The organism is Brevundimonas sp. VNH65 (genome assembly GCF_049445955.1).
In the GTDB taxonomy this organism is placed as follows: domain Bacteria; phylum Pseudomonadota; class Alphaproteobacteria; order Caulobacterales; family Caulobacteraceae; genus Brevundimonas.
Window position 1 is genome coordinate 55,877 of record NZ_JBMSDX010000001.1, and the last position, 108,763, is coordinate 164,639.

Here is a 108,763-nt window from a genome sequence, read left to right on the forward strand (position 1 = left end):
GGATCGAGGCCGGGGGATATTCGCCATCCCCGGTGCCGAGCCGCGCCCCGATCGACTACGACGCGCTGGCGCGAGCGGACCTGCGCCGCGAACCCTTGTCGCCCCTGACGCCTCTGTCGCTGCGTCAGCCGTCTCCGATGGCGGCGGTAGAGGCTGCCCGACCGACATTCGCCCCGCGCTCCGTTCAGCCGCCGCAAGGGTTCGTCGGTGGGCCGGAGCGCATGAGCCTGCCGGAGATTGCCCCGCCTCGACTGAGGGGAGGGCCACGCTTTAGGGGCGTGCTGGTTGGGCGAGCGGAGGATGTCGGCGGCATTGGGCTTGCCGGACGCCCGCCGCTGCAATCCCTCTCGCAGCGCTATGGGCAGGCTGCCCCGGAGGTTCGCGTTCCCCGCATGGATCTTCCCGAGCGGATGGCCCCGGCGGACTTCACGACAAGCCCGGCGCGGGTGTCCCGGATCGCTCCCGAGGGCAACTATCTGTCGCCGGGGACCGAAGGCTTCCGGGTCGATCTGCCTCACACCCAAAGCCGTCTTGGTGGCGTGGTGTCGGGGGATGTGCGGCCGGACAATACCTGGCGCGTCCGCACCGCTGAACTGCCCCCCGCAGAGCGCGGCGCAGGCCTCGCCGTCCAAGCTTATGCCAAAGCCGCCAGAGAGGCCGCTACAGCCGGCGCACGTCTGACCAGCGACGCGGAGGTCACCCCGGCCGCCGCAAGGGTCTGGGAGGGGCTGCAACGGCGCGGCTTCGAGGTCGAGCGCAACCCGCTCGCCACGCTGGAGTCTCGCGCGGGTGCTCCCGACACGATGGGGATGGGCTCGGAAAGCTGGCGCACCCCGGACGGATCGCCTGTGTTCAGCGTCGCCAACGTGCCGCCCGCTCCGGCGGTCATGTCCCGGCCGCGTTTCTCCGGCGTTCCGGTCGAGCCCCAGTCGCTAGACGCCCCCGCGTCGGCCCGGATGCAGGTCCAAGACTCAGCGACCGTGCCTGAGGCCTCGGCTATCGCTCCGCGTTTTTCCGGTCGGCCAGTCGCCGCAGCTTTGGCTGAGATCGGAGATTTCGGCCCGCTCCAGACGCCGGGCCAGATGCCTCCCGCCATGCGGGGTATCGGCCCCGACGACTTCGGCCCGCTTGCCCGTCCGGCATCGGACATGGCCGCAACCGTCCATCCCGATCAGGGGTTTGGTCCCCTCTACGCCCAACCCGAGGCCCGGCCCCAGCCTCGGTTCAGCGGACGCCTCGCCATGGGCGACGGGACCGGCGGACCGCTGGCCATCGACATGTCAGCGTATGAAGGCCGCCTCGGAGAGGCTCTGCCGTCCGCCAATCAGGGTATCGACGGGATGAAGGACGCGCCCCGTCCCGGCGCCGTGCCACGCGGCGAAGGCGTCCAATATGCGGGCAACACGGTCTCCGGTCTGGCGACTGATCTGCGCAACGCTCTCGGCCTGACACAGCGTCAGGGCCGCCTGAGCATGAAGCGGGCGCTTGGGGAGTATGACACCGGCAGCGGGGTCATCCGCACCAAAGCGGTTCAGGAGCTTAATGTCCTGGCGCACGAGGCCACCCACGCGCTGGAGTATGAGCGCAGCGGCCCGTCGATGCAGGCGGCGCTGGCGACCCATGCCGATGAGCTTAAGGCGATGGCCTATGAGGGGGCGGCGCGGAATGTCCTGAGGCAGGAAGGGTTCGCCGAGTTCGGGCGCCTCTATCTGACCAACCCGGTCGAGGCCCAGCGCCGGGCGCCCAACTTCTATCAAGCCTTTGAGCAGGCCATGGCCAGCGACGCTCCGGAAATCGGCGCGCGGATGAAGGCCATTCAGGACGGCTATCAGAACCTGCTGCGGTCCGACTCGATCGAGGTCGCCAAGGCGTCCATTGCCTACACGGGGAGCAAGGGACCCGTCCGCGATCTGGTCGAGGAAGCCAAGGTCAAGGGCATTGGGTCCGTCGTGCGGCGTCTTGCGGATAACGTCTATACGGCCCTGCTGGACGACAAGAACCCTATCAAGATCGCTACCCGCAACCTTGAGCGCATCTATCTGGCGAACACCGGCGCCAAGCTGGAGCTTCGCCCCTCGAAAGACCCTTACGTCCTTTCACGCCTGACACCTGACGCCGGGGCCGCCGGGTTGAACGACATCCTGCACGGGGTCACCCCGTATCAGGGCCTCGACCCGGAAGGCGTCTCGCTGGCCGATGCTCTGGATACGGCCGGGCTCGGAACGACGCTGACGGGTCAATACCAACTCGACGCCCTGCGGGAGTTCGACGCCTATCTGATCGCGCGCCGGCTGATCCACGAATGGGACCGCTTCGCGCGCGGCGAGCTGGAGTTTCCGCCCGATCGCAACACCCGCCAGTTCCATGAACAGGTGATCGCGGATGCGGAGGCCAGCCACCCGGAATGGAGCCAGGCGGCGGGCCAGGTCTATGACTGGCTCAGCGCATTGTGGCGCAAAGAGTTTGAAGCAGGCCTGATCACCCGCGAGAGCTACGAGCACGGCCTGACCGCGCACCCGGACTATGTGCCCCTGATGCGGGATGTGTCGGACAAGGGCGCCGGTCGCGGCGGCAAGCCTCGCGGCGCGCTCCAGTTCGCGGGTGGGGTGCAGCAGTTCGAGGGATCGACCCGGGATATCCTGTCGCCGCTCTCGACCATGATGCAGCGGGCCTATGAGCTCAACGCCATCATCAAGCGCAACGACGTGATGAAGGCGCTGGACGATCTGGCGGACGCAGCCGGACCGGGCGGCGGCGCCATCGTTGAACGGCTCCCTGCGCAGCAGGTTGAAGCGTTCACCGTCAATGCGGCCGAGGCCCTGCGCAAAACCGCCGACGAGTTGGGCCTGTCAGGCCGCGACATCGCCACCATGCAGAAATGGGCGGAGGATGCCGAGGACACGAACGCCCTCGTGCAGATGTTCCGTCAGACAGAGTTCAGTCCGGCCAAGGGTGAAGCCGTGGTCTTCGTCTGGCGGGATGGCAAGAAGACCCCGCTGCTGCTGCCAGATGGCGAGTTCGGAAAGAGCATGTTCGACGCCCTCACGGGCATGAACAAAGAGCTGCGCAACGTCGTGGTGGACGCCATGGCGGCAGGAACGCAAACGCTCCGCTACGGGGTCACGCTCTCTCCTGAGTTCTGGGCCGCCAACCTGATCCGTGACGCTCTGGCGACGTGGATCAACAGCGGCACCGGCTTCGTTCCTGTGGTGGACACCCTGCGCGGCGGCGCTGAGGCGCTGAGAGGTGGCCAGGATGCCATCCGGTATGGGTCGGCCGGAGGGATGCGTGGCGGGGCCAATGTCGCGGCCCTGCGCAATCCCATTCCTCGAAACGATCTGGAGGCGCAGGCCCAACTGCAAGTCCTCCAGCGCAAGGGCTTCAAGCTGCGGCAGATGACCGGCAACCCATTGCGGGCGCTGGCTGAGGCCACGGACCTGTCAGAGACGGCGACCCGCCTCGGGGTCTTCAAGCGCGGGTTCGCAGAGGCCAAACGCGAAGGCCTGTCCGACTATGACGCCCTGATCCGTTCGACCTTCATCGGCCGCGACTACATGGATTTCGGGCGCCGGGGCTCGAAGATGGTCGCCGCCGCCCGGGTGGTCACATTCCTGAACGCCGCCCTGCAAGGTCTGGACAAGACGACCCGCGTCCTCTCGGCCAACGGATCGCTTCACCGGGCGCTCGCCCCCTTGATGGGGCAGCCGACCACGGTCGCCGAACGGCAGGCCTATGCTCACGCTGCGAAGGCGTGGGCTAAGGTTTCCGCGCTGGGCGCGCTCGGTCTGGGGTTGCGGATGCTCTACCAGGACGATCCCGAATATCAGGAGATCGGCGACCAACTGCGCGCGACCAACTGGATCTTCCGATCGCAGGGCCAATGGGTGTTCGTGCCCAAGCCGTTCGAGTTGGCGACCCTTTCGAATGTGCTGGAGCGGACCTTTGAAGGCGTCGTCATGCGCGACCCTACGGCGGGCGAGCGCCTGCTGTCCGACCTCGCCCATACGGTTCTGCCCCCGCACGAGATTCCGTCGCTCGCCGTGCCGGTTCAGATCGCCAGCAACCGCGATCACCTCGGGCGCCCGATCGTGCCGGACCATCTGCGCGGCTCGGTCGATCCCTCCTTGCAGTTCAACGGCTACACGTCCGACCTCGGAAAGCTGATCGGCCAGACCTTCAATGTGTCGCCTGCGGTCGTAGATCACGTCGTCACGGGCTTCGGCGGCTCGCTGGGACGCTATGTCTTGCAGGGCTCCAACATGGTCGGGGAGGCCGTGACGGGCCGTCCTCGCACCGTTGCCGGGCCAGAGGATATGTTCCTTGCACGCCGGTTCGTCCGCGAGATTTCGCGCGGCTCCAGCTCGCAGGCGGAGTTCTGGGATCAGGTCTCGCGCGACGGTGGCGACATGACCCAGGCCGAGGGCTCCTATCGCGCCCTGATCCGGGAAGGGAAGGACACCGAGGCCGCCGACTACTACAACCGCCTGCCGCCGCAGGAGCGGGCCTATATCGCCGCCAAAACCATGCTGGGTGACGGCTGGTCGATCGTGCATCCGCTGGTCCGGGTCCAGAAGTCTGTCTCGACCCTTTCGGACTTCCGCCGCGATCTGCGAGAGGGTCAGCTTCGCGATGAGACCGGCGCCGTCATTCCTCTGTCGCCCGAGGATCGCCGCGACATTGATGGGGCGGTGGCCGACCTCGCCATGGTCCAGATGCGCAACGCTCTGGGTGAGGCGGGGATCAAAGGCTGGGGCCAGCGAGCGCCTATGGACCCGTCACAGCCGATTTCGCGCATCGCTCGCACGAGCCCGGCCGCCCACATGGAGCTGGCCCGCCGCGCCTACCTTTCCCGTGTCCCGTCTCCGCTGATTCCGCAGAGCGAGGAGCAGGCGGCCTCTGCCTGGGCTCAGATGCGAGGGCAGTTGGAGGCGAAACGGGACGCGCGCTTCCTCATCCCGTTCATCCGGGCGCAGCGCTTCCAGAACGGCGACCGCAGTCAGCGCTATCAGGAAATGCAGCGGATGGCGGGCGGAGCGTACAGCCAATGACGGCCAATCCACGGAAATCAGCAAAGAACAGTACGATGACCAAGAAGGCTGGCCGAGAGCCTGTTGCCGCGCCTCTCCCGCCGCCTACCGATGCACAGGCCGCAGCAATCAAGCGCGCCACCGCCCGATGGAAGGCCGAGAGAGACAAGGACAGGACGCCACCGAAAATCGCGGTGACTGTGACCGGCCCTAAATCAGTGTCGCTTGGCGCATCGTTCGACGACGCGGCGGGGTGGAGTGCGCTGTGGGCGGAATCGTTCGGGACCACCTCTTTCGCCTTGGTCGATGCGTTCATGCGAAATGCAGGCGACTTGCGCGGCGTCGCCTTAGAGGATGAAAGCGGGGAGGCATATGCCAAAGCCGCTCGGGAGGTAGGGGCTTTCGTCGGCTCCATCAAACCACAGTCCGAGATCGAGACGGCTCTGGCCCTCCAAATGTGCGCGGCTCATGAGATGACGATGAAGCTGAGCGGCCATGCCTTCCGGACAACTGATCGCAACGCGCTGAACGACTACAACCGGATGATGAACCAGACCATGCGGACCTTCACGGCCCAGGTCGAAGCCCTTTCCAAACTCCGCACAGGCGGAAAGCAGCAAGTCGAGGTCCGCTATGTCTACGTCGATGCCCGAAACCAGACCGTCGTCCAGGGGGGAGGGCACGGGGGAGGCCAATCAAATTTCGCACAACCCCACACACCCGGAGCCGCTGGTCTACCGTTTGCGCCGGGCCTGCCGGTGTGGAGCCAGAACGAGGGCGGGGACGCCGTGCCAGTCCCCAGCGATCAAGGGGCGGAAGCGATGCCGGATGCACGGAGGGCGGAGCCCCGGCGCACCGAAGGGCGAGGCAAACGGAAACTACGTCTCAGGACGGTGGACGGAAGAGACCGTTCGGGCGCGGGCTCTGGTGAAGGCGATGGTGAAACTCTGTCGGACCACGCTGCATGAAATCGCTTGAGGAAATCGAGGCTGATCTGGAGTCGATGAGCACGGAGGAGGTTGCAGCTGCTGTCCGCCAGTTGTCACGCTGTGATCCGGTCAGTTACCTGCAAGCCATCGCGGCGTTGATCGGGGACGATGACGATTGATCGGAGGGCGTCAGTTGATCGCATCCGTACTGTCGGCGTTTGCGGAGATCGACATGGCGGCGAGGGCGAACATCGCATTGTTCGCGTTTGCCACGGTTTCGGCGTCGCTCTGAGGATAGGCCTTGGGCGCTGCTTCCAGAAACGCGGGATGGAGAAGATCCAGCATCTGGGTGTCGGTCAGGTCGGCCAAGGCTTGCCGACGTTCATCGAGCCGCCGGCCAACGATAGCGCCAACCTGAAGCAGAAGGCCGCCCGTGGGGCCTTGCAGCATGTCCCAGAAGTCTTCCAGGTCATCGACGGTCGGCGGCTTCGGCATGAGCGACACCTTGCGCAAAACGGGAGGCGGAGTGGAGCCAGAGCGCAGCGTGTCGCGGAACGAGCATTGCGTCCATAAGAAAGGGCCGCCCTGATCTGGAGCGGCCCTGGGTTTTCGGAGTCCCTAAAGACGTTGGATCATGGGCCGTAGATGGCCCTATCGTTCGCCTCCGCGACCACAGCGCCCCAGTCGATCAAAGCCGTTGGGATGATGTCAGTCTCCGCCGGATAGATGACGGCGAAGGACTGGCCGTTGGAAATCACCCGGCCGCCGATGGCTTCAAACTCGCGAAGGAAGCCTCGGGCGTCGAAGGCAACCGCGTCGGGCGGCTGGCTCATAGGCAAACCTCCCGCATATCGTTCCGCTGGCGAGCACGTGTGAGCGCCCACTCGATCTCGCAGGGGAGCGGTCGGCGACCTATCAGATCACAGTCGTGCTCAAGGTCATCGAGGGCCTTGGCCTCGGCGGGAGAGAGGACTGCGCCGATCATTGCGCGGCCTCTTCATCGTCGTGCATCGCCTTGGCGGCGGCGGCTAGCAGGCGGCAGTGTGCGACGTGGGCGGCCTTCGCCATTTCGGTGGCGCGAGTTTCCAGGTCGTGAAGACCGGTGAGTAGGGCACCGAAGGCGCTGTCGCCTGAAGGGCCCCAATCTCCGTCCAGCCCCAAGTCTCGCACCAACGCGAGAAGGCCGTCTTTGTCGCGCGCCAGCGTCCCCCCGGCGACGTGCAGATAGAAGCGGTGCTTGGCCCATTCTTCCGTGCTGAGCTCCAAGCTGGCTTTGTCCCAAGCGGGCATGGGGCCAGTCTCGAAGCGCGCGGCGAGCGCCGCCACTTCATCCTTTCCGTCATCGCTCGGTCGAGGGGAGTCGCCGGCCAACGCCTTGGCATCCAGGTAGCAGGCCAGAAGGGCTTGGTCGGCGTCTGATCCGTGAGTGATGATCTCCGCCGCCGTCTCGGTGCGCGGGTTATATTCCACGTCCTCCATGAGCCAGTAGAGGCTGGCGATCTTATCGGCCAAGTCGGCGGCCGTCGTCGCACGCACACCGAACAGCTCGTCCAGAGCGCTACGGTATGAAGCGGACAGGCGGTCGCGTTCGGCCTTCTGCTCCGGCGAGTAGTCGGAGGAGAGGAGGTTTTCATGCTTCCGGCACCACGCGTCGCTGGCGCGTTCGGCAGCGTCGAAGGACGCGAGGGCCTGCGAAAACGACGACACGGCAGGCGCGTTGACTTGAGGCGCGACGAACCCGCGCTTACCTTTGGATTTGCTCATCACGAGTGAGCCTTTCTTCGGAAAGGGGGCGGCGGGTTCTTTCCGGGATCGCCGCCCCGAGCCACTAGGCCGAAATGACCTAACGATAACAAGTGTAATCGCAAAAGTGTGGTTTGTAAATACACCTGTTATCGCTTATTCTGTCGGGATGAATCTCACACCCGAAGCGATGCGGGCCGGTCGCGCCCTCCTGAAGTGGACGATGCGTGATCTGGCCACGCACAGCGGCGTAAGCCTGCCGACGATCAACGCTGCCGAGAACGGACGTCCGCCGCGTGACGCGACCCGCGATGCTCTGATTGCCGCGTTCGCCGCCCACGGGGTCGAGATACTGAACGGGGATGCGCCCGGCGCTCGGATGAAACCCCCGGTCTAATAGTGGCCCTGGGGGTTACCTCATCCAGTCCCCGGAGAGCCGCTTAGCCTACCCGGCGCCGATGCCACCTCCCGGCCTCAAGCGCTGCAAACGCGTTAGGCCACGCATGGCGTTGGCGGATTCCTGTTCTGTGCTGGGCCGAACTCAGCGGCGCGACAGGCCCGGTCTGGGGCTATCCGGCGACGGCGGTCCCGGCCGATGGTGTGCCGCCCCAGATGCGCCGGTGGGTCTGTTGGGACGAACTGCGTAACGCAGACGGCGAGCCACACCCTGGAGCGCGCCTAGACTCGACAGGCGGCTGACGTCGTGATGGGGTCCAGCCATGGATGAGATCAAAGCCACTCCCGAAGATCGCGCCGCAGTGGGCATCATCGCGCGCTACTTTCTGGAGCTCGACAACTTCCAGGCCTCCAGCGCCGGCCTCGACCGGTTGAACGGCGCATGGAGCTATATGGCCACCAAGCTGGGCGCCGGGTCCGATCGCGACTTCGAAGGCGTCCTAAAGGGGGTGGAGGGCCAGAAGGCCAAGATGGTTGAGACGCAGCGGAAGGAGCACGAGCGGGGATTTCGCAGCGACTACAGCAGGGCGATCGCCGAGTTTGATCGCGCGCTGGAACTGCTGGAGCTTGTCGTAGAGTGGCGATGGATTGCAGCCGCCGCACGGGCCGAAGGCCGGGGTGAAGACCCTTACACTCCGCCGCCCGAACGCTTCTAAGCCATGTGCAACAACTACAAGATCACCAGCCACGAGCAGGCGATCCGCGAGCTGGCCCGCGCCTTCGCCGGCGACATCGGCAACGGCGGGCCAACTGACGTTTATCCTGACTATGCGGCGCCCATTGTCCGCGTGAACCCGGCGGGCGAGCGCGAACTGGCCTTGGCGCGCTGGGGGATGCCCATGTCCAAGCAGGTGCTGTTTCAGGCCGCGACCAAACGGGCTGACAAGCTGCGGGCCAAGGGCAAGGAGGTGGATTTCGCCGAGATGCTGAAGATGGAGCCCGACAGCGGTGTCACCAACATCCGCAACACCACCAACGCGACCGGCAAGCCCAACGCTCACTGGCGGCCCTGGCTAGAGCCACCCAACCGCTGCCTGGTCCCCTTCACGTCATTCAGCGAGCCGGATCAGGACCATACGGGCGACCGGTCCAAGGTCTGGTTCGCCATGGATCAGGACCAGCCCCTGACGTTCTTCGCCGGTCTCTGGACGCCACACGCCTCCGTCCGGAAGATCAAAACCGGCTGGGAAGAGTTCGAGTGCTTCGGCTTCCTGACCACAGAGTCGGCCGAGCCGGTGAAGACATATCACGCCAAGGCCATGCCGGTGATCCTGACGACCGAAGAAGAGCGCGACACCTGGCTGCGCGCGTCCTGGGATGAGGCCAAGGCGCTGCAACGGCCGTTGGCCGATGGGACGCTCGTGATCGTCAACGGCAAAGGCGCTGGGTCTTGACCGACGACCGACTGGCCGACGCCCTCGCAGACCTGGGCGAGCGAACGCGGCCGATCCTCGCGATGTTTGATGAGGCCCGGAATGAGGCCGGTCGCGATCGAGCGACAGCGGCGTTGATCGAGGCGGCTTCCGGACTGGCCGAAGCCGCCCGGCGCGTGGCGCGACACGCCGCAGACTATCGCGCCGTGCGGCTGGACGCCGAGGCGCTCGCCGACCACCTCGACGCCATGGCGCGCCCGGACTGGACCGATCGCGGCCGGATCGCCGCCGTCCTGTCCTATGCCCGGCTCATGCAGGCCGGGGCGGAGGACCTTCGAAAGCAGCTCGACAGCAGGTAGGGGCTGGTCAAGCGTTCAGATATCTGCATCTTGCGATTACACTGCAATGCACAAATCGCCGATGCCAGCCGCTCCGCCGCCCTTCAAGAGCCGACGCTCCAAGCAGCGCGAGGCGACGCGCGCCTTGATCGTGACGACGGCGGCCCGCCTGTTCCGTGAGCGCGGCTTCGAGGCCGTGAACTTCCGCGATCTCGCGTCGGAAATGGATCGCTCAACGGGATCGATCTTCGCGCACTTCAGCAGTAAGGACGAGGTCTGGACAGCGGCGATCGGCGGCCCGCCGCCAGACTTCCGCATGGCGGACCAGTTGGCCTTGCTACAGGGCGAACGCCCTAACGTGGGATGGATCCTGTGTGGACGGCCCGACGGGCAGTTCGAGGCACACGCCTTCGAGCGTAGCGGCCAGAAGGTCTCTGCGACGGGGCCGTCGGCCGAGAAGGCCGTCGCGGCTTTGCGAGCGATGCTGGCTGGTGACTGAGGGCTATCGCTGCCGGTTCATCTGACAACCTGGAGATCGCTACACGATCGAGTGGGAACTTAATCTCGATGGCTCGATCCGGCTGGGGGGGGGCGTCACTGGCTTCCAATTGGCCACCATGGGAGCGGGCGTCGCCATGCGAGTCCAGTTGGCGCGGACGTGCGGCCGCTACGGCTGCGGTCATGGTCTCTCTCCGACTATCAAAGGTGGATGCGAACGACGTCCGCGTGGTCTAGGCTCACCGGATGATCGTTCAGGTATTCAAAGGGCGAGGGCGGCACGCGAGGCTGATCAGGCGGCGACGCGGCCTTTTCGGGCTCTTCATGAGGTGGTTTCTGCGTTGAAATGCCGTGACCTGCTGGAGCCCTGGCTGATCGCCGGTCTGGTGCTATGCTTGGTCGGAACGGCGGTGTTCGTTGGCGTCCAGGTCGCCGACCGCTGGCCCTGGTTTTGACGCCCGGCCCTACGTCGAGGGTGCCGCCTGGGATTGTCGCCCGCGGGCTGATGGTCGGACAATCCGGCCCTCCTGTTACTGAGATCGGCCTAGCGGTGAATCCGCTAGATGAATGTTCCGCTATGGCCGGGGCCGCGAACCGGGTTCACCGTTCGGCCGTCCGGTGCGCTCCGGGCACGGCGGCTCGGGTCGGTCCCCAAATCCGGACCGGGCCGCCACCCTGATCAGCACCCGTCACTTCCGGTGCGGCGAAAATGTCGCTAACCACGTTCACATTTCGCCGCTATAGGGTCGCGGCTCTGTGCTTGTGGGGAAAAAGACGTGCAGATTGAGGGCGTAAAGGTGGAGGCGGCGGACGGCCTCCATGACGACGGATGGTGCTGGCCTGAGACCCGATTGACCTTGAGCGCGCTCGCCGACGCCAAGGAGTTCCGGGTCGGCCTCTGGTTTCAGTCCGAGCTCAACGCTGATCGGGTGCTTGTCAGCATCTCCACCGACAAGACGCCGCCGAGCGTGCAGATGATTGAACTTGGGGAGCCCAAGGACATCGTTCTTCCGCTGACCTGGCGGCGCGGCGAGATCATGTCCGTCCGCATCGCCACCCCGCACAAGATGACGCGTGCGGCAGGCGAGCAGCGCGACATCGCCTTTTCGCTCATGCACCTCAAAGCGACCTGAGCTTGTCAGCGGCGCTTTCAAGCGCCGCTGACGGGGAGGGTGGGTCCGTGAAGCCCGGACCTTGGCGGCTCGTCTCCACCCATCCCGGACGAGCCGCCATCCTTCATTCACGTCGCTAACGCCAGCCGACGCGGCCGGAAGTAATAGACGCGCACGAGCCTGAGGAAGTTTGGCGGTTCTCCCGCAGGCGCTGGCGGAGATGCGACCGCCGCCGGTCTGTGTCAGGATGGCAGGATGAAACCCCGCGACCCGCTTGAGCCGTGGCTGATCGCTGGCATCGCCGCGCTCTGGGTGCTGGCGGCCGTTGTAGCGGTCGTGGTCATCGTCGACCGGATCGAGGTGGGCTAGGGAGCACCCAAAGGTCAGGTCGCAAGGCCAGTTTGTGTCCCCTGTGTGTCCCCACGGAAGGGCCGGCCGGGCATCAATGCGCTAACATGCGGGAAACATTGGCGATCCCGGCAGGACTCGAACCTGCGACCTCTGCTTTAGGAAAGCCTTGCTCTATCCGGCTGAGCTACGGGACCGTGACGGCTTCCTAGCGGGTTCGGCGCGCGCGCGCAAAGCGATCGTCGATCAGACGAGATTCCTACGCCGCTGCACCGTCTCGCTACGCCGGAACAGGCTTTACAGTTGTGGTTAATCCTCATTAAGATACAATATCTTGTAGGGAACAAATGCCGAATTCGGTCGAGTCAGTGATTCGATCCCGATTCGTTTCGCGCCTGTTCCGGCCGATCCTCCGCCCGCATTAACGATGTCGCCTGCGGAACTTCCCCCGGCCCTTCGCGGTTGTCTTTCCGAACCGTGATCGTCGGAGAGGAGTGGGTGAAATGCGTATCGTCAGCCTGAGCGTCATGTCCGCGATGTTCTGGACCGGTGTCGCCGTGGCCCAGCCTGCCGTGCAATCCTCGCCTCTCGATCCGGGACCGGTCGTGCCGAAAGGGCCGGCGGTCGAGGCGCGCGAGCGCGCGATCACAGCCCGTCTCAATACAGAGGTCTATGTCGCCGATCGCGCCCTGGCGGCGTACAACGCTCGACTGGCCGCAGAGCACCGTACGGATGTGGAAGCGACCCTGGCGGCCAACGCCGCAGCCGAAGCCGGCCGTCACGCCCTGACGGCGGCCTATGTCGCCGATCGCGCAGCGGATGCGGCCCGGGCCGACAACCAGGCCCTGGCCTACGACCGGGCGATGAGCCGCTGGCGCGCCGACGTCGCGGCCTGCGAAGCCGGCGACAGAAGCCGTTGCGCCACTGTGCGACCCGACTGATCCGCGCCGCTGTCCACATTGAGCGCCGTCCGACTGTGCGGTGGCGCTTGATGCCGGTCGAATCCCGTCCCACCTTCCTCGCACCATGAGCGACCGCGCTACAGGACGGGCTCCCTCGCGCGTCGTCGCGGTTCTGGGCCCCACCAACACCGGCAAGACCCATCTGGCGGTCGAGCGGATGCTGGGTCATGCGTCCGGCATGATCGGCCTGCCGTTGCGGCTGCTGGCGCGGGAGGTCTATGAGCGGATCGTGCGCCAGAGGGGGCGGGCCGCTGTCGCCCTCGTCACCGGCGAAGAAAAGATCATTCCGGAGCGGCCGCATTACTGGGTCTCGACGGTCGAGGCCATGCCGCTGGAGCGCGAGGTCGACTTCCTGGCGGTGGATGAGATCCAGCTGGTCGCCGACCCCGAGCGCGGCCACGTCTTCACCTCCCGCCTCCTGCATGCGCGGGGCCGGTTCGAGACCATGTTCCTGGGCGCAGGAACGATGGCGCCGTTGATGCGTCGGCTGGTTCCCGACGTCGAGATCGTCGCGCGCGAGCGGCTGTCGCACCTGTCCTACGCCGGATCGAAGAAGCTGACCCGGCTGCCGCGCCGATCCGCCATCGTCGCCTTCTCGACCGATCAGGTCTACGCCATCGCCGAACTGATCCGCCGTCAGAGGGGCGGCGCGGCGGTGGTCATGGGCTCGCTCAGCCCCCGTACCAGAAACGCCCAGGTCGCCCTGTTCCAGTCGGGCGAGGTGGACTTTCTGGTCGCCACCGACGCCATCGGCATGGGGCTGAACATGGACGTCGACCATGTCGCCTTCGCCGGCCTCAGGAAGTTCGACGGCCGCCGCACCCGCTGGTTGCACGCCCAGGAGATCGGGCAGATCGCGGGGCGGGCCGGACGGCATGTGCGCGACGGCACCTTCGGCGTGACTGGCGAATGCGAAGACCTAGACGCCGATCTGGTCGAACAGGTGGTCGAGCACCGCTTCGATGCGGTGGAGGCGGCGGAGTGGCGCAATGTCCGTCTGGATTTCGACAGCCTTGACGGCCTACTGGCGTCCCTGACGCGCACGCCCGGCGTCGCCGGCCTGCGCCTCACGGCCCCGGCCCTCGACGAGACCTTGCTGCGCCGGGCCATGCAGGACGACGACATCCGTCGCATCGGCCGGTCGCGCGGCACGATCATGCGGCTGTGGGATTGCTGCCAGCTCCCGGACTTCCAGAAGACGACCCTGGAGGAGCACGTCCGTCTGTCCCGCGACGTCTTTCAGGCCCTGACCAGCCGGAAGGGCCGGCTGGCCGAGGACTGGATCGCCCCCCGTTTCGCCGATCTGGACCGCGACGACGGCCAGATCGATCAGTTGTCGGCGCGCCTGTCGGGCGTGCGCACCCTCAGCTACATCGCCCACCGCGCCGACTGGCTGGAGGGCGCCAGGGGATGGCGCGAGAAGACCCGGGCGCTGGAGGATCGGTTGTCGGACGTCCTGCACGAGCGGCTGACGGCGCGGTTCGTGGACCGCAAGACCACGGCCCTCATGCGGGCGCTGAACGACCACGCTGGACCTCCGGCGGCCGAGATCGCCGCCGACGGCCAGGTGATGCTCGAGGGCGAGACGGTGGGCCGGTTGGACGGCCTGCATTTCACGCCGTCGGACGGAGGCTCGGCCCTGGCTGACCGCACCCTGAAGGCGGCGGCGCTCAGGGCTGTGTCGCCGGAGGCGGCGCGGCGCCTGGGACGGTTGGCGGCTGAACCGGACGACGCCTTCGCTGTCCTGCCGAACGGCGAGGTCCTGTGGCGTGGAAGCCTGGCGGCCAGGATCATCGGCGGTGATCCGTTTGGCCCGCGCGTGCGATTGATCGGCGATCTGGGACCGCCGCCGGCGAGGGACCGCGCCCAGCGTCGCATCGAGGCCTGGCTGGCGGCCGAGGCCGGGCGCGCCCTGCGTGACCTGCGTCGGCTGAAACTGGCGATCGAGAGTGGCGCCCTGAAGGGCTTGCCCCGCGGTCTTGCGTTTCGGCTGGTCGAGGCCGGCGGGGTGATCGATCGGCGGGAGGTCGAGCGCGATCTGGCGGCTCTCAGCCAGGTCGAGCGGCGGACGCTGAAGAGCTTCGCCGTCAGAGTCGGCGCGCACTCGGTCTGGCTGCCGGGCGTGTTGAAGGCGCGCGCCCGCAATCTGGCCTTGGCCTTCACGGCCGATGAGGAATTCAGAGGGCGGATCGAGGGGCTGGGCGTCGCCCCCCTGCCGCCGCCGTCGGCGCGCGCCCTTTCGGCCCATGGCCTGCGGATCGCCGGTCGCTTCACCGTGCCTGTCGATGCGCTGGAACGAGCGGCGGACCTGCGAAAGGCCGGCGCAGGCAGCCTGTCCGACGCCGATCTGGCCGCCCTGGGTTGGACGGCGGCCGAGGCCAGGGCGATCCTGGCGGGCGTCAGGGCGACCCGCGCCCAGCAGCCCGATCCGGAGGGACGCAAGCCCGCCGCTCCGGCCCATTCCCCCTTCGCCGCGCTCGCGGTTCTGACGGCTCCAAAGGCGGAGGCGCCGCGACCTCGTCGTCGTCGCAGGACGCGGCCGAGGCCGGCCGGGTGAAGGGCGCGACCGACGTATGCCGGATCGACGTCTGGCTGTGGCGGGCGCGGTTCGTGAAGACGCGCGGTCTGGCGGCGCGATTGGTAGAGGCCGGCGCCGTGCGCCTGATCCGCCAGGGTCAGACGACCCGGCTGGACAAGCCCAGCCGCGAGGTCCGGCCGGGCGACGACCTGACCTTCATGGTCGCCGGTCGTCTGGTGTCGCTGCGTGTCCTGGCCTGCGGCGACAGGCGCGGACCGGCCGAAGAGGCCCGCGCCCTCTATGAGGTCGTCGAGCCTACTGTTTGACGAACTCGCCTTCGAGATGAAGCTTCACCTCGTCTCCGACGGCCGGCAGGGCGTAGTTGATGCCGAAGTCCGACCGTTTGATCGTCGCCTCGCCGTCAAACCCGGCCTTGTAGACCCCGCCCATCGACGGGCCGGCCTGATTGAACTCGACCTCGATCGTGACCGGCTTGGTGACGCCGCGCAGGGTCAGGTCGCCGACCACGGTGGCCTCATTGGCGTCGTCCGCGTCCACCGTCACTGATCGTGACACGAAGGTCGCCGTCGGATGATTGGCCGTGTCGAAGAAGTCAGCAGTCTGCAGGTGGCGCTTCAGGCCGTCATCGGCCGGGTTGACGTCGGTCAGGGGAATGGTGGCGGTCAGGCTGCTATTAGCCGGGTTGGCGGGGTCCAGCTTCAGCTCAGCCTTCACGTTCACGAACTGGCCGTAGTAGGTCGAGAAGCCGAGGTGATCGACCGACCAGGTGATCTTGCCGTGGCCGGAATCCAGGGCGTAGGTCCCGGCCTGGACCTCGGCAGGGACCTTGGTGAGAGCAGCCTGAGCGACGACGGCGCCGCCGGCGAGCGTCAGCAGGGCGGCGCCCGCGAGGGCGGAACGGAGGGCGAGGGCACGCATGGACATGTCAGGCTCCTGAATCTTGATCTGTAATCAATTCTGATACGAATGGGCGCGGCGACGGTCAAGCCGTGGCGCGCGTCCTGAACGCTGCAGAACGCTTTCCGTTGTCCCGCCGCCGCCTCCGGTTGACAGAACAGGGCAGGAGGGTCATCTGCCCGCTCCATTCCCTTGCCAAGCGCCGCGCCTTCCACCTCATGACCTACATCGTTACCGACGCCTGCGTGAAATGTAAGTTCATGGACTGCGTCGAGGTGTGCCCGGTGGACTGCTTCTACGAGGGCGAGAACTTCCTGGTCATCGCACCGGACGAATGCATCGACTGCGGCGTCTGCGAGCCGGAATGCCCCGTCGACGCCATCGTGCCGGACACCGAGGACGAACCGGACGGCAAGTGGCTGCAGGTCAACGCCGAATACGCCAAGGTCTGGCCGAACATCACCGTCAAGGGCACGCCGCCGGCGGATCGCGAGGACTTCGAGCGCGAGACCGGCAAGTTCGAGAAATATTTCAGTCCGGCGCCCGGCAAGGGGTCCTGAGGCGGCGTCTTCGGTCCGGCGCGATCCGGGTCGCCGCATTGCGAACACAATGTCGGGTTGCGGGGCGCAGGCGTCCCCTCTGTGGCGTCCGTTGCGCGTGACGTTTTGAAATACAGGGTTTTTGTGTTATCTCTGTCGCATTGGATCGGGCGGCCCGCATTTTTCGTGCGCCGCCCGTGTTTGCGACAGAATCCCGTCCATCGCAGGCGGGATCGGCCAGAGGTTGGGTGATCCGTATCCGCATTTGACGCCAAGATCTGCTCCCCGACGGCGCGCAAGGCGTTCCGGCGGAGAGGCTTCTGTTGTCGCCTGCGCCTGCGTTTTCGTCCTGATCCCTGTGTCGGGAAAGGAATGACATGACGAACAAGACCGGTCTGGAATTCAAGGTTGGCGACGCGGTCGTCTATCCGGCGCACGGCGTCGGCAAGGTGGCGGCGATCGAGACCCAAGAAGTCGCCGGCATGTCGCTGGAGGTCTATGTCGTGACCTTCGACCACGAGAAGATGACCCTGCGCGTGCCGACCAAGAAGGCCAAGACCGCCGGCCTGCGTCCGCTGGCCGCGAACGACGTCGTGACCAAGGCCCTGACGACCCTCAAGGGCCGCGCCCGCATCAAGCGCACCATGTGGTCGCGCCGCGCCCAGGAATACGAAGCCAAGATCAACTCCGGCGACCTGGTTTCGATCGCCGAGGTGGTTCGCGACCTTTATCGCGCCGACACCCAGCCGGAGCAGTCCTATTCCGAGCGCCAGCTGTATGAGTCGGCCCTGGATCGGATGGCGCGCGAAGTCGCCGCCGCCAACGGCGTGGACAAGGATACGGCCCTGGAGCTGGTCGCCAAGTCGCTGAGCGCCAAGAAGGCCGTGGCCAACGCCGCCGCTGACGAGGACGCCGAGGCCGAGGCCGCCTGATCCTTCCGGCTTTGTCCGGACATGAAGAAGGCCCGGGAGCGATCCCGGGCCTTTTCACTTTCTGCTGCGTATCCAGGGCCGACTGGCTCAGAAATACTCCGCCCCCGCCGGGCAGACGGCGTTCAGGCGTCGGGCCGTGATCGTGGCGGGGATATAGGGCGTGCCGCGCGCCAGTTGGGCGCCGCCGTTGAAGCGGAAGTTCTCCTGCTGATAGGTCCCGTTCAGCCGCACATTGACGCGGCGGCCCTTGCGATCCTGGCAGGTCCCTTCAAACCGGGCGTTGCCGCCCCCGACTTCGCGCGTCGGATAGGTGCAGGTCCAGCGGCGCGTCGACAGGCCGCCGAAGAAGCGGTTGATCTCGCTGGGCCGCACGCAGCGTTGTTCGGTGTCGCGATTGCCCAGGACGCTGGTGGTGTATTCCCAGTAGCCGGGCAGGACCGGCTGTGACGCCTGGGGCGGCCGCGCGCCGGCGGGCGCGGCCAGCAGGATAAGGCCGGCGACGGCGGGCAGGGCGGTCAGGGCGATCTTGGCGGTCGGTCTCATCGTTCGGTCTCTCTTCCGGTCTCGCCGGTATGCCTTCACTATATGGCGGGATTTGAACGTGGGCTGAACGCCGGGACGACATGGGCGGATCACGTCGTCCGCGCCGCCGCCGCAGCCTTGACGCCGACGGGGACTCTCCTCTATACGGCCCCCTCTCGCGCGGGATGCCTGTCCCGCGCGTCTCCATTTCATGCGCCGACTGAGCTTCCGGGCTCGAAGGCCGCCAGAGGATTTGTCTCATGTCGCGTCGTTGCGAACTGACCGGTATCGGCCCGATGGTCGGCCACAGCGTCAGCCACTCGAACATCAAGACCAAGCGCCGCTTCCTGCCGTCGCTGAAGAAGGTCAAGATCGCCTCGGAAGCCCTGGGCCAGAGCTTCAGCCTGCGGATTTCGAACGCCGCCCTGCGCACCCTGGACTACAAGGGCGGCCTGGACGCCTTCATCGTCAAGGCGAACGACGACCAACTGTCGCCGCTGGCCCAGAAGATCAAGCGTCAGGTTAAGGCCAAGCTGGCCGAAGCCGCCTGATCCGTCGGGTTCGATCGAATTGAAAAGGCCGGGGGTGACCCCGGCCTTTTTCGTTTGTCTTCCGCTTACCGCCAGGGCGATCCGTCGCCGTGCTTGCCCACGCTCTCCCATTCGGGCGGGGCGGCCTTGTGGACGAACTGTTCGGACACCATCCAACCCTTGAAGGGCCGCAGCACCCCCAAGCAGGCGATGACGATCAGGGGGAAGGTGAAGGCCAGGTGCACCCAGACCGGCGGGTGGACGGTGAACTCGAACGCCATGAAGCCGATCATGCCCAGCACCCCCATGCCCGACATGACGAAAAAGGCCGGGCCGTCCGCCGGCTCGGCGAAGCCGTAGTCCAGACCGCACGCCGGACAGCTGTCACGCAAGGTCAGATAGCCCTTCAGCAGCGGGCCTTCGCCGCAACGCGGGCAGCGGCAACGAATCCCGGTCGAGAGGGTGTTGAGCGGCGGATACACGGGTTCGGTCATGTGGGACTCCTTGAGAGCGGAGTCAGCCTATCCGAAGTCGATGGCAAGTGGACATGTGGTCCAAGGCGCCCGTCGCGACGGGCTCGGTCCTCAGTCCCGGCTTCGTGTCGCCGCCCACACGAAGACGAAGTCGCGATGCTCGGCCCAGGTCTGGCCTTCGACCCGGTCGCCCACAAGACAGCCCGCGCTGTGATACGGGCCCGCGCCGTCGGTGGTCCGAAACGACACGCACAACCGGCCGTTTTGCGCCTTCCATCGCCCGGCGAGAATCTCGCTCTCATAGAAGTCGCCCGTGACCGTCCCGTCGGGCGCCAGGCGCAGGCGCATCGGCTTTTCGTAGGGACTCGCGGGGTCGACGCTCAGGTCCACTGTCCAGGAGCCGGACAGGCGATCGGGCCCTGGCGCGGTTTGCAGAAGCAGGGCGAAGGGAAGGGCGAGCAGGGGCGACATGTCGGCTCCGTCCATTAACGCCGTTGAAACGGCGCAGAGGCCATTCTGGATGGATATGACGCGCGCATCCTCGAGGAAATCGATCGCGAGGACCACCGTGGCGCTGGGCGCCGTGGGGGCGGTCGTGCTCGCGCCCGTGCTGACGGCCGCCGCACCGGCAGTCGCCCAGGAGGCCGCGCGGGCGGCCCTGGACCCCATCACCCTGCGTGTCGGGGCCAATGACGGCTTCACCCGGGTGGAGTTCGCCGGCGTCATCGGCGCGCGGTCTCGGGTGCGGCGCGACGGCGACAAGGTCATCGTCCGCCTGGGCTCCACCGCCGCTCCGGACGTCAGCCGCCTGAAGAATGATCCGCCGCCCGGCGTGGACAAGGTGGAGACGCGCGCCGTGACCGGCGCGACCGAGCTGATCCTGACGCTGAAGTCCGGCGCCGACGCCCGGACCGGCTCGGCCGACGGCGCTGTGTGGCTGAATCTCTACGCCCCCGGCAAGACGCCGGTCGAAGATCCCGGCGCGCGCCCGGTCGTGCCCGCCAACGGCGTGGTGCCTGTCGCCGTCAAGTCCGAGGGCGGCGAGACCGCCCTGACCTTCCAGTGGGCGGCGCCGGTCGGGGCCGCCGTCTTTCACCGCAACGGCGCGGTCTGGATCGTGTTCGACGCCGCCGCCCGCATGTCCCTGCCGCGCACGGGCCGATCGCCGGGTCTGAGCGGAGAGACGCGCTGGGCCGTCGGCGCCGACTATACGGTGGTCAGGATCGCCGCTGCGGAAGGTCAATCCGTGTCCGCGCGGGGCCAGGGCGGAACCTGGACCGTTACCCTCGGGGGCGACGATCTGGCCGAAAGCCAGGTGGACGTGGCCCGCGACGACGCCGCGCAGTCCGGCCTGGTCGCCAATATGGCCGGCGCCCGGCGGGCCGTGTGGCTGACCGATCCGCTGTCCGGCGATCGCTTCGCCGCCGTCACCGCACTGGCGCCCGGCAAGGGCTACGGCGGCGAGCGGCGCACGATCGACGCCGCCCTGATCCCGACCGCCCAGGGTCTGGCGGTGGAGGCCGCCGCCGACGACCTGACGATCCGTGTCGAGGGCGATCGTGTCCTGGTCAGCCGCCCCAACGGCCTGACGCTGTCCGCGCCCTCCGAATCTCTCGAGGTCGCGACGCCCGAGCGCGGGGCGCCGGCCAAGGCGCCGTATCCGGCCCTGATCCTGGCTCAATGGGCCGATCTTCACGGCCAGACCTTCGTCCAGCGGCATTCTGAGCTGCAACAGGCCGCGGCTGCGGAAAGCGTCCGCGCCCTGTCCGACCCCCGCTCGCCGATCGAGGCCCGCATGGCCCTGGCGCGCTTCCTGGCCGGCTCGGGGCTGGAGTTCGAGGCCATCGGCGTCCTCAACGCCCTGGTGCGCGAAACGCCCAGCCTGCAAGGCGAACCGGAGCTGCGCGGCCTGCGCGGCGCCGTGCGCGCAGCTATCGGCCGGGACGAGGAGGCGGCGGCCGACCTGTCGGCGGGCGCCTTGGCCGGCGATCCGTCGATGAACGTGTGGCAGGGCTATCTGGCGGCCCGTCGCGGCGACTGGGAGGCCGCGCGCAAGGGTTTCGGGGCCGGCGCATCGGCCATCGACCAGTTTCCCGAGGTCTGGCGCGCGCGCTTCGGCGCCGCCCATGCCCAAGCCGCCCTGGAGACCGGCGACCTCAAGGCGGCCGAGACCCTGCTGGCCTATGTGTTCAGCCAGGGCGCGCCGGCCGAGGAGCAGTTGGCCGCGCGCCTCGTCCAGGCCGCCCTGTTCGAGAAGCAGGGAAACAGCGATCGGGCCCTGGCCGTCTATACCGCCGTGGGCCGCGCCCCTTTGGACGGCCTGGCGACGCCGGGCAAGCTGGGCGCTGTGCGGTTGAAGTTGTCCAAGGGACAGATCAAGCCCGAAGAGGCCGCAGCCGAACTGGAGGCCCTGAAATGGCGCTGGCGCGGCGACGCCACCGAACTGGCCGTCATCCGCACCCTCGGCGAGGTCTATCTGTCGCAAGGACGATATCGCGAGGCCCTCGACGCCCTGCGCCGCGCCGGCAAGCGGATGACCAACATCAAGGGCGCCGCCGAGCTTCAGGCCGATGCGGCCGAGGCCTTCCGCGCCCTGTTCCTGGACGGGGCGGCGGACGGCCTGCAGCCGGTTCAGGCCCTCGGGCTGTTCTTCGATTTCCGCGACATGACCCCGGTCGGCGCCGACGGCGACGAGATGGTCCGCCGCCTGTCACGGCGGCTGATCGACGTGGATCTGCTGGATCAGGCGGCCGAACTTTTGAAGCACCAGGTCGATACGCGCCTGGACGGCGTCGCCAAGGCCCAGGTCGCCACCGATCTGGCCACCGTCTATCTGATGGATCGTCAGGCCGAGAAGGCGTTGCAGGCGATCTGGAGCTCCCGGACGACCCTGTTGCCGACGGCCATGGCCAGCGAGCGCCGGGCTCTCGAGGCCCGCGCCCTGATGGAGCTGGGCCGTTACGATCACGCCCTGGAGACCCTGGACCGCGACGTCAGCCCCGCTGCGCAGGAGGTGCGCGCCGAGGTGCTGTGGAAGCAGCAGAAATGGGGCGAGGCGGCGAAGCTGTACGATCAGCGACTGGGCGCCCGGTTCCGCGACGTCGCCACGCCCCTCACCGTCGAGGAGGAGGCGCGGGTCATCCGGGCCGGAACCGGCTATTCCCTGGCCGGCGACGCTGCGGCTCTGGCGCGCCTGTCGGCCAACTATCGTCCGTTCATCGAAAAGGCGCGGGCGGCGGCCGCCCTGCGGGTGGCGCTGGATCCGCTCAACGGGGCGGGCGCGTCGGGCGGCGATCTGGCCGGGCTGACCGGCGGCGTGGACACCTTCGCCGGCTGGGTCCAGACCATGAAGGCGGACTTCCGCAAACAGACCGGCGCCAAATCCTGACCCCCGCCTGACCGGTCGCGAGCCGGAACGAAAACGGGCGGAAACGGCCTGACCGTTCCCGCCCGCTCATCCCTCGAAAGAGGGCGTGTCGCTTACTTGTTGACGGCGTCCTTCAGCGGCTTGGACACGCGGAAGCGCACGGCCTTGGAGGCGGCGATCTTGATCGTCGCGCCGGTGGCCGGGTTGCGGCCTTCGCGCTCGGCGCGGGCGGCGGTGTCGAACACGCCCAGGTTCGAGATGCGAACGTCGCCGCCGGCGGTCAGCGACGAGTGGATGTTCTTGACGATGGCTTCCAGCACGCGGCCGGCTTCGGCCTGCGACACGCCCGCGTCCTTGGCGACGGCGGCGATCAGTTCAGCTTGAGTGGTCATAGGGTCGTTTCCAAAAAATCGCCCGATTCCGAGCGAGGACCGGTGGATCAACCAGCTTTTGTGGGGCTTTGGCAAGCGCTGCCTGCCCGCAAACCCAGATGGGCTGGGGATTCAGCCGGTTCCGGACGCGTTCTGGAACCCCTGAACCAGGCTGCCGGCGACCAGTCTCCACCCGTCCACCAGCACGAAGAAGATGAGCTTGAAGGGCAGCGAAACCACCACCGGCGGCAGCATCATCATACCCATGGACATGAGTACGCTGGCCACCACCAGATCGATCACAAGGAACGGAACGAAAAGGAGAAATCCGATCTCGAACGCGGTCTTCAGTTCGCTGATCATGAAGGCCGGCGTGACCACCCGCAGGGGCAGGTCCTGGGCGTTGGCCGGGGGCTCGATTCGCGACAGTCGGGTGAACAGCGCCAGGTCTCCCTGGTCGGCCTGGGTCAGCATGAAGGTTTTCACCGGTTCGGACGCCAGATCGAAGGCCTGGGGCAGCTCCATCTGTTGATCCATCAGCGGACGGATGCCCGAATCATAGGCGTCCTGCCAGGTCGGGGCCATGACGATGGCCGACAGGAACAGGGCCAGGGCGATCAGGACGGCGTTCGGCGGCGACTGCTGCAGGCCGAGGGCGGTGCGCAGCAGGCTCAGCACCACCACGATCCGGACGAAGCTGGTGGTCATGATGACGATCGACGGCGCCAGGGACAGCACCGTCATCAGCCCGACCAGTTGGACCACCCGCTGGGTCAGGCCGGCGCCCGTGCCAAGGTCGACGTTGATGGCGGCGCCCGTCGCCGGCGCGTCCTGCGCCAGGGCGGCCAGCGGCCAGATCAGGCACAGGGCCGCGGTCACCAGGGTGGTCAGCAGCGACAGGATCAGCGCGCGCTTCATCTCGGCGCGCGTCGGCAGGCCGAAGATGGCGCCCTTGGGCAGGCGACGCTCGCGGGTCATTTCGGCGCCTGACGCGGTTCGATCAGCTCGCGTCCCTCGCCCAGCAGGATCAGCCGTTCCTCGTCGTCGACCCGCACCAGCACCAGTCGGCGAGCGGGATCCAGCACCAGGGTCTCGACGACCTGCAGCCGCCGCGCCCCGCGCTCGGCGCCGACGCGGGCCAGCAGCTGCGGCGCATAGCGGCGCGCCGCCCAGGCGATCAGGCCGATCAGCCCCAGCACGAAGGCCAGGCCGAACACGGCGCGGGCGAGATCGAGGAAGTTCATGGAATGGGCGGCCCCGTCAGACGGGCGCAGAGTTAACCGACGTGGTTAACGAGCCGTTGAGATAACCCGTCATTAACCATGAGGGCGGCATTTTTGACCCAGCGGCGTCGTTTTCGGGCGCCGGTGTCGCCGGAGGTGACCATGGGCGCCGCGGACCTGCCGCTTCTGAACCAGATCAAGGGCCGTCTGGCCTGGCTGGACGATCGCCAGCGGGTGATCGCCCAGAACGTCGCCAACGCCGACACTCCAGGCTATGGCGCCCGTGACCTGAAGACGCCGACCGACTTCGCCCAGGCCCTGCGCCAGGGCGGCGGCCTGTCGGTGACGCGCACCAACGCCATGCACATCGCCCCGGCGAACGCGAACGTCTCGCGTTTCCATGTCGGCAAGGCCCCGGACTCCGAGACCACCCTCGACGGCAATTCGGTGGTGGTCGAGGAGCAGATGCTCAAGATGGCCGAGAGCCGGATGGCCTATGACGCCGCCATCGGCTTTTACCAAAAGTCGATGTCGATGATCCGCCTGGCCGCCAAGAAGCCGACCAGCGCGTGAGGAAGGCCTGAGCCATGACCGATCCCGTCGCCCCCCGAAATCCCGCCATGGCCGTGGCCGCCGGCGCCCTGAAGGCGCAGCAGTCGCGCATGCGGGTCATCGCCGAGAACATCGCCAACGCCCAGTCGACCGCGACCGCGCCCGGCGGCGAGCCCTATCGTCGCCAGGTGCCGGTGTTTCAGGCTCGTGACCTGGACGGCGCGACCGGCGTGGTCCTGGCCGAGGTGAGGCCCGACCAGGGCGAGTTCAAGCGCGACTACGACCCCTCGCACCCGGCGGCGGACGCCGAGGGCTATGTCCTGCGGCCAAACGTCGACACCCTGGTCGAGGCGATGGACATGCGCGAGGCGCAACGCGCCTATGAGGCCAATCTGAACGTCATCGAGACGGCGCGCGCCATGGAGACGCGCCTGCTCGACATCCTGAAACGCTGAGGAGCCTTGCCATGAACCCGATGTTGGCGGCCAAGGCCTATGCGGCGGTTCAGGGCGGCGGCGTTCCGTCTGTGGGCGGCGCCTCGCCGATGGGCGCGCCCGGCTTCGGCGAACTGCTGCAGAACGTCATGAGCCAGACCACGGACGCCACAAAGGCGGCCGAAACCCAGATGGCCCAGAACGTGCGCGGCCAGGGCAGCCTGATCAACGTGGTCACCGCCGTCTCCAGCGCCGAGGCTCAGCTGGAAACGGTCATCGCTGTCCGCGACCAGGTGATCGCCGCCTATCAGGAAATCATGCGGATGCCGATCTGACCTGATCCGTCCTAGCCTTCCAGCGAAACCACCGCGCCGCGCTCGACCGGCGCCGAACGACGGCCGCGCGACTTGAGCCAGGCCTTGATGCGGTTCTGCAGCGGTTGGTCGATCAGGGCGTTGAAGGCGAAGGCGAAGACGAAGGCCGCCGTCACGCCCAGGGCCCACAAGCCCCACTGGACCCCGACCGGCAGGGCGAAGCGGGCGATCAGCACATTGACGAAGCCGAACCAGACGATGCGCACCGGCTCGTTGGTGATGAACATGGCGAAGGAGACGACGGCCGCCTTCTCGACCAGCTTGGACGGACGGATGACCGGCACGGCGCCCGCCGCCAGGATGATCAGGCTGATCAGGGTCAGCGACACCAGCGCATGCTTGTCGTGCAGCTGGATCAGGCCCAGCAGGACGGCGGAGGCGATGCCGATCCAGGCCGCCAGGCGCGGGTTGATCCACACCTTCTCGGTGAAGACGGCCAAGCCCATGCCCAGGATGAACAGGGGCAGGGCGCGCCACAGGCCGAACTTCATCGGCATCTGATAGACAGGCAGGTCCAGCAGGGCCCAGGTCAGGGCGTTGGCGAGCAGATACAGGCCGACCACGCCCAGCAGCACCGTCCAGGCGCCGAGGCGGCTCATGCCGCGCAGCAGCCAGGGGAAGGCCAGATAACAGCCGACCAGGGCCGAGATCGACCAGGAAGGAGCGTTCCAGCCGAGGCCGCCGTGCACGCCGAACGATTGCACCAGGGCCAGTTGGGCCGGCAGTTGATCCCAGGCGAACCATTCGGGATTGCGCGGGGCGAAGCCGAAAGCCCCGGCCGCCAGGACGAAAGCCACCAGGCTGAGCCCCATCATCAGATGGGCGGGCAGAACGCGCAGATAGCGTTTGGCGAAGAAGTCGCCGGCGCTCATCCGGCCGTCCCCGACCGAGCGGCCATAGACCCGCATCAGCACATAGCCGCTGTCGATCAGGAAGAAGTTGGTCAGCAGGAAGCCGCCGCGCTCGAACACCGGGTTCAGCAGTTCGGCCAGGGGCACGGGCCCCGCCGCCTGGAAGTGGTGCAGGATGATCAGCGAAGCCACGATGAAACGCAGGGCGTCCAGCCAGCCGCCGCGCGCGATCGGCGGCGTCTCATTTCGGGTCGAAATCGCGGTCCAGGCCATGGGAAAGGCTCCTTCTGCGCTCTGCGCCGCAAGGACCGGGCCGGTTTTCGCCTGTCAGGAGAGCGGACGCCCGCGCGGCGCGAACGGCCGCATCCATTGCGACAGCACCCATTTCTCGCCGGACGTGGGCGGCAGGCCGGCGTGGCGGCTGAGGCGGTCCGGGCGGCCGTCCGGGGTGACGTTGGCCCACAGCACGGCGTCGCCCTTGCGACCCTTCAGCCGCAGGTCCGAGGCGGAGAAGGCGGTTTCTCCGCCCTCGCAGTCATCGCCCAGCCAGACCAGGCAGGTGGCGATCCTCTGGCCCCGCCGGGCGAGGTCGTCCCGGTGTCCCGGCGTCGCCGGGTCGAGATAGTCGACGTGCCAGTCGAACTGCTGGCCGGGCGTGTAGCGCAGGGCCTGGGCCGGCTCGAAGCCCGCCACCGGCAGGCCGGCCAGGCGCGCCAGCCGCTCGCGCAACAGGACCAGCACCATGTCGGTGTCCGCCAGGCTGAAGGCATGGGCGGTGTTCGAGCGGATCGCCTCCAGCCGTCCCTCGCCCGTCTCCAGATCATAGACCTGCGCCGGGGTCAGATACGGCTGGGCGCGGGCGATCAGCCAGTCGCACACGCCGGGCGAGACGAAGCCGTCGCAGACAAGCACGTGGGGCCGCTCGCTGACGATGCGAGGCGCCGGCGGCGCCAGCCAGGCCCCGACGTCGCCGGGCAGGGCCTCGAGCAGCGCGAGGCTGTCGGTCGCCACCGGATGGCCGAGGGCGGCGGCCTGCGCCAGGAACTTCATCGCCGCCGCGAGGTCGTGCGGGCGGCCCAGGCCGATTCCGGCCAGAACGGCGCACCGATGCGCGGCCTCGGCGTCCCCGGCCGTCGCCCGGCGCTCCAGCCCGGTCGGCTCCCAGCCCGGATCCGGCGACAGGGTCACTTCCGCCGTGTCAGGCTGAGGAATTCCTCGCGAGTGCGCGGATCGTTCTTGAACAGACCCAGCAGGGTGGAGGTGGTCAGGGTCGCGCCCGGCGCATTGACCCCGCGCAGGGTCATGCAGGAATGCTCGGCCTCGATCACGACGCCGACGCCGTGGGGGCGCAGGACCTCATGAATGGCGCCGGCGATCTCGGCGGTCATCTTCTCCTGGATCTGCAGCCGCCGGGCGAAGCCGCGCACGACGCGGGCCAGTTTGGAGATGCCCACCACCCGATCGGTCGGCAGATAGGCGACATGGGCCACGCCCACGACCGGCAGCATGTGATGTTCGCAGAAGGAGACGAAGCGGATGTCCTTCAGCACCACCATCTGGTCATAGCCGCCGACCTCCTCGAAGGTCTTCTCCAGATAGGCGCGCGGGTCGGACTCATAGCCGGCGAACAGTTCGCGATAGCTGCGCGTCACGCGCGCCGGCGTCTCCAGCAGCCCCTCGCGATCCGGATCGTCCCCGGCCCACTGGATCAGGGTGCGAACGGCCGCCTCGGCCTCTTCGGGGCTGACCCCGTGGTGCGAATGATCGGTCATCCCCGGCATATAGACGTGCCGGACGACCAGCGGGAGGGGGCGCGTGGGGCCTGTCGCCGCAGGGTCGTCGGCGGTCCGGGCGACGTGCGGCTGCGGGCCATTGGTGCGGCGTCCGGGATGGGCCCTCGGGACAAGCCCGAGGGTGACGGGGTTTTTGGGATTGGGGGGGAATCTGCCCCCTCCACCGCTTCGCGGTCCCCCTCCCCCATGCGGGGGAGGAGAAGGCATGCGTCAGCGGCTTCACGGCGGCGGCCTGAAGGGTGCGGGAGGGGCGGAGCGCCGGGCCTCGCCCGGTCTGTGGATTTGGGTATTACCGCGTTCGACAAGGTCTGGTCGCTCCGCGCGAGGCCTGGACGGGAGGAGCGACGGGGGGCGCTGATTGGCGCCGGCGTCGAATAGCCCCCCGGCGGGCGGGTCGGCCGGCGTGGCCGATCCCCGGAACGGTCGGGATTTCAACCCCGACCCAGCCTCGGCTCCGAAAAGGTTCCCCTCCGCGGTCGAGGCGGCGAGGCCCGTGTGAACAGACCCCGCCCCCGCTGTCTCGCCTCCACCGCCCGCAGGTCGCCGGCCGACGGCCCTCCCGTGCGGCGGAGTGGGGGTATTATGGACGAGGTTCCACCTGCGCCCGGAAGCGGGGCGCATGTTTCGGGGAAAGGTGAGGGATTACAGCGGTCGGGGGTGTTGAAGTGTGACGGATGACCGCCCTCTGCCAGACCTCTCCCTCTCCCGGTTGGGAGAGGGATTGAGCGCACGGCGGCGGAGCCGTCGTCCTGGCGCTCAAGGGTGAGGGGACGGACGGTGGGGTCGGCGTGAGCCGTGTCACGGGCGGTGCGACGGCTGTCGCCGACGTCGGGACCGTCCCCTCATCCACCCCTGCGGGGCACCTTCTCCCAACCGGGAGAAGGAAAAAGAGGGGGCGAACCTCTCCCAACGGGGAAAAGGGCTTTTGCAGTTGCGTTGGGTCGGCCCAGCCTTGCGGCGCCGGCGTCAGGTCAGGAGGAGTTTGAGCACAGAGTCCAGCATGGGGCGGGCGGCTGGGGTGGCGGCGATCCGTCCTTGGGCTCGGTGCAGGAGGCCGTCGGTGATGAGGCTGTCGACGCGCGGCTCCAGGCCCAGGGTCTGGAGATCGGCCGTCGTGACGCCTTCGACGGTGCGCAGGCCCAGGAGGATGCGTTCTTCGGCGGCGGCCGGGGCGTCGAGAGGATCGATGTCGCTCCAGGGGGTTCGGGCCGCCACGCCCTCGACATAGGCGGCGATGGCCCGGTGGGCGACGGTCGCCGTGCGGCGCCCGTCCAGGGTCAGGCGGCCATGGGCGCCGGGGCCGACGCCGACATAGTCGCCGCCGCGCCAGACATGGAGGTTGTGCGCCGATCGGGCCGCCCCCTCCTTACCCGGCGTGGCCCGGGCGTGGTTGGACACCTCATAGGCCTTGAACCCTGCGTCGCCCAGCGTAGCCTGGGTGGCGTCATAGAGGTCGGCGGCAAGGTCCTCGTCGGGCGGGACAAGGGTTCCGCGGCGAAAGGCGCGGCCGAAGGCGGTGTCGGGTTCGATAGTCAGCTGATAGGGCGAGACGTGTTCGAAGCCGAGATCGACGGCGGTCGTCAACTCCGCCTCCCATTCCGCGACGGTCTGGTCCGGCCGAGCGTAGATCAGGTCGATCGACAGGCGAGGGAAGGCGGCGCGGGCCAGGTCGATGGCGCGCCGGGCCTCGGCGGCCGAATGGTCGCGGCCGAGGAACCGCAGGGCGGCGTCGTCCAGGGACTGGACGCCCAGAGAGAGGCGATTGATCCCGGCGGCGGCCAGATCCGCGAACCGGCCGGCCTCGGCGTCGGTGGGGTTGGCCTCCAGGGTGATCTCGATCGGGCCGGTCGCGGAGAACAGGTCGTGGATGCGGCCGAGGATCCGGGCGACGGCGGCGGGCGCCATCAGCGACGCGGTGCCGCCGCCGAAGAAGATCGAGGCGAGGGGACGCCGGCCGTCGGGGTTGAGCCGGTCGGCCTGGGCCTCCAGATCGGCCAGGATCGCCTCGACCAGCCGCGCCTGTTCCTCGGTACGACCGCGATCGCGCACGACGTTGAAGTCGCAGTAGGGGCAGATGCGCGAACAATAGGGCCAGTGGACGTAGACGCCGACCGAACGTCCCGGGTCGAGCGGATCAGTCAATCAGCGCCGCCTTCAGCCGGGCGAAGGCGCGGGTGCGGTGGCTGTCGGCCTCCTTGTCGGCGCGCTCCATCTCGCCATAGGTCAGGTCTCGGCCCCGGGGGATGAAGATCGGATCGTAGCCGAAGCCGCGATCGCCGCGCGGGGGGAAGACCAGATCGCCGTCCACGCGGCCCTCCACCACGACGCAGGGACCCGGCGCGCCGTCGTCGCCGGGCCAGGCCACGGCCAGGGCCGAGGTGAACCAGGCGGAACGGTCTTCGGACCGGCTGTCCTCGAGCCTTTGCTCCACCTTGGCGATGGCGGCCGCGAAATCCTTCTGGGGGCCGGCCCATCGGGCGGAGAATATGCCCGGCGCCCCGTCCAGGGCCGCGACCGACAGGCCCGAGTCGTCGGCCAGGGCGACGAGGCCTGACAGGGCGGCGGCATGGCGGGCCTTGAGCATGGCGTTGCCCGCGAAAGTGCTCTCGGTTTCGGCCGGCTCAGGCAGGTTCAGCTCACCGGCCGTGACGATCTCGTAATTTCCATCGAGCAGGGCGGCGATCTCGGGCGCCTTGCCGGCGTTGTGCGTGGCGAGGACAAGCCGCATCCCCTTGATCAGTTTCACTTTTCCGTCTCCTCACGCGCCGGTTACAATCCATTGCCGAATTTTAATATCGTTAAACGATAAGTAACGTGACGTTTGACCGCGCACGTCCTATCTATGATCTCAAGAACGGGGGGTCGCGCCGTTCCAAGGATGAAGGGAAGCCGGAAATCCTGATCCAGCGATCATCATAAAACGAGGCACAAAACGCCTCACTTCAGGAGAACTACGATGAACACGATGAAAGCCTCGCTCTTCATGGACAAGATCGGCGCCGTTCTGGTCAACGCCGCCCTGCTGGCCGCCCTGCCGACCGCCATGGTCGCCATCCTGGTCCAGGCCTTCTAAGACCTTCCCGAGCGTACGTCAGGCCGCTTCGGCGGTCATCCCCTCGGGAAGGAGCTTTGACGAGCGTCATGAAGACCGCGATTAAGGATGCCGCGGCAGGGTCGGCCGGACCCGCCGCGGCTTTCGCGTCTTTGAACCCGGCCGCTTCGACAGGGGCGTCATCCCGCATGGCCAACCGCCTTTCCAAGCTGATCCCCTCGCGGCTGCGTGCGCCGGCTGTCGGCCTGCCCTTCCGCGCCATGGGTCACGGCTCGGTCGCCAGCCTGCTGAAGATCGCGCTGGACGTCGCCTATGTGCTGCTGGCCCTGCTGACCCTGGTCACCCTAGTGGGCCTGGTCGCCTTTCTCTTCATTCCCGACGACAATCTGAACCTGACCGTGTCCAACACCGACGGCGGGGTGCAGCAGGCGCTGACGCGGCCGCTGATCGTGTTCGGGTTCGGCGTCTTCTCCGCCTGGTTCGGCGGCTTCCTGCTGATCCTGCGGCAGCTGCGCCAGATTTTCCGCACCCTGACCCAGGGCGACCCGTTCCAGCCCGAGAATGTCCGCCGCCTGCGCCTGATCGGCGTGACCCTGGCCGTGGTCACGGCCGGCGTCTGGATCGCCCAAGGCGTGGTCGCCGCCCGCCTGGCGCCCGGCGTGCTGGATCGTCAGGGCGTCGGCGCCCTTCTGACCCCCGTGTTTTCGGTGCTGGTCGTCTTCGTTCTGGCGGAGGTGTTTCGCGAAGGCGCCCGGCTGCGGCGCGAATCCGACCTGACCATCTGATGCCGGGCCCGTTTTCCTGTATTTACTGCGCAATCGCGCTCAAGCAGCGAGACGTAGCCCGTCCTCGGACCGATCGAAGATCGGGCCCGGGGGTGCGTCGAGCGACAGCGTCCTGAGAGACCCGCCATGGCCATCCGCATCCAGCTTGACCGCGTCCTCGTCGAACGCCGCATGTCCCTGACCGAACTGGCGGACCGCGTCGGCGTGACCCTGGCCAATCTGTCGATCCTGAAGACCGGCAAGGCGCGGGCCATCCGCTTCACCACCCTGGACGCCCTGTGCCGCGAGCTGGACTGCCAACCGGGCGACCTGCTGGTGCATGAGCCCGGCCCCCAGGGCGGGGCGGACGACGAGGCCGACGACTGATCGCGGTCGGCGACCGGAGCGCCGCATGAAGACACGCGGCAAGACCGCCGGGGACGGGGAGAATCGGATCCCGCCCGGAGAGATGACGCCCGAGGACCGGCGCATCTGGGGGCGCGTGTCCGGATCCGTGACCCCGCCGCGATCGCGCAAGGCCGAACGCGTCGTCGAGCCGGGCCCTTCGATCGCGGCGAATCTGGACGCCGCAAGCCGTTCGACGCCTCGCAAGGCGACGCCGAGGGCGCCGTCGGCGGGCGAGGGGCGGTCGGATCCGGTCGAGGCGCGTCCCCGCATCGTCGGGCGATCGGCGCCGGAAGAACTGGAGCCCCGACGCCAGCGTCGGCTGTCGCGGGAGCGTGATCCGATCGACGGCCGCATCGACCTGCACGGATTCAGCCGTTTCGAGGCGGAGGATCAGCTGCGCGCCTTCCTGACTGCCGGTCAGGCGCGGGGATGGACGGCGGTGCTGGTCATCACCGGCCAGGGGCGACGCGGCGGAACCGGGGTGATCCGGGGCTCGGTCCATGACTGGCTGGCCGCCCCGGCCCTGAGGTCGGTGGTGTCCGGCTTCGCCCCGGCCGCGCGTCGGCACGGGGGCGACGGCGCCCTGTATGTCACCCTGCGGCGGCGGCCCGGCTGAAGGTCAGACCGACAGGCCGTTCTGCGCCGCGAGGTCGGCCAGTTTGACCATGGGGCGAGGGCCCCAGTGGGCGATGACCTCGCTGGCGGCGAGGGAGCCGAGGCGGCCGGCGGCTTCCAGCGGCAGACCCCTGGCCACGCCCAGCAGGAAGCCGGCGGCGTACTGGTCGCCGGCGCCGGTGGTGTCGACGACCTTGTCCACCGGATAGGCGGGGACGGCGACGCGCTCGTCGCCATTGATGATGACCGAGCCGTGCTCGCCGCGCGTGACGGCGGCCAGTTCGACGACGGCGGCCAGCTGGGCGGCGGCGGCGTCGAAATCTTCGGTCTCGAACAGGGCGGCCAGTTCGCCCTCATTGGCCAGGACGATGTCGGCCGAGGCGGTGATGAAGTCCAGCAGCTCGGCGCGCCAGCGGGCGACGACGAAGGTGTCCGACAGGGTGATGGCGACCTTGCGTCCGGCGGCGTGGGCGGCGGCGGCGGCGGCCTCGAAGGCGGCGCGGGCCGGGGCCGGGTCGAACAGATAGCCCTCCAGATAGACGATCGCGCTGTCGCCGATCAGGGCCGTGTCGATGTCCTCAACCGACAGCTGGTTGGCGGCGCCCAGGAAGGTGCACATGGTGCGCTGACCGTCCGGGGTGACGTTGATCAGGCAGCGGCCCGTGCCGAAGCCGGTCGCGGCGCCGTCGGCCAGAACGGGGGTGTCGAAATGCACGCCCGAGGCGCGGATGTCATGGGTGAAGACCTGGCCCAGCACATCCTCGGCCACCTTGCCGATATAGGCCGCGCGGCCGCCGAAGGAGCCGACGCCGGCGACGGTGTTGCCCGCCGATCCGCCCGAGGCCTCGACCCCCGCCTCCATGGCGTCATAAAGGGCCGCGCTCTGGCCCGCATCGACCAGCTGCATCGAGCCGGGCGTCAGGGACTGGGCCTTCAGGAAGGCGTCGTCGCAGGGGCTGAGCACATCGACGATGGCGTTGCCGACGGCGCAGACGTCGTAACGGGCGGAGGCGGTGATCTGGGTCATGGCCGCCCCATAGCGGACCGGGCCCGGACTGTCGATGATCGCATAAGGATGTCCTTATGGGTTTGGCGTGGCGACAGGCGAACGGCGGCGCTATATCGCCCCCATGACCCAGATCGCCGTCCTGACGCCCGACCCCGCCGACAGTTCCTATCGCGGCCAGTGGCCGGGGGTGCTGGAGCGGTTGCAGGCGGCGCTGGACGGGGCGGGGGTGACGACGGAGCCGACGTCCTGGGTCGATCATATCGAGGACGCCTCGGGGCTTAAGGGGTATCCGCTGATCCTGCCGGTGCTGGTCTGGGGCTATCACCGGGATCATGAGCGGTTCCTGCGGGCGACGCGGACCTGGACCGAGGCGGGCCTGCCCCTGGCCAATCCGGCCTCGGTGCTGGGCTGGAATTCGGACAAGACCTATCTGGGGCGGCTGGCCGAACGCGGCGTGGCCATTCCGCCGACGATCTGGAGCGAGGGCGTGACGGCCGAACAGGTCGAGGCGGCCTTCGACGCTCTGGGCGCCGGGACGATCGTGGTCAAGCCGACGGTGTCGGGCGGGGCGTGGCGGACGTTGCGGCTGAACCGGGGCGAGGCCCTGACCGATCCGCCGGTCGGCCCGGCGATGATCCAGCCCTATCTGTCGTCGATGGAGACGCAAGGGGAGACCAGCCTCTTGTTCTTCGGCGGCCGGTTCAGCCATGCGGTCAACAAGCGGCCCGTGCCCGGCGACTTCCGCATCCAGGTGCAGTTCGGCGGGACCTATGCGACGGTCGCGCCGCCCGAGGACGCCCTGGCCTTCGCCGAGACCGTGCTGGCGGCGGTGGAGGAACCCCTGCTCTACGCCCGCATCGACCTGGCCCGGGACGCTGCCGGGAACTGGGTGCTGATGGAGGCCGAACTGATCGAGCCGGACTTCTATCTGAAGAACGACCCCCGCGCCGGGGCCGGGTTCGGCGAGGCGGTGCGGGAGAGGTTGGCGGCGGGCTGACGCGCACCGACTTTCCCTTTCAGCGCGCCGTGATACGCTCGCGGTAACCGGTGTCTATTCCGTTCGGCGGATCGTCCGCGCAGAAGACGGGAGGGCCGGGCGGAGGGGTTTTCGATGATGCGTCGCCACGTCCTGATGATGGCCGTCGCCCTGATGGCGGGAGCTCCGGCCCATGCCGCCGTCGAGGCCGCCGGTCCGGCCGCGCCGCCGGTGCAGGCGGCGGTTGTCGAATGGAACGCCGAGGTCCTGAAGCGTGATCCGGCCTGGTTCGCCTCGGCCGAGGCGCGGGCCGTGGCGGACACTGTGCTGAAATATCAGTCGGCCGAGGGCGGCTGGCCGAAGAACATGTCGCTGGCGGTTGCGCCCACCGGGCAGATCCCGGCGGCGGCGACCAATACGATCGACAATCAGGCGACCACCGTGCCCCTGGCCTATCTGGCCCGGGTGATTTCGGCCAACCCGGGGGCCGAGGGCGCGGCCTGGCGGGCGGCGTTCGACAAGGGCCTGGATTGGCTGCTGGCGGCGCAATATCCGAACGGGGGCTGGCCGCAGTTCTATCCGCTGCGGGGCGGCTACTATGACCGGATCACCTTCAACGACGACGCCATGGTGCGGGTGCTGAACCTGCTGCGCGAGGTCGAGAGCGGGCGGGCGCCGTACGCCTTCGTCGATGCGGGGCGGCGCGAGCGGGCGCGGGCGGCGACGGCCAGGGGGCTGGACGTCATCCTCAAGACCCAGATCCGCGAGGACGGGGTCCTGACCGTCTGGTGCGCCCAGCACGACGAGACGACCCTGACCCCGGCCTGGGCGCGGCGGTTCGAACCGCCGTCCTATTCGGGCGGGGAGAGCGTGGGGATCGTCCGCTATCTGATGAGCCTGCCCGACCCGTCGCCAGATGTGATCGCCGCCATCGAGGGGGCCGTGGCCTGGTTCCGCGCCAAGGCGATCACGGGAATCCGCGTCGAGAATTTCGTCGACGCCGAGGGCCAGCGCGACAGGCGGGTGGTCGCCGACGCCTCGGCCGGGCCGTTGTGGGCGCGCTTCTATGATCTGGAGACGGGACGCCCGGTGTTCATGGGCCGCGAGTCCGTGGCGCGCGACAGCCTGGCCGGGATCGAGCGCGAGCGGCGTGCGGGCTACAGCTACTATGTCGATGCGCCGGCGAAACTGCTGGAGACGGACTATCCGGCCTGGCGTCGGCGGATTGGGCGGCCGGTATAGGTCGAGCGTTTCGCCGGGCCGTCATCGTCTCCTTGCCATCGCTGCGCGACAGGGCGGACAGGGTCCGCTGACCACCCCTGGCCGACGTTCCCAGCTTCCCTCTCCCGGTTGGGAGAGGGATTGGGCGCACGGCGGCGGAGCCGTCGTTCTGGCGCTCAAGGGTGAGGGGACCGGCGGTGCAGTCGGCGTGAGCCGTGTCACGGTCGGTGGGACGGCTGTCGCCGACTTCCAGACCGTCCCCTCATCCGGCCCTGCGGGCCACCTTCTCCCAACCGGGAGAAGGGAGAACGAACGCGCGCGAACGTCTATCAGCCGGCGCTGACGTTCCCAGCTTCCCTCTCCCGGTTGGGAGAGGGATTGAGCGCACGGCGGCGGAGCCGTCGTTCTGGCGCTCAAGGGTGAGGGGACAATCGCTGCAGTCGGCGTGAGCCGTGTCACCGCCCGTGCGACGGCTGTCGCCGACTTCGAGACCGTCCCCTCATCCGGCCCTGCGGGCCACCTTCTCCCAACCGGGAGAAGGGAGAACGAACGCGCGCGAACGTCTATCAGCCGGCGCTGACGTTCCCAGCTCCCTCTCCCGGTTGGGAGAGGGATTGAGCGCACGGCGGCGGAGCCGTCGTTCTGGCGCTCAAGGGTGAGGGGACAATCGCTGCAGTCGGCGTGAACCGTGCAACTGACGGTGCGACGGCTTGCGCCGACTTCCAGACCGTCCCCTCATCCGGCCCTGCGGGCCACCCGTCAGCGGATCGCATGCGATCCGCTTCCACCCAACCGGGAGAAGGGAAGGCGCGGCGGGTTTCAGGTTTGGATATAGGGACAGGTTTCGACCGATAGCGGATGTTCCCAGCTCCCTCTCCCGGTTGGGAGAGGGATTGAGCGCACGGCGGCGGAGCCGTCGTCCTGGCGCGAAAGGGTGAGGGGACGATCGCTGCAGTCGGCGTGAGCCGTTTCTCCGGCCCGTGCGACGGCTTGCGCCGATATCCAGACAGTCCCCTCATCCGGCCCTGCGGGCCACCTTCTCCCAACCGGGAGAAGGGAGAACTCACACCCCCTTTCCCACCCCTGGCTGACCCGCTCAATGTCAGCTTTCGGTACCCACCATGTTCCGAATAGCGGGCTTTCCACTGGACCGGCGGCAGCTCCCGATCTGGACTCTGGCCGTCGCCGGGGCGCCCGCGGTTTCGGGACGCCGCGCCGAACGTCAGCCCAGGGCCGCCAGCCCCGCCCGCGACGGGCACAGGTCGGAGATGATGCAGCCGGCGCAGTTGGGTTTGCGCGCCGTGCAGACGTAGCGGCCGTGCAGGATCAGCCAGTGGTGGGCCTTCGGCAGGAAGTCGGCCGGGACGATGCGGTGCAACTGGGCCTCGACCTTGTCGGGCGTGGCGGCGTTGGCCAGGCCCAGGCGGTGGGAGACGCGGAACACATGGGTGTCCACGGCGATGGCCGGTTCGATCCCCAGCTCGTTCAGAACCACGCTGGCGGTCTTGCGGCCCACGCCGGGCAGGGCCTGGAGGTCGGCGCGGTTCAGGGGAACGATCCCGCCATGCTGGTCCAGCACGAGGCGGCTGAGGGCGATGACGTTTTTAGCCTTGTTCCGGTACAGGCCGATGGAAGTGATGTAGGGGATCAGCCCCTCCTCCCCCAGCGCCAGCATCTTCTGCGGCGTATCGGCCACGGCGAACAGCCGGTCGGTCGCCTTGTTGACCGCGACGTCCGTGGCCTGGGCCGACAGGGCGACGGCGACGACCAGGGTGTAGGGGTCGGTGAAGTTCAGCTCGGTCTTCGGCTCGGGCATGACGCGGGCGAGCCGTTCGAAGATCTGGTCCACCCGGTCCGCGTCCGGCGGCCAGCGCAGGGCCGGGATCGCGGCGCCGGTCATCACGGCGGGGCGTTTGGCGGCGGGCTTCAACGATGTTCTGAGTTTCGCGGGACGGGCCATCGTCGCCACCTTTGCCTCGACCACGCGGCCCGGGAAAGCGGGCGGGCGAGAAATCCCTGTTGCGACGCGAGGCCTGGACCGCATAGCGTCGCTCCATGAAATATGCACGCCATCTCTGGACCGCCGCACGGATCCTGTTCGGCCTGTTCTTCATCTATTCGCCGATCATGGTCATCGTCAGTTTCGGCGGCAATCATCCGCCGGAAGCCGTGCCGGAGGCCGCCCGTTTCACAGAGGCGCTCAATGCGTCGGGCTTCATGAACCCGGCCCTGATCGTGGCCCTGTTCGTGGGCGGTGTCGCCCTGCTGTTCGATCGGACTGCGCCCGTCGGCCTGATCGTTCTGGCGGCGCCGGTTTTCGTGATCGGATGTTTCCACTGGTTCCTGACGCACAGCTATGTGTGGGGCAGCATCTGGCCGATCTGGTACGCGGCGCTTGTCTGGCGCTATCGGGCCGTCTTCGCCCGTCTTTGGGAGCGGCACCCCCAGGGAGGCTGAAGCTTCATTCGGGGCGGACTTCAGAATCCCAGCGATCGACGCCCAGCGCCGCCATGGCCTGAAGGGCGGCGCGTTGGCCCTCGATCCAGGCGCCGTGGGCCGTGCCCCAGAAATCGGGGCTGGTCGCCTCGCCGGCGATGAACAGGCGGTCCTCGACCGGGGCGGCCAGACGGGCGCGGGCGTTCGCCTGGCCGGGCAGGCAGTGGGAATAGGCGCCGCCGGACCAGGGCTCGGCGCCCCACATCGAGACGGCCAGGGGCGTCAGGCGGCGGCGCATGTCCGAACCCAGCAGGTGGACCAGTTCGCCGACGGCGAAATCGGCCAGGGCGGCCTGACCCTCGGCCTCCAGCCCCCAGGCCAGGTCGCCGCCGAAATAGGCCTCGATCATCGGGCGGCCGAAGGGACGGGTGTGATAGCCGCCGGTCTCGACCGTGTCGGTGCGGCCCCAGAGCTGGGCGTCGGGCGGGAACTCCTCCCAGCCGTCGAGGGCGAGGTGGACCTTGGACGCCAGACCGAGCGGGGCGCCGGCCGCCGCCTCGACCAGGTCGGGCAGGGGCGGGTCGACACGGATGCGTTCCTCGGCGATCAGTCGGGTCGGAACGGTCAGGACGACGGCGCGGGCCTCGATCCGACCGCGCGCGGTCTCGACGCCCAGGGTCTGGCCGGTGCGATCGATGCGGGCGACCGGGCAATCGAGGACGACGGGCAGGTCGCGGCCCAGGCGGGCGATCAGGGCGCCGTAGCCCTCGACGACCCGGTGGTTGACGCCGGTGTCGCGATAGCGGTCGTAGTCGAGGGTCGAGACCTGACCGAAACGGGCGCCGTTCAGGGCGCCGGAGATGGCGTCCAGCCGCGCGTTCCAGCGCGAGTCCGGTTCGAACAGCGTATCGGCGGGCCGGTCCTCGCCGCGCGCGGCGGCCTCGGCGATCCGGTCGTCGAAGGCCTCGAAGGCGGCGTTGAATTGCGCCTGTTCCTCCGGCGTCAGACCGAGGCCGAAGGCGGGCGGGCGGCCCCAGGGCGGCGGGGTCTCGTCGATGTCGAACCCGGCCGAACGCGCCAGGGGGGTGAGCGGATTCTCGTCGGCCGAATGCAGCCAGCCGCAGCCCATATCGAGACCGTGCCCCTGATGCCGGAGGGTCAGGGCCCGGCCGCCGATGCGATCGCGGGCCTCCAGCATGATCACGGACAGGCCCGCCGCCCGCAGGCGGCGGGCGGCGGCGATTCCGGCGGCGCCGGCGCCGATGACGGCGACCTCGACGGAGGCGGGGAGGGCGGCGGTCGGGGAGGTTGGCACGGGGCGAAACATGACGTGCGCGAAAAAGGGTTCAAGGGCCTATTGATTTCTGGACGTGACGGTCCATTTTAGCGCCGATCCTTCCCGCCTGCTACATTTGGTCGCACATGTCCGCTGATCCCGTCGCGCCTTCGGCCCCCGCCAAATCGCCTGTTCGCAAGCGTCTTCCGCTGATCATCGGGGGCGTGGTCGCCCTGGCGCTGATCGTGGGCGGCGTCTTCTGGTGGACCGGAAAACAGAGGTGGGAGGCGACTGACAACGCCTTCGTCCAGGCGGACACCGTCCTGGTCAGCCCGCAGCTGTCCGGCTACGTCGCCGAGGTGCTGGTGGGCGACAATCAGCATGTCGAGGCCGGCCAGATCCTGGTGCGGCTGGACGACGCTGACCAGAGGGCGCGTCTGGCCCAGGCCGAGGCGGCCCTGTCCGCCGCCCAGGCCGCCGTCGGCGACGTCGACGCCCGCGCGGTGCAGGAACAGGCCACGGTCGCGGCCCGCGCCGCCGCCGTCAGCCAGGCCGAAGCCCAGGCCAGCCTCGCCCGCGCCGAGGTCGACCGCTACGGCAAGCTGGCGTAACAGGGCTGGGTCTCGGCCCAGCGTATCCAGACCCAGCGCGCCACCGCCGCCACCGCCGACGCCGGGGTGGCCCAGGCGCGCGCGGCCCTGACGGCTGAACAGCGCAGCGCCGCCGTCCTGGGCGCCAATCGCAGCCAGAGCGTCGCCGCCGTCGAACAGGCCCGGGCCGCCGTCGAGGAGGCGCGCATCGCCCTGGATCGGACCGTCATTCGCGCGCCCTCGGCCGGGGTGGTGGGCGCCCGTTCGGTGCGGGCCGGTCAGTATGTGACGCCGGGCCGCCAACTGCTGTCGATCGTGCCCCTGGCCCAGACCTATGTCGTGGCCAACTTCAAGGAGACCCAGCTGGACCGGCTGCGGCTGGGCCAGACGGTCGAGATCACGGCCGACGCCTTCAAGGGCGAACCCCTGCATGGCCGCATCGACAGCTTCGCCCCGGCGACGGGGTCGGAATTCGCCCTGATCCCGGTCGAGAACGCCACCGGCAACTTCACCAAGATCACCCAGCGGGTGCCGGTGCGCATCCTGGTCGAGCGACGCGCGGGCGAGCCCATGCTGCGGCCCGGCCTGTCGGTCGAGGTCAAGGTCGATCTGAAGAGCCCGGGCGGCGCCGCCTTCGCCGAGGCCGGGCCGGGTCAGATGCAACTGGCTGAAGCGGACGCGCGTCCGTGACCGCCGCCGCTCCGACGGCCGGAGCGGTCCCGAGCCCCGAGACCCCTTCGGCCGCCGCGCCTGAAATCAACTGGACCATGCTGCTGCTCGGTTTCGCCGGCATGGTGATCGGCCAGTTCATGGCCATTCTGGACATCCAGATCGTCGCCGCCTCCCTGCCGCAGATCCAGGCGGGGGTGGGGGCTTCGGCCGACGAGATCAGCTGGATCCAGACCGCCTATCTGATCCCCGAGGTCGTGATGATCCCCCTGTCGGGATATCTGTCGCGGTGGTGGGGGACGCAGAAGGTGTTCCTGGCCTCCTGCCTCGGCTTCATGATCATGAGCGTGGCCACGGGCCTGTCGTCGTCGATCGAGATGATGATCGTGTTCCGGGCGCTGCAGGGCTTCGTCGGCGGGGCCATGATCCCGACCGTCTTCGCCGTGGCCTTCACCGCCTTTCCGCCCGAGCGACGAGTCACGGCCAGCGTCGTGATGGGCCTGATCGTCACCCTGGCGCCGACGGTGGGGCCGACGCTGGGCGGGCATCTGACCGAGTGGCTGAGCTGGCGCTGGCTGTTCTTCATCAATGTGTTTCCCGGGCTGATCGTCCTGTTCCTGGTCGGTCGCTACGGCCGGTTCGACAAGGGCGACGCGCGGCTGTCGTCGGGCTTCGACTGGTGGGGGCTGGGGCTGATGGCGGCCTTTCTGATGAGCCTGCAGTTCGTGCTGGAGGAGGGGTCCAAGAACGACTGGTTCCAGGACGACGAGATCCTGCTGCTGACGGTGGTCGCCGCCGTCGCCGGGCCGATCTTCATCTGGCGCAGCCTGAGCTACCGCAATCCGGTGGTGGAGCTGCGGGCCTTCGCCAACCGCAACTTCGTGGTCGGCTTCTTCATGACCTTCATCGTCGGGGCGGCCCTGTTCGGCGGGACCTTCCTGCTGCCGCTGTTCCTGGGGCGGATCCGCGACTATTCGGCCTCGGAGGTCGGGACGACCATGGTGGTGTCTGGCCTGGCCATGTTCGCCACGGCGCCGTTCGCCGGGCGGCTGGTGCGGATGATGGACCCCCGCATCCTGATGTGCGGCGGCTTCACCCTGTGCGCCATCGGCATGTGGCACGCCCATGCGGTGACCGGCGAATGGGGGTTCTGGGAGTTCGCCTCGGTCCAGGCGATCCGGGGCGTCGGGGTCATGCTGGCCATGATCGCCACGCAGCAGATGTCGATGTCGACACTGCCCCTGCATCAGGTGCGGGGCGCCTCGGGCCTGATTAACCTGGCGCGCAACGTCGGCGGCGCCTTCGGCCTGGCGGTGCTGAACACCTCCCTGACGACCAACACGGCCCTGCATATGGGCGAGCTGACCTCGGCCCTGACCCCGGCCAACAGCCAGGCCGTGGACATGCTGTCGGGCATGGCCCAGAGGTTCGCGGGCTCCATCGATCCGGACGCCTCGGCGTTGAAGGCCGTCTACGGCATGCTCTATCGACAGGCCTCGACCCTGGCGTTCGGCGACGGATTCGCCCTGATCGCCATCGGCTGCGCCCTGGCGGCCGTGGCGGCCCTGTTCGCCCGGCCGTCCAGGACGCCGGCGGGCGGACCGCCGGTCGACGCCCACTGAACCGAGCGAGAGGACACCCCATGCCGCGCGCCGCCGGCCAGATCGACCCGAAGAAGAGCGAGGCCATCCTCGAGGCGGCCCAGGACCTGTTGTCCGAACGGGGTCTGCAGGTCTCGATGGCCGAGATCGCCCGTAAGGCGGGGGTGTCGAAACAGACGCTCTACAACCGCTTTCCGTCCAAGACCGAGATCGGCCAGGCCCTGGCGCGGCGTCGCTCCGACGCCATCACGGCGCCTCTGAGGGAGCCCGGCGATCCCCTGCGGGTGCTGACCGGCTTCGCCCGGGCCATGATCGAAAAGGTCTGCGCGCCGGAAAGGGCCGTCTCGCTGCGCGGGGTGGCGCTGATGTCGGCCGAGGCGCCGGAGGTGGCGCGGGCGGTCTATGAGGGCGGGCCGGCGGAATCCCTGCGTCGGCTATCGGCCTGGCTGGCCCAGCAGCACGCGGAGGGGCGGCTGGTGGTGCGTGATCCGGACGCGGCGGCGGAGATGTTCTCGGGCATGGTGCTGGGACACGCCCATCTGCGCCACGTCATGGGGGTGCCCCATCCGGTGTTCGACATCGACGCCAAGGCCCAGGATGCGGCGATCCGCTTCATCCGCGCCTTTTCGGCCTGACCGAAGCGGCCTAGATCAACCTTATTCGTCGCGCGTAGGAGTTTCGCCATGCTGATCCATCTGTCGTCCTGGCCCGAGATCGATGCGCGGCTGAAGGACACGAAAACCGTCATCGTGCCGATCGGTTCGAACGAGCAGCACGGTCCGACCGGCCTTCTGGGCACGGACTGGATGTGCCCCGAGATCATCGCCCATGCGGCGGAGAAAACCGACGACAGCCTGATCGTCGCCCCGACCTTCAATATCGGCATGGCCCAGCATCACCTGGCCTTCGCCGGTACGATCAGCCTGAGGCCGTCGACCTTCATGGCGGCGATCACCGACTGGGTCTCCTCCCTGAGCCGGCATGGCTTCGAGCGGATATATTTCCTGAACGGCCACGGCGGAAACGTCGCGACGATCGAGGCGACCTTCAGCGAGATCTACGCCGAATGGTCGTTCGTCGAGGAACAGCCGCCCATGGTGCTGAAGCTGCGCAACTGGTGGGACCTGCCGGGGGTGACGGGCCTGTGCAACCGCCTGTTCCCGACCGGCCATGGATCGCACGCCACGCCGTCCGAGATCGCCGTGACCCAGGCGGCCTATCCCGACCGGATCAAGACGGCGGACTACAGCCCCAAGATCGCCCCGAGCGGACCGATCCGCGACGCCCTGGACTATCGCGCGCGGTTCCCGGACGGCCGCATCGGCTCGGACCCGGCCCAGGCCAGCCCGGCGAAGGGCCAGGAGATCATCGACCTGGCCGCCGCCGCCCTGATCCGCGACGTGGCCGAGTTCAGCGCCGAGGTTCGGCCGTAAACGGGGCGTTCGGCCATTCGCCGCTTGCGTCGGCGAACCGCGACGTTCACGGTTCGTGGATGATCGGGGGATCAGACTGCGCTCATGACCTTGCTTGACGACTTCCTGCGCGACAGCCGCGCCGCGGCCCGCAACGCCCGCGCGGCGTCCGACGCCGCTGTGGCGGGAGGCGAGATGATGCGCGCCGCCGGCGAGGTGATCGCCGCCCGACTGGACATCCTGGCCGCCGGCCTGGCCGATCCGTCCAAGGCTGACCTGACCGAAATCTCGCTGATGAGTTCCGAGAAGATCGAGGCGGCGTCCGCCTCGGCCGCCGCCCTGACGCGAGGCCTGGGCGACGTCGGCGACAGCGTGGCGCGTCAGGTCGCCGACGAAATGGAGCAGGCCGGAAAGGCCGTGTCGCGCCTGGCCTTCGCCGCCACGCCCCAGGCCTTCGTCGAAGCCCAGACGGCCTGGCTCACAGGCTGGATCGGACGGGCCGGCGCCTTTTCCGTCGGCCTGACGGGCGGAGTTCTGAAGGCCCAGGCCGACGCCTGGAAGCCGATCCAGGACGCCGCGGCCGCAAACGCCCGTCGTCTGAGAGACTGAGGCGGCGTCTGGTCGAGTGCTCCGCGTCTTGCACGGGCGTCGTAACGCCCCGTTAACCATGCACCCGGCAATTTCCGCCTAGCCGCGCGTGCGGCGGTCAGTGGGGTAGCTTATGAGCGGCGCGGAAGTTCTGGACGTCGGGCGGGACGCCCTGTGGCTGACCATCCAGCTGTGCGCGCCGGTGCTGATCGTGGGCCTGATCGTGGGCGTCGGGATCGGCCTGTTTCAGGCCCTGACCCAGATCCAGGAACAGACCCTGGTCTATGCCCCCAAGATCATCGCCATCTTCGTGTCCCTGCTGCTGTTCCTGCCCCTGATGGGCGCGCTGCTGGGCGGGTTCATGAGAACCATCGCGGCCCGCATCGCGGGCATGTAGCGCCAAGGGAGGCGTTCCGCGTGGAACCCTACGCCACAGCCGAACAGGTCTGGGCCGGCGGCCTGATCTTCGCCCGTATCGGGGCGATGGTCATGACCCTGCCCGGTCTCGGCGAGGCCTATACGCCGCCGCGCATCCGGCTGTCTCTGGCCCTGGTGATCTCGCTGGCGCTCTGGCCGGTGGTGGCCGGCGGCCTTCCGCCGCTGCCCGCCTCGCTGGGCGCCATGGTCGGGTGGATCATCCGCGAGGTCGTGACCGGGCTGATGATCGGCATGATCCTGCGGATCTTCATGCAGGCGCTATCGACCGCCGGAGAGGTCGTGTCGTTGCAGACCACGCTCAGCTTCGCCCAGACCGCCAATCCGATGCAGGCCCAGCCGGGGACGTCCATCGCCGCGTTTCTGATGCTGTTCGGCCTGGTGCTGGTGTTCGCCACGGACACCCATTACCTGTTCATCGCCGGCCTGGTCGGGTCCTATGAACTGGTCGCGCCGATGAAGCCCCTGGTCATGGGCGATTTCACCCAGATGGCGGTCCGGACCCTGGGCGACAGCTTCATGCTTGGCGTCCAGCTGGCGGCGCCTGTGATCGTGTTCGCGATCATCTTCAACCTGGCCTCGGGTCTGGTGGCGCGGGTGATGCCCAGCTTTCAGGTCTTCTTCGCCGCCGCGCCGCTGAGCGTGATCCTGGGCCTGTCGGTGTTCGCCCTCAGCCTGGGGGTTCTGGGCACGGTGTTCATAGACCGTTTCCGCGCCCTGGCGCGGGTGTTCGCGGCCGGGGCGGGAGGAAGCCTTGGCTGAGGACAAGGATCCCGAGTCCAAAACCGAAGAGGCCTCCCCAAGGAAACTCGAGGAGGCCCGGCGAAAGGGCGACGTCGCCCGATCCAACGAGGTGCCCCAGACGCTGAGCCTGCTGGGGGCCGCCTCGGTGCTGCTGCTCGCGGGCGGCTGGTTCTGCGCCAATATGGCCGAGACCCTGATGCCGTTCATCGCCCGGCCGCACGAGATGATCGGCGGACTGGAAGCCGGGGCGGGCGTCGAGATCGGGATGCACGCCCTGTGGGCGGCCGCGCCTTTTCTGGCCGCGATCATGGCGGCGACGGTCATCGGCGGGGTCGGAGGCAGCGCCGGCCAGTCGGGCGGGCTGATCTTTTCGGCCGAGAAGCTGAAGCCCAAGTGGGACACCCTGAATCCGCTGAAGGGCCTCAAGCGCATCTTCGGCCCGGACGGCCTGATGCATTTCGGCCTGACCCTGGTGAAGCTGATCGCGGTCGGCGTCGTGGCCTGGTGGGTGCTGAAGCCTCATGCCCGCGAACTGGAAAACCTGGCGGCCATGCACCCGCTGGCGATCCTGCCGATGGTGCGGGACCTGGCCGTGGCCCTGCTGGTCGCCACCCTGGTGTTCCTGGCCTTCACCGCCGGAGCCGACTTCATCTGGCAGAAGATGCGCTTCGCCAAGCGGATGCGGATGACCAAGGAGGAGATGAAGGAGGACTACAAACAGTCCGAGGGCGATCCGCACATCAAGGCCAAGCTGAAGCAGATCCGCATGCAGCGCAGCCGTCAGCGGATGATGGCAAACGTGCCGACCGCCACGGTGGTGGTGACCAACCCGACCCACTATTCCGTGGCCCTGCGGTACGAGCCGGACCAGGGCGACGCCGCGCCCATCTGCGTGGCCAAGGGGGTCGATGCTGTCGCCCTGCGCATCCGCGAAAAGGCCCGCGAGCACGAGGTGCCGATCGTCGAGAACGTGCCCCTGGCGCGCGCCCTCTACGCCGCCGTGGACATCGACGAAACCATCCCGCGCGAGCATTTCGAGGCTGCGGCGCGGGTCATCGGCTTCGTCATGCAGAAGCGTAAACGGCGGGCGTTCGGCTAATCGGCTTCCGGTCCTTCCGGTCTCAGGCTCTGGGGGATGTCGCGGGCGCCGTGCAGCACCCGCCAGACTTCGAGGCCATCCAGCGCCTCGATGTAGAAGACCAGATACGGGAAGTTCGTCACCCTGACGCAGCGCAGGTTCGGCAGGTCCATATCCAGAGCGTATCGTGGAGATCCCGACGCCGGGTGTTCCGAGATCCGCGCCAGCGTCCGTTCCAGGTGGTCCAAGAATGTCGAGGCGACGTGAACGCCGGCTTCAGCCAGATATGTGTCGGTCGCGATTGAAATGTCTTCGACCGCCCGCCGTGAGAGGTGGACGACCTGCGTCATTCCCCGATGCGGTTGCGAAGACGGTCGAAGAAGGCCGGAGAGGCGGTTTCGGCCCGTCCAGATCGGGCTCCTTCCAGCAGCAGGGCGCGCAGGGTTTTCCGATCGGCCTCGCGGCGTACGAGGTCGCGCACATACTCACTGGAAGACCCGAACCCGCCGTCAGCCACCTGTTCGTCGATGAAGGTCTTCATCGAGGCCGGCAGAGAGATGTTGATCGTGTGCATTCGGCGAATGTGATGCCGATGGAAATGAATGGCAATGTGCGCGTGTGAAGCGAATTCGTCGTTTTCGACTATGATCTGGCTCCTGATTCGTCGTGGGGTCTCATGACCGCAACCGCCCCTGTCTCGTCACGGCCTGCCTCGCCACCTTCCCGCTTCGATCCGCTGCTGGTCGTGGCGGCGCTCGGCTTCGCCGTCCTCGTGGCCGCCCTGGCCTGGCCGGCGTTCAGGGCCGGGCCGCTGACGACGCCCGGAATGATCCTGCTGGTCACGGTCGCGGCGGTCTCGCTGATCGGCCTGTTCGCCTTCGGCCGCGCCGAGGCCCGGCGCCCGGCGGGAGACGTGGCGGTGGAGATGCTGGAGGCGCTTGGCGAGCCTGCGGTCCTGGTGCGCCCCGGCGGCGAGGTTCTGGCCTTCAACGCCGCCTGGGTCCAGCGCAACGGGGCGACCACCGTCCTGCCCGGCGCCGGCCCGAAGGCGACGGGCGGGGGACAGGCGCTCTACATGGCCTTCGCCCAGGCGAGGCGAGGCGGCGAGGGGCGCGCGGTCGTGCATATCGGCGACCGGGACATCGAGGTTCTGATCGGACAGGCGGGGGAGGGCCGCTTCCTCGTGCGACAGGCGCCGGAAAGCCTGACGGCGCCTCAGGTCTCGATGCGGCCCTCAACGGCGACCGCCGCGTCGACGGCGGCCGAGGGGCGCGCCATGGCCGCCGGCGCCCCGTTCGGTTCGGCCATGATCGAGGGCGATGAGCTCTTCGCCGGACGGGCGCGCGATCCGAATGCGGCCCTGGCCGTCCTGACCGGCCCCAACGCCGCGCGCGACGCCGGGTTCGGCCATCTGTTCGACCCGGCCAGCGTGGCCGCCGCGCGCCGGGCGCTGGAGGCGGGCTCGGCCGGCCCGATCGAGCTGGTCCCCCGCGCCTTCCCGGACCGGATGCTGCACCTCTATGTCGCGCCGGAGGGCGAGGGGCGACGGGTCTGGCTGTTCGATGTCTCCGCCCAGAAAACGATGGAGGTCCAGCTCGGCCAGGCCCAGAAGATGCAGGCCGTGGGTCAGTTGGCCGGGGGCGTGGCGCACGACTTCAACAACCTGCTGACGGCGATCCAGATGCAGTTGTCGGGCCTGCTGGAGCGGCATCCCGTCGGCGATCCGTCGTATGAGGGGCTGAACGAAATCCGCCAGACGGCGATCCGAGCGGCGGACCTGGTGCGCAAGCTGCTGGCCTTCTCGCGCAAGTCGACGGTGCGGCGCGAACGGCTGGACCTGGGCGAACTGGTGTCGGAGTTCACCGTCCTGCTGCGACGCCTGCTGCGCGAGGACGTGCGGCTGGAGGCAGAATACGGGCGCGACCTGCCGGTGGTCCTGGCCGACAAGAGCCAGCTGGAGACGGCGGTGATGAACCTGGCGGTCAACGCGCGCGACGCCATGCGCGGCGTGGTCGAGCCCGGCGCCGGGGTGGTCACCATCCGCACGCAACGGCTGTCGCGCGTCCAGGCCCAGGAGCTGGGCTGGCGTGCGGCGCCGGAAGGCGACGTGGCCCTGATCGAGGTCGCCGACACCGGGCCGGGCGTGCCGCCGCATCTGCTGGACAAGATCTTCGAGCCCTTCTTCACCACCAAGGCGGTGAACGAGGGGACGGGCATGGGGCTGGCGACCGTGTACGGCATCGTCCAGCAGGCCAACGGCCATATCTCGGTGGCCAATGTGGCGGGCGCCGGCGCCGCCTTCCGCATCTTCCTGCCGGCCGCCACGGCCGAGGAACTGGTCGAGGTTGCGCCGGCCCCCGTCAAGGTCAAGGCCGCGCCGCGCGACCTGTCCGGCGCGGGCCGCATCCTGTTCGTCGAGGACGAGAGCGCGGTGCGCATCATCGCCGCCAAATTGCTGCGTCAGCGCGGCTATGAGGTGATCGAGGCCGAGGACGGCGAACAGGCGCTGGAGCTGGCCGAGGAATGGGCGGGTCAGATCGACATGCTGATCTCGGACGTCATCATGCCGGGACTGGACGGGCCGTCGCTGCTGAAGAAGGCGCGGCGGTATCTGGGCGATGCGCCGGTGATGTTCATTTCCGGCTATGCGGAAAGCGATTTCTCGGACCTGCTGCAAGACGAGGTCGGGGTGTCGTTCCTGCCCAAGCCGCTGGACATCAAGACCCTGGCTGAGCGGGTGAAACAGGAACTGCATCGCGCCACCGACGAGACCGGCGTCCCGGCCTGATCATCTGTCGCCGAATTCACTTGCGGCCCGGATCGCGGAGCGATCCAGTGCGGCTCGAATTTCCGAAGCCTACGGAGCCGTCATGAGCCTGGATCGTCGCCGCCTTCTGTTCACCGCCGCCGCCGGCGCCGCCCTGTCGGCCGCCGGCCAGAGCCTGGCCGCGCCCCAGTCCGCCGCTGCGCCCGCCGCGGCGCCCGGCGCCCAGGGCCAGTTGAACGCCCTGATGGACCGCATCTTCCGCGAGATGCTGATGGAATCGCCCGAGGCCCTCACCAGCCTGGGCATGGACAAGGGGCCGATGGCGGCCATGAAAGCCAGGCTCGACGATCGTTCCCAGGCCAAGATCGAGGCCGACAAGGCCGACTTCCGCCAGGCGATGACCGATCTGAACGCGATCAACCGGGCCGAGCTGAGCGGAGCCTCGAGGATTCACTTCGACACGCTGAAATTCTTCGGCGACACGGTCATGACCGGGTACGACTTCCCCTACGGCGGCGGCTTCTTCCCCTCGCCCTACACCGTCAGCCAGTTGGGCGGTTCGTATCAGGGCATACCGGACTTCCTCGACAGCCAGCATGCGATCGAGACCACCGAGGACGCCGAGGCCTATCTGTCGCGTTTGGAGGCGTTCGGCACGGCGCTGGATCAGGAAACCGAGCGGATGAAGGCGGACTTCGCCGCCGGGGCGATCCCGCCTGACTTCATCATCGCCAAGACCCTGACCCAGATGAACGCCCTGATCGACACGCCGGTCGATCAGCTGACCCTGGTGGCCTCGATCACGCGTCGCACGGGCGAGAAGGATCTGGCCGGCGACTGGAAGGGACGCGCCGAAGCAATCGTCAACGCCTCGGTCCTGCCCGCCCTGAACCGGCAGGCGGACGCCTTCAAGGCGGTCCAGCCCCAGGCGACCCATGACGCCGGCGTCTGGCGCCTGCCGAACGGCGCGGCCTTCTACGACTTCGGCATCCGCACCTACACCACCACGACCATGTCGGGCGACGAGATCCACGAGATGGGTCTGGCGCAACTGGCCGAGCTTTCGTCGCGGGCCGACGCCATCCTGAAGGCGCAGGGCATGACCCAGGGCTCCGTCGGCGCCCGGATCGGCGCCCTCGGCAAGGATGCGCGCTTCATCTATCCGAACACCGACGAGGCCAAGGAGGAGCTGCTGCGCGACCTCAACGGTCAGATGGAGGCCATGGCGCGCCGCCTGCCCGACTATTTCGGCCGCATCCCCAAATCGCCGGTGGAGGTTCGCCGCGTGCCCAAGGCCATCGAGGCCGGAGCGCCGGGCGGCTATTACAACTCGCCCGCGCTCGACGGGTCGCGGCCCGGCTACTACTACATCAACCTGCGCGACACGGCCGAATGGCCGAAGTGGACCCTGCCGACCCTGACCTATCACGAGGCGTCGCCGGGGCATCACCACCAGATCGCCCTGCAGCAGGAAAACGACGACGCGCCGATGCTGATGAAGGTGCTCGGCTTCTCGGCCTATTCCGAGGGCTGGGGGCTGTACGCCGAGCAACTGGCCGACGAGATGGGGGTGTACGAGAACGATCCCTGGGGCCAGATCGGCTATCTGCAGTCGATGATGTTCCGGGCCACCCGCCTGGTGGTCGATTCAGGTCTGCATCACAAGCGGTGGAGCCGCGAACAGGCCATCCGCTTCATGGTCGACGCCATCGGCGATCAGGAAAGCTCTGTCACCACCGAGATCGAACGCTACTGCGTCTGGCCCGGCCAGGCCGCCAGTTACAAGGTCGGTCACACCACCATCTCCCAGATCCGCGAGGCGGCGAAGCGGAAGCTCGGGCCGAAGTTCGACATCAAGAGCTTCCACGACACCCTTCTGGGCGTCGGCGGCGTCCCGCTGGAGGTGCTGAAGCAGGTGATGGACGAGTGGGTCGCCGCCCGCGCCTGACCCGGATCACTGACCCTGGATCACCGGCGCGCCGGCCGGGTTGAACGCTTGATGCGGCACGGGGGGCGGCGCACCCCCTTGCCCGGGAGGCCCAAGCCATGATCGATCGCCGCCGACTGCTGTTCACCGCCGCCGCCGTGGCGGCGGTCCCGACACTGGCGCGTCCCTCCCTCTCCCATGCGTCTCTGGCCCATGCGTCTCTGGCCCATGCGTCTCTGAGCCCGGCGTCGCGCTCCGAGGCCGATGCGCGGCTCAACGCCCTGCTCGACGGCTGGTTCGAGGCCGACATCGACGAGAGCCCCGAGCGGGCCACCAACCTGGGGCTGGATCGCGGCGCGCGGGCAGGACTGTCGTCGAAGCTCAGCGAGGCCGGGCCTGACGCCATCCGCAAGGACCGGGAGAAGGCGACCCGCCGCTGGGCCGAGCTCCAGGCGTTCGACCGCACCGGTCTCAGCGAGGCGGGTGAGCTGAACTACGCCATCGCCGCCTTCGGCCGCGAGACCTCGGCGGAGACGGCGCGGTTCGCCTACGGCGCCGGACCGGGGCGGCCGTCGCCCTATGTCGTGACCCAGCTTTCCGGCGCCTATTTCGAGACGCCGGACTTTCTGGACAACCAGCACCGGGTCGAGGACGCGGCGGGCGCCGACGCCTTCCTTGCGCGGCTGGAGGCCTTCGCCGGCGTGCTGGACGGGGAAACGGAAAAGGTGCGCGAGGACGCGGGCCTCGGCGTCATTCCGCCGGACTTCATCATTGACCGCATGCTGCCGCAGGTCCGCACCTTGCGTGACACGAACGCCGCCGACCTGGCCATGGTCAGGTCGCTGGCGCGCAAGGCGGCGGCCCTGAACCTGAGCGGCTATGACGCCCGCGCCGCCGCCATCGTGGACGAGAAGGTCAAGCCGGCGCTCGCGCGTCAGATCGCGGCGCTGGAGGCGATCCGTCCGCAGGCGGTCCACGACGCGGGCGCCTGGCGGCTGCCCGACGGCGAGGCCTTCTACGCCAACGGGCTGAAGTCCAACACGACCACGACCCTGAGCGCCGCCGAGATCCACCGGATGGGCCGGGAGCAGGTGGCCGAGATCAGCGCCGAGATCGACGTCATCCTGAAGGGCCAGGGCTATACCCAGGGCACGGTGGGCGAGCGGGTCCAGGCGCTGAACAAGGACCCGGCGCAGCTGTTCCCCAACACGGACGAGGGCAAGGCGGAGCTGCTGGCCTGGCTGAACGAACAGGTGGCGGCGCTGGAGCCGAAGCTGCCGTCCGTCTTCGGTCGCCTGCCGAAATCCCAGGTCGAGATCCGACGGGTGCCGGTGTCGATCCAGTCGGGCGCGCCGGGCGGCTACTATCAGGGGCCGCCGCTGGATGGATCGCGACCGGGCGCCTACTACATCAACCTGCGCGACTCGGGGAACTGGCCACGCTTCGCCCTGCCCACTCTGACCTATCATGAGGCCTCGCCGGGCCATCACCTGCAGGTGGCGTTGCAACGCGAGTCGGGTGAACTGCCGCAGTGGCGTCGGGCGGGCGGCTTCTCGGCCTATAACGAGGGCTGGGCCCTGTACGCCGAGGCGGTGGCGGCCAACGACCTGGACGCCTATGCGACCGATCCCCTGGGGCGGGTCGGCTTCCTGATGTCCTATCTGTTCCGGGCGGTGCGGCTGGTGGTCGACACCGGCCTGCATTCCGAACGCTGGAGCCGGGAGCGCGCCGTCGAATACATGGCCGCCTCGGGCGCCAAGCCGCTGGATGCGTCAAACAGCGAGATCAACCGCTATACCGTGTGGCCGGGTCAGGCCTGTTCCTACAAGGTCGGCCACACCGTCATCGCCCGCCTGCGCCAGGAGGCCGAGGCGAAGCCCGGCTTTGACCTGCGCGCCTTCCACGACAAGGTGCTGGAGAGCGGCTCCCTGCCGCTGGCGGTGCTCGAGGCGCGGATGAAGGCCTAGGAAACGGCCTGTTGCGCCAGTCGATCCTCCGCCGCGCGGATCGCGGGGTCCTGCGAGGCTGAGGCGATCAGCCAGTCGCGGAAGCGGGCGATCTTGGGCGAACGCCGCCGGTCCGCGGGCCAGGCGATCCAATGGCCACGGCTGAGCTCGACGAGGTCGGAGAAGGGCTGGACCAGCATTCCGGCGGCGATCTCGCGCGCATAGAGGATCGGCGAGGCCAATGCGACGCCCTGCCCGCTAAGAGCCGCCGCAACCTCCAACGCCTGAATGTCGGCTCTCAACCGAACGGCGCGAGGCGTAAGCGCATCCTGCACGCCGCCAGCGGCGAACCAGGCGGCCCACTCCTTGTCATCGCCGATGCGCGGTGCGTCAATCAGACGCGAGGGGTCTGTCAGTTCCAGCGCTTCGGCCAGACTGGGTGTGCAGAGCGGAGTGAAGGCGTCGGGCATCAGTCGCGCTGACTCCAGCCCCGGCCATTCGCCGGAGCCCACGCGAATGCCGATGTCGAAATTCTCCCGTTCCAGGTCCAGAAGCTGGCTGGAGGTATCGACGCGGACCGCCAGTCCGGCGTTGGCCACCTGAAAGGCGCCGAGCCGGGGCGCCAGCCACTGGCTGGCCAGGGTCGCCAGGGAGGTGATCGACAGCACGCCGTCGTCGGCGTCCCGAAGGTCGGTCAGGGCGCGGCGCAACAACTGCATGGCTTCGGTCGCGGCGCGCGCCAGCTGCTCGCCGGGCTCGGTCAGGGCCACCTCGCGGGGGAGGCGCCGGAACAGGGTCAGGCCCAGCCGTTGCTCCAACGCCTTGACCTGCCAGCTGACGGCGGCCTGGGTCATGCCCAGGCTCTCGGCGGCGCGGGTGAAGCTCCTGAGCCGCGCCGCCGCCTCAAAGACGCGCAGCGAGGACAGGGGGACGCTCGCAAGGGGATCAGACATAAGCAAACCTTGTGAGTGATCGCTGCGATCTGGTTTGAGGTCAGGCGCTGTCCAAGTCAATCATGCCCGTGTCGAAACGTCATGAAGAGGAGGTCGACATGGAAGAAGCTCACCGCATTCATAAGGATGTCGCATGGGGGTGGGTCGCCGCCCTCCAGCCTCTGCCGGCGGCCCTGGGGCGGGCGATCAGGGGCGTCCTGCCGCCGCGCGACCGGGTGACCACGCCCTGGAGCCTGAGGGCTTCGCGCGACTGGACGGCCTGATCAGCGCGAAATCCCTTGAGCGAGGATCTGGGTCCGAATGCGATCGCATTCGAACCGATCTCGCTCTATCGCGCCCGGCTGCGCCAGGTGGTCGGCCAGCGATCGGCGCCGACGCCCCAGCACTCGCCCATCACGCTCTCCTCGGCGAGGACGAAGGCGCGGCCGGTCCAGGTCCAGGTCGTGGCGCCGCCGCAGTCGCCGACGCCGCGCCCCTTGGCGAACTGGGTCAGGGCTCCGGTCTCGGGCGAGTATTCCGCATTGATCAGGATATCCTCGGCCTCGCCGGTTCCCGCCAAGGAGAGCAGGCGAGGATCGGCGCCATCGGGCCCCGACAGAAAGTAGCGGACGCCGGTATTGTAGGCGCCGACGTAGCAGGGCAGACCCCAGAGCTCGGTCGAGGCGTTCAGTCGCGCCGACCGGACCTCTCTCTGGATTCCGGGCGAGGCGGCGGTGTCCGCCCGGCAGGCTTTCGCCTCGGCCATGGCTTCGATGCTCGCGGGCAAGGTCTGGCCGCTATCGCCGTACCCGGCCTGGGACACGGCCGGCGCGGCCACGACGCGGGGCAGGGGGGGACCGGCGGGCACGTCCGTGGCCGGTCTCACGCCCTTGCGGACAAGGGCCGTCACGGTGTTCAGCCGTCCCTGACGTTCGTCGATCCACAAAAAGGCCGCCGCGGCGCCGTTGAGATTCATCGTCCGGGTCTCGCCCCCGGCGCTCAGGGTCATGGACCGCCCGGCGACCAGGGCGGCGACGGCGGCGGCCGGTTGGGACAGCACGACGTCCTGATCATCCGCTTGCCACCGCCCGACCGGCAAGCTTCGGCCGTCGATCGAAACCGTGACGGCCCCCTGGCCGAACTCTCCGCTACTCGGCCAGAAGCCGGCCATGACGTCGGGCCTGCCGTCCGGCCCGGGCGGCATGTGGACGCGCACCCAGCCTGTGGCGCCCTCGTCAGCCGCCGGTCCGAAGGCCATGCAGTCATTGCCGTTGTCGCAGACGGCGAACCAGTCGCGGAAGGTCTTCGTCTCGGACGCCATGGCGTCGGATGGGGCGGCGGCCTGGGCGCCGGACTGTGCGGCGGGCGCTCCCGGCTCGGCCGATGTCCCGGTTCCGCCTTTCGCCGTGCCGGCCTCGGGTCCGCAGGACGCCAGCGCGAACAGGCAGGTCAGAAGGGCCGACTTCACGGTTCGGCGTGGCGTGAGCTGCATCATGTGAGACGTCTTCCGATCCGTTCGCCCAGTCTGGCGCCGGGTCCGGCGTCGATACTGTGCCGGGGCCTGTCGGCCCGCAAGGGCGGCGGTCTATGGCTCCTCGCGTCGCGCATCGTGCTCGGCCAGCAGGCGGGTCATCAGTTCGACGTCGATCAGGGTCGGAATCTCGCAGAAGGCGAGGATCCATCGCTGGACCAGGGCGGCCTCGATGTCGTCGTCCACAGTCGGGTCCCCGGCGCCACGCTTACTGGATCGCCCAACGCCTCGGGCAGGGCGGAAGTTCGGGCGCTGGCCGGTGACAATTTTCGGGCAGGCTTAACGCGGCACGTCTGACCCTTTGCGAACCGCGGTCGGCCTCGCTATACCGCCCGCAACTCAAACTTCCCCAAACGTCAGAGGCGGACAAACGCATGGCCAAGATCAAGGTCGCCAACCCCATCGTGGACATCGACGGCGACGAGATGACCCGGATCATCTGGCAGATGATCAAGGACAAGCTGGTCTTCCCGTTCCTGGACCTTGAGCTGGACTACTACGACCTGGGCATGGAGCACCGCGACGCCACCGACGACCAGGTGACGATCGATGCGGCCAAGGCCATCCAGAAGCACGGCGTCGGCGTGAAATGCGCCACCATCACCCCGGACGAGGCCCGGGTGGCCGAGTTCGGCCTGAAGAAGATGTGGAAGTCGCCGAACGGCACCATCCGCAACATCCTGGGCGGCGTGGTCTTCCGTGAGCCGATCATCTGCTCGAACGTGCCGCGTCTGGTGCCGGGCTGGACCCAGCCGATCGTCGTGGGGCGTCACGCCTTCGGCGACCAGTACAAGGCCACCGACTTCCTGATGCCGGGCGCCGGCACCCTGACGATCAAGTTCGTCGGCGAAGACGGCCAGGTGATCGAACACGAGGTGTTCAAGTCGCCGGGCGCCGGCATCGCCATGGGCATGTACAATCTGGACGACTCGATCCGCGACTTCGCCCACGCCTCGTTCGCCTACGGCCTGGCGCGCAACTATCCGGTCTATCTGTCGACCAAGAACACGATCCTGAAAGCCTATGACGGCCGCTTCAAGGACATCTTCCAGGAGGTGTTCGACGCCGACTACGCCGCCGAGTTCAAGGCGCGCGGTCTGACCTATGAGCACCGCCTGATCGACGACATGGTGGCCGCGGCCATCAAGTGGTCGGGCGGCTTCGTCTGGGCCTGCAAGAACTATGACGGCGACGTGCAGTCGGACGTCGTGGCCCAGGGCTTCGGTTCGCTGGGTCTGATGACCTCGGTGCTGATGACGCCGGACGGCAAGGTGCTGGAGACCGAGGCCGCCCACGGCACCGTGACCCGCCACTATCGCCAGCATCAGAAGGGCGAGGCCACCTCGACCAACTCGATCGCCTCGATCTTCGCCTGGACGCGCGGCTTCAAGCACCGCGCCAAGCTGGACGGCAACGATCAGCTGGGCGTGTTCGCCGACACCCTGGAGAAGGTCGTCGTCGACACTGTCGAGGCCGGCTTCATGACCAAGGATCTGGCGCTGCTGGTCGGCGATCAGCAGGGCTGGCTGTCGACCGAGGGCTTCATCGACAAGGTGGCCGAGAACCTGCGCGCCGCCCTGCCCGACGTCGGCTGACGAAGGTCTTCGGGCGTGACAGCGCCCCGGAAACAGAACGCCCGCCGGATCGCTCCGGCGGGCGTTTTTCATTCGTGCGGTCATCGGTCTTGCGGGGCGCGGATTTCGGAATAGCCTCAGCCGGACCAGCGACAGGGATGCCCCCGTTTGACGACTTCTGCTCCAGAGCCCGAGACCGATCCGGTCTGGCGGCGCGCCCAGGCGGCGCGAGAGGCCGAGCGGCGTCGGCCGTCGGTCAAGCGGCTGATCCTGCGGCTGGCCACGACCGCGATCGTCGCGGCGGTCCTGGCGTTCGTGGCGGCGCCGTTCGCGGCCTTCTACGGCGTCCGGGCGGCGGGTCAGGCGGGCGACGTCGAGGGGCTGGCGCAACTGGTGGACTATGGCGATCTGCGCGCCGCCCTGAGGTCGCAGCTGTCGGCCCGGCCCGCGCCCCAGACGCCGCCGCCCTCGATCCTGGAGGACCCGATCGGCGCCATCCGCCGCCAGTTCGACCAGGCGACCCAGCCGCCGCCGCCCGCCGGCCCGGATGTGGAGGCCTATCTGGCGCCGGCGGCGCTGGAGGCGCTGACGCGCGGCGCAGGAAGAACCGCCGCGTCCGGCGCGACGGTCGAGGGCGATCCCTGGCCGCGCCCGCGCTACTGGGGCGTCAATCGCGCGCGTATGGCCGTGCCGACCCCCGACGGAGGCGGCGAGACCCTGTTTACCTTCGAGCGGCGCGGGCCCTATCGCTGGGTGCTGGTGCATGTCGGCCTGCCGGCGCGCGCCCCGATATCGGCGGGTGAACCTTGACCGCCGCCGCGCATTGAAAGCCGAGGCGTGCCAGACTGGCGCGGGGGCAGGGAGTTTCCATGGGTAAGTTGTTGAAGGGCCTTTTGGTCCTGGCCGTTCTGGCGTTCGTCGGGGCCTATTTCGGGTCGCCGGTCGTGGCGGTCCAGTCGCTGATCAAGGCGGCCGAGGCGGGGGACGCCGAGGCGCTGGAGCGCAAGGTCGATTTCCCGGCCCTGCGTCAGAGCCTGAAGGACGAAATGGCCGGTCGGTTCGCCGATGAACTGCGCGAAAAGGCGGGCGGTCTGGGCGCGGGTCTGGGCGGGCTGGGTCTGGCCCTGGCGCCGAGCCTGGCGGACAGCGCCGTGGACGCCCTGGTCACGCCCCGCGTCGTCGCCGAGGTGGTGCGCACTGGGCAAAGGCCAGAGACGCGGGATGTGGCCCGCGACGCCGTGCGCGGCGGGGACGCCGAGCCCAGGCCGACCGACGACCGGCTGCACCGCGCCTACGGCTATCGCGACCTGAATACCTTCGTCATCAAGCTGAGCCGCGAGGACCGGCCGGAGCAGCCCCTGCGCCTGCTGATGACGCGCCACGGCCTGTTCGACTGGAAGCTGTCGGGCGTGGAGTTCCCGTGATCCTCCCCCATTGGGGGAGGTGGCGCGGCGCCCTTCGCGCCGTGACGGAGGGGGCCTGATCCAGACGCCACGTCTGGGGTGAGCCCCCTCCACCGCTTCGCGGTCCCCCTCCCCCCATGGGGGAGGATATTCACTTCGCCTTCTGCGCCGCGATCCAGGCGTCCATGCGCTGGTCCAGAAGGGCCAGGGGCAGGGGGCCGTCGACCAGAAGGGCGTCGTGGAAGTCGCGGACCTCGAAGCGGTCGCCCAGGGCCTGCTGGGCGCGGGTGCGGATTTCGCGCAGTCGGATCTCGCCGATCTTGTAGGCCAGGGCCTGGCCGGGCCAGCCGATGTAGCGTTGCAGTTCGGTCTCGATGTTGTGCGGCGACAGGGCCGAGTTCTCGGTGAAGCAGGCGCGGGCCTGTTCGGTGGTCCAGCCCATCCAGTGCATGCCGGTGTCGGCCACCAGACGACAGGCGCGCCACATCTCGTAGGACAGGCGGCCGAAGCGTTCTTCCGGGGTGCGGTAGAAGTTCATCTCCTCGCCGAGGAATTCGGCATAGAGGCCCCAGCCCTCGGTGAAGGCGGTGACGTCGACGTTGCGGCGGAAATAGGGGCCCTGGGCGGCCTCCTGCTGCAGGGCGATCTGCAGATGGTGACCGGGCACAGCCTCGTGCAGGGTCAGGGCCGGCAGTTCGTACAGGGGCCGCTGGTCCAGCTTGCCCGTGTTGACGATATAGCCGCCGGGCACGCCCTCGGTCAGGGAGCCGCCGTTGTAGCGGCCGGTGGTGTAGGTGTCTTCGATGTCCAGCGGCACGGGCCGGACGTTGTAGGGCAGGCGCGGCAGGGTGCGGAACAGGGCCGGCAGGCCGCCGTCGGCCCGCTTGGACATCTCCGACGCCTTCTCGATCATGTCCTCGCGCGAGGTGGCGTAGAAGCGCGGATCGGTGCGCAGGTGGTTCAGGAAGCCGGCGAAGTCGCCGGTCCAGCCCGAGGCCTTCATCTCCACATCCATGCGCGCGCGGATGCGGGCGACCTCTTGCTGGCCGATCTCGTGGATCTGGTCCGGCGTCAGGTCGGTGGTGGTGTAGGAGCGGGCCTGGAAGGCGTAGTAGTCCTTGCCGCCGGGCCGTGAGCCGATGCCGACCGTCGGCAGGGCGGCGGGCAGATAGTCGTTCTGGATGAAGGTCAGCCAGGCCTGGCGGCGCGGGACGATCCGGTCGGCGACGATGGCGGCCGCGCGGGCCCGCAGCGCCGCCTGGTCCGCCGCCGAAATCGAGCCCGGCAGCTGGGCGAAGGGCTTGAGCAGCGGGTCGGTCTCGGCCGTGAAGGCGACCTCGTTGCGCAGCGAGACCAGCAGGCTCTCGACCACGGATTTCGGCTGGGTGAAGCCGGTCTCCAGCCCGCGCCGGGCGTTGGCGAGCCCGACGTCGTACAGCGTCGCCAGGCCTTCCAGCCGGGCCAGCCAGGCGTCGGCGTCGGCGCGGCTGGAGATGCGGGTGACGCTGGCCAGATAGTTGGCCATCTGGCCGATCCCGCCCTCGGAATCGAAGGCCAGGCGGCCGCTGTCATGGCTGATGGCCTCGATTGAGCGGTTCAGCACCCAGATCAGGAAGTCGCGGTTCAGCCGGTCCTCGGACGACAGGCGATCGACAGAGATGGCCTCCGCGCGCGCCTTGAACGCCTCCAGCGGGGCCTTGCGCGCGACCTCGGCCTCGCGGCTGATGTCGGGCAGTTTCGACTTGGCGGCCTGATCCCCCTCCATCCCGGCGGAGATGGGATCGTTGGCCTTGAGGAAGGCCTCATAGTCGCTCAGCAGGGCGGCCAGGGGGGCGCTGGGGGCGACGTCCGCTGGGGGCGTCTGCGCCGGGGCGGCGGCCTGGGCCAGGGCCGGCACGGCGGCCGAGCCGAGCAGGGCGACGGCCAGGACGGCGGCAACGGATGCGTGTGTGCGGATCATGCGGATTCCCCCGAAAACGAGACGGCGCGCATGGGGCGGCGCCGCGAGGGCCGCGTCAATGGCCGCCGGTCCGATTCCTGACGAGGCGCAGAAGTAGCGAAACGGAATGTCGATCCGTCCTAGGGTCTCTCCAGTAGGAGGACGACGATGACGACCAACTGGTTCGACGCGGGCGGGGCGGACTACGCCGCCTTTCGACCCGACTATCCTCTGGAACTGGTCGACGCCCTGTCCGACCTGGCCCCGCGCCGTCGGCTGGCGATCGATATGGGATGCGGGGCCGGTCAACTGACCGCCGCCCTCGCCGAACGATTCGACGCGGTGATCGGGGTCGATCCCAGCGCCGACCAGATCGCTCACGCCCGGCCGCATCCGGGCGTCCGGTATGTCGTCGCTCCGGCCGAAGCGACGGGGCTGGCGCCCGGACAGGCGGACCTGATCACCGCCGCACAGGCGGCGCACTGGTTCGATCTGGAACCCTTTTATGACGAGGCGCGGCGGCTTGCGGCCCCGGGAGCGCTGCTGGCGCTGATCACCTATGGGGCGCCGGTGCTTGAGCCGGACCTGGGGGCGCGCTTCAACCGGTTCTATGCGGATGAGATCGGCCCCTACTGGCCGGCCGAGCGACGTCTGGTGGACAGCGGTTACGTCGATCTGGGGTTTCCGTTCGAGGAACTGACCCCGCCCGAGACGGCGATCCGCCGCGACTGGGCTCTGGGCGACCTGCTCGGTTATGTCGGCACCTGGTCGGCCGCGCGGCGCGCGCGGGAGGCGGGGCGGGCAGAGGTGCTCGAAGCCTTCGCTCGCGATCTGGCCGGGCTGTGGGGCGAACCAGGGCTGCGCCGACTCGTGGTCTGGCCGGTGCGGATGCGATTGGGGCGGCTTTAGAGAAAAGAAAACGCCGGGCTCGATCCGAGCCCGGCGCATCCTTTCGGCCAGACTGAAAGCCTACTGGCCGCCGGCGGCAGGCGCTTCGGCCGAGCGGACCTCGACCGGGAGGCCGAGGGCGTCGAGTTGCGGCTTGACCACCGAGGCGTCGCCGACCACCACCCAGACGAACCGGTTGGGATCGACGGCCGCGCGGGCGGCGGCGTCCAGCTGTTGCGCGGTCAGGCTGTTGATCCGGCCGGCCAGGGTCTCCTGATAGTCGTCCGGACGGCCGTAGAGGGCGTTGGACTGCAGGGCGCCGAGCACGGCCCCGGAGGTTTCATAGCTGCCCGACAGCGCCCGCGTCTGGCCCTGGACCGTCCGTTCGCGCTCGGTGGCGGTGACGCCTTCGGCGCCGAGGAAGCGGGTGTACTGGTCGATCAGGGCCTGGATCGATTCCCCGGTCCGGTTGGCCTGGACCGGGGCGTTGATGACGTAGGGCATGCGGTGCTGATAGGCGCTGATGTTGCCCCGCACGCCATAGGACCAGCCCTTGGTCTCGCGCAGGTCGGCGTTGATCCGCGACAGGAAGTCCGTGCCCAGGACCACATTGGCGGTGCTGAGCGCCAGATAGTCGTCCGTGCCCGAGACTGGCAGAACCTGACCGGCGTAGATCAGCGACTGCGGCGACTGGGGCCGGTCGATCAGGACGATCCGGGCCGTGGTCTGGGGCAAGTCCGCCGAGAAGGTCTTGGTCCCCCTGGGCGTCGACGGCGCGCGCCAGTCGCCGAAGGCGGCCTCCAGCTTCGGCGTCAGTTCCGACAGCGGCAGGTCCGACACCACGAACAGCCGGGCGTTGTCCGGACGGATCCAGCGCGCGTGTTCGGCGACCAGATCGTCGCGGGTCAGGGCGCGGATGACGGCCTCGTCGCCCGAGCCCGAGCCCGGACGGCCGTAGGGCGAGCCTTCGCCATAGATCAGCGGCGGCAGGGCGCGTCCGGCCAGGGCGGCCGGCTGGGTGCGCTCATTAGCCAGGCCCGCCAGACGCTGGGCGCGCAGGCGTTCGATCTCCGCCGGGGCGAAGGCCGGATTGCGCAGCACGTCCGACAGAAGGGTGAGGGACGGCTCCAGATTGACGGTGAGCGCCGACAGGGTGGCGGTGGTGGTGTCCATCGATGACCCGACGTTGACGCCGGCGCCCAGGCGTTCGCGCGCCTCGGCCAGGGCGTTGGAGTCGCGCGTGGTGGTGCCTTCCTCCATCAGGGTGGTCATCAGGGTATGGGCGCCCAGCTTGTCGGCGCGGTCGGCGGCGACCCCGGCGTCAAAGGCCAGGCTGACGCGCGTCACCGGCACGGTGGTCGAGCGGGCGTAGATGACCGGCACGCCGTTCGACAGGGTGGCGCGCTCAACCGCGGGGAAGTCGACATTGTCGACCGTGCCGATGGCCGGGGCGGGATCCCGCTCAACGCGCTGGATCGGGGCGGCCGGAACCGGGGTGGCGCCCGACGGGGCGGCGGCGGCGTCGGCATAGGCCTCACGCTGGCCGGGCCGGACGATCTGGCTGTAGACCGGGCGGGTCAGCCATTTCCGCATGGCCGCCTGGACCTGGGCCGGGGTGACGGCGGCATAGGCCGCCAGTTCCTTTTTGTAGTGGTCCGGATCGCCCGCGTAGAGTTGGCCCTCGGCCAGGACCGAGGCCTTGCCGTTCGAGGTCTCCAGACCCTGGATGCGGCGCGACGCCATCTGGGTGACGACGCGGTTGATCTCGTCCTGGGTCGGGCCGTTGGCCAGCAGGTCGGCGAACACGGCGTCCATCCGGGCCACGACGGCCGCCTCGTCGGCGCCCGGCTTCACCGTCGCCGAATAGCTGAACATGCCCAGACGGTGGAACGACTGGTTGCCGGCCGAGGCGTTGGACGCCGTCTGGTCACCGCGCACCAGCGCATTGTCGAGACGCGAGCTGGCCAGGCCGCCGAGGATCGAGGCGCCGACGCTGAGCGGCACGGCGTCCGCATCCAGCATTCCGGGCACGGCCCAGGTGCGGCTGATGCGGGTCTGGGCCACACGGTCATGCAGCACCTCCTCGACCGGCGCCGCCAGGGTCGGGACGTCCGCCTGCGCGGGCGTGTTCACCGGGCCGCGGGCGATGGCGCCGAAATACTTCTGGACCAGGGGACGCGCCGTCGCCTCGTCGATGTCGCCCGACAGCACCAGCACGGCGTTGTTGGGGCCGTAGTTCTCGCGGAACCAGTCACGCACCGTCTCCATCGAGGCGGCGTCCAGGTCGGCCATCGAGCCGATGGTGGAGTGGCGGTACGGATGACCTTCGGGGAACAGGGCCGCGAGGGTGGCGTAATAGGTCAGCCCATACGGCTGGTTGTCGCCCTGGCGCTTCTCGTTCTGGACGACGCCGCGCTGGAGATCGAGCACCTCCTGGCTGACCTGGCCGAGCAGATAGCCCATCCGGTCGCTTTCCAGATACAGGGTGTAGTCCAGCGCCGGGGTCGGGACGGTCTGGAAATAGTTGGTGCGGTCGAACCAGGTCGTGCCGTTCAGGCCGGTGGCGCCGGCGGCCCGCATGGTCTGGATGTGGCTGGACGGCGAGTTCTCCGACCCGCCGAACATCAGGTGCTCGAACAGGTGGGCGAAGCCGGTCGAGCCCTTGGGCTCGTCCTTGGAGCCGACGTTGTACCAGACCGACACCGCCACGACCGGCGCCTTGCGGTCCTCGTGCACGATCACGGTCAGGCCGTTGTCCAGCTGGAAGCGCGACCAGGGGATATTGACCCGCGACACCAGCTCCGAGGGCGGCGCGCCGCGCAGGGTCTCATCCAGCGTGGCGGTGGCCGCGACCGCCGCGTGGGCGTGCGCCGGCAGAACCGGCAGGGTGGGCGCGATAAGGGCGGCAAGGGCGATGGCGGGTACGACGCGGCGCATGGGCGGATCCTGAACTGTGACCAAAGGCGGGCGAACCTTAGAGGCGTCTGCGTCCGGGACAAGCCCGGACAGGGCGGCGATCTTGTCGCGGCGCGACGAGCGCCTTGACCGCCGATGCGGCTTTCCGGATCGTCGGCGTCCGGAGGACGACGATGAATCTGCGACTGACGATCCCGGCGGCGGGTCTGGCCGCCGCCCTGGCGATGGCGTGTGGCGCGGCGGAGGCGCGAGCGGCCGACGACGTCGCGGGCCGGGTCGACGCAATCTTCGCCCGCTGGACCGCTGCCGGATCGCCGGGGTGCGCCGTGGCGGTGGAGAAGGACGGCCGCCCGGCGTTCAGCCGCGCCTACGGCCTGGCTGAACTGGAGCACGGTGCGCCGGCGACCACGGCCACCGTCTATGAGGCCGGGTCCGTCTCCAAGCAGTTCGTGGCGGCGTCGATCATCCTGTTGTCGCTGGACGGAAGGCTGTCGCTGGACGACGACGTGCGGCGGTTCATTCCCGAACTGCCGGACTATGGCGCGCCCATCACCCTGCGGATGATGATGACCCATACCAGCGGCCTGAGGGACTGGGGCGCCGTCGCCGCCCTGGAGGGCTGGCCGCGCGGTCGTCGGGCGATGGACAATCAGGACGTGCTGGACGTCGTGGCGCGTCAGACGGCGCTGAATCATCCGCCCGGCGCGGGGATCATCTATTCGAACTCCAACTACAATCTGATGGCCCTGATCATCGAGCGGGTCTCGGGCCTGACGCTGGCCGAGTTCACCCGCCAGCGGCTGTTTGAACCCCTGGGGATGGAGCGGACGCGCTGGCGTGACGATTTCACCGCCGTCGTCCCCGGCCGGGCGACGGCCTATGGCCGGACGGCGGAAGGATGGCGACAGGAGATGCCGTTCGAGAACGCGCACGGCAACGGCGGGCTGCTGACGACCGTCGGCGATCTGATGCTGTGGAGCCGCGCGCTGGACGACGGTCGTCTGGGCGAGGACTTCATGCGTGAGCTGACGCGGCCAGGCGTCCTGAACGACGGCCGCGCTGTGGGATATGCGTCCGGTCTGTTCGTCTATGGCGGCGACGGAAGCCCGGTGCGCCGGGAACTGTCCCATTCGGGATCGACGGGCGGCTACCGGGCCTGGCTGGGACGCTATCTGGATGACGGGCTGGCCGTGGCCCTGCTGTGCAACGCCGCGGATGCGCCCCCGACCGACCTGGCGCGTCGCGTCGCCGATCTGTTCCTGCCGCCGGACGCGGATTTGCCGACGACGGTGCAGCCGGTCGTCGGCGCGGCCCCGGAGGTCCTGACGCCGGGCCTGTTCGCGGGCGACCTGTGGGGCGAGCCCTTGCAACTGGCGACCGATGACGCCGGCGCCCGGATCGAGGGCCTGGGCGGGCTGACGCCGATCGGCGGCGGGGTCTGGAAACTGGGCAATGTCGAGATCGTCTTTGACGGCCCCGACCGGTTTGAACGGCGAAATCCGCTGGGGGATCGTCTCGCCTACCGCCGCGTCGAGGCCGCGACGATGGCGGCCGACGGCTGGGGCGAACTGACCGGCCGCTGGTGGAGCGACGAGGCCCGGAGCGAGATCGAGATCCGTCCGGTCGCGGGCGGCGCCGAACTCCGCCTGCCGCACCAGCCGCCGATGAGGCTGCGTCCGGCCCAGAAGGACGTCTTCACCTTCGGCCTGGGCCATGTCGCCTTCGATCGCGACGCGGCCGGGCGGGCGGCGACGATGCGGGTCAGCATCGAACGCGCCCGCAACGTCGCCTACCGACGGCTGGACTGAGGTCTCAGCCCTTCAGGGCGTCGCGCACGGCCTGGAGACCGGCCTCGGCCTTCGACCCGTCGGGCGCGCCGCCCTGGGCGAAGTCGGGTTTGCCGCCCGCGCCCTGTCCGCCCATGGCGATGACCGCCGCGCGCGCCAGATCGGCGGCGTTGACGCGATCCGTCACGTCCGAGGTCGCGGCGACCGTGACCGCCGCCTTGCCGTCCGTCACGCCGATCAGGGCGACGACGCCGGTTCCGACCTGTTTGCGGAAGTCCTCGGCCACGCCGCGCAGGCCCTTGCCGTCCACCCCGTCCAGGACGCGGGCGATCAGCTTGACGCCGTTGATCTCTTCCGGAGCGGCGTTGGCGGAGCCGCCGCCGCCGAGGGCGAGCTGCTTCTTCAGTTCGGCGACCTGTTTCTCCAGCGTCTTGACCGAGGTCTGAAGGCCCTCGACCCGGCCGGCGACGTCGGCGGGCTGGATCTTGAAGTCGCGGGCCAGGCCGCGCGCGACCCTGGCCTGGCCTTCTAGATAGAGGCGGGCGGCCTCGCCGGTCAGGCCCTCGATGCGGCGGACGCCGGCGGCGATGCCGGTCTCCTGCACCACCTTGAACAGGGCGATGTCGCCGGTGCGGGCGACGTGGGTGCCGCCGCACAGTTCGACCGAATAGGCCTTGTTGTCGGTGGTCAGCGACCTGCCGAGCGTGAGAACGCGGACCTCGTCGCCGTATTTCTCGCCGAACAGGGCGATGGCGCCGGCCTCGATGGCGGCTTCGGGCGCCATCAGCCGGGTCTCGGCCGGGACATTCTGGCGGATCACCGCGTTGACCTCGGCCTCGATGGCCTCGATCTCGGCCTCGGTGACCGGGGCGTTGTGGCTGAAGTCGAAGCGGGCGCGTTCAGCGTCGACCATCTGGCCCTTCTGGGCGACGTGGGCGCCGAGGACGTTCTTCAGCGCAGTATGCAGCAGGTGGGCGGCCGAATGGTTGGCCCGCGTTGTCAGGCGCTTTTGCGCGTCCACGGACTGGGCGACGCGGGCGCCGATCTCCAGCTTGCCGGAGGTGATCTCGGCCGACAGCACATGCAGGTCGCCGGCGTGTTTCTTGACGTCGATGACCTCGGCCTTGCCGCCGGGCCATTCCAGGGTTCCATGATCGCCCGCCTGGCCGCCGCTTTCGGCATAGAAGGGCGTGGTGTCGAACAGGACCTCGACGATCGCGCCGGTCTCCGCGACGTCGGCGGGCTGGCCGTCTTTCATGATGGCCAGGACCTCGCCCGAGCCGTCGATGTTCTCGTAGCCGGTGAAGACGGTCTGTCCCAGGCGGTCGCGGATCTTCAGCCATTCACCGGCGTTGGCCGTCTGGCCCGATCCCTTCCAGTGTTCGCGCGAGCGCGCGCGCTGCTCGGCCATGGCGGCCTCGAAGCCGGCGACATTGACGCTGAACCCGCGGCGGCGGGCCTCGTCCTGCGTCAGGTCCAGCGGGAAGCCGTAGGTGTCCGACAGGGTGAAGGCCGTCTGGCCGTCCAGCATGTCGCCCGGGCGGAAGCCCTGAACCGCCGTGTCGAACAGGGTCATGCCCTTGGACAGGGTGGTGCGGAAGCGGATCTCCTCCTGCTTCAGCGTGTCCTCGACGAAGGTTTGGGCGCGCTTCAGCTCGGGATAGGCCTCGCCCATCTCCGAGACCAGGGTCGGCACCAGCCGGTGCATCAGGGGCTCGGTCGCGCCCAGCAGGTGGGCGTGGCGCATGGCGCGGCGCATGATGCGGCGCAGGACGTAGCCGCGGCCCTCGTTCGACGGGGTGACGCCGTCGGCGATCAGGAAGGACGACGAGCGCAGATGGTCGGCGATGACGCGGTGCGACGGCGCGCGCTCCTCGTCCGATTTCGTGTTGGTGGCGTCTTCGGAGGCGGCGATCAGGGTCTGGAAAAGGTCGGTGTCGAACACCGAGTTCTTGCCCTGGAGCACCGAGGCGATCCGCTCCAGTCCCATCCCGGTGTCGACCGAGGGCTTCGGAAGGTCGCGGACGATGACGTCGTTCTCCTTCTCGAACTGCATGAAGACGTTGTTCCAGATCTCGACGAACCGGTCGCCGTCCTCATCCGGCGAACCGGGAGGGCCGCCGGGGACGTGGTCGCCATAGTCCCAGAAGATCTCGGTGCAGGGACCGCAGGGGCCGTTGTCGCCCATGGCCCAGAAATTGTCCGAACCGGCGATGCGGATGACCTTGTCGTCGGAAAAGCCGGTGACCTTTTTCCAGATCGCCGCCGCCTCGTCGTCGTCGATATAGACGGTGACCAGCAGGCGCTTGGGATCCAGGCCGAAATCCCTGGTGACCAGGGACCAGGCCTGTTCGATGGCGTGTTCCTTGAAATAGTCGCCGAAGGAGAAGTTCCCCAGCATCTCGAAGAAGGTCAGGTGGCGGGCGGTGTAGCCGACGTTGTCCAGGTCGTTGTGCTTGCCGCCGGCGCGCACGCATTTCTGGGAGCTGGTGGCGCGCGGCGCGGGCGGGCGGGCCGCGCCGGTGAAATAGTCCTTGAACGGGACCATGCCCGCATTGACGAACAGCAGGGTCGGATCGTTCTGGGGAACCAGCGGCGCGGAGTGGATCTTCTCGTGTCCGTCGGCGGCGAAGAAGTCGAGGAAGGTGGAGCGGATCTGCTTCAGGCTGGTCATGACTTTGGTGCTGTCGGGCGCGAACGAACGGAGAGGGCCTCATATAGGGGTTTTCCCCCGGACGCATCCTTTCGCGCGAACATATGGCGGCGCCGCTCCGCCTCGGGCCACGACCGCGCAAGAAAAAGGCCGCCCGACGCGGGGTCGGGCGGCCGGCTCGGCCCGCGACGTCGGGGTCGGCGACGTCGCGGGGAGCATCTCGGGGAGGCTGGGTGAGCGGGAGGATTTGAAGAGCCCCTCCACCACTTCGTGGTCCCCCTCCCCACGCGGGGCGTGGGGAGGAAAGGGCCAGGTTTCAGCCCTCCAGATCCTGGCCCTCGTCAGGCTCGGGGGTGCCCAGCATGTCCTCGGCGATCTTGTTGGTGGACTGGCGCACGGCCTTTTCGATCTGGGCCGCGATGTCGGGATTGTCGCGCAGGAAGACGCGGACGTTCTCACGACCCTGGCCGATGCGGATCGAGTCATAGCTGAACCAGCTGCCGGACTTCTCGATGATGCCGGCCTTGACGCCCAGGTCGATGATCTCGCCGATCTTGGAGATGCCCTCGCCGTACATGATGTCGAACAGCACCTCGCGGAACGGCGGGGCGACCTTGTTCTTGACCACCTTGACGCGGGTCGAGTTGCCGATGACCTCGTCGCGGTCCTTGATCGCGCCGGTGCGACGGATGTCGAGACGGACCGAGGCGTAGAACTTCAGCGCATTGCCGCCGGTGGTCGTCTCGGGCGAGCCGTACATCACCCCGATCTTGTGACGGATCTGGTTGATGAACAGGACGATGCACTTGGACTTGTTGATCGAGGCGGTCAGCTTGCGCAGGGCCTGGGACATCAGGCGCGCCTGAAGGCCCGGCAGGCTGTCGCCCATTTCGCCCTCGATCTCGGCGCGCGGCGTCAGGGCGGCGACCGAGTCGACCACCACGATGTCCACGGCGCCCGAGCGCACCAGGGTGTCGACGATCTCAAGCGCCTGTTCGCCGTGATCGGGCTGGCTGACCAGGAGGTCGTCCAGATTGACGCCCAGCTTGCCCGCGTAGATGGGGTCCAGCGCATGTTCGGCGTCGACGAAGGCGGCCACGCCGCCCTTTTTCTGGACCTCGGCCACCGTGTGCAGGGCCAGGGTGGTCTTGCCGGAGGATTCCGGGCCGAACACCTCGATCACCCGGCCGACCGGCAGGCCGCCGATGCCCAGGGCCATGTCCAGGCCGAGCGAGCCGGTCGAGACGCTCTCGATCTCGGCCACCACCCCGGCCTTGCCCAGCTTCATCACCGAGCCCTTGCCGAAGGCGCGATCGATCTGGGCGATCGCCGCCTCGAGCGCGCGTTGCTTGTCGCCGTCTTCCTTGCCCACCAGTTTCAATGCCGCCTGTGCCATTGCCTTCTTCTCCCTTGCCATGATTCCCGTCGACCCGCCGGAAAGGCTGGGAAAAGGCTCCCGCCGTCCGCGTGAACAGATGTAGAACACGGTTTCGGGTCGTTGCCAATATGTTCTTTTCGGCGTCGCGAGGTCAGGCCGCCGCAATACGACCGATAATGACGCAGATCAGGTCGGGCTGGCGGCCGTCTCGGGTTCGGTCACGACGGCGGCGATGCTGAAGCCCGCGCCGAGGATCAGCAGGACGGCCGCCGCCGCGACGAGGCTGCGCTGGCCGGGGAGCATCCGCCCGAGCGGATAGACCAGGGCCAAGCAGAGCAGGGCCAGCGGCGCCAGCACGCCCGGCATGTCCATGCCGATCCCCAGAAACACCGGGTGGGCCAGGCTGACCAGCCAGGCGCCGCCGATGACCGTCGCGACGGCGGGCGGAATCAGGGCCGCCGGCCGGACCATCCTGGCGCTGATCAGCATGGAGACGGCCAGGGCCAGGCCGCCGAGCAGGGCGGGCCACAGCAGCAGGAAGGCCGCCTCGGGCGAAATGGCCTGGGCGACGCCGCCCAGCAGGGTGACGAGCAGAACCGTCCCGATCCATCCGCCCCGCGACGACCGGGCCCCGCGCAGGCCCCAGCCGAGCCCGAGCGCGAGCAGGGCCGCCCCGATCAGGACCGGGTCGATCCCGCCCAGCACCAGGGCTGCGACGGCCGAGAGGGCGACCAGGGCCGTCACGCCGATGCGGGCGAAGGCGGGGCGGCCGGCCAGGACGAACAGGGCCACGGCGAGGATCACGCTGGCGGCGCCCGCCTCGATCCAGGGCAGACGGCGCAGCAGGGTGTAGTAGGTCTCTGCGCTCTCGGCCCGGCTGGACAGGGGCCCGGCCAGCAGCCGCGCCGCCTTGGTCAGGACCAGTCCGGCCGCCACGAGCCACAGACCGTCGGCCGCGCCGCGCCCGACCTCGGCGAACTTCAGCCCGGTGGCGCGGCGGGCGCCCCACAGGCCGAAGCCGGTCAGGCCGAGGGCCGCCAGGAAGATCAGCCAGCCCATGGCCGGCGCATGGCCGATGACGACACGACCGAGCACGTCGGCATAGACGCGGCGCTCCGCGGCCTGGGGCAGGGCCGGGGCGCGAACCAGGGCGTCGACCGTCTCCAGGGCCTGGCCGCCCAGATGCTGAAGCGCGCCCTGGTCGAGGTTGTCGGGGGTCGAGTCGGCGGAATGATACTGATCCGGTCGGCCGATGAAGGCGAAGTTCATTCCGGCCAGACCGCGCTGCCGCGCCAGGGTGAAGTCGGTGCCGTTGGGCATGTTCTCATAGACGACGACGGCCAGGGAGTTGCTGGTCACGCCGCCCGGCGCCTTGACCGCCGAGCGGGCGAACAGGTCGATCGTCTGGCGATTGCCCGGACCGGTCTCGAACATCATGGCCCGGCCGCCGCCGCCGCGCGCCTCCAGGTTCACGACCGCGCCCAGGCGCTCGCGCCAGCGATGCTCGCTGAAGAAGGCGCGGGCGCCGTCGAGGTCCAGCTCCTCGCCGTCGGTCAGCAGCACCACCAGGGGACGCCGGATCGGGCCGCGCGCCTTGATGGCCCGCACCGTCTCGAGAGCCGCCGCCACGCCGGCGCTGTCATCCGCCGCGCCGGGCGAATGGACCGTGGTGTCGTAGTGGGCCATCAAAAGGACGGCCGGCCCGGGCTCGACCCCGGGCAGGACGCCGATGATGTTGACCGGGCGCGCCGAGGGATCCAGGCCCCAGCGCGTCATCCGCCGTTCGGCGCGCGGCGACAGCAGGCCGATCTGCAACTCCGGGCTCAAGCCGAGTTCCGTCATGCGCGCCGTCAGATGGGCGCGAACCCGGGCGTTGTCCGCGCTGCCGACCGGGTGCGGCCTCTGGGCGATCTCGCGCACGTCGATCATGGCGCGCGCGGCCGAGAAGTGGTTGGCCGGCGTCTCCCGACCCAGAGGCCGGGGTGACTGAAGCGCCAGCACGCCGAGCGCCAGGGCGAGCAGAAGGGCGCCGAGGAAGAGGCCGAGGACCAGGGGCGTGGCGGGGCCGCGCGCCGGTGGAGCGGCCTCGGCCGGGATCGTGGTGTGTTCAGCGTCGCCGGTCATGATCACCCCCGAAGTCCCAACCGTTGGGGGGAGACTAGGAGGGGGAGGCGGCCTCTGTCACCCCGTCGCCGCGTCAGGCCGCGCGGGACAGGAAGGCGGGCGACTTGACGTACAGGCCGCGCCGGCCGTTCACGGGGCGGAAGGCGACGCTCTCGCTGTCCAGCCGCTCGTCGAAGCCGACGAACAGACAGCCGTCATCGACCAGACGCCGCTCCAGCATCTCCAGCGTCAGGGCGCGTCTGGCCGGCTCCATGTCCTTCAGCACATGGCGGCAGAAGATCACGTCGTGCCGGGGGCCGTCGGCGGTCTCGTCCAGCAGATTGGCGCGCGAGAAGCGGACGATTTCCTGCAACTGGGGACGGGCGACCCATTGATCGTCGCGCGGTTCGAACCAGCGCAACATGGCGGCGGCGGACAGGCCGCGCTGGATTTCGAAGCCGGTGTAGGCTCCGGCCCTGGCCCGCTCGATCGCGGCCAGGGACAGGTCGGTGGCCGTGACGGCGACCTCGCCCGCCAGACCCTGGGCGCGGGCGTCGAGCGCGGCCATGGCCAGGGAATAGGCCTCCTGGCCGAACGAACAGCCGGCCGACCAGACGCTGACGCGCCCGCCCGGTCGCGCGCGCGCCAGGGCCGGCAGAAGCTCTCGGCCGAAGGAATCGAAAGGGGCGCGGTCACGCCGGAACCAGGTCTCGGTGTTCAGCAGGGCCTCGATCACCGCCCAGCCGAGCGATGCGACCGGCCGCGACCACAAGCTGTCCAGCAGGGCCTGGACCGACTCATAGCCCTCGCGACGCGCGACCGGTCCGAGACGATGTTCGGCCAGCTGGATACGGTCCCGCGCCAGGCGGACGCCGGCGCGGGTGGCCATCAGGACCTGCAGTCGTTCGAAATCTTCCGGGGTCATGGCGTCAAGGCCGATCAGACGGCGCCCACCTCCGCGAACTTCGAGTGCAGGATCTCGCCGTCGAACGGCTTCATCACATAGTCGTCGGCGCCGGCCGCCAGCGCCTCGGCGATCCGGTCCGGCGCCGCCTCGACCGAGCAGAACAGCACCTTGGGCCGATCTCCGCCGGGCAGGGCGCGCAGGCGTCGCAAGAAGGTCAAGCCGTCCATCACCGGCATGTTCCAGTCCAGCAGCACGACATCAGGCAGGGCGGACGCGCACCAGGCCAGGGCCTCGGACCCGTCGGCGGCCTCGTCCACCTCGAAACCCAGGCCTTCGACGATGCGGCGCGCGACCTTTCGGATGATCCGGCTGTCGTCGACGATCAAACAGGTCCTGGCGTCCAAGGCGGGGCTCCGGCGCGCGAATCGGCGGCGCTCACGGCCGCCATGATCGCAGGCGGCGGGTTAACGAGCCGTTGGCGTCAAGGGGTTGAACGCGGTCAGCCGGGCAGGACGGCGGTCAGAACCACGCGGCCTTCCTCGGCGGCCACGTCCAGCCGACCCCCGGCGTCGCGGGCGTTCAGCCACAGCCAGTAGGGCTGGATCCACTGGCCCACCAGACCGTCCTCCAGCCGCTCGCCCTTCAGCCCGACCGCCGCCTCGGGCTTGAGGCGGGCGCGCGCGCCCTCGGCCACGCCCTTCAGCGTCAAGCCCTCGCTCGACCGTTCGGCGGTGATGACGGCGTGTCCGCCCGACGGCAGGGCTCCCATGGTCAGATAGGCGAGGTTCAGCAGGGTGCGGGCCGCGGGCTTGTCGAAGGCGGGCTCCGTCACCGCCCAGTCCATCGTCGCCCGGCCGCCCTTGACCATGTCCTCGACCAGGCCGCGCAGGGCGTCGCCGGAAAAGCTCTCGCTGCTGGTCGCGGCGCCGAAGGCCACGCGGGCGAACTGGACGATGGCGACCAGTTTGTTGGCGCTCTGGCCGATCAGGTTCAGGGCGTCGTCGCGCATGTCCTGGGCCGTCGGATCGTTGATCAGGTCCAGGCCCTGGAGGATCGCCCCCGCCGGAGTGATGAAATCGTGGCACAGTTTCCCGGCCACGAAGGTGGCCAGCTCGGTCGGGGCGAAGGGCAGGTCGGCGGGTTCGGTCATGGTCGTCCGGACACTTAACGGCGGCAAACTCTCACTGCCTTGATTTGGCGGTTCGCGAAACCGCCGATGTCGGCTATCGGGGCGCGATGAAGACCGACTCCCTCGCCCGGGACCTGAAATCCGGCAAGCTCCACGACATTCTGGCCGAGACCGCCGAGGCGGCGGCCGAACTGATCCTGCCCTACTGGCGGGCCGACGTCGAAGTGCTGTCCAAGGCCGACGACAGCCCCGTCACCCTGGCGGATCAGCGGGCCGAGGCCCTGATCCTGGAGCGGCTGGCCGCGATCTGGTCCAGTGTTCCGGCGGTCGCGGAAGAACAGGTCGCCGCCCAGGGCGCGCCCGAGACCGCGGCGACCCGCTACTGGCTGATCGATCCGCTGGACGGCACGCGCGGCTTCGTCCAGGGCAAGGAGGCCTTCACCGTCAACATCGCCCTGATCGAGAAAGGGCGGCCGGTCGCCGGCGTGGTCACGGCGCCGGCCCTGTCCACCACCTGGCGGGTCTCCACCCAGGGGGCGGAGCGGCGCGCGTTCGGCGAGGCCTGGCGCCCCATCCGCGTGCGCGAACGCCCGGCCGACGGCGTGGCCCTGCTCAGCCATTCGGTCAGCGACGAGGACGCCGAACGGCTGATGCGCCAGAACGGCTGCGCCGTCTGGCAGGGCATGGATTCCTCGCTGAAGTTCTGCCTGATCGCCGAGGGGCGGTTTGACGTCTATCCGCGCGTCGGCCCGACCAGCGAGTGGGACACGGCCGCGGGGCAGGCGGTTCTGGAGGCGGCCGGCGGGCGGGTTCTGGGCGGCGACGGCCAGCCGCTGGCCTATGGCAAGTCGGGCTTCCTGAACGGTCCCTTCACCGCCCTCGGCGGATAGCCGGCGCCGGTTCAGGCCCTGACGGACCGGACCGGCATCAGGCTTTCTGCGGTCTCGGCCAGGGCGGGAACGCCGCGTTCGCGCGCGATCTCGGCCGCCTCGAACAGGGAGAAGGCGGAGTCGGTCGATACCATTGCGCCCGTCAGACGGCCGATGGCCGCCTCGATCCGCGCCAGTCCGATCTGATCCACCGCCCAGTCCAGGTCGCCCCGGTCCAGACTGGCGCTGTCCGCCTCGTGGCGGGCCTCGCCGCCCGGCCTCGCCGTCAGACGACGAACGACCAGTCGCCGACGCACCTCGGCCGCCATGCGGCCCAGACGGTCTGCGTCAGCGGCGGTTTCGGCGGCGGCCGCCTCGACCTCCAGCCGTCGGTCGCGCGCCAGGGCGCCCAGCGTCAGATCCTTGCCGGCCGAGACGGCCTCGGCCTGGAGCAGGGCCGCCAGGGATACGGCGCCTGGCGTGGCGGCGCGGGCCAGCTGGATCGCGGTCCAGTCGATGGGGCTGTGGTCGGGGGTGAACTGGTCGGCGGCGGCGTCGAACAGGATGCGCGCCTGGGCGTGGGCGGCCTCGTCGCCGGCCAGGGCGGCCAGGGCCGACAGCCCGGCGGCGCACAGGCAAAGGGCGCGGGCGCGGCTCAGGGGGCGGCGGTCGGGATCGGCGGCCGACACCAGTCGCCGCAGTTCGCGGCCCGCCTGATCCAGCAGGCTCGGATCGCGGCGCATCACCCCCGCCTCCAGCGCCAGGGCGGCGCGCTCCAGCCGGAGATGGTCGAGTTCGGGGTCGCCCGCGGCCTCGGCCGCCGCGACCGCCTCGTCCAGGGCCAGGGCGGCGCGGCGCAGGGCGTCGGGCTTGCCGTCCAGCCGCGCCTGTCGCGACCGCAGCCGGGCGTCAAGGGCGGCGACGGCGGCGAGGGTGGCGGCGGACAGGCCGGTGTTCCGGCGCGTTTGAACGTCAGGCGCGGCGCGGACGGCGGCTTCCAGCTCGGCCACCCCGCCCACCAGGTCGAACCTCAGGATCTCGACCAGGCCCGCCTCGACGGCGGCGCGAGCGGTCTGGTCCGGCGTCCGCGCGGCGCGGGCCGCGCTCCGGGCGGCCTCCCGCGCCCGGCCCAGGCTGTCGTCGGCGCCGGTGCGGCGGGCGTGCTCGCGCCACAGGGCCGACCCGCGCAGCCAGGCCTCGAACGGTCGCGCGGCCGAGACGCGCCCGGCGTCCGTGCATTGGCCCCGCGCCTCTCGCGCCAGAAGTTCGGGCATGACCAGTTCGGTCCAGGACAGGTCGTCCGTCTCGCCCCTGGCCTCCGGCGCGAAAATCCTGCGTAGCCCCTTGCCGAACTCGAACATGCGCCTGGCCAGCCTTTCCCGCGTCCCGGTTCGGGACCGGTTCGCCGGCCCCGTCCCATGCTCCGCAAACGCGGCGCCGCCTTCGCGGTTCTCCACAGGAATCGCGGCGATCAGGGGCGCCAGCCGCCAGTCTCTGGGATGGGGGTCAGCCAAGGTCGGGCGTCCGGCGGCGACAGGCCGCCAGGGTCTCACGCGCCGCGTCGTCGCCGGCGGTCAGTTGCCGCACCGCGAGCTGACGCGCGGCGGACTGATCGCGATCCGCCTCGCCGGCCGGCTTGCCGGCGGCAACGGCGGCCTGGCCCGCCGTCAGCGACCAGTACAGGGCCGCGTCCGACAGGGCCTTGCCCTCGGCGCTCTCGCCGCCCTCCAGTTCCGACGCCGCCTGGGTCAGGCCGGCGCAGCGCACCGTCCCCTCATAGGACATCAGCCGCGCCGGCGTGACGGCGGGCGCGTTCTGGAGAAGGGCGAAAAAGATCAGGGCGTAGGACATGAAAGCTCCGATCCCCACCACATCACGTCCGCGCGTCCGAAGGAAGGCGGATCGGCCGGCGATCGGCGCAAGATCGCATCGGCGTCGCTCCGTGAACGATCCAACCGACGCGCCGCTGTCGTTCAGTTTTCGCGAGACCGCCGCCGTATCATCAGCGGGTCGTCGCGGACGCAGCCTACCGCCGCCCCGTCATCTTGAGGGGGATACTCATGACCAACCGCAATCCGCGCGGCCTGCGCGCCGCCCTGCTCTTCGCCGCCACGGCCCTGACTCCACTGGTCGTACCGACCCTGGTCCTGGCCCAGGACGCTTCACAGGCCGACGAGGTCGAGGAGATCGTCGTCACCGGCCAGCGGGAGGCCCAGCGCGCCGCCATCGCCGTCAAGCGCGCCGAGTTCGAGGTGATGGACGTCGTCTCGGCCGACGATATCGGCAAACTGCCCGACCACAACACCGCCGGCGCCCTGCGCCGCATTCCCGGCGTCTCGATCATGGAGGACCAGGGCGAGCCGCGCTGGCCCATCCTGCGTGGCCTGGGCTCGACGTACAACCGAACCACCATCGACGGTGCGATCGTCGGTTCGGTGGACGACAGCGCCCGCACGGTGCCCATGGATATCGTGCCTTCGGTCATGGCCGGCCGTCTGGAGGTCATCAAGACGGTGACGCCCGAGAACGACGGCAACGCCATCGGCGGCGTCATCAACGTCACCACCCGCAGCGCCTTCGATCGCTCCGACGCCTTCCTGGACGCTATCGCGTCCTACGGCATGTACGAGCGCAGCGGCGACGTGCGTAATGACGAGCCGTCCTATCGCGCCGCCTTCGCCGCCGGTCGTCGCTTCGGCGCGAACGAGGAATGGGGCGTGGTCGTCGGCGCCTCGCACGAACAGCTCGACTATGACATCGCCCAGGTCGAGGCGGCCGCTCCCTCGGTGCGCGAGTACACTTCGGCCGGTGCGCCGGTGAATTCGGGCGCCCCTACCGGCAACGACATCCAGGTGCCGACCCAGGTTCGGCTGTTCTGGTACAACAACACCAAGCAGCGCTCCGGCGTGAACGGCAAGCTGGAGTGGCGACCCACCGACGCCTTCCGCTGGGAGGTCACCGGCCTCTGGGCCCGAATGGAGGACGACGAGGAGCGGATCGAATACCGCATCGAGCCCATCGGCAATGTCTCGAACCAGACCGCCACGACCGGAACCTTCGCTCAGGGTCGCAACACCATCCACGTCAACCAGCCGATCACCCAGCGCGAGATCGCGATGGCGCGAACCGGTTTCGCCTGGGACGTGAACGATCGCTGGGCTCTGGACGGCGACCTGGTCCATTCGCGGGCCGAACTGGAGACGCCGAACACCTCGATCGAGTTCCGGGGGCAGGGAGCCAGCTTCGGCTTCAACTATGACACGTCCGACTTCTTCCCGATCTTCACCCAGGCCAACCAGGCCTTCGTGCGCGACCCGGCCAACTACAACCTGGTGCAGCAGCGCGAGGATCTGCTGAACACGGAAGAAGGGACAACCCAGGCCCGCTTGAACCTCGCCTTCGACGACGGCGGCGCCGAACGGAACCTCAAGCTCAAGTTCGGCGGCCTGTATCGCGCGACCGAGCGCGACTACGCCGCCACCCGCACCACCTACACGGCCAGATCCGGCTTCATCTACACCCTCGCTCCGGTCGTGGGCGAAGCGCCGACCGAGCTGATTCAGGGCCGCTACCTGCTCAGCCCGCGCATCGATGTGAAGAAGGCGGCCGACTTCTTCGAGACCAACCGCGCGAACTTCAACGCCGTCGTCTCGAACACCAACGGCGACTATGAGGTGACCGAGGACGTCGGCGCCGGCTACGCCCAGGGGAGCTACCGTCTCGGCGACTGGACCCTTCTGGCCGGAGTTCGCTACGAACGCACCGACGTCGAGTCCTCGGCCCTGCGGAACGGGACCACGCCGGTGTCGAACTCGGGCGGCTACGACAGCTGGATGCCCAGCGTCCACGTCCGGTGGGATGTGCGCGAGGACATCGTGATGCGCGCGGCATGGAGCAACACCATCGGCCGCCCCGATTTCGGCTCCCTGTCCGCGACGGAGAGCGTCAGCTTCGCCGACGCCGTGCCGACGGTGTCGCGGGGCAATCCGGGCCTCAAGCCGCGCGAGAGCGAGGGCTTCGACCTGTCGTTCGAATACTATCCGGACGGCGGTCTGGTCTCGGTGGCGGTGTTCCGCAAGTCGATCGAGAACGAGATCTTCACCCTGACCTCCAACCAGCGTCTGGATGTCGGCCGGGGCGTGGAGGACGTGCTGGTCTCGACGCCCCGGAACGCCGAGTCCGCCACGATCAACGGTCTCGAAGTCGCGGTCCAGAAGGAGCTGAACTTCCTGCCGGCGCCGTTCGACGGACTAGGCGTCAGCGCCAACGCCACCCTGTTGCAGACGGAGTTCACCTTCCTGACGGCGGCCGGGCGGCGCGAAGCCAGCCTGTTCCAGCAGCCGGACCACACCCTGAACGCCGCGATCTGGTACCAGAAGGGGCCGCTGGAGGCGCGGGTGTCCTACAACTACATCGGCGGCTTCCTGGAGACGATCAACGACTCCATCCCCAACGCCGACCAGTACTGGAAGGGGCGCCATCTGTACGACGCCTCGATCAGCTGGCGACTGGGCAACGGCGTCACGATCTTCGCCGAAGGCCAGAATCTGAACGACGCGGGCCGCCGCGAGGTGACGGGCCCGGGCCGCACCTATCTGCAGGAGTCGGCCGAATACGGCCGGACCTTCTGGCTGGGCGTCAGCGCCAGCTTCTGACAACGTCACCGTGTGGGCCGCGCTTTCGGGCGCGGCCCCTTTTGTTTTCGAGAGATACATCATGGTCGTCTCGCTCATCGCCGCCGCGGCGCTTCAGACGGCGGTCCAGACGCCGGCGGACATTCACGCCGCCCCGCCATCGGTTGAACTGGCCGGACAGGCGGAGACGACGCGCCGCTATGCCTCGGACGCGCGGCAGGGCGTGGCCGTGGGGCCGAACGACGTCTATGCGGTCTCCAACTGGACCATAGCCCGGCTGGACAAGCGGACGGGCGAAGAGAAGGCGCGCTGGACCGGCGACCGGGCGCGTTTTCCGCACATCAACTCCTGCACCCTGATCTCGAGCGAACTGGCCAGCGAACTGGTGTGCGCCAGCTCCAACTTTCCCGGCGTGCCGCACGTCTCGACGGTGGAGGTGTTCGATCCCGTCGATCTCCACCACAAGCGCAGCGTGGCCCTGGGCCTGGGAACCGGATCGATCACCTGGGTCGAGCGGCATGACGGCTTCTGGTGGGCCATGTTCGCCAACTACGACGGGCCGCGCGGCGAGTCGCCCCGCGACCACCGCCACACCACCCTGGTGAAGTTCGACGACCAGTGGCGCCGGCTTGAGGCCTGGGCCCTGCCGCCGTCGATCCTGGAGCGGATCAGGCCGATGAGCATTTCCGGCGGCGGTTGGGGGCCGGACGGGCGGCTCTATCTGACCGGGCACGACCTGCCGGAGCTCTATGTCGTCGCCATCCCGATGGGCGGCGGGGTGCTGGACCACGTCGCCACCTACGGCATCGAGGCCGAGGGGCAGGCGATCGACTGGGACGAGAGCGAGCCTGGCATGCTGTACGGCATCACCCGCCGGACCCGGGAAATTTTGGCGATGAAGATGCCGATGGCCGGACGCTGATATCGAACTCGAGCCCGTCCGGGTTACAGTCGTTCACAGTCTGGCGTCAGCTTCGCCATATTGATGCGCCGTCCGGTCTGACATGGGGCCGCCCTTTCTCTCAGAACGGGACCTCCCCCATGAAAATCCAAATCCAGGCCGCCGGCCTTCTGGCCGCCATCGCCATCGCTTCGGCTGTCGCCGCTCCCGCCTTCGCCCAGGACGCCGTCTGGACCGGCGAAGGCTCCTTCGGCGCCGGCGTCACCACCGGCAACACCGAGACCAGCGATCTGGGCCTGGGCCTCAAGCTGGGCCGTCAGGCGGGCGACTGGAAGCTGTCGCTCCAGGCCCTGGCCGACTACGGCAAGACGGACGGCGTCGAGACCAAGAACCGCGTGTTCGGCGCCGTTCAGGCCGACCGTGATTTCAGCGAGCGTCTGTATGGCCTGGGCCGCGTCTCCTATGAGCGCGACGAGTTCTCGGGCTTTGAAAGCCGCGCCTTCGCCGGCGTCGGTCTCGGCTATCGCGTCATCGTCAGCGAGCCGACCCAATGGGCCGTCGAGATCGCGCCGGGCGTTCGCTATGAACAGACCCGCGACACCCTGCTGGTTCCTGGCGATTCCGAAACCGGCTTCTCGGTCATCGGCGCGTCGAAGCTCGCCCATGCCTTCAACGACAACGTCAAGCTGACCAACGACACCACCGTGACCTGGGCGGATGCCTCGACCCAGATCGTCAACACCCTGGCCGTCACCGCCGCCCTGACCGGCGCCCTGTCGGCCCGCGCCTCCTATGACGTGCGCCACGACACCGACGCCCCGGCCGGCTTCGAAAAGACCGACACCGTGACCCGCGTGTCGCTGGTGTATGCGTTCGGGAAGTAAGACCGCGTTATCGGGAGCGTTCGAGACATCGGACGCTCCCGAGCGGCTTGGCGGTCGTTTCGGGGGGGGGCAGATGGACATGGACATGACTGTCCTGCCCGGGCGAGTGTCAGGGATCAGGAGGAAGCTCCATGCGCTTGATCTCGCTTGCCGCCGCTCTCGGTCTCTGCCTGACACCGGTTCCTGCCCGGGCCTGTAGTCTCAGCAACTGGAATGTCTATGAGGATTTCGCCCGGACCCCGGGGCGCGATCTTCTGGCCCGGGCCGCGACCATCGACTGGATATCCATCGAACCGCCCGCCCCGCCGAAATGCCCTGAATTTCCGGACGACTTCTCCCGGCCGGATGTGGACGACGACGAGACCGCCTGGGCGGGTATTCCGGAATTCTGTCAGGACCCTTTCGGTGAGGCTTTGAAGGTGGAACTCGTCGGCAAGGTGAGAGAGCGGCTGAAAGGCCAGTCGCCGGACAGGATCAATCTGCTGCGCTACACGCCGCCCTGGCGTGACCCGTCAGACCGCCGTAGCGATTGGGTTCCGGGGCGCTGGGAACGTTTCTCCGACCTTCGGATCCTGCCCTCCACCGTCCAGATCAGCGTGTCGTTGGACGAACGAAGCCGCGCAGAGGGACGCCATCGGGATCTTCAATTCTGGGACGATGGCCGGGTGGAATTCTCGATGGATCGGTCGAACTCCTGCGGAGGCGTTCCGACACTGGATCCGAAGATGAGCTACGTCGTCTTTCGGGATACGTTGGGCGGGGTGATGGCCTTGGAGCCCGTACTCCATGCAGACGACCTGTTCCTGGGCCGACTGCGGGCGGCGACGGCAGGCGCGACCGATCTGGCCGCCTCCCGACTGCCTGTTCAGGCGATGTTCGGATCGGCCATAGGGCTCGTTCAGGTCCGGGTCCTGTCGTGCACAGGCGGGGGGCGAAGCAATGAAAGCGAGCACGCCAGGCTCAGGGTCGTGCGAGGCGATGTGGGCGCACCCTATCGACCGTTTCCGTTCGAACGAGATTCCAGAACCGGCGAGTTCGATTTCGCTGATCTCTGGGACTTCTATCAGACCCGAAATCAGTCTTGTCCGGTCGGGGAAGACCTGCTGCTTCTGGTTGCGTCGTTCGATGGCGCGCCGCGGTGGGAGGGCGCGCAGGACTGGATAGATCGTCGCTTTCCAGAATGGACGGGCGCAGCGTTGGCGCGGCTCGCGGAGCTGGATGCCGCCGACACAATGACCCCGCTCGACTTCATCCTCGGTGGTCCCTCTCCATCAACGGGAAGCGTGCGCCCTGTCCGCATTCACGACGGGCGTATCCGGCTGTCGGATATTCCCACGGGCCTGACCCTGACCGGTCCTGAATGGATCACGGTCGATGAGGCGTTCGGTTGGTTTCAGGCGGGGAGGGACGTGGTCTCTACCCCCGTTCCTTCGTCTTCATGAACCGTACCTTCGGGAATCGCTCGCCGACGTAGCCGGTCTCCCACGAAGACTTGGCCAGGAAGACGGGGGCCTGGTCGATGTCGACGGCCATCTGGGGGCGGTATTTGGAGGCGAAGTCGTCCAGGTCGGCCTTGTCGCCGCCCAGCCAGCGGGCCTCGGCGTAGGGGCTGTGTTCGAAGACGACGTCCAGGCCGTATTCCTCGCCCAGGCGGTCGGCCATGACCTCGAATTGCAGCTGGCCGACGGCGCCGACGATGAAGTCGCTGCCGAGTTCCGGGCGGAACAGCTGGGTCACGCCTTCCTCGGCCAGGCCTTCGAGGGCCTTTTTCAGGTGCTTGGCCTTGAGCGGGTCCTTCACACGGACGCGCTGCAGGATTTCCGGGGCGAAGTTGGGCAGGCCGGCGAAACGGATCATGCCGCTTTCCGACAGGCTGTCCCCGACACGCAGCACGCCGTGGTTGGGAATGCCGATCACATCGCCCGCAAAGGCGTCCTCGGCCAGTTCGCGGTCACTGGCGAAGAACATGATGGGGGCGTTCACCGACAGCTGTTTGCCGGTGTTCTGGACCTTCAGCTTCATGCCGCGCTTGAAGCTGCCCGAGGCCATGCGGAACATGGCGATGCGGTCGCGGTGGTTCGGGTCCATATTGGCCTGGACCTTGAACACGAAGCCGGTGACCTCGTCCGATCCGGGCGCGACGGTCAGGTCGACGGGCTCCGGGGCGTTGCGGGTCTCGGGCGGGGCTTCCTTGCGCGCCTTCATGACCTTGGGCGGCGGGGCCCAGTCGCCGATGGCCTTGAGCAGTTCCTCGATGCCGAAATGACGCAGGGCCGAACCCCAAAGGATCGGCGTCATGTGACCTTCCAGGAAGGCCTGGCGATCGAAGGCCGGATAGCCGCCCTCGACCAGTTCGGCGCCGTCGCGCAGTTCCTGCAATTCGCCCGGCTCGAAATAGTGCGAGGCGGCGTCCAGATGCAGGGCGTCGGGATGACCCGCGTCCTCGACCGCGCCGGGGGCCTTGCGGGCGTAGGGCTGGAACCGCCCGGTCCCGACCTCGACCATGCCGCGCAGACGATTGCCGCTCTGGGCCGGCCACCAGATGGGGGCGGGGTCGAGCTGCAGCTGGGACGCGATCTGGTCCAGCAGCTCCATCGGGTCCAGGGCCTCGCGGTCCAGCTTGTTGATGAAGGTGATGATCGGAATGTCGCGCAGGCGGCAGACCTCGAACAGCTTCAGCGTCTGGGGCTCGATGCCCTTGGCGGCGTCCAGCACCATGATGGCGCAGTCGGCGGCCGTCAGGGTGCGATAGGTGTCTTCGGAGAAGTCCTCGTGGCCCGGCGTGTCGAGCAGGTTGAACATCTTGCCGTCGTGCTCGAACGTCATGACCGAGGCGGTGACCGAGATGCCGCGCTCCTTCTCGATCTTCATCCAGTCCGACCGGGCCCGCCGGTTCTCGCCGCGCGCCCGCACGGCGCCGGCCGCACGGATGGCCCCGCCCGCCAGCAGGATGTGCTCGGTCAGGGTGGTCTTGCCCGCATCCGGGTGGGCGATGATGGCGAAGGTCCTGCGACGCAGGGCCTCCTCGGCGACGGAGAGTTTCGACATGGGCGCGCGGTTAGCCCTGATCGGGTTCCTCCGCAACGTCGGAGCCCGTTTCCGGCTCGTTCGCCGCCTCCGAATCCGGCCTGAGCTGCTGGAGCCTCTGGCGCGCCGCCGCCGCGCCGGGGCCGCCGTGGGGGCTGTTGGCCAGCGGCAGCAGCAGGACGACGGCCTCCTCCGTGCGTCCGGCGCGGCTGAAGGCCTCGGCGGCCTCCCAGCGCACGGTCCCGACCTGGGGCGCCAACTGCACCGCCAGGGCCCAGGTCGCCAGATCGTTCTGGTCGGGATAGCCGGCGGCGGTGCGACGGCTGCGGCCGAGCGCCAGATAGGTGCGGTAGTCGTCGGGATCGGCGTTCATGGCCCGGCCCAGGAAGGCGCGCGCCTGGCGGTGCAGCCGATCCCGGCCCTCGACGTCGCCGGCCTGGGCCGCGGCACCGGCCGCATCCATCCGCAGGCGCGCCATCCAGCGCAGCGCTTCCTCGTCGGCGGCGTCGGCGCCCAGGACCTGGGTCAGGACGGCCTCGGCGGCGGCGGCCTCGCCCAGCTGATATTCGGCCTTGGCCAGGGTCATGCGCGCCAGCCGGTCGTCAGGCCACCGGGCGGCCAGCTCCCTGACCTGGGCCAGAAGCTGCGGCCGGTCCGGGCCGCGCTGGGCGTAGTTGAGCCGGATATAGAGCGGGAACAGGGCGTCGGCGGAGGCGGGCAGGGTCTCGATCCGCATCGCGACCGGCGGGGACGGCGGGGTCGGATAGACGGCGTAGGGCATCGTCCCGGCGCGATAGCGGCGCATGGCCGCGTCCAGCTCCTGCGGCGTCATGCCGAAGGCCGGCGGAACGGCGTCCAGGGACGAGGTTCCGTCACGCACCGCCGCCAGATAGGCGTTCAGCTGGCGCAGCCGGGTCGGGTCGCTGAGCAGATAGTGGGTCAGCAGCCAGGACTGGGCGTAGAAGGCGGCCATGGACTGTCGGTCCGCCGACAGCGCCCGACGCGTCAGCAACACCTCGATCGGCATCCAGGGCAGGCGGTTCATCGTCGCGATACGCGCATCGTCGCGATAGCCGACACGGGTCTCGTCGGGGTCGATCCGGGCGGTCTTGTAGTAGTCGGCCACGCCCTCGGTGAACCAGGCCGGCGTCGCGCCGGGGAAGTACTGGTGCGTCATGTGATGCACGTATTCGTGCAGCAGGGTGCCCTGGTCCGCCTGTCGCGGAAGGGTGGCGTAGATATCGTGCTCGGTCGCCGAGTAATAGCCGCCCGCGTTGCGCGGCACATTGGGCCAGAAGGCCTCCATGCCGCGGCGCCCGGACGTCAGGAACACGGTCAGCGGCCGCCGGGGCGGATCCATCGACACGCCGAACGGGGCGCGGATCAGCCGGTCGAACCGGTGAAGGCGCTCCGCCTGTTCGCGCAGGCTCGCCTCATCCCCTTCGGAATAGATGATGAAACGGTCGGTCACGGCCCGCCGCCATTCGGCCTGGGCCGGCGCCCCGGCCAGGCACACGGCCAGCACCGCCGAGAGGGCAAGGATCAGGCGGGACGGGGAGGCGAACATGGGAAACACTCGACGCGAAGCGATCAGAACACTGTGACGAAGCCATGTGACGTCCCGAATAACCCTAGTCAGGAAGGGCTATTGGGTTCATCGTCGAAAGTGACGAGACGCCCGACCATGCAGCCGGACGCCGTCGGGACAGGAAACGTGCGAAAGGAAGCGCCTCATGGCTCTGCTCGATCCCGCGGACGACCGCTCCGCCTCCCCTGAAACGGGTCGTTCCGAACAGCCGACCAAACACCCGATGATCTGCCTTGCCGGCGGCTTCGGCTTCATCGTCGTGGCCGCTCTGGCGGTGCATGTGATCTTCAACGCCCTTCTGTAGGGATACCCGCAGCCGGCGCTTCCCCTGGCCGGGTCACAGCGTCACCCGGCTCACCGGGCGCCGGACGCCGCCGCCGCGGGTTCGGTCGGCGTTTCCTCCTGATCCGACGGCGACTCGCCGAAGTCCTCGGTCGCCTGGCCGAGAGCCGTGTGGGCCTGATTGATCATTTCCCGGGCCCGCCGGGTGTAGGCGCTGCGGTGCGGGCTGTTCGACACGGGGGTCAGCGTCTGGATGGCCTCGCCGTAGAGATTGCGCGCGATATAGGCCTCGCCGAGCCGCAGCCTGACCTCGAACGACTGGGGCGCCAGGGCGTTGGCCACCTCCAGCGTCGAAATGTCGTTGTCCGTGGGATAGCGGGCCTGGCCGCGACGGGTGTCGTTCAGTCCGACATAGACCCGGAAATCCAGCGGGTCGGCGTCCATGGAACGGGCCAGGAAGCCGCTGGCCCGCCGACGCAGGTTGGCGGCGGCCTGGGGATCGGTCTCCGCCTTGGCCTGGTCGAGCAGGGCGTTCGCCGCCACGCGCAGCATGTCGCCGTCCGTCGAGCTGTCGTCGAGCCTCGGCAACAGGACCTCCAGCGCCAGATCCGGCCGGTGATTGATGCGGTGCGCGCGGGCGGCCAGCAGGGCGCCGATGCGATCGTCGCCGAGACGTTCGGCCATGGTCATCGACGACCGGATCAGCTCTTCCCGCTCTTCCGCCTGTTCCCTCTCATATTTGGCGATTTCCGAGGCGCGGACTTCCCGCTGCCCGTCATTGTCGAACTTCTCCTGCGTGATCGGCATGGTGTCCAGGCGGATGTCGAGCCAGATCGTGTCGGCTTCGGCGCGGCTGAGGCGCGTCACCGTGACGTCCGGAACGGGCAGTTCGATCTGGGGCGTCAGCAGGGTGATCCGGCCGGACATGTAGCGCCAGACGTCGTCCTGAAGTTGCGCCGGGGTCCGCCCGGTGGCCGCCTGCATGGCCTCGACCGAAGGCTGTCCCTGCTTCACGGCGTTCAGATAGCGCCCCAGCATCCGGGTGCGCTCCGGATCGCTCATGAAGTAGTGCGCCATGGCCCAGGACTGGGCGTAGTACAGGAAGATGGGCGCGCGACCGGTGCGCGAGATGCGCCAGGTCAGCACATCCTCCATCTTGGCCCAGCTGTTGAACCCGATGTTCAGCGCATTCATCCGGCCGGGATGATGCCGACCCAGCTCCAGATCGCCTTCCTGGACGTCTGCGGTGGCATAGTATTCCGCGAAGCCCTCGACGAACCATGAGGGGTAGGCGTTGGCCCCCATCTGGAACATGAAATGGTGGGCGTATTCGTGGAACATCACCACGTCGCCGGACATGGCGCCGCGGTTGACCACGGCGTAGATGCGCCCGCTGTTCGGCGAGTAATAGCCGGCCACGCTGCCGCTGATGCCCGGAGACACGCGATTCATGTCCCGCCCGCCGTCGGCGAGATAGATCTCCAGCTTGGGAATCTCGTTTTCGGTGGAGACCGGATAATAGGTCCGCAGCAGGGCGTCATACCGCTCGATGCGCTGGGCGTAACGGCGGATGCTGGCCTCGGACCAATCGCCGTAGACGATGAAGTGATCCGTCTCGGCGCGCAGCCATTCCGCATGGGCGGGGGCGGCGGTCGCGAGGGCGGCCACGAAAAGTCCCAGGGCCGCGAGGCCGGATTTGATGGTCTTGAACACTGTGATCCCCGTCGGCGTCCGTCGTCGTCCCGTGAACGGGCGCGGCTCAAATAAGGCCATACGGCGGCGCCCCGGGCAAGCGTCGCGGGCGGCTTTCCCGATGACGGCCTGGGGCCTGGCGGCTGCGGCGACGTCGAAGGTGCTCAGTCCGTCGAACTCTTTCGCACCGCGGATCCCCCGGTGTCGTCCTCTTCGGCGTTCGCGCGACGACGCGAAGCCTCTTCCTCGGCCTCGGCCTCTTCATCGGTGACGCCGCGCGCCTGATTGATCAGACGCCGCGCCGCTTCGGCGCCTTCCCCGCCGTGCGGACTGTTGGACAGAGGCGCCAGCAAGGCGATCGCTTCCTCCCTGTTTTCCACGGCGATCAGGGCGGTGGCCAGGTTCAGCCGGGCCTCGGTCAGCTGGGGCGCCAGGGTATAGGCGATCCTGAGCGTGGCGATGTCGTTCTCGTTCGGCCAGCCCAACACCCCCCGTCTGAGCTCCGACATGTGCAGAAGGGTGGTGTAGTTGGCCTCGTCCACCCGATAGGCGCGGGCCAGCAAGGCGCGCGCCTGGCCTCGCAGCGCGTTGACCGCATCGGGGTCCTCGGTCTCGCGCATTTGGTGAAACAGGTCCGAGACCAGAAGCTGCATCGCCTCGACGTGATCGGGATCCACGGCGAGCAGCTGGTTCAGCGCCGCTCGCCCGGCCTCCCGCTCGCCGAAGTGAAGCTCGCCGTGTCCCAGGACCAGCAAGGCCAGCGGATCGTTCGGATGACGGGCGGTCACGCGCCGGACGTCGCGGACGGTGTTGGCGCGCCGGTCTGCGGGCACGCCGACCTTGAGGCGCTGATTCAGCAGCAGCAGATCATTGGCCGACGACGGGAGGGACGTCACCTCGATCGGCACGGTCGGGAACGGGTGGATGATGGCCTGATACGGAATGCGTCGATAGGCGCGCAGCGTCCGCCGCAACTGGGTCATGTTCATGCCGGTGACCCGCTCCATCGCCTCGATGGAATCGCCGCCTCCGCCGACGTCCAGCAGATAGGCGTGAAGAAGCCGACGCCGATCCTCGTCGCCCATGAACCAGTGGGTCAACAGCCAGGACAGGGGATAGAAGGTCTCGCTGTTGCGAACCCGCCGCTGCAAGGGTCGTGACGACAGCAGATCGCTGATCAGCATCCATGAGCCGTCGGTGATCCAGGAGGCGCGGTTGGCGTTGTACTTGCCCACCAGCACCCGATCCGGCCGGATTTCGGCGGTCATATAGTATTCCGCAAACCCCTCGATGAACCAGGCGGGATAGGGGTAGGGGAAATGCTGCATCATGAAGTGGTGCGCATATTCGTGCAGCAGCACGTCGTCGGCGCCGAGGCCGCTGCCGGACTGTGTGGCGATGGCGAAGATGTCCTCGCCCGACGAGTGGTAGAAGCCCGCCACCTCGTCCTGGATTCCCGGCCGCACCGCGGCCAGACCCGACGGCGACCGCACCAGATAGATGGGAAGCTTCCGGTGAGGCGCTTCCTCGAGCGGAAGACCCATATGCATGCGCAGGAGGCGATCGAACGTCTCGAGCTTCTGGGTGAACTCACGCAGCGGGCGTTCCGGTCCATCGCTGTAGACGATGAACCGCTCGCTCTCGGCCTTGAGCCAGTCGGCGTGAGCCGGCGTCGCCGAAGCGGTCACGGCGAGGAGGAGAGCGGCCGTCCAGCCCTTCAGGCGTCGGAACATGTCTGTGATCCCGGAAGTGTCGGGACACAGAGGCCACACTGAAACGCAGGGGACAAGCGTCGCCGGTGTCGCGACCTTCGCCGGGTATCAGGCCGCCAGGCGGTTCCAGACGGCGCGGTCGGCGCTGACGGCGTCCAGGGCGCCGAGACGGTCGGAAGCGTTCAACTGAAGCATCACCGCCTCCGGCAGGGCGCAGAAACGCGGCTCGACCAGTTCCGGGGCGCAGTCGCGGGCCGGGGCGGCGAAAAGGGCCGCATTAACCTCCGGGCTCCGCTCGGCGATCAGCCAGGCCAGGCGGCGGGCGCGACCGGGATCAGTGCGGTGCAGGAGGGGATCCTCGGCGAAAAGTTCGCAGCCGAGCTCCAGCACATAGTCGAAGTCCAGCTTCTCGAAACGACGCGCGTCGGCGGGCGAGACCGGGCAGGCCTCGTCGAGATCGAAGACGACGTCATTGAGAAGAAACAGCATGAACCAGGCCCACATCGCCGACGTCGTTGTCGACATCGCCACCCTAGCGCCGGCCGCTTGCGGTCCCGTTCACGAACGCGGTTAAGGATTGGTGGCCGGATGTGGGGCGGGACCTTCAGTCGGGGTCGGCGACCTTTTCGGTGATGAAATGCCGCCCCTGTCGGTCCTCGATCTCGACCACCCACAGATCGGGGTCATAGCGGGCCTGGCGCTCGATATAGGCGTCGAGCTCGCTCTCGCTCTCGCTGGCGACGGGCTGGATCCACAGCCGGTCGCCGTCCGGTCCGAACGCCTCCGTATAGAGGCGGGCGCGGCGTTCGGCGGTGTCATAGGCCTTGACGATCACCGTGCCGGCGCGGGCGTCGCCCTTGCGCACGACGGTGGCGAAGGCCCCGCCGATCTCGGCGCGGCGGACCAGGGCGCCGACCCACAGGTCGCTGGACAGAAGCAAAACGGTAACCCTGATCGGAAACGGGACCGGAACCCTGACGGTCTAGGTTCCGGGGGTCATGATAGACCGATCCTCGCCGTCCGTCTGCCTCGCCGCGCCTCGGTCACGCCTCGCGGCCGCCGTCGCGGGCCTTTGCCTGGCGATCGGCTTGCCCGGCGCAGCCGGGTCGACGGAAGGCGGGTCCGGCGCCGCCCAGTCTTGGTTCGAACGCAGCTTCGTCGCCGCCGCGGACCGCAAATGCCGCCTGTTCGATCCGGCGCTGGGCGCCGCCCTGGAGGCGTCCGCGCTCCAGGCGCGCGGCGCGGCGGCTCGGGCCGGAGAGACGTCGGAACAGCTGGCCCAGGGGCTGGCGCGGGCCGAGGCGCTCGCCGCCGCGACCGCCTGCGACCATCCCGATCTGGCGGTCGTGCGCGAGCGGGCCGTCAGCGCCTACGGCGCCTGGACCGGCTTGCGACGGATGGATTTCCCCGGCGCGCGCAGCGCGTGGAAGGCGGATCGCACCCGACGGGACGCCGACGCCTGGCGTCTGTCCCAGACCGGCGGGATCGGCGGCGCCCGCGCCACGGTGGGCCTGTTGGCGCGCATCGACGGGTCCGACGACGTGGCCGTCGCTGTCGCCTTTCCCGGCGCCGCGCGGCCCTATGCGGCGCGGATCACCCTGCGTGACGCCGAGCGCGTGAACCTGCCCTGGCTCAAGGACGGCGGCGCGGCCCTGGCGCCGCACTGGACGACGACCAGCGTCATGGCGGCGTCCAACGCCCCGACCGAACCGGCGCTGACCGGCGCCTTGAAGGGCGACGGACGTCTGTGGGTGTTTCCGGCGTCCGCCGCCGACGCCCTGGCCCGACTGGATCCGCGCGAGACCTTCGTGGTCGAATTTCTGTTCCGTGACGACAGCGTCGCCCGCGTCAGGTTCGAGGTCGGGGATTTCGCCGCCGGCCGCGCCTTCGCCGCCCTCGGTCCGCTGTGAGGCGGGTTTCCTAGAGACCGTCCGAGGTCTCGACGGCGGGCCTTAGCGTCACGATCTCGGCGCCCGGAGCCGCGGCGTCGTCGTCCTGTCCGCCCAGATCGATCACCGGCAGGCGCACGGTGACGGCGGTTCCCTCGCCCAGGGTGCTTTCAAAGCTCATCCGGCCGCCGTGCAGTTCGGCCAGGGACCGCACCAGCGACAGACCCAGGCCCGTGCCCTGGGCGCGCTGGTCCGCCGCGCCGGCCTGTTCGAACGGCCGGCCGAGCCGTTTCAGGTCTTCCGGCGCCACGCCGACGCCGGTGTCGGCGACGACAAGCTCCAGATAGGGCCCGACGGCGGTCAGGGTGGCCGTCACCGATCCGCCGGCGGGGGTGAACTTCACGGCGTTGGACAGCAGGTTCAGCGCGATCTGTTGCAGGGCCCGGCGATCGGCGTCGGCCATGACGGCGTCGCCCGGCAGCACCGACTGAAGCGCCAGTCCCTTGTCGTCGGCGGCGACGCGGACCAGGGCCACGGCCGCCGAGACCGCCTCGCGGGCGTCGAACCGCTCGCGCGACAGTTCATAGCGATCGGCCTCGATCTTCGACACGTCCAGCACGTCGTTGATCAGGTTCAGCAGGTGGCCGCCGGCCTCGTGGATCGAGGCGGCGTATTCGGCGTACCGGTCGGGCAGGGGGCCGAACAGCCGCGACCGCATGATGTCGGCGAATCCCAGGACGGCGTTCAGCGGCGTGCGCAATTCATGGCTCATGTTCGCCAGGAAGCGGCTCTTGCCGGCGTCGCGGGCCGCCGCCTCAGCGCGTGCGGTCTCCAGTCCGTGTTCGCGGGCGAACTGGGCGGTGCCGTCCAGGGCCAGAACCACCAGACGCGGCGCGCCGTCGGGCCCGATGTCGAGCCGGCGCAGATGCAGGGCGATGCGTCGGTCCAGGGCCTCGCGCGGGGCGATGACCACCTGAACCGGCTCGGCCTCGGCCGGCGCGCGAGCGGCCCGCTCCAGGGCGTCCAGCAGCTTCGGCCTGTCCGGCGCGTGGGTCAGGGCGGTCAGGCCCTGAACGGCCAGGGCGTCGACGGACAGGGCGGGGGGCGCCCGGCCTTCAGCGGCGATCAGCCCGCCCTGAGCGGTCAGAACCAGAATGAGCCCCGGTTGGGCGTCCAGCAGGTCCTGGGCGCGGCGCCGTGACTGTTCGGCGGCCGCAGCGTCCCGTTCCACCGGTCCCCAGGTCCAGATCAGGGCGGCGGCGGCGGCGGCCATGGCCAGCAGGCCGCCTCCGGTCGCCAGGATCGGCGCAGACACGGCGTCCCCCGCGACCCACAGCGACAACAATCCGACCAGGGCGGCCGTGGCGGCGGCGCCCAGTCCGATCAGTGCGCCGGCCAGGCCCCAGCCCCGACCGCCCAGCAGCAGTCCGGCGGCCACCGGCAGGACCAGCAGTCCGGCCAGCGGCCCGCTCATCCCGCCCGACAGGGCCGAGGCCGCGACCGCGGCCAGCCCCCAGACGCCCAGCACCAGCAGGCGGTCCCGCCGCCCGTCCGCGCGGAAACGCAGGGCCACGCCCGCCAGCCCGGGCGCCGTCATCAGCACCAGGGCCGCGCGCACGGCCACGTCCGGCGAGGCGGGCGTCAGCAGGGCGCCCAGAAGCAGGGCGGCCACGCCCAGCGCCGTCGCCCCATGCCACAGGGCGGCGCGGCGCGTTTCCGGCGACGGCGTCGATGCGGGACGGGGCGGGTTAGAGGGCGACAAGCGGCTTTTTGAGGTTCGGAAGCGGGAGAGAGGAATCAGGCAGTGGTTGCTACGGGCACGGATCAAGCACAGTAGCGGCGCGGGCGACGGGCGGCGACGGGGCTCCCGCCACAGGCGACTCGCGTCCGCCGAAACCGGGGACGGTTGTGGCTGCGGCCCGGCCGGACTATGCCCGGCGGCATGCCGAACGACGCCCCGATCTCCGCCGACAGCATCGACCAGACGCTTGATGTGCTGATCGAGGATTTCGACCTGTTCGACGACTGGGAGGACCGCATCGCCTATGTCATCGACATGGGCAAGGACCTGGCGCCCCTGCCCGACGCCGACCGGATCGACGCCAACAAGGTGCCGGGGTGCGCGGCCCAGGTCTGGCTGGCGTCGGAGACGCGCGACGGACGCCTGTTCTTCCGCGCGGATTCCGACAGCGCCATCTCCAAGGGCAATGTCGCCCTGCTGCTGCGGCTCTACTCGGGCCGGACGCCGCAGGAGATCGCCGCCTTTGACGCCCGCGCCGCCCTGGATCGGCTGGGCCTGCCCCAGGCCCTGACGCGCCAGCGGGCCAACGGTCTGAACAGCATGGTCGGCCGCATCCGTCAGGAAGCCCTCGCCGCCGGTTGAAGGCGAAGTTTCGGCGTGCGGGGCGGCGGGTTCGTCGCGCGTCGATTGAAGGCCATGGCGCGATGGCGAGGCTGGCTCGGGCAATGAGGAGGTTCACGCCCATGACCCGCGCCCTGTCCCTGCTGACCGCCGCCGTCCTGACCTCGGCGGGGCTGTCGTCGCTTCCGCCTGCCACGGCCGAGGCCGCCCAGACGGCCCGATCGCCGAACGGAACCTGGCGCTGCAAGGCCCAGGGCGACATCCCGATCGGGATCCTGACCGTTTCGGGCGCGGGCTATCGGTTTCAGGCCGTCCGCAACACCGCCTGGGACCCCAAGCCGGGCGACGGTCTGAACGGCTCGGGCGCCCTGCGGCGATCGGGAACCACCCTGACGCCGACCAGCGGCCCTCTGGTGACGCGCGGTCGGATCATCAGCGGCTATTTCGGCGAGACCAGTTCGCCCTACAGCGGGCGCTACGACTATATCGACTTCTCCAACGAGGCTGGCGCCGACTACTTCCTGCGCTGCCACCGCCCCTGAGTCTGGCGCCTCCAGAAGACCCGCACGGCCTCAGACCAGGCCGTAGTGTCGGGCCAGATCGTCCAGCCCTTGCTCAAGCAGGCCGCGGCCCTGGCGACGCCTCAGACCCAGTTCGGCCTCTGCGGTCTGCAACCCGGTCCAGGCCAGGCATACGCGTTCGACCAGGGGCCGGGCGCGGGGCGAAACGGCGGCCAGGGCGACGACGACGCGTCGCGCGGCCGCATGGGCCGATGGCCCCGGCTCGACCCGCGCGGCCGATCCGGCCGAGGCGCGCGGCAGGGCGTCCCAGCGCATGGTCAGGGACGGTCCGCGCATCGCCTGCTCGGCTTCCGACCTCAGTCGCTGTCCGGCGGCGTACCGGGCGGGCGACAGCAGGGGCCGACCGTCGGCGTCGCGGCGATGGAACAGCCGATCCAGCGGACACTGGCCCAGGTTTGCGGGCGCCGTCATGGTGCGACCGTCGGGCAGGGTCACCGTCCGTTCGCCCGGCAGGACGCCGGGCCGACCCGCCTGATCCGGCCCATCGGTCGGCGCGCGACGACTGATCCAGCCGCCGGCGGGCCGGGCGCGCAGGCCGGGCGCCTCGATCAGGGCGGCCAGCTCCGCCTCGGTCAGCCGCATGGCGGCGCGACGCCGTCGATCCGGCGCCAGCCGCAGCGGATAGGCGCCGTCGTCAGCTTCGTCGATCCAGGCGTCGCCCTTCGAAAGCAGGCTGCGCGCCCGGCGCAGGCGAATGTCCGGCTCGATCGCCGCCGCCGTCATCGCGGGCCCGCCGAGGCGGCCAGGTCGGCGTCGGCCGACAGCTCCAGTCGCGGCGCGTCACAGACGTCGCGGACCGCTTCGGTCAGCCTGTCCAGCAGCCCGTCCAGGGCCGGATCGTCCCGCGCGTCCTCGGTCCAGCGACATCCCTGACCCGCTGTCGCCCGGCTGACCCCGAACACATGGCTGAGCCTTTCCAACGGCCAGCCATATCCGACATGGGCCAGGTACAGCGCCACTCGCCGCGCCCGTCCGCCGCTCGGCGTCAGCCGGCCCCGTGTTCTCAGCTCGTCCGGAGACACGCCGAAACAGACGGAGATCATCTGAATCACCAGGCCGGCCCGCACCTGATCCCGCTCCCCCACCGGCACGCGATACTGTCCCGCCAACTCATCCTCCCGCATTGATAGGAAAATATGCCTATCCTAGATCTACGTCAGCTTCGGTCGCGGCGTCGTCGGCCGGACGGGGAGGGTTAAAAAAATTCGAATCGTTGACTCGGGACTCTCGACGTCGATTCGCAAATCAGCCTACGATTCGCCTTAATGGGGTGGCGTTAACCGTTCTTAAGGTTTTCGCCGGTTAACTCTCGAACAAGGTTACCCGGCTCTTGCCTGGGTGTTCGACGATCAAGCTTTGCCTTGGAGGGGCATGAATGCGCGTTCTGCTGATTGAAGACGATCACGCGACGGCCCAGAGCATTGAACTGATGCTCAAGTCCGAGAGCTTCAACGTCTATACGACGGATCTCGGCGAGGAAGGCATCGATCTCGGCAAGATCTATGACTACGACCTGATCCTGCTTGATCTGAACCTGCCCGACATGAGCGGCCTCGAGGTTCTGCGCCAGCTGCGCGTCGGCAAGATCAACACCCCGGTGATGATCCTGTCGGGCACGCACGAGATCGAAACCAAGGTCAAGACGTTCGGCGGCGGCGCCGACGATTATCTGACCAAGCCGTTCCACAAGGATGAGTTGATCGCCCGCGTCCACGCCGTGGTGCGTCGCTCCAAGGGCCACGCCCAGGCCATCATCCACACCGGCGAGATCGCCGTGAATCTGGACGCCAAGACGGTCGAGGTCGACGGTCACCGCGTGCATCTGACCGGCAAGGAATATCAGATGCTGGAGCTGCTCTCGCTCCGCAAGGGCACGACCCTGACCAAGGAAATGTTCCTGAACCACCTGTACGGCGGCATGGACGAGCCGGAGTTGAAGATCATCGACGTCTTCATCTGTAAGCTGCGCAAGAAGCTGGCCACGGCCGCCGGCGGCAAACACTACATCGAAACCGTCTGGGGCCGCGGCTACGTCCTGCGCGATCCGGCCGAGGGTTCGAACAGCGTCGCCGCCTGATCCTTTCGGGAAGAAACGACCAGAACATCAGACGCCCGCCGGGAGACCGGCGGGCGTTTTGCATGTCGGGCGCCGTTCGGGGCATGCTGGACGCCGGGAGCCCGCCATGACCAAGCACCGCATCTATACGACCAGCGTCGCCAGCGTTTACGTCCACTATGTCGCCAAGGCCGAGAAGAAGGGGCGGACGAAGGCCGAGGTGGACCAGATCATCCTCTGGCTGACCGACTATTCGCCCGAGGCGTTCGAGGCCCTGCTGGCCGACAAGACCGACTTCGAAACCTTCTTCGCCCAGGCCCCGGCGCTGAACCCGGCGCGGGAGACGATCACCGGCGTTATCTGCGGCGTGCGGATCGAAAACATCGAGGACCCTTTGATGCGCGAGATCCGCTACCTCGACAAACTGATCGACGAACTGGCCAGGGGCCGGCCGATGGAGACGATCTTGAGGGGGTGACGCCCCGTCTCCTCCCCGCGCCGCGCGCCTGAACGCCCTCCCTTCTCCCGGTTGGGAGAAGGTGGCCCGCAGGGCCGGATGAGGGGACAGTGTCGAAGTCGGCGACAGCCGTCGCACCGCCCGTGACACGGCTCACGCCGACTGCTGCGATTGTCCCCTCACCCTTGAGCGCCAGGACGACGGCTGCGCCGCCGTGCGCTCAATCCCTCTCCCAACCGGGAGAGGGAACAGAGGAGGGCGGCGCCGTGTCGGAAGCTGTCGCTACGACCAAGCCCGAAATCAGTGCTCCCTTCTCCCGGTTGGGAGAAGGTGGCCCGCAGGGCCGGATGAGGGGACGGTTTTGAGGTCGGCGTCAGCCGTCGCACCTGCCGTGACACGGCTCACGCCGACCGCAGCGATTGTCCCCTCACCCTTGAGCGCCGGAACGACGGCTCCGCCGCCGTGCGCTCAATCCCTCTCCCAACCGGGAGAGGGGCGCTGCTGCCCGCCGCCCGGCCTATCCCCGCCCGAACACCTCCGCCACAGCCGCCGTCAGGGGTTTGGCTCGGCCGGCGTCGTCGAACAACAGGGGCTGGTCCTTGCCGTCGTCGCGGTTGTCTCGGCGCAGCCAGCTGTCGGAATCCCTCAGGCCCCAGATCGTGAAGGCGAACCGTTGGCGTTCGGGCAGGGCCATGAAGGCCTCGGCCAGTTCGACGACGCGGGCGCGTTGCTGCTCCAGCCGCTGGGCGCGGGACCGGAAATCGCCGCCGCGTTCGCGACGCAGGGAGGCATCCAGTTCGGACATGTGGACCGGCAGGCCGAACGAACCCAGGTCGCGCATGAAGCGGCTGATCTGTCCGGCCGGGATCTCGATGTCCAGGTGCGACTGGGTGCCCAGGCCGCCGATCGGCGCCCCGGCCTTCAGCAGCCGCTCGACGGTGCGCAGGAAGGTCGTTCCTTTCACCGGATTGTTTTCCAGGTTGTAGTCGTTGACGAACAGGACGGCCTCGGGATCGGCCAGTTTCGCCTGTTCGAAGGCGCGGATCATGTATCCGTCGTCGCCCAGGTTGCGGGACCAGTGGCTGTCGCGCAGGCCGTTTCCATCCTCGGCGATCGGCTCGTTGACGACATCCCAGCTGACCAGTTTGCCACGATAGCGTCCGGCGACCTCGGCGATATAGCGGTCGAAGGCGCGGCCGAAATGGGTGCGGTCGAAACCGGAAAAGGCCTGTTCGCCCTGAGAATACCAGATCAGGGCGTGGCCGTGCAGGCGCACCCCCTCGCGCTCGCAGGCGGCGGCGATCCGGTCAGGCGCGTCAAAGGTCAGGCGGTCGAGAGACTGGAGGATGTACTCCATCTTCATCTCCCACTCGGGCGTCAGCTGGTTCACCTGAGCGCGGGCCAGGGCGACCCAGGCCGGATCGTCGAAATGTCCGGCCATGACGGCTGTGCCGATCGGGAAGGGGGCGATCGACTTCAACGGCGGAACGGTCGGCGGCGTCGGCTCGGCGACGGCCAGTCGGTCACACCCCGCCAGCGTTCCAACGGCGAGCGGCGCCGCGAGCAGGGCGCGGCGGTCGATACCATCCTTCTCCCCTCGGGGGAGAAGGTGGCTCGCGCAGCGAGACGGATGAGGGGGCTGGGTCATCGCAGCGGCTCTCGGGCGATCGGAAAAGGCTGGGACATCCCCCTCATCCGGCCCTGACGGGCCACCTTCTCCCCCGAGGGGAGAAGGAAACTCAGGCGCTGCGGCGGCGCAGGGCCATTTCGTCGAAGGCGGCGGTTTCGCGCTTCGCGGCGGCGATCAGCTGGTTGAGGCGGGTCTGTTCGGCGACGTGCTCGAACTTCTTCAGTTCTTCGAAAGCGCCGGTCAGGGCGTCGCGGGCGCCGGCCTCTTCGGAGTCGATCGTCATAAGGTCACTCTCGGCGGCGGCCTTTCGCATCTTCCACCCGTCCATATAGGCGGTCAGCAGGATGGCGGCGGAGGCGTCGCCCTGGGCGCGCGTCTGTTCGACCTCGACCTCGGCGTCCAGGACCGCAAGGCGGATCTCGGCCGTCGCACGGCGCGCCGTGATCTCGGCCAGACGCTTCTGCAGCGTCTCGACCTCATAGTTCGAAATGCGGATCAGGGAGTGGGCCCAGGTGGTCATGAGAAGGAGAATGTGGCCGAAAGGTTAAGAGGAGGTTCGAGGTTCGAGGTTTTAGGTTCTAGGGGCGAGGCGGGCACGGAGGGCGGTCAGCATGTGACTGACCTCATCGGCCTGTTCGAGGATGTTTCCGCATTCAGACTCGTCAACGATCTTCAGGTGCTGCACGAGCAGGACGAAGGTCTCGAGCTCAAACAAGGAGCCCCGTGCAATACTGACGAAGTGTGCGTAGTCTTTGCGTGTGCCCCGACCATGGCCTTCTGCAATGTTGGCTGGAATGGAAGTAGAGGCACGGATCATCTGTGAAGTGATCCGGTATTCCTCCTGTTTTGGCATCTGGCGTGTCAGCCGATAGACAGCAGCGGCCAGGTCCATGGATTTCTTCCAGACCATGAGGTCACGATACGAACGTACCTCCACGTTCAGCCCTCGAACCTCGACCCTGAAACCTCGAACCTCATCCCTTCGAACCTCATCCCGCCACCATCCCCTGGTTCAGGATCGCCTCCAGGCGATCGAACGAGTCGGCCAGGCGGGTCGCATCGTCCTTGTCCTGGCTCAGGAAGCCTTCGAGGGCGGGGTTCAGGGCGATGGCGCGGTCCACGATGGGGTCGGCGCCGGCGCGATAGGCGCCGATGCGGATCAGTTCTTCCATGTCCGTATAGGCCGACAGGCACTGGCGGGCGCGCTTGTTCAGTTCACGCTCCGGAGGGGTCTGGCAGCCCGGCAGGGTGCGGCTGACGGATTTCAGCACGTCGATGGCCGGGAAGCGGCCGCGCTCGGCGATCTTTCGGTCCATGACGATGTGGCCGTCCAGAATGCCGCGCACGGCGTCGGCGATGGGCTCGTCATGGTCCCCGCCGTCCACCAGGACGGTGAACAGGGCCGTGATCGGCCCGGCCTCCGTGCCGTCGGGGCGGACCGGGCCGGGCCCCGCCCGCTCCAGCAGCTTCGGCAGTTCGGTGAAGACGGTGGGGGTGTAGCCCTTGGTGGTCGGCGGCTCGCCGGCGGCCAGGCCGATCTCGCGCTGGGCCATGGCGAAACGGGTGACCGAGTCCATCAGGCACAGGACTTCCAGATCCTGGTCCCGGAAATATTCGGCCACGGCCAGGGTCATATAGGCCGACTGGCGGCGTTTCAGGGCGGGTTCGTCCGAGGTGGCGACCACCACCACCGCGCGACGCAGGCCTTCTTCGCCCAGGGTCTCCTCGATGAACTCGCGCACCTCCCGGCCCCGTTCGCCGATCAGGCCGACGACGACCACATCGCAGGTCGCCTGTTTGGCCAGCATCGACAGCAGCACCGACTTGCCGACGCCTGACCCGGCGAAGATGCCCAGGCGCTGGCCCCGGCAGGTGGTGGTGAAGACGTCCATGGCCCGGACGCCCAGGTCCAGCCGCTCGCCCACCCGACCGCGCGAATGGGCCGGGGGCGGCGAGGCGCGCAAGGGGTAAGGGGCGGGCCCCTGGGGCAGGGGGCCTTTGCCGTCGATGGGATTCCCGAATGCGTCGATGATCCGCCCCAGCCAGGCCGTGGTCGGCCGCACCGCCGCCCGTTCGCCGATGATGCGGATGTCGGCGCCTGGCGCGACGCCCTCCACCGGTCCGAACGGCATCAGCAGGGCCTTGGAGTCGCGAAACCCGACCACTTCGGCCGGCAGGGCGGTCGCCCCGCGCCGCTCGATCTCGGCCCGGGCGCCGACGGCCAGGCGCGACAGACCTCCGCGCGCCTCGATCAGGAGGCCGCTGACCCCTGCGACCTTGCCGGTCACGACCAGGGGATCGATCGCCTGAACCGCCTCGACAAGGTTGCGCATGGGTTAACGCATGCGGCGAACATGGTTAACGGCCGGTGAAGTGTCGGCGCGCCCGTCGCCGCCGGACCGGCCCATCGTGGAAATATCATCGTTCGGTCCTGGAAACGGTTCTGAAACCCATTTCCGGCGTCATGGGCGCACAGGGCGTGTTTTCGCCCGGCATGGCCAAAGGGGGGCGCCGTGTTCGGAAAGTCGCGTCAGGACGCCGAGGCGTCGCGCACACTGAAGGACCTGGAAGGCAAGCTGGCCGCGATCGGCCGATCCCAGGCGGTCATCGAATTCAACCTCGACGGCACCATCATCGACGCGAATGAGAATTTCCAGAGCGCGATGGGCTATCGGATCGACGACATCCGGGGCACGCACCACCGCCAGTTCATGGACCCCGCCGAGGCCGCCTCACCGGAATACGCCGCCTTCTGGCGCGACCTGAACGCGGGGCAGTTCAAGTCCGGCAAGTTCCGACGCCGCGCCAACGGCGGGCGCGAAATCTGGCTGCAGGCCTCCTACAATCCCGTATTCGGTCCCGACGGCCGGCCGCAGAAGGTCATCAAGCTGGCCGTCGACATCACCGAAGCCGAACAGGCGGCGGCCCGCAGCGAGGCCGAGCGCCTGGCGGCCGAGCAGGCCCAGGCTCGCCTGGTCGACGCCCTCGGCGGCGCCCTGGCCCGGTTGTCGTCCGGCGACCTGACGGCCCAGGTGGACGCGCCGATGGAAGGCGCTCACGCCCGCATCCGCGACGACTACAACCGCGCCGTCGACAGCCTGCGCCAGACCGTCAGCCAGGTGCTGGAGGCCTCGTCCGGCCTTCGCGGCGGTTCGGAGGAGATTTCGGACGCCGCCGGCAACCTGTCGAGGCGCACGGAGCAGCAGGCCGCCTCGCTGGAGGAGACCGCCGCCGCCCTCGACCAGATCACGGCCACCGTGAAAAAGAGCGCCGAGGGCGCGCGCCAGGCTTCGGCGGCCGCAGCGGGCGCCCGGGCCGAGGCGGATCAGTCCGGCGAGGTGGTTCGTCAGGCCGTCGCCGCCATGGACGGCATCCGCAAGAGCTCCGGCGAGATCAACGAGATCATCGGCGTGATCGACGAGATCGCCTTCCAGACCAATCTCCTGGCCCTCAACGCCGGGGTCGAGGCCGCCCGCGCCGGCGACGCCGGCCGTGGCTTCGCCGTGGTCGCCTCCGAGGTCCGCGCCCTGGCGCAACGCTCGGCGGAGGCCGCCAGAGAGATCAAGACCCTGATCTCCCACTCGACGCATGAGGTGGCCCAGGGCGTGAAACTGGTCGATCAGGCCGGCTCCGCCCTCCAGGCCATCGCGGTCAAGGTCGCCGAGATGGACGGTCTGGTCGCCGAGATCGCGTCCGCCGCCCAGGAACAGGCGACTGGCCTCGGCGAGGTCAATGTCGCCGTCAACCAGATGGACCAGATCACCCAGCAGAACGCCGCCATGGTGGAAGAGACGACGGCAGCGGCCGTCAGCCTCAAGAGCGAGGCCGACCACCTCGCCGACCTGGTCGAGCGGTTCGAAACCGGCGCCCGCCCCGCTGTGACGCAGCGTCCGGCGACCGAGCCCGTCCCCCTGGCGCGCGAGCGCGCGCGCATCCGCGCCTACGCCTCCGGCGGCGGCGCGGTGGCGGCGGTCAGCGACGGCTGGGAGGAGTTCTGAAGCCGCTTCTGTCGTTGCGGCTCTGAACGCGGCCTGACGGAACCTGTCAGCAGCGGCCGGGGCCCTGTCGGGCGAGGCCGGCCCGTGGCTGAATGAGGGGACTGGAGATACGCCATGTCCCGACGTTCCCGCCTTTTCATCGCTTCGATCGCGGCCGTGGCGGCCCTGGCCGGCTCCGCCATGGCGCAGTCGACGACGTCCGAAAGCGACGGCGTCGCCGAGGACGATGACATCACCGCCATGCTGCGGGAGTTTCGCGACAAGCTGGGACCGATCCTGGAGGTGGCGCGCATCAGTCCGGACGACTTCGACCGGCGGCTGGGGCCGCTGGTCCGCGCGGCCGTGCCCACGCCCCCCGCCACCGGCGATTGGGGCTTCTCCATCGGTTTCGATTTCGACAGCAGCGTCTATGACGATCCGCCCGAGGAAGGCCGGTTGACGGTCGCGACCGACGCCGCCGCCTGCGCCTCGGTCTATCCGGGATCGCGTCCGGTGTTCCGCCATCGGGCCGTCATCCGGGATGGGCTGGCGGGTCACATGTGCAGCTTCTTCGGTCCCTCGGAGACCGAAGGCGGGGCGATGCTGTCCACCGCCCTCTATGTCGAGGGACCGGATCGGCATGCCACCCTGAGGATCGCCGCCGCCGGCACGGTCGACGGCGGCGCCGGTCCGGCCGAACAGATGATGCGCGCGGTCATCGATCCCAACCTGGCCGTGGCCGACGCCCTGGGCGAACTGATCGTGGACGCCCTGGTCAGTCAGACCAAGGGCGGCGGCAGGGGTGAAGCGGTCAGGACGCCGCTGACGACGATGGCGTCCAGCCTCGGCGCGCCTCCGCCGGTCCTGGACGAGGCCGAACTCGGCCGCCTGATGGACGCCGCCGCCCCGAGACGTCCCGAGGGGGACGATCGCACCTGGGGGTCGGTGATGGATTTCAAGATCGACTTCGCCCTGGGCGACGCCGCCCGCCGTCCCGACGCCGACGGCCACCGCCTGCTGGACGATGCGCGCGCCTGTCTGCCGCAGGACCGTCCGGCGACCGAGATCGCCCACTTCCGGCGCTGGATCCGGGACGGGCTGTCGGGCCACGTCTGCGGCGTGACCACGCTGGAGAACGATGTCTGGATGCTGGCGGTCACCACCTTCACAGAGGGGGACGGGCGACGGCTGCGGACGACCTACATCGGGTCGCTGGCGATCGATGGAGAGCCGGAGGCCTCGGCCGCCCTCGGGCGGGCGCGGCTTGAGGCCCAGGTCGCCCTCGCCGAATGGGCCTCGGCCAGGGCGGTGGACATCCTGCGCGCCGCCCCGGCGAAATAGGCCCGATCAGAGCAGTTTCGCGGCCGTGTCGAAGTCCAGTCGCGGCGAACGGGGAAACAGGTTTTCGTCCGTGCCGTAGCCCAGGTTGATGACGAAGGACGGCGCCCAGGTCGTGTCGGCCAGAAACTCCGCCTTCACCCCGTCGGCGTCGAAGCCGATCATCGGTCCGACGTCCAGACCCAGGGCCCGCGCCGCGATCATGAAATAGCCGGCCTGAAGCGAGCCGTTCAGCATCGCCGTGCCCTTGCGGCCCTCGGCGTCGGCGAACCAGTCCTTGGCCCCCGGATTGTGCGGGAACAGGAACGGCGTGTGTTCGTGGAAATCCAGGTCGTGACAGATCACGACATTGACCGGCGCCTGCAGGGTCTTGGCGCGGTTCATCTCCGCCATGTGCGGCGCCAGCCTCGCCTTGGCTTCGGGCGAGGCCAGGAACAGGAAACGCGCCGGGGTGGTGTTGGCCGCCGTCGGCCCGAATTTCGTCAGGTCATAGAGCCGGTGCAGCAACTCGGGCGCGACCGGTCGGTCCGACCAGGCGTTGCGCGTCCGCGCCTCGGTGAACAACTGGGCCAGGGCGACGTCGGTCAGCGGCGCGTCGCGGGTGGAAGGATCATAGGCCAAGGGAAGGCTCCGACAATCGGTAACAAGACTGGTTGCAAAATAGGCATGGCGGAGGATCGCGCAAGGGGGGACGACAAACCTCGGTTCCGTTTCCGCCGGCGAACGCCTATCTAGGGTGCATGAAAGATCTCAACGCCCTCATGCAACAGGCCCAGGCCATGCAGCAACGGCTGCAGGACGCCCAGGCGAAAATGGCCGAATCGGCCGCCGAAGGCTCCTCCGGCGGCGGCATGGTGACGATCGCCCTCAGAGGACCGGGCGAGATCACCTCGGTGAAGATCGACGACAGCCTGCTGACGCCGGGCGAGGGCGAGATCCTGGCCGATCTGATCATCGCGGCTCACGCCGACGCAAAGCGTCGCCTGGACGAGGTCAACAACGCCCTGATGCGTGACGCGGCCGGGCCGATGGCCGGGATGAACATCCCCGGCATGCCCAAGCTGTTCTGAGGCGAAGCCGCCATGGCCGCCTCGGCCGGACCCGAGATCGAGCGTCTGATCGCCCTGCTGGCCAAGCTGCCGGGGCTGGGTCCGCGTTCCGCGCGCCGCGCGGCGCTACAACTGCTGAAAAAGCGCGACCAGCTGCTGGTTCCGCTGGCCGCCGCCATGACCGAGGCGGCGGAGAAGGTCGTGGCCTGTTCCGTCTGCGGCACGCCCGACACCCGCGATCCCTGCGCCATCTGCTCCGATCCGGCGCGGGACGACGGTCTGATCTGCGTGGTCGAGGAGGCCGGCGCCCTGTGGGCCATGGAGCGCTCGGGCGCCTTCAGAGGCCGCTATCATGTGATGGGCGGCCTGCTGTCCGCCCTGGACGGGGTCGGGCCGGATCAGTTGCGCGTGGCCGAACTGGTCGGGCGGGTGAAGGGGACGGGGGCGCGCGAGGTGGTCCTGGCCCTGCCGGCCACAGTCGACGGCCAGACCACGGCCCATTATCTGGCCGAACGCTTGTCGGGCTCGGGCGTGGAGATCACCAGCCTGGCGCGCGGCGTGCCCGTCGGCGGCGATCTGGACTGGCTGGACGACGGCACCATCGTCCAGGCGCTTCGGGCGCGCCGCCCGGCGTGATACAAGGCCGTCATGGCCGATGATCTCCACCCTCCGGCGAGCCTGTACGACCGCGACTTCGTGGCGTGGACGGTGGCGCAGGCGCGTGCCCTCAGGACGCGGAGGGGCGGCGAGAACGCCCTGGATTATGATCATCTGGCTGAGGAGATTGAGGATTTGGGCAAGTCCGAGATTCGCGCCTGCCTGTCCCTGATCGATCGCATCGTCGAACACCTGCTCAAGATCGAATACATCGGCGGCCAGGACCTGCCACACTGGAAGGGAGAGATCAGGGCCTTCCGTCGAAGCCTGGCCCGGACCCTCACGCCGTCGATCACGCGTCAGATTCAGCCCCAGGCCGCCGAAGTCGTGAAGGAAGCCGCCGTCGAGTTGGCGGAACGCGGGCTCCTCGACACGGCGACGCCGCCGCGCGTCGACATCGGCTATAGCTGGGATCAGATCACCGATCCCGAATGGTATCCCGCCCCGGCCGGTTCGGACTGATGGGCGCTCAGAACCGCGCCGTGACCGACCCGTCGTCAGCCAGGGGCCAGGCGGGGTTGAAGGCGACTTCCCACAGATGGCCGTCAGGGTCGGCGAAATATCCGCTGCGGCCGCCCCAGTCCGCATCGTGGGCCGGCCGGGTGATGACGGCGCCGGCGGTTTCGGCTTCGGTCAGGACAGCATCGACCTGATCTGCGCTGCGGACGTTGTGGGCCAGGGCGAAGCGCGATCCGGCGCCGGCGCCCGTAAGGCCGGCGTCCTGGGCCAGACCGGGAAACAGCGACAGGACCACCCCGTTCAACTGGATGAAGCCGACCTCTTCATTGGCGAAGGCGACGGTCCAGCCGAGCGATCGATAGAAGTCCAGACTGCGGCTCAGGTCGGTCGTGTGCAGGCTGACCAGCGACAGTCTCTGCTCCATGGCGATCTCTCCGACGCTTGCGCCCGGCATTTCCGTGGCTGGAAAGGCAACGGCTGCGGGCGGTCAAGGATGCGCGTCGGCTGCCGCGACCGTTTCTGACGCACCGATGGTCCATAGTCGATCCGAAAGAACGCCTGGCCGGTCTTCGGACCCGACTCTCCCGACTCTCTCGACTCTGTTTTCGAAGGCGGGGCGTGAGCGAGGGCTCTGGTCCGGACCGCCGACTCTGACTAGGAACGGAGCATGAACGTGATCGAGATCGTCCTGGCCGTTCTGGTCCTCGTCCTGGCGGGCGGCTTCCTGTGGGCCTTCATGGGACGGCAGAAGGCGAGGGCGGCCCTGGCCTTGGCCGAGCACAAGGCTGAGGTGATCAAGGACAGTCAGTTGCAGATGGCCGAATTGGTCAAGGCGCAGGCGGCCCAGTCGGCCCAGGCCGTCGCGGATCAGATGGTGACCCGCGCCACCGAGACCTTCCGGGCCCAGGACCGCGTGGCGCGGGAGCGGATGGAGGCCCAGCTCAAGCCCGTGGCCGACACTCTGAAGGCGTTTCAGGACCAGGTCTCGGCGCTGGAAAAGGCCCGCGCGGAAGAGACCGGCGGGCTGAAGGAGCAACTGGCTCTGCTGATGACGGCCTCGTCGGCCACGCGCGACGAGGCGCGGCGGCTGACCGAGGCGCTTAAGGGCAACACCGGGCGGCGCGGTCGGTGGGGCGAGCAGACCTGCCGCAATGTGCTGGAGGCGGCGGGCATGGCCGGCCGGTTCGATTTCGAGGAACAGACCTCGGCCGCCAATGACGAGGGTCGCCAGTCGCGGCCGGATTTCATCGTGCGTCTGCCGGGGGGCGGCATGTTCGTCATCGACGCCAAGGTGTCGCTGGCCTTCGGTGACGAGACCGACGGCGACGAGGCGGCCCAGGCGCGGGCCATGTCGCTGCGCACCGCCGCCAGCATGAAGACCCACGTCCGGCAACTGGCCTCCAAGGGCTATCAGGACCAGTTCAGGCCCAGCCCCGACTTCGTCGCCATGTTCGTGCCCGGCGACGCCTTCCTGGCGGCCGCGCTGGACCACGAGCCGGACCTGATGAGCCAGGCGATGGAGTCGCGCGTCGTCATCGTCACCCCCACCACCCTGTTCGCCCTGTGCAAGGCCGTGGCCTATGGCTGGCGCGCGGAGGAGCAGGCGCGGAACGCCGAGGACGTCGCGAAGCTGGGCAAGGAGCTCTACAAGCGGTTGTCGGTCATGGGCGGACACGCCGCCGGCGTCGGGCGGGCGCTCGAAACGGCGGTCGGGAAGTACAACCAGTTCGTCGGCTCGCTGGAGAGTCAGGTCATGGTCTCGGCCCGCCGGTTCGAGGACCTGAAGGTCGATCACGAAGGCAAGGACCTGCCTGAACTGCCGCCCGTCGATCAGGCGCCGCGCGCGCTGAACCGGCCGGAACTGATCGCCTCCGATCCGGCG

107 protein-coding genes, 1 tRNA gene and 1 pseudogene (2 of these 109 cut by a window edge) are annotated in these 108,763 nt (G+C 68.8%); 59 read left to right on the forward strand and 50 right to left on the reverse strand.

The window, feature by feature from the left end:
• A protein-coding gene (locus tag ACO2Q1_RS00270) for an LPD38 domain-containing protein (protein ID WP_423327541.1) crosses the window boundary here: on the forward strand, positions 1-5,048 show its 3' portion. Its footprint begins 1,546 nt before the window's first position; 5,048 of the gene's 6,594 nt are visible here — the last part of the coding sequence; its start codon lies beyond the left edge, outside the window; its stop codon occupies positions 5,046-5,048.
• 326 nt (positions 5,049-5,374) lie between these two features.
• Here the strand turns inward: ACO2Q1_RS00270 and ACO2Q1_RS00275 are convergent, their stop codons facing one another.
• Positions 5,375-5,647 carry a hypothetical protein gene (locus tag ACO2Q1_RS00275; protein WP_423327542.1) on the reverse strand — a complete coding sequence of 91 codons (273 nt, stop codon included), beginning with the start codon at positions 5,645-5,647 and terminating at the stop codon, positions 5,375-5,377.
• Positions 5,648-5,672: 25 nt separating this feature from the next.
• On the opposite strand from ACO2Q1_RS00275, the gene ACO2Q1_RS00280 reads away from it, so the two are divergent.
• Positions 5,673-6,005: an HGGxSTG domain-containing protein gene (locus ACO2Q1_RS00280; protein ID WP_423328226.1), complete on the forward strand. Its 333-nt coding sequence runs from the start codon at positions 5,673-5,675 to the stop codon at positions 6,003-6,005.
• Complete coding sequence (locus tag ACO2Q1_RS00285; protein ID WP_423327543.1) at positions 5,992-6,135, forward strand: hypothetical protein; 144 nt, start codon at positions 5,992-5,994, stop codon at positions 6,133-6,135. Before ACO2Q1_RS00280 ends, ACO2Q1_RS00285 begins: the two co-directional genes overlap by 14 nt.
• Before the next feature lie 10 nt (positions 6,136-6,145).
• Here the strand turns inward: ACO2Q1_RS00285 and ACO2Q1_RS00290 are convergent, their stop codons facing one another.
• The 3 genes from ACO2Q1_RS00290 to ACO2Q1_RS00300 all read right to left on the reverse strand — a co-directional run bounded on the left by ACO2Q1_RS00290 (position 6,146) and on the right by ACO2Q1_RS00300 (position 7,720).
• Positions 6,146-6,451 carry a hypothetical protein gene (locus ACO2Q1_RS00290; protein WP_423327544.1) on the reverse strand — a complete coding sequence of 102 codons (306 nt, stop codon included), beginning with the start codon at positions 6,449-6,451 and terminating at the stop codon, positions 6,146-6,148.
• Between the two features lie 137 nt (positions 6,452-6,588).
• On the reverse strand, positions 6,589-6,789 hold the full coding sequence (locus ACO2Q1_RS00295; RefSeq protein WP_423327545.1) for a hypothetical protein: 201 nt from the start codon (positions 6,787-6,789) through the stop codon (positions 6,589-6,591).
• Between the two features lie 148 nt (positions 6,790-6,937).
• The gene (locus tag ACO2Q1_RS00300) at positions 6,938-7,720 is read right to left on the reverse strand and encodes a hypothetical protein (protein ID WP_423327546.1); all 783 of its coding nucleotides are present in this window, start codon (positions 7,718-7,720) and stop codon (positions 6,938-6,940) included.
• 169 nt (positions 7,721-7,889) lie between these two features.
• On the opposite strand from ACO2Q1_RS00300, the gene ACO2Q1_RS00305 reads away from it, so the two are divergent.
• From ACO2Q1_RS00305 to ACO2Q1_RS00330, 6 genes are all read left to right on the forward strand, one after another.
• Complete coding sequence (locus tag ACO2Q1_RS00305) at positions 7,890-8,096, forward strand: helix-turn-helix domain-containing protein (RefSeq protein ID WP_423328227.1); 207 nt, start codon at positions 7,890-7,892, stop codon at positions 8,094-8,096.
• 322 nt (positions 8,097-8,418) lie between these two features.
• On the forward strand, positions 8,419-8,811 hold the full coding sequence (locus ACO2Q1_RS00310) for a hypothetical protein (RefSeq protein ID WP_423327547.1): 393 nt from the start codon (positions 8,419-8,421) through the stop codon (positions 8,809-8,811).
• A 3-nt stretch (positions 8,812-8,814) separates the two neighbouring features.
• Positions 8,815-9,549: an SOS response-associated peptidase family protein gene (locus tag ACO2Q1_RS00315; RefSeq protein WP_423327548.1), complete on the forward strand. Its 735-nt coding sequence runs from the start codon at positions 8,815-8,817 to the stop codon at positions 9,547-9,549.
• Positions 9,546-9,887: a hypothetical protein gene (locus ACO2Q1_RS00320; RefSeq protein WP_423327549.1), complete on the forward strand. Its 342-nt coding sequence runs from the start codon at positions 9,546-9,548 to the stop codon at positions 9,885-9,887. Before ACO2Q1_RS00315 ends, ACO2Q1_RS00320 begins: the two co-directional genes overlap by 4 nt.
• 46 nt (positions 9,888-9,933) lie before the next feature.
• On the forward strand, positions 9,934-10,365 hold the full coding sequence (locus tag ACO2Q1_RS00325; RefSeq protein ID WP_423327550.1) for a TetR/AcrR family transcriptional regulator: 432 nt from the start codon (positions 9,934-9,936) through the stop codon (positions 10,363-10,365).
• 775 nt (positions 10,366-11,140) lie between these two features.
• Positions 11,141-11,497 carry a hypothetical protein gene (locus ACO2Q1_RS00330; protein WP_423327551.1) on the forward strand — a complete coding sequence of 119 codons (357 nt, stop codon included), beginning with the start codon at positions 11,141-11,143 and terminating at the stop codon, positions 11,495-11,497.
• Positions 11,498-11,944: 447 nt separating this feature from the next.
• Here ACO2Q1_RS00330 and ACO2Q1_RS00335 read toward each other — a convergent pair.
• Positions 11,945-12,021 (reverse strand) — tRNA-Arg (locus ACO2Q1_RS00335).
• A gap of 306 nt (positions 12,022-12,327) precedes the next feature.
• Here ACO2Q1_RS00335 and ACO2Q1_RS00340 point away from each other — a divergent pair.
• The 3 genes from ACO2Q1_RS00340 to ACO2Q1_RS00350 all read left to right on the forward strand — a co-directional run bounded on the left by ACO2Q1_RS00340 (position 12,328) and on the right by ACO2Q1_RS00350 (position 15,630).
• A complete protein-coding gene (locus ACO2Q1_RS00340; protein WP_423327552.1) occupies positions 12,328-12,765 on the forward strand; it encodes a hypothetical protein in 438 nt (145 codons plus the stop codon).
• An 85-nt stretch (positions 12,766-12,850) separates the two neighbouring features.
• The gene (locus ACO2Q1_RS00345) at positions 12,851-15,343 is read left to right on the forward strand and encodes a helicase-related protein (RefSeq protein WP_423327553.1); all 2,493 of its coding nucleotides are present in this window, start codon (positions 12,851-12,853) and stop codon (positions 15,341-15,343) included.
• Positions 15,340-15,630: an RNA-binding S4 domain-containing protein gene (locus ACO2Q1_RS00350; protein WP_423327554.1), complete on the forward strand. Its 291-nt coding sequence runs from the start codon at positions 15,340-15,342 to the stop codon at positions 15,628-15,630. Before ACO2Q1_RS00345 ends, ACO2Q1_RS00350 begins: the two co-directional genes overlap by 4 nt.
• Here the strand turns inward: ACO2Q1_RS00350 and ACO2Q1_RS00355 are convergent.
• Positions 15,620-16,249, reverse strand: a complete 630-nt coding sequence (locus ACO2Q1_RS00355) for a YceI family protein (RefSeq protein ID WP_423327555.1) — start codon at positions 16,247-16,249, stop codon at positions 15,620-15,622. The genes ACO2Q1_RS00350 and ACO2Q1_RS00355 overlap by 11 nt on opposite strands.
• Before the next feature lie 191 nt (positions 16,250-16,440).
• Between ACO2Q1_RS00355 and fdxA the strand changes: the two genes are divergently transcribed.
• Entirely contained in the window at positions 16,441-16,782 is a 342-nt protein-coding gene (gene fdxA, locus ACO2Q1_RS00360; protein ID WP_423327556.1) for a ferredoxin FdxA, read from the forward strand.
• 356 nt (positions 16,783-17,138) lie between these two features.
• The gene (locus tag ACO2Q1_RS00365; RefSeq protein WP_423327557.1) at positions 17,139-17,693 is read left to right on the forward strand and encodes a CarD family transcriptional regulator; all 555 of its coding nucleotides are present in this window, start codon (positions 17,139-17,141) and stop codon (positions 17,691-17,693) included.
• A gap of 87 nt (positions 17,694-17,780) precedes the next feature.
• Here the strand turns inward: ACO2Q1_RS00365 and ACO2Q1_RS00370 are convergent, their stop codons facing one another.
• Positions 17,781-18,236: a DUF3617 domain-containing protein gene (locus tag ACO2Q1_RS00370; RefSeq protein ID WP_423327558.1), complete on the reverse strand. Its 456-nt coding sequence runs from the start codon at positions 18,234-18,236 to the stop codon at positions 17,781-17,783.
• Between the two features lie 239 nt (positions 18,237-18,475).
• Here ACO2Q1_RS00370 and rpmB point away from each other — a divergent pair, with 239 nt between their 5' ends.
• Positions 18,476-18,766 carry a 50S ribosomal protein L28 gene (gene rpmB, locus ACO2Q1_RS00375; protein ID WP_423327559.1) on the forward strand — a complete coding sequence of 97 codons (291 nt, stop codon included), beginning with the start codon at positions 18,476-18,478 and terminating at the stop codon, positions 18,764-18,766.
• A 65-nt stretch (positions 18,767-18,831) separates the two neighbouring features.
• Here the strand turns inward: rpmB and ACO2Q1_RS00380 are convergent, their stop codons facing one another.
• On the reverse strand, positions 18,832-19,239 hold the full coding sequence (locus ACO2Q1_RS00380; RefSeq protein ID WP_423327560.1) for a DUF983 domain-containing protein: 408 nt from the start codon (positions 19,237-19,239) through the stop codon (positions 18,832-18,834).
• A 90-nt stretch (positions 19,240-19,329) separates the two neighbouring features.
• Positions 19,330-19,689, reverse strand: coding sequence for a hypothetical protein (locus ACO2Q1_RS00385; protein WP_423327561.1), 360 nt, complete (start codon positions 19,687-19,689; stop codon positions 19,330-19,332).
• A gap of 97 nt (positions 19,690-19,786) precedes the next feature.
• Here ACO2Q1_RS00385 and ACO2Q1_RS00390 point away from each other — a divergent pair, with 97 nt between their 5' ends.
• Positions 19,787-22,606, forward strand: a complete 2,820-nt coding sequence (locus ACO2Q1_RS00390) for a tetratricopeptide repeat protein (RefSeq protein WP_423327562.1) — start codon at positions 19,787-19,789, stop codon at positions 22,604-22,606.
• A gap of 92 nt (positions 22,607-22,698) precedes the next feature.
• Here the strand turns inward: ACO2Q1_RS00390 and ACO2Q1_RS00395 are convergent, their stop codons facing one another.
• The 3 genes from ACO2Q1_RS00395 to ACO2Q1_RS00405 form a co-directional block, all read right to left on the reverse strand.
• Positions 22,699-22,977: an HU family DNA-binding protein gene (locus ACO2Q1_RS00395; RefSeq protein WP_423327563.1), complete on the reverse strand. Its 279-nt coding sequence runs from the start codon at positions 22,975-22,977 to the stop codon at positions 22,699-22,701.
• A gap of 111 nt (positions 22,978-23,088) precedes the next feature.
• Positions 23,089-23,934: a flagellar type III secretion system pore protein FliP gene (gene fliP, locus ACO2Q1_RS00400; RefSeq protein WP_423327564.1), complete on the reverse strand. Its 846-nt coding sequence runs from the start codon at positions 23,932-23,934 to the stop codon at positions 23,089-23,091.
• Complete coding sequence (locus ACO2Q1_RS00405) at positions 23,931-24,200, reverse strand: FliO/MopB family protein (protein ID WP_423327565.1); 270 nt, start codon at positions 24,198-24,200, stop codon at positions 23,931-23,933. Before ACO2Q1_RS00405 ends, fliP begins: the two co-directional genes overlap by 4 nt.
• 141 nt (positions 24,201-24,341) lie before the next feature.
• Here ACO2Q1_RS00405 and flgB point away from each other — a divergent pair, with 141 nt between their 5' ends.
• Genes flgB through ACO2Q1_RS00420 form a run of 3 tightly spaced genes read left to right on the forward strand, consistent with a single transcriptional unit; the run spans position 24,342 to position 25,500 of the window.
• The gene (gene flgB, locus ACO2Q1_RS00410; RefSeq protein ID WP_423327566.1) at positions 24,342-24,752 is read left to right on the forward strand and encodes a flagellar basal body rod protein FlgB; all 411 of its coding nucleotides are present in this window, start codon (positions 24,342-24,344) and stop codon (positions 24,750-24,752) included.
• 47 nt (positions 24,753-24,799) lie between these two features.
• Entirely contained in the window at positions 24,800-25,186 is a 387-nt protein-coding gene (gene flgC, locus ACO2Q1_RS00415; RefSeq protein ID WP_423328228.1) for a flagellar basal body rod protein FlgC, read from the forward strand.
• Between the two features lie 11 nt (positions 25,187-25,197).
• Positions 25,198-25,500 (forward strand): flagellar hook-basal body complex protein FliE, encoded by a 303-nt coding sequence (locus ACO2Q1_RS00420; protein ID WP_423327567.1) that lies wholly within the window; start codon positions 25,198-25,200, stop codon positions 25,498-25,500.
• A gap of 11 nt (positions 25,501-25,511) precedes the next feature.
• Here ACO2Q1_RS00420 and ACO2Q1_RS00425 read toward each other — a convergent pair whose 3' ends face one another.
• The 5 genes from ACO2Q1_RS00425 to rdgB all read right to left on the reverse strand — a co-directional run bounded on the left by ACO2Q1_RS00425 (position 25,512) and on the right by rdgB (position 30,911).
• Entirely contained in the window at positions 25,512-26,663 is a 1,152-nt protein-coding gene (locus tag ACO2Q1_RS00425; RefSeq protein ID WP_423327568.1) for an acyltransferase family protein, read from the reverse strand.
• A gap of 54 nt (positions 26,664-26,717) precedes the next feature.
• Complete coding sequence (locus tag ACO2Q1_RS00430) at positions 26,718-27,578, reverse strand: 2OG-Fe(II) oxygenase (protein WP_423327569.1); 861 nt, start codon at positions 27,576-27,578, stop codon at positions 26,718-26,720.
• Entirely contained in the window at positions 27,575-28,162 is a 588-nt protein-coding gene (gene folE, locus ACO2Q1_RS00435; protein ID WP_423327570.1) for a GTP cyclohydrolase I FolE, read from the reverse strand. The genes ACO2Q1_RS00430 and folE overlap by 4 nt, the downstream gene beginning before the upstream one ends.
• Positions 28,163-29,149: 987 nt before the next feature.
• Positions 29,150-30,325, reverse strand: coding sequence for a radical SAM family heme chaperone HemW (gene hemW, locus ACO2Q1_RS00440; RefSeq protein ID WP_423327571.1), 1,176 nt, complete (start codon positions 30,323-30,325; stop codon positions 29,150-29,152).
• A complete protein-coding gene (gene rdgB / locus ACO2Q1_RS00445; protein WP_423328229.1) occupies positions 30,318-30,911 on the reverse strand; it encodes an RdgB/HAM1 family non-canonical purine NTP pyrophosphatase in 594 nt (197 codons plus the stop codon). Before rdgB ends, hemW begins: the two co-directional genes overlap by 8 nt.
• A gap of 512 nt (positions 30,912-31,423) precedes the next feature.
• Here rdgB and ACO2Q1_RS00450 point away from each other — a divergent pair.
• The 3 genes from ACO2Q1_RS00450 (at position 31,424) to ACO2Q1_RS00460 (ending at position 33,023) form a co-directional block, all read left to right on the forward strand.
• A complete protein-coding gene (locus tag ACO2Q1_RS00450) occupies positions 31,424-32,020 on the forward strand; it encodes a DUF2975 domain-containing protein (RefSeq protein ID WP_423327572.1) in 597 nt (198 codons plus the stop codon).
• A 126-nt stretch (positions 32,021-32,146) separates the two neighbouring features.
• Positions 32,147-32,386 carry a helix-turn-helix domain-containing protein gene (locus ACO2Q1_RS00455; RefSeq protein ID WP_423327573.1) on the forward strand — a complete coding sequence of 80 codons (240 nt, stop codon included), beginning with the start codon at positions 32,147-32,149 and terminating at the stop codon, positions 32,384-32,386.
• 25 nt (positions 32,387-32,411) lie between these two features.
• The gene (locus ACO2Q1_RS00460; RefSeq protein ID WP_423327574.1) at positions 32,412-33,023 is read left to right on the forward strand and encodes a Smr/MutS family protein; all 612 of its coding nucleotides are present in this window, start codon (positions 32,412-32,414) and stop codon (positions 33,021-33,023) included.
• Positions 33,024-33,026: 3 nt separating this feature from the next.
• Here the strand turns inward: ACO2Q1_RS00460 and ACO2Q1_RS00465 are convergent, their stop codons facing one another.
• The gene (locus ACO2Q1_RS00465) at positions 33,027-34,049 is read right to left on the reverse strand and encodes an adenosine kinase (RefSeq protein WP_423327575.1); all 1,023 of its coding nucleotides are present in this window, start codon (positions 34,047-34,049) and stop codon (positions 33,027-33,029) included.
• A gap of 67 nt (positions 34,050-34,116) precedes the next feature.
• On the opposite strand from ACO2Q1_RS00465, the gene ACO2Q1_RS00470 reads away from it, so the two are divergent.
• Together ACO2Q1_RS00470 and pelA are read left to right on the forward strand one after the other, a co-directional pair.
• On the forward strand, positions 34,117-35,028 hold the full coding sequence (locus ACO2Q1_RS00470) for an ATP-grasp domain-containing protein (RefSeq protein ID WP_423327576.1): 912 nt from the start codon (positions 34,117-34,119) through the stop codon (positions 35,026-35,028).
• 114 nt (positions 35,029-35,142) lie between these two features.
• Positions 35,143-36,249, forward strand: a complete 1,107-nt coding sequence (pelA, locus tag ACO2Q1_RS00475; RefSeq protein WP_423327577.1) for a pectate lyase — start codon at positions 35,143-35,145, stop codon at positions 36,247-36,249.
• A 1,201-nt stretch (positions 36,250-37,450) separates the two neighbouring features.
• Here the strand turns inward: pelA and nth are convergent.
• Positions 37,451-38,188, reverse strand: a complete 738-nt coding sequence (nth, locus tag ACO2Q1_RS00480; protein WP_423327578.1) for an endonuclease III — start codon at positions 38,186-38,188, stop codon at positions 37,451-37,453.
• Positions 38,189-38,283: 95 nt separating this feature from the next.
• Here nth and ACO2Q1_RS00485 point away from each other — a divergent pair, with 95 nt between their 5' ends.
• Positions 38,284-38,685 (forward strand): hypothetical protein, encoded by a 402-nt coding sequence (locus ACO2Q1_RS00485; protein WP_423327579.1) that lies wholly within the window; start codon positions 38,284-38,286, stop codon positions 38,683-38,685.
• Between the two features lie 4 nt (positions 38,686-38,689).
• Here the strand turns inward: ACO2Q1_RS00485 and ACO2Q1_RS00490 are convergent, their stop codons facing one another.
• The gene (locus ACO2Q1_RS00490) at positions 38,690-39,979 is read right to left on the reverse strand and encodes a flavin monoamine oxidase family protein (RefSeq protein WP_423327580.1); all 1,290 of its coding nucleotides are present in this window, start codon (positions 39,977-39,979) and stop codon (positions 38,690-38,692) included.
• Positions 39,980-40,086: 107 nt separating this feature from the next.
• Here ACO2Q1_RS00490 and ACO2Q1_RS00495 point away from each other — a divergent pair.
• From ACO2Q1_RS00495 to flhB, 8 genes and pseudogenes are all read left to right on the forward strand, one after another.
• Positions 40,087-41,220, forward strand: a pseudogene (locus tag ACO2Q1_RS00495) (HlyD family secretion protein).
• Positions 41,217-42,821, forward strand: a complete 1,605-nt coding sequence (locus tag ACO2Q1_RS00500; RefSeq protein WP_423327581.1) for a DHA2 family efflux MFS transporter permease subunit — start codon at positions 41,217-41,219, stop codon at positions 42,819-42,821. Before ACO2Q1_RS00495 ends, ACO2Q1_RS00500 begins: the two are co-directional and overlap by 4 nt.
• A 20-nt stretch (positions 42,822-42,841) precedes the next feature.
• Positions 42,842-43,435 carry a TetR/AcrR family transcriptional regulator gene (locus tag ACO2Q1_RS00505; protein ID WP_423327582.1) on the forward strand — a complete coding sequence of 198 codons (594 nt, stop codon included), beginning with the start codon at positions 42,842-42,844 and terminating at the stop codon, positions 43,433-43,435.
• Between the two features lie 48 nt (positions 43,436-43,483).
• Positions 43,484-44,233, forward strand: coding sequence for a creatininase family protein (locus ACO2Q1_RS00510; RefSeq protein WP_423327583.1), 750 nt, complete (start codon positions 43,484-43,486; stop codon positions 44,231-44,233).
• A gap of 84 nt (positions 44,234-44,317) precedes the next feature.
• Positions 44,318-44,821 (forward strand): phasin family protein, encoded by a 504-nt coding sequence (locus ACO2Q1_RS00515; protein WP_423327584.1) that lies wholly within the window; start codon positions 44,318-44,320, stop codon positions 44,819-44,821.
• Between the two features lie 112 nt (positions 44,822-44,933).
• Positions 44,934-45,197, forward strand: coding sequence for a flagellar biosynthesis protein FliQ (gene fliQ, locus ACO2Q1_RS00520; RefSeq protein ID WP_423327585.1), 264 nt, complete (start codon positions 44,934-44,936; stop codon positions 45,195-45,197).
• A 20-nt stretch (positions 45,198-45,217) separates the two neighbouring features.
• Positions 45,218-45,997, forward strand: coding sequence for a flagellar biosynthetic protein FliR (fliR, locus tag ACO2Q1_RS00525; protein WP_423327586.1), 780 nt, complete (start codon positions 45,218-45,220; stop codon positions 45,995-45,997).
• Positions 45,990-47,078: a flagellar biosynthesis protein FlhB gene (gene flhB, locus ACO2Q1_RS00530; RefSeq protein ID WP_423327587.1), complete on the forward strand. Its 1,089-nt coding sequence runs from the start codon at positions 45,990-45,992 to the stop codon at positions 47,076-47,078. The genes fliR and flhB overlap by 8 nt, the downstream gene beginning before the upstream one ends.
• Here the strand turns inward: flhB and ACO2Q1_RS00535 are convergent.
• Together ACO2Q1_RS00535 and ACO2Q1_RS00540 are read right to left on the reverse strand one after the other, a co-directional pair.
• Entirely contained in the window at positions 47,075-47,407 is a 333-nt protein-coding gene (locus ACO2Q1_RS00535) for a type II toxin-antitoxin system RelE/ParE family toxin (protein ID WP_423327588.1), read from the reverse strand. The genes flhB and ACO2Q1_RS00535 overlap by 4 nt on opposite strands.
• Positions 47,404-47,631, reverse strand: coding sequence for a type II toxin-antitoxin system ParD family antitoxin (locus ACO2Q1_RS00540; RefSeq protein ID WP_423327589.1), 228 nt, complete (start codon positions 47,629-47,631; stop codon positions 47,404-47,406). Before ACO2Q1_RS00540 ends, ACO2Q1_RS00535 begins: the two co-directional genes overlap by 4 nt.
• A 102-nt stretch (positions 47,632-47,733) precedes the next feature.
• On the opposite strand from ACO2Q1_RS00540, the gene cckA reads away from it, so the two are divergent.
• The 3 genes from cckA to ACO2Q1_RS00555 all read left to right on the forward strand — a co-directional run bounded on the left by cckA (position 47,734) and on the right by ACO2Q1_RS00555 (position 53,718).
• A complete protein-coding gene (gene cckA, locus ACO2Q1_RS00545; RefSeq protein ID WP_423327590.1) occupies positions 47,734-49,845 on the forward strand; it encodes a cell cycle histidine kinase CckA in 2,112 nt (703 codons plus the stop codon).
• An 82-nt stretch (positions 49,846-49,927) separates the two neighbouring features.
• A complete protein-coding gene (locus tag ACO2Q1_RS00550) occupies positions 49,928-51,772 on the forward strand; it encodes a DUF885 domain-containing protein (protein WP_423327591.1) in 1,845 nt (614 codons plus the stop codon).
• A gap of 98 nt (positions 51,773-51,870) precedes the next feature.
• Positions 51,871-53,718 (forward strand): DUF885 domain-containing protein, encoded by a 1,848-nt coding sequence (locus ACO2Q1_RS00555; protein ID WP_423327592.1) that lies wholly within the window; start codon positions 51,871-51,873, stop codon positions 53,716-53,718.
• Here ACO2Q1_RS00555 and ACO2Q1_RS00560 read toward each other — a convergent pair.
• Positions 53,715-54,650 (reverse strand): LysR substrate-binding domain-containing protein, encoded by a 936-nt coding sequence (locus ACO2Q1_RS00560; protein ID WP_423327593.1) that lies wholly within the window; start codon positions 54,648-54,650, stop codon positions 53,715-53,717. The genes ACO2Q1_RS00555 and ACO2Q1_RS00560 overlap by 4 nt on opposite strands.
• Positions 54,651-54,748: 98 nt before the next feature.
• Here ACO2Q1_RS00560 and ACO2Q1_RS00565 point away from each other — a divergent pair, with 98 nt between their 5' ends.
• Positions 54,749-54,913 (forward strand): hypothetical protein, encoded by a 165-nt coding sequence (locus ACO2Q1_RS00565; protein ID WP_423327594.1) that lies wholly within the window; start codon positions 54,749-54,751, stop codon positions 54,911-54,913.
• 65 nt (positions 54,914-54,978) lie between these two features.
• On the opposite strand, the gene ACO2Q1_RS00570 is transcribed toward ACO2Q1_RS00565, so the two are convergent.
• Both ACO2Q1_RS00570 and ACO2Q1_RS00575 read right to left on the reverse strand, forming a co-directional pair.
• Positions 54,979-56,124: a DUF1176 domain-containing protein gene (locus tag ACO2Q1_RS00570; protein ID WP_423327595.1), complete on the reverse strand. Its 1,146-nt coding sequence runs from the start codon at positions 56,122-56,124 to the stop codon at positions 54,979-54,981.
• Between the two features lie 90 nt (positions 56,125-56,214).
• On the reverse strand, positions 56,215-56,346 hold the full coding sequence (locus ACO2Q1_RS00575; protein ID WP_423327596.1) for a hypothetical protein: 132 nt from the start codon (positions 56,344-56,346) through the stop codon (positions 56,215-56,217).
• A gap of 188 nt (positions 56,347-56,534) precedes the next feature.
• On the opposite strand from ACO2Q1_RS00575, the gene ACO2Q1_RS00580 reads away from it, so the two are divergent.
• The 3 genes from ACO2Q1_RS00580 to ACO2Q1_RS00590 all read left to right on the forward strand — a co-directional run bounded on the left by ACO2Q1_RS00580 (position 56,535) and on the right by ACO2Q1_RS00590 (position 59,158).
• Complete coding sequence (locus tag ACO2Q1_RS00580) at positions 56,535-57,755, forward strand: NADP-dependent isocitrate dehydrogenase (protein WP_423327597.1); 1,221 nt, start codon at positions 56,535-56,537, stop codon at positions 57,753-57,755.
• A 147-nt stretch (positions 57,756-57,902) separates the two neighbouring features.
• A complete protein-coding gene (locus ACO2Q1_RS00585; RefSeq protein ID WP_423327598.1) occupies positions 57,903-58,544 on the forward strand; it encodes a DUF2939 domain-containing protein in 642 nt (213 codons plus the stop codon).
• 59 nt (positions 58,545-58,603) lie between these two features.
• On the forward strand, positions 58,604-59,158 hold the full coding sequence (locus ACO2Q1_RS00590) for a DUF2939 domain-containing protein (protein ID WP_423327599.1): 555 nt from the start codon (positions 58,604-58,606) through the stop codon (positions 59,156-59,158).
• A 130-nt stretch (positions 59,159-59,288) separates the two neighbouring features.
• On the opposite strand, the gene ACO2Q1_RS00595 is transcribed toward ACO2Q1_RS00590, so the two are convergent.
• The gene (locus ACO2Q1_RS00595) at positions 59,289-61,097 is read right to left on the reverse strand and encodes a DUF885 domain-containing protein (RefSeq protein ID WP_423327600.1); all 1,809 of its coding nucleotides are present in this window, start codon (positions 61,095-61,097) and stop codon (positions 59,289-59,291) included.
• Positions 61,098-61,244: 147 nt separating this feature from the next.
• Here ACO2Q1_RS00595 and ACO2Q1_RS00600 point away from each other — a divergent pair, with 147 nt between their 5' ends.
• Positions 61,245-61,985, forward strand: a complete 741-nt coding sequence (locus ACO2Q1_RS00600) for a class I SAM-dependent methyltransferase (protein ID WP_423327601.1) — start codon at positions 61,245-61,247, stop codon at positions 61,983-61,985.
• A gap of 60 nt (positions 61,986-62,045) precedes the next feature.
• Here ACO2Q1_RS00600 and ACO2Q1_RS00605 read toward each other — a convergent pair whose 3' ends face one another.
• The gene (locus tag ACO2Q1_RS00605) at positions 62,046-64,901 is read right to left on the reverse strand and encodes a M16 family metallopeptidase (protein WP_423327602.1); all 2,856 of its coding nucleotides are present in this window, start codon (positions 64,899-64,901) and stop codon (positions 62,046-62,048) included.
• Between the two features lie 152 nt (positions 64,902-65,053).
• Between ACO2Q1_RS00605 and ACO2Q1_RS00610 the strand changes: the two genes are divergently transcribed.
• Complete coding sequence (locus ACO2Q1_RS00610; RefSeq protein ID WP_423327603.1) at positions 65,054-66,688, forward strand: serine hydrolase domain-containing protein; 1,635 nt, start codon at positions 65,054-65,056, stop codon at positions 66,686-66,688.
• A 4-nt stretch (positions 66,689-66,692) separates the two neighbouring features.
• Here the strand turns inward: ACO2Q1_RS00610 and alaS are convergent, their stop codons facing one another.
• The 6 genes from alaS to chpT form a co-directional block, all read right to left on the reverse strand.
• Positions 66,693-69,341, reverse strand: a complete 2,649-nt coding sequence (gene alaS, locus ACO2Q1_RS00615) for an alanine--tRNA ligase (RefSeq protein WP_423327604.1) — start codon at positions 69,339-69,341, stop codon at positions 66,693-66,695.
• 295 nt (positions 69,342-69,636) lie between these two features.
• Entirely contained in the window at positions 69,637-70,716 is a 1,080-nt protein-coding gene (gene recA / locus ACO2Q1_RS00620) for a recombinase RecA (RefSeq protein ID WP_423327605.1), read from the reverse strand.
• A gap of 168 nt (positions 70,717-70,884) precedes the next feature.
• On the reverse strand, positions 70,885-72,822 hold the full coding sequence (locus ACO2Q1_RS00625) for a M20/M25/M40 family metallo-hydrolase (protein ID WP_423327606.1): 1,938 nt from the start codon (positions 72,820-72,822) through the stop codon (positions 70,885-70,887).
• A gap of 73 nt (positions 72,823-72,895) precedes the next feature.
• Positions 72,896-73,726: a CheR family methyltransferase gene (locus tag ACO2Q1_RS00630; protein WP_423327607.1), complete on the reverse strand. Its 831-nt coding sequence runs from the start codon at positions 73,724-73,726 to the stop codon at positions 72,896-72,898.
• A gap of 14 nt (positions 73,727-73,740) precedes the next feature.
• Positions 73,741-74,112, reverse strand: coding sequence for a response regulator (locus ACO2Q1_RS00635; RefSeq protein ID WP_423327608.1), 372 nt, complete (start codon positions 74,110-74,112; stop codon positions 73,741-73,743).
• Between the two features lie 95 nt (positions 74,113-74,207).
• The gene (chpT, locus tag ACO2Q1_RS00640) at positions 74,208-74,858 is read right to left on the reverse strand and encodes a histidine phosphotransferase ChpT (RefSeq protein WP_423327609.1); all 651 of its coding nucleotides are present in this window, start codon (positions 74,856-74,858) and stop codon (positions 74,208-74,210) included.
• 86 nt (positions 74,859-74,944) lie between these two features.
• Between chpT and cysQ the strand changes: the two genes are divergently transcribed.
• The gene (gene cysQ / locus ACO2Q1_RS00645; RefSeq protein ID WP_423327610.1) at positions 74,945-75,727 is read left to right on the forward strand and encodes a 3'(2'),5'-bisphosphate nucleotidase CysQ; all 783 of its coding nucleotides are present in this window, start codon (positions 74,945-74,947) and stop codon (positions 75,725-75,727) included.
• An 11-nt stretch (positions 75,728-75,738) separates the two neighbouring features.
• On the opposite strand, the gene ACO2Q1_RS00650 is transcribed toward cysQ, so the two are convergent.
• Positions 75,739-77,220: a hypothetical protein gene (locus ACO2Q1_RS00650; RefSeq protein WP_423327611.1), complete on the reverse strand. Its 1,482-nt coding sequence runs from the start codon at positions 77,218-77,220 to the stop codon at positions 75,739-75,741.
• Positions 77,213-77,557, reverse strand: a complete 345-nt coding sequence (locus tag ACO2Q1_RS00655; protein ID WP_423327612.1) for a hypothetical protein — start codon at positions 77,555-77,557, stop codon at positions 77,213-77,215. The genes ACO2Q1_RS00650 and ACO2Q1_RS00655 overlap by 8 nt, the downstream gene beginning before the upstream one ends.
• 209 nt (positions 77,558-77,766) lie before the next feature.
• Here ACO2Q1_RS00655 and ACO2Q1_RS00660 point away from each other — a divergent pair, with 209 nt between their 5' ends.
• The 4 genes from ACO2Q1_RS00660 to ACO2Q1_RS00675 all read left to right on the forward strand — a co-directional run bounded on the left by ACO2Q1_RS00660 (position 77,767) and on the right by ACO2Q1_RS00675 (position 83,567).
• On the forward strand, positions 77,767-80,361 hold the full coding sequence (locus ACO2Q1_RS00660) for a TonB-dependent receptor (protein WP_423327613.1): 2,595 nt from the start codon (positions 77,767-77,769) through the stop codon (positions 80,359-80,361).
• 61 nt (positions 80,362-80,422) lie between these two features.
• Positions 80,423-81,262 (forward strand): hypothetical protein, encoded by an 840-nt coding sequence (locus tag ACO2Q1_RS00665; protein WP_423327614.1) that lies wholly within the window; start codon positions 80,423-80,425, stop codon positions 81,260-81,262.
• A 119-nt stretch (positions 81,263-81,381) separates the two neighbouring features.
• Entirely contained in the window at positions 81,382-82,125 is a 744-nt protein-coding gene (locus ACO2Q1_RS00670; protein ID WP_423327615.1) for a DUF481 domain-containing protein, read from the forward strand.
• 131 nt (positions 82,126-82,256) lie between these two features.
• Complete coding sequence (locus tag ACO2Q1_RS00675; protein ID WP_423327616.1) at positions 82,257-83,567, forward strand: hypothetical protein; 1,311 nt, start codon at positions 82,257-82,259, stop codon at positions 83,565-83,567.
• On the opposite strand, the gene ACO2Q1_RS00680 is transcribed toward ACO2Q1_RS00675, so the two are convergent.
• On the reverse strand, positions 83,542-85,173 hold the full coding sequence (locus ACO2Q1_RS00680; protein WP_423327617.1) for a peptide chain release factor 3: 1,632 nt from the start codon (positions 85,171-85,173) through the stop codon (positions 83,542-83,544). The two genes, ACO2Q1_RS00675 and ACO2Q1_RS00680, sit on opposite strands and share 26 nt — an antisense overlap.
• Before the next feature lie 10 nt (positions 85,174-85,183).
• On the reverse strand, positions 85,184-86,719 hold the full coding sequence (locus ACO2Q1_RS00685; RefSeq protein WP_423327618.1) for a DUF1570 domain-containing protein: 1,536 nt from the start codon (positions 86,717-86,719) through the stop codon (positions 85,184-85,186).
• Positions 86,720-86,885: 166 nt separating this feature from the next.
• On the opposite strand from ACO2Q1_RS00685, the gene ACO2Q1_RS00690 reads away from it, so the two are divergent.
• Positions 86,886-87,044 (forward strand): hypothetical protein, encoded by a 159-nt coding sequence (locus tag ACO2Q1_RS00690; protein WP_423327619.1) that lies wholly within the window; start codon positions 86,886-86,888, stop codon positions 87,042-87,044.
• Between the two features lie 50 nt (positions 87,045-87,094).
• On the opposite strand, the gene ACO2Q1_RS00695 is transcribed toward ACO2Q1_RS00690, so the two are convergent.
• The 4 genes from ACO2Q1_RS00695 to ACO2Q1_RS00710 form a co-directional block, all read right to left on the reverse strand.
• On the reverse strand, positions 87,095-88,735 hold the full coding sequence (locus tag ACO2Q1_RS00695) for a DUF1570 domain-containing protein (RefSeq protein ID WP_423327620.1): 1,641 nt from the start codon (positions 88,733-88,735) through the stop codon (positions 87,095-87,097).
• A gap of 143 nt (positions 88,736-88,878) precedes the next feature.
• Positions 88,879-90,447, reverse strand: a complete 1,569-nt coding sequence (locus ACO2Q1_RS00700) for a hypothetical protein (protein ID WP_423327621.1) — start codon at positions 90,445-90,447, stop codon at positions 88,879-88,881.
• Positions 90,448-90,534: 87 nt separating this feature from the next.
• Positions 90,535-90,915 carry a hypothetical protein gene (locus ACO2Q1_RS00705; protein WP_423328230.1) on the reverse strand — a complete coding sequence of 127 codons (381 nt, stop codon included), beginning with the start codon at positions 90,913-90,915 and terminating at the stop codon, positions 90,535-90,537.
• Between the two features lie 115 nt (positions 90,916-91,030).
• Complete coding sequence (locus ACO2Q1_RS00710) at positions 91,031-91,366, reverse strand: DUF1491 family protein (protein ID WP_423327622.1); 336 nt, start codon at positions 91,364-91,366, stop codon at positions 91,031-91,033.
• Between the two features lie 58 nt (positions 91,367-91,424).
• On the opposite strand from ACO2Q1_RS00710, the gene ACO2Q1_RS00715 reads away from it, so the two are divergent.
• On the forward strand, positions 91,425-92,336 hold the full coding sequence (locus ACO2Q1_RS00715; RefSeq protein ID WP_423327623.1) for a hypothetical protein: 912 nt from the start codon (positions 91,425-91,427) through the stop codon (positions 92,334-92,336).
• A gap of 10 nt (positions 92,337-92,346) precedes the next feature.
• Here the strand turns inward: ACO2Q1_RS00715 and ACO2Q1_RS00720 are convergent, their stop codons facing one another.
• On the reverse strand, positions 92,347-94,077 hold the full coding sequence (locus ACO2Q1_RS00720; protein WP_423327624.1) for a sensor histidine kinase: 1,731 nt from the start codon (positions 94,075-94,077) through the stop codon (positions 92,347-92,349).
• 180 nt (positions 94,078-94,257) lie between these two features.
• Here ACO2Q1_RS00720 and ACO2Q1_RS00725 point away from each other — a divergent pair, with 180 nt between their 5' ends.
• A complete protein-coding gene (locus tag ACO2Q1_RS00725; RefSeq protein WP_423327625.1) occupies positions 94,258-94,698 on the forward strand; it encodes a SufE family protein in 441 nt (146 codons plus the stop codon).
• Positions 94,699-94,799: 101 nt separating this feature from the next.
• The gene (locus ACO2Q1_RS00730) at positions 94,800-95,219 is read left to right on the forward strand and encodes a hypothetical protein (RefSeq protein WP_423327626.1); all 420 of its coding nucleotides are present in this window, start codon (positions 94,800-94,802) and stop codon (positions 95,217-95,219) included.
• Between the two features lie 30 nt (positions 95,220-95,249).
• Here ACO2Q1_RS00730 and ACO2Q1_RS00735 read toward each other — a convergent pair whose 3' ends face one another.
• Both ACO2Q1_RS00735 and ACO2Q1_RS00740 read right to left on the reverse strand, forming a co-directional pair.
• The gene (locus ACO2Q1_RS00735) at positions 95,250-95,981 is read right to left on the reverse strand and encodes a DUF6456 domain-containing protein (protein WP_423327627.1); all 732 of its coding nucleotides are present in this window, start codon (positions 95,979-95,981) and stop codon (positions 95,250-95,252) included.
• Positions 95,978-96,367, reverse strand: a complete 390-nt coding sequence (locus tag ACO2Q1_RS00740; RefSeq protein ID WP_423327628.1) for a chromosomal replication initiator DnaA — start codon at positions 96,365-96,367, stop codon at positions 95,978-95,980. Before ACO2Q1_RS00740 ends, ACO2Q1_RS00735 begins: the two co-directional genes overlap by 4 nt.
• 266 nt (positions 96,368-96,633) lie before the next feature.
• Here ACO2Q1_RS00740 and ctrA point away from each other — a divergent pair, with 266 nt between their 5' ends.
• Together ctrA and ACO2Q1_RS00750 are read left to right on the forward strand one after the other, a co-directional pair.
• Positions 96,634-97,335: a response regulator transcription factor CtrA gene (ctrA, locus tag ACO2Q1_RS00745; RefSeq protein ID WP_423327629.1), complete on the forward strand. Its 702-nt coding sequence runs from the start codon at positions 96,634-96,636 to the stop codon at positions 97,333-97,335.
• A gap of 106 nt (positions 97,336-97,441) precedes the next feature.
• Complete coding sequence (locus ACO2Q1_RS00750) at positions 97,442-97,792, forward strand: DUF2200 domain-containing protein (protein WP_423327630.1); 351 nt, start codon at positions 97,442-97,444, stop codon at positions 97,790-97,792.
• Positions 97,793-98,288: 496 nt separating this feature from the next.
• Here ACO2Q1_RS00750 and ACO2Q1_RS00755 read toward each other — a convergent pair whose 3' ends face one another.
• The 4 genes from ACO2Q1_RS00755 to fliI all read right to left on the reverse strand — a co-directional run bounded on the left by ACO2Q1_RS00755 (position 98,289) and on the right by fliI (position 101,734).
• On the reverse strand, positions 98,289-99,419 hold the full coding sequence (locus ACO2Q1_RS00755; protein WP_423327631.1) for an endo-1,4-beta-xylanase: 1,131 nt from the start codon (positions 99,417-99,419) through the stop codon (positions 98,289-98,291).
• Between the two features lie 91 nt (positions 99,420-99,510).
• Positions 99,511-99,921, reverse strand: coding sequence for a flagellar export protein FliJ (locus ACO2Q1_RS00760; RefSeq protein ID WP_423327632.1), 411 nt, complete (start codon positions 99,919-99,921; stop codon positions 99,511-99,513).
• Between the two features lie 51 nt (positions 99,922-99,972).
• Positions 99,973-100,311, reverse strand: coding sequence for a four helix bundle protein (locus ACO2Q1_RS00765; protein WP_423327633.1), 339 nt, complete (start codon positions 100,309-100,311; stop codon positions 99,973-99,975).
• A 79-nt stretch (positions 100,312-100,390) separates the two neighbouring features.
• Positions 100,391-101,734: a flagellar protein export ATPase FliI gene (fliI, locus tag ACO2Q1_RS00770; RefSeq protein ID WP_423327634.1), complete on the reverse strand. Its 1,344-nt coding sequence runs from the start codon at positions 101,732-101,734 to the stop codon at positions 100,391-100,393.
• A 180-nt stretch (positions 101,735-101,914) separates the two neighbouring features.
• Here fliI and ACO2Q1_RS00775 point away from each other — a divergent pair, with 180 nt between their 5' ends.
• Positions 101,915-103,399 (forward strand): methyl-accepting chemotaxis protein, encoded by a 1,485-nt coding sequence (locus tag ACO2Q1_RS00775; protein ID WP_423327635.1) that lies wholly within the window; start codon positions 101,915-101,917, stop codon positions 103,397-103,399.
• Between the two features lie 114 nt (positions 103,400-103,513).
• Entirely contained in the window at positions 103,514-104,719 is a 1,206-nt protein-coding gene (locus ACO2Q1_RS00780; protein WP_423327636.1) for a hypothetical protein, read from the forward strand.
• A gap of 6 nt (positions 104,720-104,725) precedes the next feature.
• Here ACO2Q1_RS00780 and ACO2Q1_RS00785 read toward each other — a convergent pair whose 3' ends face one another.
• On the reverse strand, positions 104,726-105,337 hold the full coding sequence (locus ACO2Q1_RS00785) for a malonic semialdehyde reductase (protein WP_423327637.1): 612 nt from the start codon (positions 105,335-105,337) through the stop codon (positions 104,726-104,728).
• Between the two features lie 119 nt (positions 105,338-105,456).
• On the opposite strand from ACO2Q1_RS00785, the gene ACO2Q1_RS00790 reads away from it, so the two are divergent.
• From ACO2Q1_RS00790 to ACO2Q1_RS00800, 3 genes are read left to right on the forward strand one after another with little or no spacing between them, the layout of a single operon-like run.
• Positions 105,457-105,786, forward strand: a complete 330-nt coding sequence (locus tag ACO2Q1_RS00790) for a YbaB/EbfC family nucleoid-associated protein (protein WP_423327638.1) — start codon at positions 105,457-105,459, stop codon at positions 105,784-105,786.
• A gap of 12 nt (positions 105,787-105,798) precedes the next feature.
• Positions 105,799-106,401 (forward strand): recombination mediator RecR, encoded by a 603-nt coding sequence (gene recR / locus ACO2Q1_RS00795; protein WP_423327639.1) that lies wholly within the window; start codon positions 105,799-105,801, stop codon positions 106,399-106,401.
• Positions 106,402-106,413: 12 nt separating this feature from the next.
• A complete protein-coding gene (locus tag ACO2Q1_RS00800; RefSeq protein WP_423327640.1) occupies positions 106,414-106,884 on the forward strand; it encodes a DUF29 domain-containing protein in 471 nt (156 codons plus the stop codon).
• A gap of 7 nt (positions 106,885-106,891) precedes the next feature.
• On the opposite strand, the gene ACO2Q1_RS00805 is transcribed toward ACO2Q1_RS00800, so the two are convergent.
• The gene (locus ACO2Q1_RS00805) at positions 106,892-107,305 is read right to left on the reverse strand and encodes a VOC family protein (protein WP_423327641.1); all 414 of its coding nucleotides are present in this window, start codon (positions 107,303-107,305) and stop codon (positions 106,892-106,894) included.
• Between the two features lie 243 nt (positions 107,306-107,548).
• On the opposite strand from ACO2Q1_RS00805, the gene ACO2Q1_RS00810 reads away from it, so the two are divergent.
• Positions 107,549-108,763: the 5' portion of a DNA recombination protein RmuC gene (locus tag ACO2Q1_RS00810; RefSeq protein WP_423327642.1), read on the forward strand. The gene runs 48 nt beyond the window's last position; 1,215 of the gene's 1,263 nt are visible here — the first part of the coding sequence; it begins with the start codon at positions 107,549-107,551; its stop codon lies off the right edge, out of view.

What these genes read in the sequence shown, in the direction of transcription:
- ACO2Q1_RS00590 (WP_423327599.1), top strand. Translation starts at nt 58,604, where the DNA reads ATGGGTAAGTTGTTGAAGGGCCTTTTGGTCCTGGCCGTTCTGGCGTTC.
- ACO2Q1_RS00655 (WP_423327612.1), bottom strand. Translation starts at nt 77,557, where the DNA reads ATGTCCTACGCCCTGATCTTTTTCGCCCTTCTCCAGAACGCGCCCGCC.
- ACO2Q1_RS00800 (WP_423327640.1), top strand. Translation starts at nt 106,414, where the DNA reads ATGGCCGATGATCTCCACCCTCCGGCGAGCCTGTACGACCGCGACTTC.
- ACO2Q1_RS00790 (WP_423327638.1), top strand. Translation starts at nt 105,457, where the DNA reads ATGAAAGATCTCAACGCCCTCATGCAACAGGCCCAGGCCATGCAGCAA.
- ACO2Q1_RS00755 (WP_423327631.1), bottom strand. Translation starts at nt 99,419, where the DNA reads ATGACCCAGCCCCCTCATCCGTCTCGCTGCGCGAGCCACCTTCTCCCC.
- ACO2Q1_RS00690 (WP_423327619.1), top strand. Translation starts at nt 86,886, where the DNA reads ATGGCTCTGCTCGATCCCGCGGACGACCGCTCCGCCTCCCCTGAAACG.
- flgC (WP_423328228.1), top strand. Translation starts at nt 24,800, where the DNA reads ATGGCCGTGGCCGCCGGCGCCCTGAAGGCGCAGCAGTCGCGCATGCGG.
- ACO2Q1_RS00315 (WP_423327548.1), top strand. Translation starts at nt 8,815, where the DNA reads ATGTGCAACAACTACAAGATCACCAGCCACGAGCAGGCGATCCGCGAG.
- recR (WP_423327639.1), top strand. Translation starts at nt 105,799, where the DNA reads ATGGCCGCCTCGGCCGGACCCGAGATCGAGCGTCTGATCGCCCTGCTG.
- ACO2Q1_RS00580 (WP_423327597.1), top strand. Translation starts at nt 56,535, where the DNA reads ATGGCCAAGATCAAGGTCGCCAACCCCATCGTGGACATCGACGGCGAC.
- ACO2Q1_RS00780 (WP_423327636.1), top strand. Translation starts at nt 103,514, where the DNA reads ATGTCCCGACGTTCCCGCCTTTTCATCGCTTCGATCGCGGCCGTGGCG.
- ACO2Q1_RS00670 (WP_423327615.1), top strand. Translation starts at nt 81,382, where the DNA reads ATGAAAATCCAAATCCAGGCCGCCGGCCTTCTGGCCGCCATCGCCATC.
- ACO2Q1_RS00570 (WP_423327595.1), bottom strand. Translation starts at nt 56,124, where the DNA reads ATGATGCAGCTCACGCCACGCCGAACCGTGAAGTCGGCCCTTCTGACC.
- ACO2Q1_RS00595 (WP_423327600.1), bottom strand. Translation starts at nt 61,097, where the DNA reads ATGATCCGCACACACGCATCCGTTGCCGCCGTCCTGGCCGTCGCCCTG.
- ACO2Q1_RS00625 (WP_423327606.1), bottom strand. Translation starts at nt 72,822, where the DNA reads ATGACCGGCGACGCTGAACACACCACGATCCCGGCCGAGGCCGCTCCA.
- nth (WP_423327578.1), bottom strand. Translation starts at nt 38,188, where the DNA reads ATGGCCCGTCCCGCGAAACTCAGAACATCGTTGAAGCCCGCCGCCAAA.
- ACO2Q1_RS00420 (WP_423327567.1), top strand. Translation starts at nt 25,198, where the DNA reads ATGAACCCGATGTTGGCGGCCAAGGCCTATGCGGCGGTTCAGGGCGGC.
- ACO2Q1_RS00450 (WP_423327572.1), top strand. Translation starts at nt 31,424, where the DNA reads ATGGCCAACCGCCTTTCCAAGCTGATCCCCTCGCGGCTGCGTGCGCCG.
- fdxA (WP_423327556.1), top strand. Translation starts at nt 16,441, where the DNA reads ATGACCTACATCGTTACCGACGCCTGCGTGAAATGTAAGTTCATGGAC.
- ACO2Q1_RS00660 (WP_423327613.1), top strand. Translation starts at nt 77,767, where the DNA reads ATGACCAACCGCAATCCGCGCGGCCTGCGCGCCGCCCTGCTCTTCGCC.
- ACO2Q1_RS00305 (WP_423328227.1), top strand. Translation starts at nt 7,890, where the DNA reads ATGCGGGCCGGTCGCGCCCTCCTGAAGTGGACGATGCGTGATCTGGCC.
- ACO2Q1_RS00715 (WP_423327623.1), top strand. Translation starts at nt 91,425, where the DNA reads ATGATAGACCGATCCTCGCCGTCCGTCTGCCTCGCCGCGCCTCGGTCA.
- ACO2Q1_RS00395 (WP_423327563.1), bottom strand. Translation starts at nt 22,977, where the DNA reads ATGACCACTCAAGCTGAACTGATCGCCGCCGTCGCCAAGGACGCGGGC.
- ACO2Q1_RS00515 (WP_423327584.1), top strand. Translation starts at nt 44,318, where the DNA reads ATGACCTTGCTTGACGACTTCCTGCGCGACAGCCGCGCCGCGGCCCGC.
- ACO2Q1_RS00510 (WP_423327583.1), top strand. Translation starts at nt 43,484, where the DNA reads ATGCTGATCCATCTGTCGTCCTGGCCCGAGATCGATGCGCGGCTGAAG.
- ACO2Q1_RS00665 (WP_423327614.1), top strand. Translation starts at nt 80,423, where the DNA reads ATGGTCGTCTCGCTCATCGCCGCCGCGGCGCTTCAGACGGCGGTCCAG.
- ACO2Q1_RS00605 (WP_423327602.1), bottom strand. Translation starts at nt 64,901, where the DNA reads ATGCGCCGCGTCGTACCCGCCATCGCCCTTGCCGCCCTTATCGCGCCC.
- ACO2Q1_RS00765 (WP_423327633.1), bottom strand. Translation starts at nt 100,311, where the DNA reads ATGGTCTGGAAGAAATCCATGGACCTGGCCGCTGCTGTCTATCGGCTG.
- ACO2Q1_RS00685 (WP_423327618.1), bottom strand. Translation starts at nt 86,719, where the DNA reads ATGTTCGCCTCCCCGTCCCGCCTGATCCTTGCCCTCTCGGCGGTGCTG.
- ACO2Q1_RS00805 (WP_423327641.1), bottom strand. Translation starts at nt 107,305, where the DNA reads ATGGAGCAGAGACTGTCGCTGGTCAGCCTGCACACGACCGACCTGAGC.
- ACO2Q1_RS00550 (WP_423327591.1), top strand. Translation starts at nt 49,928, where the DNA reads ATGAGCCTGGATCGTCGCCGCCTTCTGTTCACCGCCGCCGCCGGCGCC.
- ACO2Q1_RS00725 (WP_423327625.1), top strand. Translation starts at nt 94,258, where the DNA reads ATGCCGAACGACGCCCCGATCTCCGCCGACAGCATCGACCAGACGCTT.
- chpT (WP_423327609.1), bottom strand. Translation starts at nt 74,858, where the DNA reads ATGACCGAACCCGCCGACCTGCCCTTCGCCCCGACCGAGCTGGCCACC.
- cckA (WP_423327590.1), top strand. Translation starts at nt 47,734, where the DNA reads ATGACCGCAACCGCCCCTGTCTCGTCACGGCCTGCCTCGCCACCTTCC.
- ctrA (WP_423327629.1), top strand. Translation starts at nt 96,634, where the DNA reads ATGCGCGTTCTGCTGATTGAAGACGATCACGCGACGGCCCAGAGCATT.
- ACO2Q1_RS00405 (WP_423327565.1), bottom strand. Translation starts at nt 24,200, where the DNA reads ATGAACTTCCTCGATCTCGCCCGCGCCGTGTTCGGCCTGGCCTTCGTG.
- ACO2Q1_RS00345 (WP_423327553.1), top strand. Translation starts at nt 12,851, where the DNA reads ATGAGCGACCGCGCTACAGGACGGGCTCCCTCGCGCGTCGTCGCGGTT.
- rpmB (WP_423327559.1), top strand. Translation starts at nt 18,476, where the DNA reads ATGTCGCGTCGTTGCGAACTGACCGGTATCGGCCCGATGGTCGGCCAC.
- ACO2Q1_RS00540 (WP_423327589.1), bottom strand. Translation starts at nt 47,631, where the DNA reads ATGCACACGATCAACATCTCTCTGCCGGCCTCGATGAAGACCTTCATC.
- fliQ (WP_423327585.1), top strand. Translation starts at nt 44,934, where the DNA reads ATGAGCGGCGCGGAAGTTCTGGACGTCGGGCGGGACGCCCTGTGGCTG.
- fliI (WP_423327634.1), bottom strand. Translation starts at nt 101,734, where the DNA reads ATGCGCAACCTTGTCGAGGCGGTTCAGGCGATCGATCCCCTGGTCGTG.
- ACO2Q1_RS00735 (WP_423327627.1), bottom strand. Translation starts at nt 95,981, where the DNA reads ATGACGGCGGCGGCGATCGAGCCGGACATTCGCCTGCGCCGGGCGCGC.
- ACO2Q1_RS00385 (WP_423327561.1), bottom strand. Translation starts at nt 19,689, where the DNA reads ATGTCGCCCCTGCTCGCCCTTCCCTTCGCCCTGCTTCTGCAAACCGCG.
- ACO2Q1_RS00355 (WP_423327555.1), bottom strand. Translation starts at nt 16,249, where the DNA reads ATGTCCATGCGTGCCCTCGCCCTCCGTTCCGCCCTCGCGGGCGCCGCC.
- ACO2Q1_RS00600 (WP_423327601.1), top strand. Translation starts at nt 61,245, where the DNA reads ATGACGACCAACTGGTTCGACGCGGGCGGGGCGGACTACGCCGCCTTT.
- ACO2Q1_RS00325 (WP_423327550.1), top strand. Translation starts at nt 9,934, where the DNA reads ATGCACAAATCGCCGATGCCAGCCGCTCCGCCGCCCTTCAAGAGCCGA.
- ACO2Q1_RS00730 (WP_423327626.1), top strand. Translation starts at nt 94,800, where the DNA reads ATGACCCGCGCCCTGTCCCTGCTGACCGCCGCCGTCCTGACCTCGGCG.
- ACO2Q1_RS00700 (WP_423327621.1), bottom strand. Translation starts at nt 90,447, where the DNA reads ATGTTCCGACGCCTGAAGGGCTGGACGGCCGCTCTCCTCCTCGCCGTG.
- folE (WP_423327570.1), bottom strand. Translation starts at nt 28,162, where the DNA reads ATGACCGATCATTCGCACCACGGGGTCAGCCCCGAAGAGGCCGAGGCG.
- flgB (WP_423327566.1), top strand. Translation starts at nt 24,342, where the DNA reads ATGGGCGCCGCGGACCTGCCGCTTCTGAACCAGATCAAGGGCCGTCTG.
- ACO2Q1_RS00705 (WP_423328230.1), bottom strand. Translation starts at nt 90,915, where the DNA reads ATGCTGTTTCTTCTCAATGACGTCGTCTTCGATCTCGACGAGGCCTGC.
- ACO2Q1_RS00310 (WP_423327547.1), top strand. Translation starts at nt 8,419, where the DNA reads ATGGATGAGATCAAAGCCACTCCCGAAGATCGCGCCGCAGTGGGCATC.
- ACO2Q1_RS00610 (WP_423327603.1), top strand. Translation starts at nt 65,054, where the DNA reads ATGAATCTGCGACTGACGATCCCGGCGGCGGGTCTGGCCGCCGCCCTG.
- pelA (WP_423327577.1), top strand. Translation starts at nt 35,143, where the DNA reads ATGATGCGTCGCCACGTCCTGATGATGGCCGTCGCCCTGATGGCGGGA.
- ACO2Q1_RS00455 (WP_423327573.1), top strand. Translation starts at nt 32,147, where the DNA reads ATGGCCATCCGCATCCAGCTTGACCGCGTCCTCGTCGAACGCCGCATG.
- fliP (WP_423327564.1), bottom strand. Translation starts at nt 23,934, where the DNA reads ATGACCCGCGAGCGTCGCCTGCCCAAGGGCGCCATCTTCGGCCTGCCG.
- alaS (WP_423327604.1), bottom strand. Translation starts at nt 69,341, where the DNA reads ATGACCAGCCTGAAGCAGATCCGCTCCACCTTCCTCGACTTCTTCGCC.
- rdgB (WP_423328229.1), bottom strand. Translation starts at nt 30,911, where the DNA reads ATGCGGCTTGTCCTCGCCACGCACAACGCCGGCAAGGCGCCCGAGATC.
- ACO2Q1_RS00465 (WP_423327575.1), bottom strand. Translation starts at nt 34,049, where the DNA reads ATGACCCAGATCACCGCCTCCGCCCGTTACGACGTCTGCGCCGTCGGC.
- ACO2Q1_RS00560 (WP_423327593.1), bottom strand. Translation starts at nt 54,650, where the DNA reads ATGTCTGATCCCCTTGCGAGCGTCCCCCTGTCCTCGCTGCGCGTCTTT.
- ACO2Q1_RS00370 (WP_423327558.1), bottom strand. Translation starts at nt 18,236, where the DNA reads ATGAGACCGACCGCCAAGATCGCCCTGACCGCCCTGCCCGCCGTCGCC.
- ACO2Q1_RS00300 (WP_423327546.1), bottom strand. Translation starts at nt 7,720, where the DNA reads ATGAGCAAATCCAAAGGTAAGCGCGGGTTCGTCGCGCCTCAAGTCAAC.
- ACO2Q1_RS00750 (WP_423327630.1), top strand. Translation starts at nt 97,442, where the DNA reads ATGACCAAGCACCGCATCTATACGACCAGCGTCGCCAGCGTTTACGTC.
- ACO2Q1_RS00505 (WP_423327582.1), top strand. Translation starts at nt 42,842, where the DNA reads ATGCCGCGCGCCGCCGGCCAGATCGACCCGAAGAAGAGCGAGGCCATC.
- ACO2Q1_RS00280 (WP_423328226.1), top strand. Translation starts at nt 5,673, where the DNA reads ATGCCCGAAACCAGACCGTCGTCCAGGGGGGAGGGCACGGGGGAGGCC.
- ACO2Q1_RS00630 (WP_423327607.1), bottom strand. Translation starts at nt 73,726, where the DNA reads ATGACCCCGGAAGATTTCGAACGACTGCAGGTCCTGATGGCCACCCGC.
- ACO2Q1_RS00555 (WP_423327592.1), top strand. Translation starts at nt 51,871, where the DNA reads ATGATCGATCGCCGCCGACTGCTGTTCACCGCCGCCGCCGTGGCGGCG.
- cysQ (WP_423327610.1), top strand. Translation starts at nt 74,945, where the DNA reads ATGAAGACCGACTCCCTCGCCCGGGACCTGAAATCCGGCAAGCTCCAC.
- recA (WP_423327605.1), bottom strand. Translation starts at nt 70,716, where the DNA reads ATGGCACAGGCGGCATTGAAACTGGTGGGCAAGGAAGACGGCGACAAG.
- ACO2Q1_RS00380 (WP_423327560.1), bottom strand. Translation starts at nt 19,239, where the DNA reads ATGACCGAACCCGTGTATCCGCCGCTCAACACCCTCTCGACCGGGATT.
- ACO2Q1_RS00565 (WP_423327594.1), top strand. Translation starts at nt 54,749, where the DNA reads ATGGAAGAAGCTCACCGCATTCATAAGGATGTCGCATGGGGGTGGGTC.
- ACO2Q1_RS00675 (WP_423327616.1), top strand. Translation starts at nt 82,257, where the DNA reads ATGCGCTTGATCTCGCTTGCCGCCGCTCTCGGTCTCTGCCTGACACCG.
- ACO2Q1_RS00535 (WP_423327588.1), bottom strand. Translation starts at nt 47,407, where the DNA reads ATGACGCAGGTCGTCCACCTCTCACGGCGGGCGGTCGAAGACATTTCA.
- ACO2Q1_RS00460 (WP_423327574.1), top strand. Translation starts at nt 32,412, where the DNA reads ATGAAGACACGCGGCAAGACCGCCGGGGACGGGGAGAATCGGATCCCG.
- ACO2Q1_RS00365 (WP_423327557.1), top strand. Translation starts at nt 17,139, where the DNA reads ATGACGAACAAGACCGGTCTGGAATTCAAGGTTGGCGACGCGGTCGTC.
- ACO2Q1_RS00285 (WP_423327543.1), top strand. Translation starts at nt 5,992, where the DNA reads ATGAAATCGCTTGAGGAAATCGAGGCTGATCTGGAGTCGATGAGCACG.
- ACO2Q1_RS00290 (WP_423327544.1), bottom strand. Translation starts at nt 6,451, where the DNA reads ATGCCGAAGCCGCCGACCGTCGATGACCTGGAAGACTTCTGGGACATG.
- ACO2Q1_RS00680 (WP_423327617.1), bottom strand. Translation starts at nt 85,173, where the DNA reads ATGTCGAAACTCTCCGTCGCCGAGGAGGCCCTGCGTCGCAGGACCTTC.
- ACO2Q1_RS00425 (WP_423327568.1), bottom strand. Translation starts at nt 26,663, where the DNA reads ATGGCCTGGACCGCGATTTCGACCCGAAATGAGACGCCGCCGATCGCG.
- ACO2Q1_RS00295 (WP_423327545.1), bottom strand. Translation starts at nt 6,789, where the DNA reads ATGAGCCAGCCGCCCGACGCGGTTGCCTTCGACGCCCGAGGCTTCCTT.
- ACO2Q1_RS00485 (WP_423327579.1), top strand. Translation starts at nt 38,284, where the DNA reads ATGAAATATGCACGCCATCTCTGGACCGCCGCACGGATCCTGTTCGGC.
- ACO2Q1_RS00340 (WP_423327552.1), top strand. Translation starts at nt 12,328, where the DNA reads ATGCGTATCGTCAGCCTGAGCGTCATGTCCGCGATGTTCTGGACCGGT.
- ACO2Q1_RS00760 (WP_423327632.1), bottom strand. Translation starts at nt 99,921, where the DNA reads ATGACCACCTGGGCCCACTCCCTGATCCGCATTTCGAACTATGAGGTC.